103 protein-coding genes (1 of these 103 running past the window's edge) are annotated in these 113,986 nt (G+C 71.9%); 48 read left to right on the top strand and 55 right to left on the bottom strand.

What is annotated here, in order from left to right:
• Positions 1-10,418: the 5' portion of a hypothetical protein gene (locus ACIOD2_RS43780; protein WP_400551426.1), read on the bottom strand. 4,177 nt of this gene lie to the left of the window's left edge; 10,418 of the gene's 14,595 nt are visible here — the first part of the coding sequence; the start codon lies at positions 10,416-10,418; its stop codon lies beyond the left edge, outside the window.
• A gap of 871 nt (positions 10,419-11,289) precedes the next feature.
• On the opposite strand from ACIOD2_RS43780, the gene ACIOD2_RS43775 reads away from it, so the two are divergent.
• Together ACIOD2_RS43775 and ACIOD2_RS43770 are read left to right on the top strand one after the other, a co-directional pair.
• Positions 11,290-11,952 (top strand): hypothetical protein, encoded by a 663-nt coding sequence (locus ACIOD2_RS43775; RefSeq protein ID WP_400551424.1) that lies wholly within the window; start codon positions 11,290-11,292, stop codon positions 11,950-11,952.
• A gap of 1,229 nt (positions 11,953-13,181) precedes the next feature.
• On the top strand, positions 13,182-13,853 hold the full coding sequence (locus ACIOD2_RS43770) for a hypothetical protein (RefSeq protein ID WP_400551422.1): 672 nt from the start codon (positions 13,182-13,184) through the stop codon (positions 13,851-13,853).
• 174 nt (positions 13,854-14,027) lie between these two features.
• Here the strand turns inward: ACIOD2_RS43770 and ACIOD2_RS43765 are convergent, their stop codons facing one another.
• The 14 genes from ACIOD2_RS43765 to ACIOD2_RS43700 form a co-directional block, all read right to left on the bottom strand.
• On the bottom strand, positions 14,028-14,396 hold the full coding sequence (locus ACIOD2_RS43765) for a hypothetical protein (protein ID WP_392773749.1): 369 nt from the start codon (positions 14,394-14,396) through the stop codon (positions 14,028-14,030).
• Positions 14,389-14,790, bottom strand: a complete 402-nt coding sequence (locus ACIOD2_RS43760) for a YbaB/EbfC family nucleoid-associated protein (RefSeq protein WP_400551420.1) — start codon at positions 14,788-14,790, stop codon at positions 14,389-14,391. Before ACIOD2_RS43760 ends, ACIOD2_RS43765 begins: the two co-directional genes overlap by 8 nt.
• 10 nt (positions 14,791-14,800) lie before the next feature.
• Positions 14,801-17,830 carry a right-handed parallel beta-helix repeat-containing protein gene (locus ACIOD2_RS43755; RefSeq protein ID WP_400551418.1) on the bottom strand — a complete coding sequence of 1,010 codons (3,030 nt, stop codon included), beginning with the start codon at positions 17,828-17,830 and terminating at the stop codon, positions 14,801-14,803.
• A 16-nt stretch (positions 17,831-17,846) separates the two neighbouring features.
• Positions 17,847-21,206: a hypothetical protein gene (locus ACIOD2_RS43750; RefSeq protein ID WP_400551416.1), complete on the bottom strand. Its 3,360-nt coding sequence runs from the start codon at positions 21,204-21,206 to the stop codon at positions 17,847-17,849.
• Between the two features lie 14 nt (positions 21,207-21,220).
• Entirely contained in the window at positions 21,221-21,460 is a 240-nt protein-coding gene (locus ACIOD2_RS43745; RefSeq protein ID WP_323330618.1) for a type VII secretion protein EccB, read from the bottom strand.
• 4 nt (positions 21,461-21,464) lie between these two features.
• A complete protein-coding gene (gene eccD, locus ACIOD2_RS43740; RefSeq protein WP_400551623.1) occupies positions 21,465-22,844 on the bottom strand; it encodes a type VII secretion integral membrane protein EccD in 1,380 nt (459 codons plus the stop codon).
• A 5-nt stretch (positions 22,845-22,849) separates the two neighbouring features.
• Positions 22,850-26,860: a type VII secretion protein EccCa gene (eccCa, locus tag ACIOD2_RS43735; protein ID WP_400551414.1), complete on the bottom strand. Its 4,011-nt coding sequence runs from the start codon at positions 26,858-26,860 to the stop codon at positions 22,850-22,852.
• Entirely contained in the window at positions 26,857-30,690 is a 3,834-nt protein-coding gene (locus ACIOD2_RS43730) for a hypothetical protein (protein ID WP_400551412.1), read from the bottom strand. The genes eccCa and ACIOD2_RS43730 overlap by 4 nt, the downstream gene beginning before the upstream one ends.
• A gap of 42 nt (positions 30,691-30,732) precedes the next feature.
• Positions 30,733-31,299, bottom strand: coding sequence for a hypothetical protein (locus ACIOD2_RS43725; protein WP_400551410.1), 567 nt, complete (start codon positions 31,297-31,299; stop codon positions 30,733-30,735).
• 91 nt (positions 31,300-31,390) lie between these two features.
• Positions 31,391-31,690 carry a WXG100 family type VII secretion target gene (locus ACIOD2_RS43720; RefSeq protein WP_323330614.1) on the bottom strand — a complete coding sequence of 100 codons (300 nt, stop codon included), beginning with the start codon at positions 31,688-31,690 and terminating at the stop codon, positions 31,391-31,393.
• Between the two features lie 31 nt (positions 31,691-31,721).
• The gene (locus ACIOD2_RS43715) at positions 31,722-32,054 is read right to left on the bottom strand and encodes a WXG100 family type VII secretion target (protein ID WP_323330613.1); all 333 of its coding nucleotides are present in this window, start codon (positions 32,052-32,054) and stop codon (positions 31,722-31,724) included.
• Positions 32,055-32,608: 554 nt separating this feature from the next.
• Positions 32,609-34,090 carry an FAD-dependent oxidoreductase gene (locus ACIOD2_RS43710; protein WP_400551408.1) on the bottom strand — a complete coding sequence of 494 codons (1,482 nt, stop codon included), beginning with the start codon at positions 34,088-34,090 and terminating at the stop codon, positions 32,609-32,611.
• 4 nt (positions 34,091-34,094) lie between these two features.
• Positions 34,095-35,003 (bottom strand): diiron oxygenase, encoded by a 909-nt coding sequence (locus tag ACIOD2_RS43705; protein WP_400551406.1) that lies wholly within the window; start codon positions 35,001-35,003, stop codon positions 34,095-34,097.
• An 85-nt stretch (positions 35,004-35,088) separates the two neighbouring features.
• Positions 35,089-35,853 carry an AraC family transcriptional regulator gene (locus ACIOD2_RS43700; RefSeq protein ID WP_400551405.1) on the bottom strand — a complete coding sequence of 255 codons (765 nt, stop codon included), beginning with the start codon at positions 35,851-35,853 and terminating at the stop codon, positions 35,089-35,091.
• A gap of 87 nt (positions 35,854-35,940) precedes the next feature.
• Between ACIOD2_RS43700 and ACIOD2_RS43695 the strand changes: the two genes are divergently transcribed.
• Positions 35,941-36,681 carry a sulfite exporter TauE/SafE family protein gene (locus ACIOD2_RS43695; protein ID WP_400551403.1) on the top strand — a complete coding sequence of 247 codons (741 nt, stop codon included), beginning with the start codon at positions 35,941-35,943 and terminating at the stop codon, positions 36,679-36,681.
• Positions 36,682-36,882: 201 nt separating this feature from the next.
• Entirely contained in the window at positions 36,883-38,430 is a 1,548-nt protein-coding gene (locus ACIOD2_RS43690; protein WP_400551401.1) for an adenylate/guanylate cyclase domain-containing protein, read from the top strand.
• Positions 38,431-38,527: 97 nt separating this feature from the next.
• Here ACIOD2_RS43690 and ACIOD2_RS43685 read toward each other — a convergent pair whose 3' ends face one another.
• A complete protein-coding gene (locus tag ACIOD2_RS43685) occupies positions 38,528-40,060 on the bottom strand; it encodes an FAD-dependent monooxygenase (protein ID WP_400551399.1) in 1,533 nt (510 codons plus the stop codon).
• 88 nt (positions 40,061-40,148) lie between these two features.
• Between ACIOD2_RS43685 and ACIOD2_RS43680 the strand changes: the two genes are divergently transcribed.
• Positions 40,149-40,868: a TetR/AcrR family transcriptional regulator gene (locus ACIOD2_RS43680; RefSeq protein ID WP_400551397.1), complete on the top strand. Its 720-nt coding sequence runs from the start codon at positions 40,149-40,151 to the stop codon at positions 40,866-40,868.
• 3 nt (positions 40,869-40,871) lie between these two features.
• Here ACIOD2_RS43680 and ACIOD2_RS43675 read toward each other — a convergent pair whose 3' ends face one another.
• Positions 40,872-41,501 carry a TetR/AcrR family transcriptional regulator gene (locus tag ACIOD2_RS43675; protein WP_400551395.1) on the bottom strand — a complete coding sequence of 210 codons (630 nt, stop codon included), beginning with the start codon at positions 41,499-41,501 and terminating at the stop codon, positions 40,872-40,874.
• Between the two features lie 76 nt (positions 41,502-41,577).
• Between ACIOD2_RS43675 and ACIOD2_RS43670 the strand changes: the two genes are divergently transcribed.
• The 3 genes from ACIOD2_RS43670 to ACIOD2_RS43660 all read left to right on the top strand — a co-directional run bounded on the left by ACIOD2_RS43670 (position 41,578) and on the right by ACIOD2_RS43660 (position 43,548).
• Complete coding sequence (locus ACIOD2_RS43670) at positions 41,578-41,931, top strand: hypothetical protein (RefSeq protein WP_400551393.1); 354 nt, start codon at positions 41,578-41,580, stop codon at positions 41,929-41,931.
• A 115-nt stretch (positions 41,932-42,046) separates the two neighbouring features.
• A complete protein-coding gene (locus tag ACIOD2_RS43665; RefSeq protein WP_400551622.1) occupies positions 42,047-42,550 on the top strand; it encodes a SigE family RNA polymerase sigma factor in 504 nt (167 codons plus the stop codon).
• Complete coding sequence (locus ACIOD2_RS43660; RefSeq protein WP_400551392.1) at positions 42,547-43,548, top strand: hypothetical protein; 1,002 nt, start codon at positions 42,547-42,549, stop codon at positions 43,546-43,548. Before ACIOD2_RS43665 ends, ACIOD2_RS43660 begins: the two co-directional genes overlap by 4 nt.
• 3 nt (positions 43,549-43,551) lie before the next feature.
• On the opposite strand, the gene ACIOD2_RS43655 is transcribed toward ACIOD2_RS43660, so the two are convergent.
• Complete coding sequence (locus ACIOD2_RS43655) at positions 43,552-44,562, bottom strand: TerC/Alx family metal homeostasis membrane protein (RefSeq protein ID WP_400551390.1); 1,011 nt, start codon at positions 44,560-44,562, stop codon at positions 43,552-43,554.
• Between the two features lie 65 nt (positions 44,563-44,627).
• Positions 44,628-45,032 carry a winged helix-turn-helix transcriptional regulator gene (locus ACIOD2_RS43650; RefSeq protein ID WP_400551388.1) on the bottom strand — a complete coding sequence of 135 codons (405 nt, stop codon included), beginning with the start codon at positions 45,030-45,032 and terminating at the stop codon, positions 44,628-44,630.
• Between the two features lie 116 nt (positions 45,033-45,148).
• On the opposite strand from ACIOD2_RS43650, the gene ACIOD2_RS43645 reads away from it, so the two are divergent.
• Complete coding sequence (locus ACIOD2_RS43645) at positions 45,149-45,997, top strand: SDR family oxidoreductase (RefSeq protein ID WP_400551386.1); 849 nt, start codon at positions 45,149-45,151, stop codon at positions 45,995-45,997.
• A 48-nt stretch (positions 45,998-46,045) separates the two neighbouring features.
• On the opposite strand, the gene ACIOD2_RS43640 is transcribed toward ACIOD2_RS43645, so the two are convergent.
• Positions 46,046-46,942 carry an SDR family oxidoreductase gene (locus ACIOD2_RS43640; RefSeq protein WP_400551385.1) on the bottom strand — a complete coding sequence of 299 codons (897 nt, stop codon included), beginning with the start codon at positions 46,940-46,942 and terminating at the stop codon, positions 46,046-46,048.
• Between the two features lie 97 nt (positions 46,943-47,039).
• Here ACIOD2_RS43640 and ACIOD2_RS43635 point away from each other — a divergent pair, with 97 nt between their 5' ends.
• A complete protein-coding gene (locus ACIOD2_RS43635) occupies positions 47,040-47,618 on the top strand; it encodes a TetR family transcriptional regulator (RefSeq protein ID WP_400551383.1) in 579 nt (192 codons plus the stop codon).
• Between the two features lie 260 nt (positions 47,619-47,878).
• On the opposite strand, the gene ACIOD2_RS43630 is transcribed toward ACIOD2_RS43635, so the two are convergent.
• On the bottom strand, positions 47,879-48,547 hold the full coding sequence (locus ACIOD2_RS43630) for a TetR/AcrR family transcriptional regulator (RefSeq protein ID WP_400551382.1): 669 nt from the start codon (positions 48,545-48,547) through the stop codon (positions 47,879-47,881).
• Positions 48,548-48,682: 135 nt separating this feature from the next.
• Here ACIOD2_RS43630 and ACIOD2_RS43625 point away from each other — a divergent pair, with 135 nt between their 5' ends.
• From ACIOD2_RS43625 to ACIOD2_RS43615, 3 genes are all read left to right on the top strand, one after another.
• Positions 48,683-49,591, top strand: a complete 909-nt coding sequence (locus ACIOD2_RS43625) for an SDR family NAD(P)-dependent oxidoreductase (protein ID WP_400551380.1) — start codon at positions 48,683-48,685, stop codon at positions 49,589-49,591.
• Positions 49,592-49,698: 107 nt separating this feature from the next.
• Positions 49,699-49,983, top strand: coding sequence for a hypothetical protein (locus ACIOD2_RS43620; RefSeq protein ID WP_400551378.1), 285 nt, complete (start codon positions 49,699-49,701; stop codon positions 49,981-49,983).
• Positions 49,980-50,366 carry a nuclear transport factor 2 family protein gene (locus tag ACIOD2_RS43615; RefSeq protein ID WP_400551377.1) on the top strand — a complete coding sequence of 129 codons (387 nt, stop codon included), beginning with the start codon at positions 49,980-49,982 and terminating at the stop codon, positions 50,364-50,366. The genes ACIOD2_RS43620 and ACIOD2_RS43615 overlap by 4 nt, the downstream gene beginning before the upstream one ends.
• On the opposite strand, the gene ACIOD2_RS43610 is transcribed toward ACIOD2_RS43615, so the two are convergent.
• Positions 50,363-50,980, bottom strand: coding sequence for a class I SAM-dependent methyltransferase (locus ACIOD2_RS43610; RefSeq protein WP_400551375.1), 618 nt, complete (start codon positions 50,978-50,980; stop codon positions 50,363-50,365). The genes ACIOD2_RS43615 and ACIOD2_RS43610 overlap by 4 nt on opposite strands.
• Positions 50,981-51,013: 33 nt before the next feature.
• Entirely contained in the window at positions 51,014-51,163 is a 150-nt protein-coding gene (locus ACIOD2_RS43605; protein ID WP_400551373.1) for a hypothetical protein, read from the bottom strand.
• A gap of 158 nt (positions 51,164-51,321) precedes the next feature.
• On the opposite strand from ACIOD2_RS43605, the gene ACIOD2_RS43600 reads away from it, so the two are divergent.
• From ACIOD2_RS43600 to ACIOD2_RS43575, 6 genes are all read left to right on the top strand, one after another.
• Positions 51,322-51,714, top strand: coding sequence for a GntR family transcriptional regulator (locus tag ACIOD2_RS43600; protein ID WP_400551371.1), 393 nt, complete (start codon positions 51,322-51,324; stop codon positions 51,712-51,714).
• The gene (locus tag ACIOD2_RS43595) at positions 51,711-52,592 is read left to right on the top strand and encodes an ABC transporter ATP-binding protein (protein ID WP_400551369.1); all 882 of its coding nucleotides are present in this window, start codon (positions 51,711-51,713) and stop codon (positions 52,590-52,592) included. Before ACIOD2_RS43600 ends, ACIOD2_RS43595 begins: the two co-directional genes overlap by 4 nt.
• Positions 52,589-53,578 carry a transporter gene (locus ACIOD2_RS43590; RefSeq protein ID WP_400551367.1) on the top strand — a complete coding sequence of 330 codons (990 nt, stop codon included), beginning with the start codon at positions 52,589-52,591 and terminating at the stop codon, positions 53,576-53,578. The genes ACIOD2_RS43595 and ACIOD2_RS43590 overlap by 4 nt, the downstream gene beginning before the upstream one ends.
• A 22-nt stretch (positions 53,579-53,600) precedes the next feature.
• Positions 53,601-54,722 carry an alpha/beta hydrolase family protein gene (locus ACIOD2_RS43585; protein ID WP_400551366.1) on the top strand — a complete coding sequence of 374 codons (1,122 nt, stop codon included), beginning with the start codon at positions 53,601-53,603 and terminating at the stop codon, positions 54,720-54,722.
• A gap of 119 nt (positions 54,723-54,841) precedes the next feature.
• Entirely contained in the window at positions 54,842-54,973 is a 132-nt protein-coding gene (locus tag ACIOD2_RS43580) for a hypothetical protein (RefSeq protein WP_400551364.1), read from the top strand.
• Entirely contained in the window at positions 54,970-56,067 is a 1,098-nt protein-coding gene (locus ACIOD2_RS43575; protein ID WP_400551362.1) for a YeiH family protein, read from the top strand. Before ACIOD2_RS43580 ends, ACIOD2_RS43575 begins: the two co-directional genes overlap by 4 nt.
• 3 nt (positions 56,068-56,070) lie before the next feature.
• Here ACIOD2_RS43575 and ACIOD2_RS43570 read toward each other — a convergent pair whose 3' ends face one another.
• From ACIOD2_RS43570 to ACIOD2_RS43560, 3 genes are read right to left on the bottom strand one after another with little or no spacing between them, the layout of a single operon-like run.
• On the bottom strand, positions 56,071-56,451 hold the full coding sequence (locus ACIOD2_RS43570) for a VOC family protein (protein ID WP_400551360.1): 381 nt from the start codon (positions 56,449-56,451) through the stop codon (positions 56,071-56,073).
• Entirely contained in the window at positions 56,448-56,819 is a 372-nt protein-coding gene (locus ACIOD2_RS43565; protein ID WP_400551359.1) for an SgcJ/EcaC family oxidoreductase, read from the bottom strand. The genes ACIOD2_RS43570 and ACIOD2_RS43565 overlap by 4 nt, the downstream gene beginning before the upstream one ends.
• On the bottom strand, positions 56,816-57,403 hold the full coding sequence (locus tag ACIOD2_RS43560) for a hypothetical protein (RefSeq protein WP_400551357.1): 588 nt from the start codon (positions 57,401-57,403) through the stop codon (positions 56,816-56,818). Before ACIOD2_RS43560 ends, ACIOD2_RS43565 begins: the two co-directional genes overlap by 4 nt.
• A 108-nt stretch (positions 57,404-57,511) precedes the next feature.
• Here ACIOD2_RS43560 and ACIOD2_RS43555 point away from each other — a divergent pair, with 108 nt between their 5' ends.
• Positions 57,512-58,474 carry a LysR family transcriptional regulator gene (locus ACIOD2_RS43555; RefSeq protein ID WP_400551355.1) on the top strand — a complete coding sequence of 321 codons (963 nt, stop codon included), beginning with the start codon at positions 57,512-57,514 and terminating at the stop codon, positions 58,472-58,474.
• A 6-nt stretch (positions 58,475-58,480) separates the two neighbouring features.
• Here ACIOD2_RS43555 and ACIOD2_RS43550 read toward each other — a convergent pair whose 3' ends face one another.
• Positions 58,481-59,029, bottom strand: coding sequence for a winged helix-turn-helix transcriptional regulator (locus tag ACIOD2_RS43550; RefSeq protein ID WP_400551354.1), 549 nt, complete (start codon positions 59,027-59,029; stop codon positions 58,481-58,483).
• A 62-nt stretch (positions 59,030-59,091) separates the two neighbouring features.
• Between ACIOD2_RS43550 and ACIOD2_RS43545 the strand changes: the two genes are divergently transcribed.
• From ACIOD2_RS43545 to ACIOD2_RS43520, 6 genes are all read left to right on the top strand, one after another.
• The gene (locus ACIOD2_RS43545) at positions 59,092-59,427 is read left to right on the top strand and encodes a putative quinol monooxygenase (protein WP_400551352.1); all 336 of its coding nucleotides are present in this window, start codon (positions 59,092-59,094) and stop codon (positions 59,425-59,427) included.
• A 41-nt stretch (positions 59,428-59,468) separates the two neighbouring features.
• A complete protein-coding gene (locus tag ACIOD2_RS43540; protein WP_400551351.1) occupies positions 59,469-60,377 on the top strand; it encodes an NAD(P)H-binding protein in 909 nt (302 codons plus the stop codon).
• 11 nt (positions 60,378-60,388) lie between these two features.
• Positions 60,389-61,156, top strand: coding sequence for an SDR family oxidoreductase (locus ACIOD2_RS43535; RefSeq protein WP_400551350.1), 768 nt, complete (start codon positions 60,389-60,391; stop codon positions 61,154-61,156).
• A gap of 66 nt (positions 61,157-61,222) precedes the next feature.
• Positions 61,223-61,450: a hypothetical protein gene (locus tag ACIOD2_RS43530; RefSeq protein ID WP_400551348.1), complete on the top strand. Its 228-nt coding sequence runs from the start codon at positions 61,223-61,225 to the stop codon at positions 61,448-61,450.
• 36 nt (positions 61,451-61,486) lie between these two features.
• Positions 61,487-62,143: a hypothetical protein gene (locus tag ACIOD2_RS43525; RefSeq protein WP_400551346.1), complete on the top strand. Its 657-nt coding sequence runs from the start codon at positions 61,487-61,489 to the stop codon at positions 62,141-62,143.
• Positions 62,140-62,694 carry a hypothetical protein gene (locus tag ACIOD2_RS43520; RefSeq protein WP_400551344.1) on the top strand — a complete coding sequence of 185 codons (555 nt, stop codon included), beginning with the start codon at positions 62,140-62,142 and terminating at the stop codon, positions 62,692-62,694. The genes ACIOD2_RS43525 and ACIOD2_RS43520 overlap by 4 nt, the downstream gene beginning before the upstream one ends.
• Positions 62,695-62,696: 2 nt before the next feature.
• Here ACIOD2_RS43520 and ACIOD2_RS43515 read toward each other — a convergent pair whose 3' ends face one another.
• Complete coding sequence (locus tag ACIOD2_RS43515) at positions 62,697-63,062, bottom strand: MerR family transcriptional regulator (protein WP_400551342.1); 366 nt, start codon at positions 63,060-63,062, stop codon at positions 62,697-62,699.
• Positions 63,063-63,159: 97 nt separating this feature from the next.
• On the opposite strand from ACIOD2_RS43515, the gene ACIOD2_RS43510 reads away from it, so the two are divergent.
• Positions 63,160-64,278, top strand: a complete 1,119-nt coding sequence (locus tag ACIOD2_RS43510) for an NADH:flavin oxidoreductase (RefSeq protein ID WP_400551340.1) — start codon at positions 63,160-63,162, stop codon at positions 64,276-64,278.
• A gap of 117 nt (positions 64,279-64,395) precedes the next feature.
• On the opposite strand, the gene ACIOD2_RS43505 is transcribed toward ACIOD2_RS43510, so the two are convergent.
• On the bottom strand, positions 64,396-65,235 hold the full coding sequence (locus ACIOD2_RS43505; protein ID WP_400551339.1) for an LLM class F420-dependent oxidoreductase: 840 nt from the start codon (positions 65,233-65,235) through the stop codon (positions 64,396-64,398).
• 95 nt (positions 65,236-65,330) lie between these two features.
• On the opposite strand from ACIOD2_RS43505, the gene ACIOD2_RS43500 reads away from it, so the two are divergent.
• Positions 65,331-66,917, top strand: coding sequence for an SMI1/KNR4 family protein (locus ACIOD2_RS43500; RefSeq protein ID WP_400551338.1), 1,587 nt, complete (start codon positions 65,331-65,333; stop codon positions 66,915-66,917).
• Positions 66,918-66,939: 22 nt separating this feature from the next.
• On the opposite strand, the gene ACIOD2_RS43495 is transcribed toward ACIOD2_RS43500, so the two are convergent.
• From ACIOD2_RS43495 to ACIOD2_RS43485, 3 genes are all read right to left on the bottom strand, one after another.
• Positions 66,940-67,746, bottom strand: a complete 807-nt coding sequence (locus ACIOD2_RS43495) for a polysaccharide lyase family 7 protein (protein WP_400551336.1) — start codon at positions 67,744-67,746, stop codon at positions 66,940-66,942.
• Positions 67,747-67,925: 179 nt separating this feature from the next.
• Entirely contained in the window at positions 67,926-68,531 is a 606-nt protein-coding gene (locus ACIOD2_RS43490) for a GNAT family N-acetyltransferase (protein ID WP_400551335.1), read from the bottom strand.
• Positions 68,528-71,845 carry an error-prone DNA polymerase gene (locus ACIOD2_RS43485; RefSeq protein ID WP_400551621.1) on the bottom strand — a complete coding sequence of 1,106 codons (3,318 nt, stop codon included), beginning with the start codon at positions 71,843-71,845 and terminating at the stop codon, positions 68,528-68,530. The genes ACIOD2_RS43490 and ACIOD2_RS43485 overlap by 4 nt, the downstream gene beginning before the upstream one ends.
• Before the next feature lie 291 nt (positions 71,846-72,136).
• On the opposite strand from ACIOD2_RS43485, the gene ACIOD2_RS43480 reads away from it, so the two are divergent.
• Both ACIOD2_RS43480 and ACIOD2_RS43475 read left to right on the top strand, forming a co-directional pair.
• Positions 72,137-72,643, top strand: coding sequence for a hypothetical protein (locus ACIOD2_RS43480; protein ID WP_400551333.1), 507 nt, complete (start codon positions 72,137-72,139; stop codon positions 72,641-72,643).
• Positions 72,644-72,866: 223 nt separating this feature from the next.
• On the top strand, positions 72,867-73,664 hold the full coding sequence (locus ACIOD2_RS43475; RefSeq protein WP_400551332.1) for a maleylpyruvate isomerase family mycothiol-dependent enzyme: 798 nt from the start codon (positions 72,867-72,869) through the stop codon (positions 73,662-73,664).
• Between the two features lie 12 nt (positions 73,665-73,676).
• On the opposite strand, the gene ACIOD2_RS43470 is transcribed toward ACIOD2_RS43475, so the two are convergent.
• The gene (locus ACIOD2_RS43470; protein WP_400551330.1) at positions 73,677-74,912 is read right to left on the bottom strand and encodes an epoxide hydrolase family protein; all 1,236 of its coding nucleotides are present in this window, start codon (positions 74,910-74,912) and stop codon (positions 73,677-73,679) included.
• 58 nt (positions 74,913-74,970) lie between these two features.
• On the opposite strand from ACIOD2_RS43470, the gene ACIOD2_RS43465 reads away from it, so the two are divergent.
• Positions 74,971-75,396: a hypothetical protein gene (locus ACIOD2_RS43465; RefSeq protein WP_400551328.1), complete on the top strand. Its 426-nt coding sequence runs from the start codon at positions 74,971-74,973 to the stop codon at positions 75,394-75,396.
• On the opposite strand, the gene ACIOD2_RS43460 is transcribed toward ACIOD2_RS43465, so the two are convergent.
• Complete coding sequence (locus ACIOD2_RS43460) at positions 75,345-76,763, bottom strand: MFS transporter (RefSeq protein WP_400551327.1); 1,419 nt, start codon at positions 76,761-76,763, stop codon at positions 75,345-75,347. The genes ACIOD2_RS43465 and ACIOD2_RS43460 overlap by 52 nt on opposite strands.
• A gap of 51 nt (positions 76,764-76,814) precedes the next feature.
• Here ACIOD2_RS43460 and ACIOD2_RS43455 point away from each other — a divergent pair, with 51 nt between their 5' ends.
• From ACIOD2_RS43455 to ACIOD2_RS43440, 4 genes are all read left to right on the top strand, one after another.
• Complete coding sequence (locus ACIOD2_RS43455; protein WP_400551326.1) at positions 76,815-77,525, top strand: TetR/AcrR family transcriptional regulator; 711 nt, start codon at positions 76,815-76,817, stop codon at positions 77,523-77,525.
• 3 nt (positions 77,526-77,528) lie between these two features.
• The gene (locus ACIOD2_RS43450) at positions 77,529-77,912 is read left to right on the top strand and encodes a DUF664 domain-containing protein (protein WP_400551620.1); all 384 of its coding nucleotides are present in this window, start codon (positions 77,529-77,531) and stop codon (positions 77,910-77,912) included.
• Positions 77,913-78,070: 158 nt separating this feature from the next.
• Positions 78,071-78,538 (top strand): fluoride efflux transporter CrcB, encoded by a 468-nt coding sequence (gene crcB, locus ACIOD2_RS43445; RefSeq protein ID WP_400551324.1) that lies wholly within the window; start codon positions 78,071-78,073, stop codon positions 78,536-78,538.
• Positions 78,535-78,912, top strand: coding sequence for a fluoride efflux transporter FluC (locus ACIOD2_RS43440; protein ID WP_400551322.1), 378 nt, complete (start codon positions 78,535-78,537; stop codon positions 78,910-78,912). The genes crcB and ACIOD2_RS43440 overlap by 4 nt, the downstream gene beginning before the upstream one ends.
• Here the strand turns inward: ACIOD2_RS43440 and ACIOD2_RS43435 are convergent.
• From ACIOD2_RS43435 to ACIOD2_RS43415, 5 genes are all read right to left on the bottom strand, one after another.
• On the bottom strand, positions 78,903-80,537 hold the full coding sequence (locus ACIOD2_RS43435; RefSeq protein WP_400551320.1) for a DNA polymerase Y family protein: 1,635 nt from the start codon (positions 80,535-80,537) through the stop codon (positions 78,903-78,905). The genes ACIOD2_RS43440 and ACIOD2_RS43435 overlap by 10 nt on opposite strands.
• A gap of 190 nt (positions 80,538-80,727) precedes the next feature.
• Positions 80,728-81,417: a hypothetical protein gene (locus ACIOD2_RS43430; RefSeq protein ID WP_400551319.1), complete on the bottom strand. Its 690-nt coding sequence runs from the start codon at positions 81,415-81,417 to the stop codon at positions 80,728-80,730.
• Positions 81,418-81,544: 127 nt separating this feature from the next.
• A complete protein-coding gene (locus tag ACIOD2_RS43425) occupies positions 81,545-83,782 on the bottom strand; it encodes a glycoside hydrolase family 3 N-terminal domain-containing protein (RefSeq protein ID WP_400551318.1) in 2,238 nt (745 codons plus the stop codon).
• 136 nt (positions 83,783-83,918) lie between these two features.
• On the bottom strand, positions 83,919-84,317 hold the full coding sequence (locus ACIOD2_RS43420) for an STAS domain-containing protein (protein WP_400551317.1): 399 nt from the start codon (positions 84,315-84,317) through the stop codon (positions 83,919-83,921).
• Positions 84,318-84,490: 173 nt separating this feature from the next.
• Positions 84,491-84,667: a hypothetical protein gene (locus ACIOD2_RS43415; protein WP_400551316.1), complete on the bottom strand. Its 177-nt coding sequence runs from the start codon at positions 84,665-84,667 to the stop codon at positions 84,491-84,493.
• A gap of 18 nt (positions 84,668-84,685) precedes the next feature.
• Here ACIOD2_RS43415 and ACIOD2_RS43410 point away from each other — a divergent pair, with 18 nt between their 5' ends.
• Positions 84,686-85,321, top strand: a complete 636-nt coding sequence (locus tag ACIOD2_RS43410) for a hypothetical protein (RefSeq protein ID WP_400551314.1) — start codon at positions 84,686-84,688, stop codon at positions 85,319-85,321.
• A gap of 8 nt (positions 85,322-85,329) precedes the next feature.
• Here ACIOD2_RS43410 and ACIOD2_RS43405 read toward each other — a convergent pair whose 3' ends face one another.
• The 3 genes from ACIOD2_RS43405 to ACIOD2_RS43395 form a co-directional block, all read right to left on the bottom strand.
• Positions 85,330-85,986, bottom strand: a complete 657-nt coding sequence (locus ACIOD2_RS43405) for a phosphoribosyltransferase (protein ID WP_400551312.1) — start codon at positions 85,984-85,986, stop codon at positions 85,330-85,332.
• Positions 85,987-86,085: 99 nt separating this feature from the next.
• Positions 86,086-86,589 carry an STAS domain-containing protein gene (locus tag ACIOD2_RS43400; RefSeq protein ID WP_400551310.1) on the bottom strand — a complete coding sequence of 168 codons (504 nt, stop codon included), beginning with the start codon at positions 86,587-86,589 and terminating at the stop codon, positions 86,086-86,088.
• A gap of 158 nt (positions 86,590-86,747) precedes the next feature.
• Positions 86,748-87,896, bottom strand: coding sequence for a glutamate--cysteine ligase (locus ACIOD2_RS43395; RefSeq protein WP_400551309.1), 1,149 nt, complete (start codon positions 87,894-87,896; stop codon positions 86,748-86,750).
• Positions 87,897-87,943: 47 nt separating this feature from the next.
• On the opposite strand from ACIOD2_RS43395, the gene ACIOD2_RS43390 reads away from it, so the two are divergent.
• Complete coding sequence (locus tag ACIOD2_RS43390; protein WP_400551307.1) at positions 87,944-88,144, top strand: CDGSH iron-sulfur domain-containing protein; 201 nt, start codon at positions 87,944-87,946, stop codon at positions 88,142-88,144.
• A gap of 5 nt (positions 88,145-88,149) precedes the next feature.
• Here ACIOD2_RS43390 and ACIOD2_RS43385 read toward each other — a convergent pair whose 3' ends face one another.
• From ACIOD2_RS43385 to ACIOD2_RS43375, 3 genes are all read right to left on the bottom strand, one after another.
• Complete coding sequence (locus ACIOD2_RS43385) at positions 88,150-89,145, bottom strand: iron-containing redox enzyme family protein (RefSeq protein ID WP_400551306.1); 996 nt, start codon at positions 89,143-89,145, stop codon at positions 88,150-88,152.
• 81 nt (positions 89,146-89,226) lie between these two features.
• Complete coding sequence (locus ACIOD2_RS43380; protein ID WP_400551304.1) at positions 89,227-90,078, bottom strand: alpha/beta fold hydrolase; 852 nt, start codon at positions 90,076-90,078, stop codon at positions 89,227-89,229.
• 86 nt (positions 90,079-90,164) lie between these two features.
• Complete coding sequence (locus tag ACIOD2_RS43375; RefSeq protein WP_400551302.1) at positions 90,165-90,350, bottom strand: hypothetical protein; 186 nt, start codon at positions 90,348-90,350, stop codon at positions 90,165-90,167.
• A gap of 141 nt (positions 90,351-90,491) precedes the next feature.
• Here ACIOD2_RS43375 and ACIOD2_RS43370 point away from each other — a divergent pair, with 141 nt between their 5' ends.
• Positions 90,492-91,451, top strand: coding sequence for an LLM class flavin-dependent oxidoreductase (locus tag ACIOD2_RS43370; protein WP_400551300.1), 960 nt, complete (start codon positions 90,492-90,494; stop codon positions 91,449-91,451).
• Positions 91,448-92,719 (top strand): LLM class flavin-dependent oxidoreductase, encoded by a 1,272-nt coding sequence (locus ACIOD2_RS43365; RefSeq protein WP_400551299.1) that lies wholly within the window; start codon positions 91,448-91,450, stop codon positions 92,717-92,719. The genes ACIOD2_RS43370 and ACIOD2_RS43365 overlap by 4 nt, the downstream gene beginning before the upstream one ends.
• On the opposite strand, the gene ACIOD2_RS43360 is transcribed toward ACIOD2_RS43365, so the two are convergent.
• Genes ACIOD2_RS43360 through ACIOD2_RS43345 form a run of 4 tightly spaced genes read right to left on the bottom strand, consistent with a single transcriptional unit; the run spans position 92,711 to position 98,046 of the window.
• Positions 92,711-94,420, bottom strand: a complete 1,710-nt coding sequence (locus ACIOD2_RS43360) for an ABC transporter ATP-binding protein (protein WP_400551297.1) — start codon at positions 94,418-94,420, stop codon at positions 92,711-92,713. The two genes, ACIOD2_RS43365 and ACIOD2_RS43360, sit on opposite strands and share 9 nt — an antisense overlap.
• Positions 94,417-96,099: an ABC transporter substrate-binding protein gene (locus ACIOD2_RS43355; protein ID WP_400551295.1), complete on the bottom strand. Its 1,683-nt coding sequence runs from the start codon at positions 96,097-96,099 to the stop codon at positions 94,417-94,419. The genes ACIOD2_RS43360 and ACIOD2_RS43355 overlap by 4 nt, the downstream gene beginning before the upstream one ends.
• A gap of 10 nt (positions 96,100-96,109) precedes the next feature.
• Positions 96,110-97,105 (bottom strand): ABC transporter permease, encoded by a 996-nt coding sequence (locus ACIOD2_RS43350; protein WP_400551293.1) that lies wholly within the window; start codon positions 97,103-97,105, stop codon positions 96,110-96,112.
• Positions 97,105-98,046 (bottom strand): ABC transporter permease, encoded by a 942-nt coding sequence (locus ACIOD2_RS43345; RefSeq protein WP_400551291.1) that lies wholly within the window; start codon positions 98,044-98,046, stop codon positions 97,105-97,107. The genes ACIOD2_RS43350 and ACIOD2_RS43345 overlap by 1 nt, the downstream gene beginning before the upstream one ends.
• Positions 98,047-98,274: 228 nt before the next feature.
• On the opposite strand from ACIOD2_RS43345, the gene ACIOD2_RS43340 reads away from it, so the two are divergent.
• Positions 98,275-98,676: an ATP-binding protein gene (locus ACIOD2_RS43340; protein WP_400551290.1), complete on the top strand. Its 402-nt coding sequence runs from the start codon at positions 98,275-98,277 to the stop codon at positions 98,674-98,676.
• A 9-nt stretch (positions 98,677-98,685) separates the two neighbouring features.
• Here the strand turns inward: ACIOD2_RS43340 and ACIOD2_RS43335 are convergent, their stop codons facing one another.
• The gene (locus ACIOD2_RS43335; RefSeq protein WP_400551288.1) at positions 98,686-99,162 is read right to left on the bottom strand and encodes a winged helix-turn-helix domain-containing protein; all 477 of its coding nucleotides are present in this window, start codon (positions 99,160-99,162) and stop codon (positions 98,686-98,688) included.
• 422 nt (positions 99,163-99,584) lie between these two features.
• Here ACIOD2_RS43335 and ACIOD2_RS43330 point away from each other — a divergent pair, with 422 nt between their 5' ends.
• Positions 99,585-99,881, top strand: a complete 297-nt coding sequence (locus ACIOD2_RS43330; protein ID WP_400551286.1) for a transposase — start codon at positions 99,585-99,587, stop codon at positions 99,879-99,881.
• Between the two features lie 695 nt (positions 99,882-100,576).
• On the opposite strand, the gene ACIOD2_RS43325 is transcribed toward ACIOD2_RS43330, so the two are convergent.
• Positions 100,577-101,806 carry a DUF222 domain-containing protein gene (locus ACIOD2_RS43325; RefSeq protein WP_400551285.1) on the bottom strand — a complete coding sequence of 410 codons (1,230 nt, stop codon included), beginning with the start codon at positions 101,804-101,806 and terminating at the stop codon, positions 100,577-100,579.
• 216 nt (positions 101,807-102,022) lie between these two features.
• Positions 102,023-102,850 (bottom strand): TIGR03620 family F420-dependent LLM class oxidoreductase, encoded by an 828-nt coding sequence (locus ACIOD2_RS43320; protein ID WP_400551283.1) that lies wholly within the window; start codon positions 102,848-102,850, stop codon positions 102,023-102,025.
• Positions 102,851-102,943: 93 nt separating this feature from the next.
• Between ACIOD2_RS43320 and ACIOD2_RS43315 the strand changes: the two genes are divergently transcribed.
• Positions 102,944-103,816 carry a LysR family transcriptional regulator gene (locus ACIOD2_RS43315; protein ID WP_400551281.1) on the top strand — a complete coding sequence of 291 codons (873 nt, stop codon included), beginning with the start codon at positions 102,944-102,946 and terminating at the stop codon, positions 103,814-103,816.
• Between the two features lie 31 nt (positions 103,817-103,847).
• Here the strand turns inward: ACIOD2_RS43315 and ACIOD2_RS43310 are convergent, their stop codons facing one another.
• Positions 103,848-104,432: a TetR/AcrR family transcriptional regulator gene (locus ACIOD2_RS43310; RefSeq protein ID WP_400551279.1), complete on the bottom strand. Its 585-nt coding sequence runs from the start codon at positions 104,430-104,432 to the stop codon at positions 103,848-103,850.
• Positions 104,433-104,509: 77 nt separating this feature from the next.
• On the opposite strand from ACIOD2_RS43310, the gene ACIOD2_RS43305 reads away from it, so the two are divergent.
• From ACIOD2_RS43305 to ACIOD2_RS43295, 3 genes are all read left to right on the top strand, one after another.
• Complete coding sequence (locus ACIOD2_RS43305) at positions 104,510-105,415, top strand: aldo/keto reductase (RefSeq protein WP_400551277.1); 906 nt, start codon at positions 104,510-104,512, stop codon at positions 105,413-105,415.
• An 80-nt stretch (positions 105,416-105,495) separates the two neighbouring features.
• Entirely contained in the window at positions 105,496-105,888 is a 393-nt protein-coding gene (locus ACIOD2_RS43300) for a hypothetical protein (protein WP_400551276.1), read from the top strand.
• An 84-nt stretch (positions 105,889-105,972) separates the two neighbouring features.
• The gene (locus ACIOD2_RS43295) at positions 105,973-107,019 is read left to right on the top strand and encodes a ferritin-like protein (RefSeq protein ID WP_400551274.1); all 1,047 of its coding nucleotides are present in this window, start codon (positions 105,973-105,975) and stop codon (positions 107,017-107,019) included.
• Position 107,020: 1 nt separating this feature from the next.
• Here the strand turns inward: ACIOD2_RS43295 and ACIOD2_RS43290 are convergent, their stop codons facing one another.
• On the bottom strand, positions 107,021-107,641 hold the full coding sequence (locus ACIOD2_RS43290) for a TetR family transcriptional regulator (RefSeq protein ID WP_400551272.1): 621 nt from the start codon (positions 107,639-107,641) through the stop codon (positions 107,021-107,023).
• Positions 107,642-107,788: 147 nt separating this feature from the next.
• Between ACIOD2_RS43290 and ACIOD2_RS43285 the strand changes: the two genes are divergently transcribed.
• Entirely contained in the window at positions 107,789-109,123 is a 1,335-nt protein-coding gene (locus ACIOD2_RS43285) for an MFS transporter (protein WP_400551271.1), read from the top strand.
• Complete coding sequence (locus ACIOD2_RS43280) at positions 109,120-109,944, top strand: SGNH/GDSL hydrolase family protein (protein WP_400551270.1); 825 nt, start codon at positions 109,120-109,122, stop codon at positions 109,942-109,944. Before ACIOD2_RS43285 ends, ACIOD2_RS43280 begins: the two co-directional genes overlap by 4 nt.
• 78 nt (positions 109,945-110,022) lie before the next feature.
• Here the strand turns inward: ACIOD2_RS43280 and ACIOD2_RS43275 are convergent, their stop codons facing one another.
• Positions 110,023-111,384, bottom strand: coding sequence for a beta-1,3-glucanase family protein (locus tag ACIOD2_RS43275; protein WP_400551268.1), 1,362 nt, complete (start codon positions 111,382-111,384; stop codon positions 110,023-110,025).
• Positions 111,385-112,041: 657 nt separating this feature from the next.
• On the opposite strand from ACIOD2_RS43275, the gene ACIOD2_RS43270 reads away from it, so the two are divergent.
• Positions 112,042-113,856: an arabinofuranosidase catalytic domain-containing protein gene (locus ACIOD2_RS43270; RefSeq protein ID WP_400551267.1), complete on the top strand. Its 1,815-nt coding sequence runs from the start codon at positions 112,042-112,044 to the stop codon at positions 113,854-113,856.
• The last annotated feature ends 130 nt before the right edge of the window (positions 113,857-113,986 follow it).

Here is a 113,986-nt window from a genome sequence, read left to right as displayed (position 1 = left end):
TTCGTCGCCGCCGCGTTGTGGTCCTTCAGCGTGGACCCGGTGGTGATCTTCTGGTCATCGGCGGCCGCTCGGACGACCAGGTCGGCCTCCTGCGAGGTGACCGGGAACGTCTTCTCGCCGCGAGTGACGACCAGCTCGAACTCCACCTTCGCGCGGTACCGCACCGAGGGGCCGCTCGAGGACGCCGTCTTCGAGGTGGTCTTGGTGCCGGCGGCCGTGGTCTGATCGGTCTTCGTGCGGGTCCCGGACACTCCCTTGTAGACACCGTCGTAACCGCTGACCTTCGCGTGGCTGTCGGCGAAGAGACCGCGTCCGGCGCCGCGGAACTGGCCGCCGTAGGACGAACCGTGTCCCGCGGTCTCCTTGGCCGTCGCGGTCGAGCTGGTGGCGTGGTCGATTTCACTGCCGTCGTGGGCGACGTCCAGGAACTCGGTTTCCGTGATCTTCGCCTTGAGCAGCACCTGATATGTGTCGGTGGTGACGACGCCCGGGTCGTGCAGGACCAGCGGCACGCCGCCGTCGAGCGCGCCGTCCACAAGGGACGTGACGCTCTCCGGTGACGCCGTGTCCAGCATCCGCTGCAGGTTGTTCATCGAATCGTCCAAAACGGACTTCGGCAGCAGCCGGTCGCCGGTCTTGCCCAGCGTCGCGCGCGCGTTCCGGATGAGGCCGCTCAGGTCCGGCGCGTCCTCGACGACGGCCGCACCCAGCGCGCTGGACGTGCCGCCGACCAGCGCGGGCGCGGTGAGCGTGCCCGGCGCCGGGGTGCGCGGCTCGAGCGGCGGGAGCAGCCCCTGTTCGCGGGCCTGGTCCTCGGTCATCCGGACGAACACCGCCCCCGGCAGCTTCACGTCGGCCCCGGCGCGCGACTTGCCGCCGTTGACCACGCTCTCCTGGCGCGTCTCGGCGACGAGCCGCACGTCGGCGTCGTACTGCACCAGCACCGTCCGGCTGTCCGACGGCGCGCGGCGGACGTGGTCGACACTCGCGCTCAGCTCGGACGACGTGCCCTTCGTGCGGCTCCACGGGCTCCACTTGGCCGAGGTGTACAGCTGACCCTGGCCGTGCGGGTCGCCGCCGTCGGGGCGGACGGTCATGCCGAACTGGACGTTGCCCTCGACCGCCTGCTTGCGCGACTTCTCGTACCCCGCCTTGGTACCGCCGGCGAACGTCGTGTCGCTGCCGCCCGCCTCGGACGTCATGACGAGCTTCGGATTGCTGAGCCCGACGTTCATCCCGAGGCCACCGACGCGGTCGGCAACGCGGCGTTCGTAGCGGAACCCGCCCGAGCGCGCGCCTTGCTGCAGGAAGCGCGGCAAGCCGGAACGGAACGTCTGGGGTGAGAACATCCGGTCGATCCGCTTGCGAGCCTCGCCACCGGGCAGGCCGAGCACGCCGTCGCCACCCGCTGCGCGTTCGAGCTGCCTCAGCGCCTCGTCCCGCAGGGCTTCGGTGTTCGCGACGGCTTCGACGTGCAGGAACTTCGGCGCGGGCGGCCGGTCGGCCCCGAGCAGGGTGTCCAGTTCGGGCGCGGCGTCCAAGTCGGTGGACGACGGTTTGCCGGGCGCGAACCGCGCCGGGTCGGTCTTCGGCGCCGAGCCGTCGCTGACCCAGAGGTCGACCTGGCCGGAGATCTTCGGCAGGCCGTCGCCGGTTTTGGCCACTGTGGACACCCGCGGCGTCTGGCGGAACGGCGAGCCCGGCGTCAACTTCTTCACCCACGGGCGGTGACGGGTGTGGCTGGTGATCTCGACCTCGAACTCGACGTCGTGCTCGAACACCTGCGCGTCGGGGCTGCCGCCGATCCCGGTGGTCGTGGTGGTGGTCGGGCCGCCGGAGTTCTTCCAGGTCGTGGTGTCGGAGTACTGCACCGGCGTGACGGTCGGGCTGATGCCGAGCGACGTCAGCGGTGTCGTCTTCGGGATCATCATCCGGCCTTCGAGGCCGACGCTCCAGCCCTTCTCGGTCGTCGTGCTGCTGGTCAGCGTGGGTGACGTCACGGTGCTGCCCTTGACCGAGCGGCCGGTGGCCTGGCCGAGGTGGCGGCCCGGCGACAGCTTCGCCTTGACCGTGACGCTCAGGTATTCGTCGGTGAACAGGCCGCGCCGCTTGAGCTGCGCCGAAACGCCCGGCCCGAGTAGATCGTCCATCTTGGACCGCAGCGCGGCCGGCGAGAACGTCGCGGTGATCTTGCGGAGGTTGCTCAGGCGTTCGGCGGTGTCGGCGCCGGAGCCCTTCGAGACGTCGCGCTGGAACTTGTCGAAACGGGGCAGGAACTTCGCGAAGCCCGGGCGTTCGCGCAGGGTGTTCTCGATCTGGGCCTGGACCTTCGCCGCGGGGGTGAAGGTGCCCGCGCGGACGTGCCCGGCCGCCGCGGCCGCGGCGAGGTACGGCGGCTCGAACCGCTTCTCCCCCGGCGTGACCTTGTCGCGGGTGCCCTCCGGCACCGGGAGACCCTGCGCCTTCGCTTCCGGCAGTCCCATTCGGACATACGCGGTGGCCGGCACGGTGACGGTCTCACCGCTCGACGTCGTCACCGCGAGATCGACGGTCACCTTGTACAGCCCGATGTCACCCTTGGCGTTCAGGTTCGTCTTGGTGGTGACGCTCGTGCCGCTCTGCGACGTCTGCGTGACCTTGGCCGACGCACTCCCGCTGACCCCGGCGACCCCGCCGACCGCCCCGGGAACGTAGGCGCCGCCGCCGAAGATCCCGTTGATCTCACCGCCGGACTTCGACGCGGCCGACGTGTTCCCACCGGCGACGGAGGAGTCCGTGAGCTTCACCTCGGAGTCGCCGGGAACGGTGCCGAGGAACTCGACGTCGGTCGGCTTCGCCCGCAGCTCGACGGCCTCGCGGTAGCTGCCGTGCGGGCTGAACAGGTCGTTCGACACCACGGGCGAGCCGGACAGGGCGGTACCGATGACCTGCCGCAGGCCCCCGCCGCTGACGAATTCGCGCAGCGCCGAGCGGCCCGGCGCGCCGAACTTGGTCACCGACGGGTGCAGCTTGCCGCTGACCTGGTCGAAGAACGCCTGCTCGTCGAGGAGCACGGCCTCCGGGGCGAGGAACTCGACACGCTCGGCCCAGTCGTCGCGCGGGGTCGCGTCCGGGGTTTCGTGCGACTCCAGACCGGCGAGGTCGGTCGGCACCAGGAGCCGGACGCTGCCGTCCACTTCGGACCCGGTCTGCCCGCCGGTCTGGGTGGTGACGGTGATCCGGTACTTCACCGGGACATCGGCGTTCTGGAGGTCACCGGCCGAGCGGATCGCCCGCTGCTCGGTGCCGGTGTTCGTCGAGGTGTGCTCGATCGCGGGCGACGCGAGCTGTGCCGACACCCCGACCGAGGCGTAGGGCCCGGCCGGGAACAGCCAGAACGCGGACGTCGCGATGCTGCCGGTCGTGGTGTCGGCGTTCGGGTCGCCGTGGGTGGTCTCGTTCTTGTTCGTGACGTCGCCGGTGGCGGGTGCGGCGTCGGTGATCCGGTCCGCGGCGACCGAGGCCAGGTTCGGTTCGGCCTGGACGCGGACCTCGAACCACTTCTCCCCCACCCGCACCATCGACGCCTTGCCCGAGCCGAGGAACGACTCGAAGCCGCCGCCCTTCAGGGACGCGGTGATGGCGTCGACACCCTCGGGACGGCCGTCGGCCAGCGGGCTCAGCAGCTGCTCGATCCGCGTGCCGACCTCCTCGGCGCCCCGGACGTCGACCGGGGCGAGGGCACCGAGCGCGCGACCGTCACGGGCGTACTCCGGCAGCCGGGCCTTGAGCGGCCGGGTGTCCGGGGTGTCGTCGACCAGGACGTCGTCGCGGTGTCCCGGGTCCCAGCCGGCGATCAGCTGGTCGAAGAACTCGGCGCGTTGCGGCGCGTGCTGTCGCAGGTGGTCCGGGTCCATGAAGTAGTACTTGGCGGTTTCGGCCATGTCCTCGTGGACGTTGGTCGCGCCGTACTTGCTGATCGGGCGTTCACCGTCGAACGCCGGGTAGCCGTGGGCGTCCCAGTGTCCGGTGTGGACGTTGAACGCAGCCTGGTTGTCCTTCAGCGCCTTGAAGATCCGCTCGGCGGCCTTGCCGGACAGCTCGTTCTCGAGCCGCGTGAAGACGTCCGGGTTCTGCTGGGCCAGCTGCGTCACGAACTCCGAACGGCGCGGCGAGCGCGTCGCGAAGCCGTCCGGGTCCAGCAGGTGGGACTTGAGGGCGGCCTTGAAGTCGGCGACGTCGTCGCGGATCTTCGGGTCCGCCGGCGGCTCACCACCGGGCTTGCGGTGCGGCGAGCCGTCGGGGTTCCAGCTGCCGACGTGCTTGCCGTAGTCGTCGAGGGCGTAGGAAAGCAGGCCGTGGGCGAGCTCGTGCGTGACCGTGCCCTCGATACCGCGGTGGCCGCCGCCGAACTCCTTGTTGATCACGCCCATCGCGTAGAGGTTCACAGTCCCGTGCGAGGCGAGGTACTCCGCGCGGGCCGTCGGCGCGATCTGGCCGCGTTCGACACCGAACGACACCGCGGCGAAGTGCTTGACCTCCTGCTCGGCGTGCGCGCGGCTGGAGTTCGCGCGGCGCTCGCCGAGGATCGGGGCGTAGTGCTTCAGGGCGTCGTCGATCGCGCGGGTCTCGTCGGCGGTGAAGTCGCGGGGCTTGACCCGGGCCAGGACGGTGGGCTTGGCCTGCGGGTTCGTCTCGTGGACGGCGCGGACACCGCGGGCCGAGTCCTGGTCGACGCCCGAGCCGTCCGGGTCCGGGTCGTTGTCCCCGACCAGCACCGTCCCGTCGTGCACGGCGTCGTCGAAGAGCTTGGCCAGTTCCTGGTACTTCTGCTCGTACGGCGCCTTCCCGCCTTCGCGGGGCTCGTTCGAGTAGGCGAAGCGATGCTCACCCGGCACCGGCACGTGATCGCCGTCCTTGACGGCCAGGCCGGTCAGCTTGTCGTAGCCGTCCTGGACCTCGCCGGTGGTGTCGTTGACGAACTTCGCCTGCGGGCTGTAGGACGAGAAATCCGCCTGGTAGTACTGGTGGAACTCACGAAACAGGTCGCGCACGTCGGAGGCGTTGGGCGTACGGCCGTCCGGCGTCTTAGCCTTGTGGGCGAGCGTCTTGACGAAGTCGTGAACGTCCTTTGCGGACACTCCCATGTCGCGGAAGTAGAAGCCGAACGGGTCCGAGTCGACGAACTGCCGGGCGATCTCGAAGTCCCGCTGGTTCGCCCAGAGCCCTTCGTGACGGTTCATCTGGCGGACCGCGCCGCGGTGCTCCGGCTCGCGGTCGTGACTGACCTGCGCGTCGCCGTACTGGACCTTGGAGTTGACCTTGTCGGCGTCGTGGAACAGGATCGCCTTCGCGATCGCGTCCCGCGAGACGAACCGGCCGGCGTCCTGGTGGCCCTGGGTGAGCTTGAGGTACTGGTTGAGCACCATCTGGGCGTGCTCGCCGAAGGTGTTCGGCTTGTTCTGACCCGGCGCTCGGTCCGGGCGGCCATCAGCCTGCGGCTTGACGGTCTCGGCGAACTTGCGCGCCGTCTCCTGGTCCACACCGGACACAAGACGGTCGAGGATCTTCTTGGCGGACTCCGGGTTCGGGCGAGCCAGCTCGTCGTGGATGGCCGAGGTGAGGTCGCGGCCCGCGGCCTGGTGCCGGGCGAACACCGCCGGGTCGTTCTTCTGGGTGTAGCCGCGCGTGTGCTCGGCCTGCCAGCGGCCGAACTCGTTGGCGAACGGCGTGCCCTCGACGGCGTCGTCGGTCAGGTCCGTTTCGCGGGTGTCGAAGTCGGCCTTGATCCGGCGTTCGTCGGTGGCGATGGCCGAGCCGATCTCCGCCTGGGTCGCGAAGTCGGGCAGCCGGTCCATGAACGTGTCGGCGTCTTCGTGGGTGACCGGGTCGAACCGGGCGTTCCGCAGCAGGTCCGGGTTGCGGACCTCCGGGCCGACCGCGTTCACGAGGGTCTTGCGGAAGCCGGCGTCGGCGAGCTTGCCCGCGTTCTTGCGGCCCAGCTCCTTGGTCAGGGCGTCGGCGACCTCTTTCTGCTTGACCTGGAAGTGGGCGCGCAGGGCGTCGGCGTCGAGACCGACCAGCGACGTCTTCGTGACCGGGTGCATCGCTTTCGGGACGACCTGGGCCTTGAGCTGCGCGGCGAAGACGTCCGGGGCGATGGTGACGGCCGGCTTGGCGAGCAGTTTCTTGAGGTCGGGGTTCTTGGCGAGGTCGTCGGCGATCCCCTTGGTGAAGGCTTCGGCGCGCCGGCCGCTCAGGTAGCCGCGTTTGCCCTGCGGGACCTGGTCGAGCTGCGTGCCTCGGTCGGTCTTGAGCGCGTCGAAGTGCTCGCGGACGGTCTGGTGGACGATCTTCGCGACGTCCGGCCCGAACGTCCCGGTGTCGCCGAGTTCGCCGGTCAGGCGGTCGGTGACGGCCTTGGCTACGACGTCCGCGGCCTTCGCCGAGACCTGCGGGTCGGCGGTCATCGCGGCACGGATGTTGTCCAGGGTGTCGCGCCGGGCGTTCGGCGTGGCCTCGGCCAGGACCTGGTTCGGGAGCTTGAGGCTGTCCTTGACCTCGCCGAGGATCGTGTCCTTCAGTTCCTGCGGGCCCACCGGGACACCGTCCGGGGCGTGCTGCCGGACGGCGGTGTCGATCGCGGCGCCGATCCCGCCGGAGAGCTGCCCGACGGTGGCGCGGCCGGGGCCGTGGGTGTTGAGGAAGACGTTCATGCCTTCGGTGCGGCGCGCCTTGCTGTCCGCGCCTTCCTTGGTGATGACGTCGGGAATGCTGTCCCCCGCCGGGCTGAAGAACAGGTCCGGCGAGTTCTTCCAGGTGTGGTAATGGTTTCCGAGCGTCTTGGCCAGCCCGCGTAACGCCGAGGGGTCGTTGCGGAAGTACTTGCGGCCGTCCGGCGTCCAGCTGAACCACGGGTCGTTCTCGCGGCCGAGCGCGGCGGAGTCGAAGTCCGGGCTGATGCCCAGCCGGTGGTAGAGGTCGGCGAGATCCTCCTGGCGGCCCGCGACGTCCGGCATCTGGTGGTCGTGACCGCCCGGCGTGTAGGTGACCAACGAACCCTTGAGCGCCTGCTGCTGGAGCGCGTCGAAGTCCTTGCCCCGCAAGCCGAACTGGTTCGTGTCGCCGTTCTGGTCGACGTTCATCGAGAGGCTGTTGCCCTGTGACTCCGCCTCGACGGTGGCCTGCTCGCTGACCTTGGTGAAGGTGTCGAGCGGGACGAGGAACGACCGCAGGACCGGTTGCATGCCGGGTTTGCGATTGATGTCGTGCTCGTACTTCGCGGTCCACTGCAGGGCCCGCAACGGGCGGCCACCGCCGACCCAGAAGATCTTCGAGCCCTCCTTGCCGTCACCGCTGAACGGGTGGACGGTGCCGTCGGTGTCCTGGTGGACGTCCTTGAACTCCGAGCCGCGCGCGGCCGGCGTCAGGATCGCGGTGTAGAGGCGGACGTGGTGCTGCCCCTTGACCGTTTCGATCTCGAACTCGCCGCGGTGGACGACCTTGCGTCCCTCCTCGGTGCGCAGGACCGTCGAGCCGGGGTAGCTCACTTGTGGACGTCCGATGTGGACGTTCTCTTTGGCGCCGAGGTAAGTCGGCTTGCCGTCGACCTCGGTCCGGACGATGTGGACCGGACGTCCGGTCTCCGGGCCATGGCTGGTCCAGTTTCCCTGGGTGTCCAACACATGTACGTGGACGTTGGCAGCCTGGGCGAGCGCGTCGAGGTTCGTCTCGTGCTTGTTCGCGTCGAGCGCGCCGGTGATGCGAGCGTGCTCCTTGGGCGCGTTGTCGTCGAGGCTGACGGCGACGGCCTCGCGGAAGTTGTCGTGCGGGGTGTCTCCGCCGACGAGCACCGGGTCCAGGCCGTGCACACCGAGAAGGGTGTGCTGCGGCGGGGGCAGGACGCTGCGGTCGAGGACCTGGCCGGGGTGCGGGTCGTCGATCCGGACGCTGTTCACGGTGACGGGCGCCTTGGCCGGGCTTTGGTGGCTCGACGGCTGCTTCGTGTTCCCTGACGGGGGTTCGGGACGCGGGGCAGGCGTGACGCCGGGGTCGCCGAGGCGGTGGTCGCGGATCGGCGCGGTGTCCGAGATCTCCTGGATCTTGGCGAGGTTCTGGTCGGTGAGCGTCGAGTCGGTCCAGGCGTCCGGGCCCATCACGCCGGGCTGGTCGACGCGGTGGAACAGCAGGTGGTCGTCGTGGTAGCCCTCGCCGAGGCCGAGGTAGTGCATGACCTCGTGGGTGAGGCCGGTCTTGGCGTCGTGGACGTCCCAGTGGGTCTGGTCGGTCGGCCTGCTCCCGTCCACTGTGGAGTCGTGGACGTCGACCGGGACGCCGCGGCTGTGGTCGGTCCGCCAGTCGTCGTCGACCGTCCCTTGTGGAGTCTTCACGTCGACCGTGACGTGCAGCTTGTCGCCGCCGGGCAGGTGGTTGTCCTGGTTGACCGTGGCGTCGAGGTGCTTCTGCAGGTCTTGCGCGAGCTGGGCGCGAGCTTCGGGCGTCACCGAGCCGGAGTTGGACGTCAGGTCGAGCGGGACGGTGAAGTCTCGCACCCAGTCGCCGTTCGCGGTCTGGTATCGGCGGACGTCGTAGCGGATCTGGGTGATGGCGCCGTCGAGTTCGCCGTCCTTGAGGCCGTCACCCTCGAACTGCTGCGCGATGGACTTCGCGGGATCGAAGCGTTCGGAGACCAGCCGCGCGGGCGGCGCGGTGTCGCGACGGCTGGTGTCGAGTGTCTTTTGGACGTCCGGAGTGGACTGTCCGGTATGGACCTTGGGTGGCGCCTGGGCCGAGTTCTGGTGCCGGTGGTCGATCAGCGCGTCACGGGTCTTGACGGCCAGGTTGGCGAGTGCACGAGCGTCCGGGTCGGCCTTGGCCGCGGCGGTGAAGGCGGCGCGTTCGTCCTTCGAGAGCGTCTTGAGCAGATCGGGGCCGGACAGTTTGGGCGGGTTGGGGCCGTTCGGGGTGATGCCGTGGAAGGCCATCTTCGCCGCGGTGCGCGCGAGGTTCGGGTCGACGGCGGTGTGCGTCGCGAGGTGGTGAGTGACCTGGTCGGTCCAGGTGGTCGGGTTGGCGTGACTCTGGGTGAGCGTCGCGGGATCCGGCCCGGCCTTCGCGGCGATGCGGCCGCCGTCGGTGCGGACGGCGAGTCCGGTGTCGAACTTCGCGATGGCGGTGGGGTGCTCGCCGTACTTCCAGTCGGCGTTACGCTGCGCGATGACGGAGTCGAGGAGGCCCTGGCCTTCCTTGGCGCCGTAGTCGAAGCGGCCGGTGTTGGGGTTCTTGGTGCCGAAGGTGGCGTCGTTCTCGAGCTTGGGGCCGGTGAGCCGGACGAAGGTGTTGGGCTCGGGGAAGTAGACGCTGCGCGGGTCGACGCCGGCCATGGCGTGGCGGACGTCGAGGTCGAGTTGGGCGGCGGCGTTCGCGTTCGGTCCGTCCTGGTCCCGCACCCGGTACCCGCCGCTGAGCACCTCGGGCGGCCCGCCGGGGTTGTTCTTGACCGAGGCATCAACAGCGTCGAAGAGCGGGCCACGGTCGGTGGTGAAGCTGTCGACGTCGGCGTCACCGATGTGGAGGTAGACGTCCCCGGTGATCTGGCTGGTGAGCTCGGTGGTGACGGGGTGCCGGACGATGCTTTCGCGGATGGCGCCGTAGGGAATGGTCTTCTGGTCGTTGACGTCGGAGGTGGGGTGCCGCCAGGTGAACCCGACAACGGCGACGGGATACCGGCCGTCCCAGCTGTTCTGGAAATTCCGGACGGCTTGGTCGACCTGCGCGGCGTCCCGGCCGTTGACCCCGATGACCAGCCCGAAGCGGCCACGGTGGTTGTCGCCGTCGAACCCCTGCCCGTACTTCGCGGCGAGTGCGGTGAGGTCAACGTCCGGAGTGGCCGCGACGGTGGCAACGACGCCGATCGAGTCCTGGTTGTTCTTGTTTCGGTGGCCGATGTCGCCGAGGATGCCGGTCTCGCGGACGGAGGTGAAGGAGAAGTCCTTGCGGGCTTGGTGGAAGTCGGCCTTCCCGCCGTCGGCTTTCGGAGCGGTGGTGCTGGTCTTGGCCTGGGTCTTGGCTTGGGTCTTGGCTTGCGGCGCGGCGGCCGGGGTGTGACGGGAGGGCTTCTTCGGCCCCGCGGTTTCGGTCCGGACCGGCTTGGGTTTCGCCTCGCCGGTGCTCGTATTCCCCTTTGGGGTCTTCGCATTGGCCGGCCCCTTCGAGGGGGCGGGGTTCGCCGAACCCGAATCGTCCTTCTTCCCGGGGTGGGGCTTCGCGTCGGTGCCGCTGCTGACCACCGGAGGTGCCGAGTCGGTCTTGATCGGCCTGGGTGGGGCGAAGGACCCGGACTTCTGACCGGACGTCCCTGTCCCGGCATCGGCCTTGCCGCCCCCGTTCCCGGTCGGCTGCGGACCTGCGCTGGTCGCCTCGGTCCCCGTGTTCGACACGGGGACCGCCTTGGCGGCGCCAAGCACCGTGGCCGGCCCGACGCCGGTCGGCTGCGGACCTACGTTGGCCGACCCGATCCCCGCGTTCGACACAGGGCCTGCCTTGGCAGTGCCGACCACCGTAGCCGGCCCGGTCCCGGTCGGCTGCGCGCCCGCATTGGTCGACCCGGTCCCCGTGTTCGACTCGGGCCCTGCCTTGGCGGCGCCGAGCACGGTGGCCGGCCCGACACCGGTCGACTGCGGACCTCCGTTGGCCGACCCAGTCCCCGCGTTCGACACGGGACCAGTCTTGGCAGTGCCAAGCACCCTTGCCGGCCCGACACCGGTCGGCTGCGGACCTGCGTCGGTCGACCCGGTCCCTGCGTTCGACACAGGACCCGTCTTGGCAGTGCCAAGCACCCTGGCCGGCCCGACACCGGTCGGCTGCGGCCCTGCGTCGGTCGACCCGATCCCTGCGTTCGACACGGGACCTGCCTTGGCGGTACCGAGCACCGTGACCGGCCCGACGCCGGTCGGCTGCGGGCCTCCGTTGGCCGACCCGGTCCCCGTGTTCGACTCGGGGCCCGTCTTGGCGGTGCCAAGCACCGTGGTCGGCCCGACGCCGGTCGGTCCGGGGCTTGCCTTGGCATTTCCCGTCGTCGTGGCCGGACTGGCGTCGGCCTTTGCCGTCCCGGTCTCTGGGGTCAGGTGGGGCCTCACCGCACTGGTCGACTCGGGCTCACCCCTGACCGGTCCGGTGCCGGTCGGTGGCGCGGAGCCGTCCTTGGCCGGCCCGGTTCCTGTGGTCGGCGGAGGATCGCTCTTGGCCGGCCCAGTCCCGGTGCTCGATTCCGGGGCTGCCTTGGCGGATCCGGTCTGAGGGTCCGCCGAGTTGCTGCTGGTCGCCGGTTCCGTGGTCGGCTGCTGCGGAGCAGGGGTCGCTACGGAAGCCCCATCGACGCTGCCTGCCACCGGCGCGTTCGTATCCGGCCGTGTGTGGTTCGCCGAACCCTGCTGGGAGAAGCCCGGCAGGCCCTCGGTGGAGGTCTTGCCGGGACTGGCGCCCGACGTGTTGCTCGTCCCGCTCCCGGGTGGGTTCGTACTGGGCGCGTTCACGCTCGAGTTGCCGCCGGTGGTCGGGTTCGTGCCTGCGCCGTTCGCGCCAGGGCCGGTACTTGGCGTGCTGGTCCCCGAGCTTCCGGCGGTCGGGTTCGTGCCTGTCGCGTTCGCGCCAAGGCCGGCACTCGGCGTGCTGGTCCCCGAGCTTCCGGCGGTCGTGCCGCCGGTGCCGGGATTCGTGATGGTCCCTGGGTGGGCGGCAGTTTGTGGTGCCGGGCTCGACGTTCCGTTCTGGTCCAGAGAGCCGGTACCCGGGGCTTCGACGGGCGTCACAGCGCTTGAGCCGTTCGGCCCCAGACCGGCCGAAGTGCCCGGGTTCACGCTCGGGCCGGTACCCGTGTTCTGGCCCGCCGATGTGGAACCGGTGCCGGTCCCCACCGTGCCGGGACCTTGGCTCGCTGGACCGGACCCGGAGGAACCGGTGCCTGACCCTTGAGTCCCGGCGGCGGGTCCTGAACCGCCGGCGGCACCGGGGGAAGGTGCGGTCGCACCCTGCTCGACCGCACCTCCTCCCGGGCCTTGTGCCGACGGGCCACCCACCCCACCGGTCGAACTCGTTCCGGTTCCGACGCCGGAACCACTCGAATCAACGCCCGCGCTGGAGCCACCCGCGCCCTGCCCCGCGCCGGGCAGACCCGGTCCTGCGCCGGTCCCCGGACCCGTACCGGTCCCCCCGGAGCCGGACTGACCGAGACCGGTGCCGGCACCACCCGTGCCGACTCCTCCCACGCCCGGCGCACCGTTCGACGGACCTGCTCCGGTCGCACCCGGCGTGCCGGAACCGGCGTTCACTCCCCCCGGAGCGGGTGCACTGGCTCCCGTACCTGCGCCGGTCCCAACCCCGGGACCGGGGTTGTTCGAACCGGAACCTGCCCCGGTCGAGCCAGGCCCGCCGGAACCAGCCGTGCCGGCATTCGCTCCGGTCCCGGCCGAACCGGTTCCACCCGTACCCGCCCCGCCGGGAGTCGGGTTGCCGGAGCTGGCCGAACCGGAATCCGTGCCGCCCGAGCCCGACCCTCCGGTGCCCGTACCTACCCCGCCTGAAGCCGGTCCGACGGAACCTGTTCCGGCACCGGAGCCCGCCCCGGAACCACCGTCGGTCCCGGCGCCTGTACCGGCGCCGTTCGAGCCCGGACCACCGGTGCCAGTGCCGGCCTCGTTTGACCCGGAACTACCGCCGGTCCCCGTGCCCGTGACAGCCCCGTTCGAGCCTGAACCACCGGCTCCGGTGCCAGCGCCAGAACCCGCGCCATTCGCCCCAGAACCACCGGTCCCTGCACCCGAACTAGCCCCGCTCGAACCTGCACCACCCGTTCCGGTGCCAGCGCCAGAACCCGTACCGTTCGAACCGGAACCACCGCCGGTCCCGGCGCCTGTGCCGGGCCCGTTCGCACCTGCACCACCCGCTCCAGAACCCGCCCCATCCGAACCGGAACCACCGGTACCGGCACCGCTCGAACCAGATCCACCGGTCCCTGCCCCATTCGAACCGGAGCCGGACCCGGAACCAGACCCGCCGGAACCCGGCGCCGGAGGTGCGTCGATCGGGCCGATGTTCGCCTTGTCGAACCCCACGTCACCGACGTCCTTCGGCCCCGCATCCCCGGGACCCGGCCCTCCCCCGGTCAGCTTGTCGTGCAGCGACTCCCCCGCGTGGTGGGCTCCGTGCGTCGCCGCGCCGCTGAGGCCTCCGTTCAGGGCTCCCCAGCCCAGGCTGTCCAGGTCGCCGCCGAAGGCTGCGGCTCCGGTCAGGCCTACCACGACCTCCGTCGCGGCTTCGTTTCCCGCCTCGCCCCAGACGTTCTTCGAGAACTTCGTGCCGAACTTGCCGTCGATCTTCCCGAGACCGTTGCCCGCCACGTGCGCGAACGCGCCACCGACCGCGCCCAGGGCCGCCGACTGGCCGATGGACTTCCAGTCGAAGCCGTTGCGGTTGCCCTGGGCGATCTGGATGAACTGCGCCAGCATGTCTTCCGCCACCTCTTCGGCCGCTTCCTGCGCCGCCTCGCGAGCGATACGGGCCAGCAGGCTCGTCAGACGCTGGACGAGCGTCCGCTGCACGGTCACCACCGCCGTGCGACCGGCCGCCATGATCTCCGGGACCAGCGGCGCCGTGAACGGGTTTGTCAGTGCCCACAACACTTCCGCGGCCGTCACGGCAATCGAGATCAGCATGCCGTACTTGGCGTTCTCGACGTTCAGCGCCTGCTCCCGCAGCGACGCCGCCTGCGCCCGCGCGCGCTGTACGTAGTCCGCGCCCAACGTGCTCAAGTTGCGCGAAAACCCAGCGAAGTTCTGCTGGACGTCGCCGCCGACGTTCGCCGTCACGTGCTGTGACAGCTGGTTGAAACCCTGGCCCGCCGCCGCGATGTCGCGCGCCACCTGGTCCCACTCCGCGGCCAGCTCGCGCAGCTTGTCCTCGTCGCCCTGCGGCCAGGCGTCACCCGCGATGATGTAGAAGATCCAGTTCAGGCTGGGATCCACCATCAGGCTCATCGCGGGCTCCGGAACCTAGGCCGTCGGCGGCTTCGAGACGTCTTCCTGCAGCTGCAGGAAGTTCTTCTGCAGGTCGCGCGCCATGTCGAACGCGCCCTGGTCGGCGTCGCGGAACGAGCCGGCCATGTCGCCGATCGCGTCCGACGTGCCGTCCACGGCCTTCGCCCACAGGCGGACGCCGTCGCGGATCTCGCCCACCGCCTTGATGTGCGTCTGGGCGAACGCGTTGCCGTTCTTGTCATTGCCCGCCGCCTCGGAGACCCGCCCGGAGCTGCCGAGCGCCTGGATGCGCTGCACCAGGGCCTCCAGCTCCGTCGCCTTCTCGCGGTAGCCGTTGCGGCCGGTGTCGAGCCCGTCGGCGTCGACGAAGAACTGGTCAGTCATCCTCGGTCCCTCCTTCGAAACCCGGCACGCGGGCGGCGAACAACGCTTCGACGTCGACCTTCCCGGCCATCAGATCGTGCGCGGAGAACCCCGGCGGCAGCATCGGCGCCAGCTCTTCGGCCGACGCGTCGATCGCCTGCTGCCGCGCCTGCGCGATGGTCCGGACGATCACCCCGGCCAGCTCGGCCGGCGCCATCCGCTTGTACGCGCTGGTCGGGAAGGTCAGCTCGGTGACCTCGCCGGTGCGGCCGACGGTCGCGGTCACCTCACGGCGCGCCGAGGTCGCCGTGCCGGTGGCCTCGTCGATCCGTTCCTTGGCCGCGGTCAGGTTTTCGCGTTGCCGCTGGTACGCGCCGAGCGCGTCCTCCAGCATCTTCTCGTAGGGCGATGCCATGACTCCTCCTTCAGCCGACCGAAGCCAGTCCCTGCCCGAGGGCGAGGGGTTCGACGTCCGGCGGGCGGACGCCGCGCAGGTCCGCCGCGGCCAGCGTGCGGGACGCCGCCGTCGCCGACAGCGTGCGGGCGAGTTCGTGCGCGGCGTGCACCGTCCGTTCCGATGCCGCCGCCAGCTCGTGCGCCAGCGCGTCACGGACGTCGTCCGGGACCTCGTGACCACCGCGGACCAGCAGGCGTACGGCGATCTCGCCGAGTTCGTCCACTGTGTACTCCCCCAGCTCCCAGACCGCCGGGAACCGGTCACGCAGCGACGGCACCAGTCCGGCCAGCGTGCGCACGCGCCGCGGCTCGCCGGTCAGCACGACGACCGGGTCGGCGGGACGCCGTCCGACCGCTTCCGCCAGCGCCTCAAGGACTTCGTGGCCGGATGTGTGCACTGTGGACTCCCACTCACCGTCCAAATCGAGCACGAGCACACCACCGCTCGCGTCGTCCAGCGCGGTGCGCACCAGGTGCTCGGCCTGTCCCGGCCAGCGCGGCATCAGGTCCTGCGCGACCGATCGCCGGACGAGCTGGCCGACGCCGACCAAGCCCAGTTCGGCGAGCCCCCGGGCGTACAGTCGCGCGAACTCCGCCCGGCCCGAGCCGCGCTCGCCGCTGAGCACGACGTTCGCCTCCTGGCCGAGCGGCTGACGTGCGTGCTTGAGCCCGCCGAGCCGGACCAGCAGGCGTTCGGCGTGCTCCCGCACCGCCTTCTGGCCGACGAGCTTGCGCAGCCGGTGCACGCTGTTCGCCGCGCCGACGGCCGCGGCCGGATCGGTGCCCACCGACACCGCGGCCTGCGCCGCCGCGGGCAGGTTCGCCAGCTCGGCGCGCAGGTCCTCGGCCGTCAGGCGGTTCAGCTCGGAGTCCTTCGACGGCGGCTGCAGCGCGAGGCGCGACGCCTGGTTGTTCACCATGGCCTCGAACAGCTTCCGCGCGACGCGGCCGTTGCCGAAGGTCGAGTTCTTCGGCACCCGCTCGAAGTACTCGCGCAGCGCCGTCAGCGCGTCGTCGGTCAGCTCGTAGTAGTGCTTGCGGGTCAGGCCGAGGGTGATGGTGACCAGCTCGTCGACGCTGTAGTTCGGGAACTCGATGGTCCGCGTGAACCGCGACGCCAGACCGGGGTTGGACTCGAGGAAGACGTCCATCTGCTCGGAGTAGCCCGCGACGATCACGACGAGCGAATCGCGCTGGTCCTCCATGATCTTCATCAGCGCGTCGATGGCCTCCTGGCCGAAGTCCGGACCTGAGCCACCGGAACCGGCCGAGAGTGTGTACGCCTCGTCGATGAACAGCACGCCGCCGATGGCCTTCTCGACGACCTCGGTCGTCTTGATCGCCGTCGAGCCGATGTACTGGCCGACGAGGTCCTGCCGCGCGACCTCGACCATGTGCCCCTTGGACAGGATGCCCAGCTCGGCCAGGACGGTGCCGTAGAGGCGCGCGACCGTCGTCTTGCCGGTGCCGGGAGGGCCCGCGAAGACGAGGTGACGGCTCATCGGCGGCATCGGCAGCCCCATCCGCTCCCGCATCTGGGACATCCGGATGAGGTTGATCAGGCCGGTGACCTCTTTTTTCACCCCGGCCAGGCCGACCAGCGACTCCAGTTCGCCGAGCGGGCCGTCGAGCACCTCACCCGAGGCCTCGCTGACACTGGGCTCGGCCGCCGACAGCACCTCCGGTTCGGCGCTCGTCGCACCGTCGCCTTCGCACTCGGTGAGCGTCACGTTCGCGCCGTCGTCGGCCGAGATGCCGTCACGCACGCGGCAGCGCGACGCCGTGAGCGTGGCGCCGGGCGCGACCACGACCTCGTCGGCGATCTCGCAGTCCTGCAGCTCGGCCGTGCCGGTGATCCGGAAGCCGTTGCCCCGGACGTGGAGGTCGGTGCCGGTCAGCCACGAGGACTCGGTGACCTCGACGGCGGCGTCACGACCGGTCTCGACCGACGCGTCCATGACGTCCAAACGCGACTGTCCGGAAAGGACGATGCCTTTACCGGCGAGCCGCAGCCCGGCGATCCGGACCTTCGAGTCGCCGGTGACGAGCACTCCGGTCTGCGTCGCGCGCCGCACGGTCGCGCGCTCGAAGTTCGGCGTGGCTTCGCCGTCGGCGAGGATCGCGACCGGCGAGTCCTCGAAGGTGCAGTCGACGAAGTGTGGTGACGCGTTGCCGGTGACCTGCACGGCGTTGCGTTCCGCACCGGAGAAAGCGCATTCGCGCAGTACCGGCGCGGCCGACGCGGCGACGTGCACCGCCTGCATCGGCGCGGAGAGGAACCGGGAGTCCACAACGGACACCCGGCCTTCGCTGGTCAGGTAGAGATCGACGTTCGCACTGTCGCGCACGGTCAGGCCGGTGATGGTGGCGCGGCCCTGCTGCTCGACGACCATCGCGGGCTTCTCGGCGCCGGTGATCTCGCACTGCTCGACCACCGCGACGGCCTCGCCGTTCACGCACACGCCGTTGCCCTTCGGCTGCCGCACCGCGCACCGGCGCAGCACGACCGAACCGACCTCGGCGACGACGACGCCCGAGGACGCGGTGCCGCTGATCTCGGTGTCCTCGATGGTGCTCTGCGACGACGACGCGACGACGATCCCGGCGCCGGCGGTGCTGGTCACGGCGCAGCCGCGCAGGGCGAGGGACCCGTGGAGGCGCGCGAGGAGTGTCGCCCAGGAGGCGCCGGTGACGCGGCAGCCGTCGAGGGCGGCCTCACCGCGGACGACGTCGACCGCGACGAGCTTGTCGTCCTGCCCGGTGAGGGTGAAGCCGCGCAGCTGGACGGCTTCGGCGTTGGCCACGAGGACGCTGCCTTCGCGGGCGACGATCTCGACGTCCCCTTCCGCGACCAGCGAGACCATGCGGTCCACGACGAGGTTCTCCTCGTAGCGTCCGGAGTGGACACTGATCGTGGCGCCCGGCTGGGCCTGCGCGAGCGCGGCGCCGATCGTGGGGTAGGCGCCTTCGCCGCCGACCGTGAGCACCTGTCGGTTCATCAGTTCCGCCTCTCCCTCACGCCAGCCCCGGCACGACGCCGAACCGTCCGGCGGCTGCCGGGCCGATCGGTGCGCGGCCGTCCGTCTCGGCCCACATCTCGAGCTCGCGCCGCAGCGACTCGAGGGCCAGTTCGTCGAGCGAGATCCGATCGGCGGCGACCTTGCCGGTCTCGTCGACCTCGCTCACGGTCAGTTCCCGCAGCAGCACGAGCCCGCGCTTGGTGTCGGCCGGCTCGGTGATCTCGAGGACCTTGAAGCTGGTGCCGGGGACGAAGAGCGCGCGGTTGGCGACGCCTTCGGCCGGTTCCAGCAGCTTCGTCCGGCGCGCGGTGACCGACCAGACGAGGATGTCCGTGTCACCGTCCGATGTGGACATCGGAGTGGTCTGCGTGTGGAGGAAACCCCACTCGGTGAGGACTTTGCGGGTCCGGTAGAGCGCCCACTGCTCGGCGGTCGGGCTGGTCGCGAACGACGCGGGCCCCCGGTGCGACGGCAGCCGCCCGAGCCCGGCGACGACACAGCGGGCGATCGGCACGTGCGGCCCGTTGCGCCCGGCGCGCAGGCCGGCGTCGATGGCCGTGCCCTTGGCCGAAAGGTAGAGCTGCACGGCGACGGCGTCGGTGAGCACATCGGCCGCCGACGCGGCGAGCGCGCCCTGGAAGCCAGGGTGCTCGGAGAGGATCCGCGCGGCGGCGTTGGACATGAGGCCGTACTCGGCACCGAGCGACTTGCGCAGCCACTCACGTTCCTTATCGACTCCACGTTTGGGGAGGAGGGCGCTGGCCTCGGCGGCGGGGGTGGGCTGGAGCCGGGCGGCGGTGGTACCGCCGCCCGCGACCTCGAAGGGCGAAGCCGCGGACGGCGGGGTCTGGGGAGTGCTCGGTTCCGGGGTGGGAGCTTCGGCGGCCGGGCCGCTGAGGACGCCAGCGGGCGGGACTGCGGGAGGCGGGGCCGCGGGGGTGATCGGTCCGCTGGCGACCCCGGCAGGCGGGGTAGCGGGGGCGGCCGGTCCGCTGATGGCTCCGGCGGGCGGCACCGCAGGAGGTGGGGTCGCAGGGCCGGCCGAACCTGCGATGACGCCGGCAGGCGGAATCGCAGGAGGCGGGGTCGCGGGAGCGGCCGGCTCGCTGACGATCCCGGCAGGCGGAGCCGCAGGGGGCGGAGTCGCGGCGGTGGCGGGCCCACCGACGACGCCGGCAGACGGAACCGCGGGAGGCGGAGTCGCGGCAGTGACGGGCCCACCGACGATCCCGGCAGGCGGAGCGGATGGCCCGCTGATGGTCCCGGCGGGCGGAACTTCGGGAGGCCCGGCAGTGGGCACCGCCGGTGGAACCGCAGGGAGCGGACTGGCGGGCAGGTCCGTGGCCCCACTGGCCGGGGGTGCGGCGGACCCGGCTGAGAGCACCGAACCGGCTACCGCCTCGCGGACACCGGCGAGGGGAACCGCCGGTGGAGGCAGGGGTGCGGGCGCAGCGACCGCTTCGGCGATCTTCGCCGGGACTTCGGGCTGTGGGGTGGCGGCCGGGCCGTCGACGCCTGCGGGGGACGGGGTGGCCTGGCCGAGGGAAGCAGACCGCGAATCGGGCTCGACTACGCCAACGACACCGGCGCCGGCCACATCGATGTCGGTGGCCAGGCCATCGATGCCGCCGCGAGCCGTTTGGCCGTCCACGCCGGTCGGCGACAGCGTGCTCTCAGACGATTCCGGCCCGACCACCGCAGCCGGAGTGGCAGTCGCCACGGCGACCGTGCGGGTTTCCGGTGCGTTCGTGATCACCGGGCCGCCGACGCCCGCGGGCGGGGTCGCCAGTGGCGGCAGCGTGATCGGGCCGCCGGAGATCGGCGAGCCTGCGGGGGGTGCGCTGATCGCCGGGCCCGAAACCGCCGACTCCGTGGGGCGCTCCTCGCCCAAGGCCGGCAGCCGGGGCGGGGCGGCTGTGGTGATCGTTGCCGCGATCACCGCTCCCGGGTCCAGGCGCTCCGAGATGCTCATCAGCGGGGCCTCCGCCGGGGCCGTGCCGCCCACCCGGGTCGGGGCCGCGGCCGGGGGCACCGCAGGAGCAGGCGGAGCCGAAGGCGACGCGGCCTCGATCTCCGCCAGCGCACGGCGCGGGATCGTCACCCTGGCCCGCTCCGCCAGCAGCGCCGCCGCGGGGAGGATTCTGCTGATGCGGCGGGTGTGCTCGTCCAGCCTCGCCAGGACGTCCTCCGCCAGCAAGCGCATCCGCTCCACCGCGTCCGCGCCCTCTTCCGGGACGTCGTACGTCAGGTTGTGCACCGACGTGTCCAGCGTGACCTCGCGCAACGCCTCGACCGTCGGGCCGGCCGTCGGCGGGCGCAGCAGCAGGCCCGACTGGACGACCTCCAGCACCGCGTCCGGCGAGTACCAGTACACTGCGGGCTCGATCTCCTTCAGGCCCTCGATCGGCGAGCGGTGGTCCAGCATCCGGGGCAGCGGCTGCCGCGGGACGTACGCCAGCTCGCGGGCGAACGTCGCCCAGCCGAGGCCGCCGTCGTAGAGCACCGTCCAGACGTCGAGGTCGTGCGGGGCGCCGATCGGGAGTCCACTGTAGAACCCGACTTCGCGGCTCAGCAGGTCGGCCAGGGCCTGACCCAGCGTCCTCCCGGACGGCACCGACATCGGGCCGTACTGGACGAACCGGGCCTTGTGGCGCACCGGCTCCGGCAGGCGCATCCACAGCCTGGCCGCGTCGTCCATCGTCAGGGGCGGGCAGCCCGGGCAGCCCAGGACGATCGTCATCGTGTCCGGCAGCGCTGGCAGGCCGCGGATCAGCGCCGAACGGTGGTAGCCGAGCTGGCGGTCGAAGCCCACCGGGCGGATCCAGAGGCCGCCCGGCAGCGGCTCGGCCACGCCGCGGGAGCTCGTCGACGTCAGTTCGGCCGTGACGCCGGAATCCCAAGAGGGACGCGGAAAGCGCTTCGCCTCCCACTTCGGCGGACGGCCGGGCTGGAACCGGACCCAGCCGCTGCCACGTCCACTGTGGACGAACAGGGCGCCGCCCGCGCTCGGGATCACCGAACCGTCCGGGGCCAGCACCGGGCGGCCGATCCGCTCGGCCAGCCACTGCCCGGCCAGCGCCGACGTCTCGCGCGAACGCCCGCCGATGACGAGACGCACTCCGCGACGTCGCCGCGGCAGCGCCTTGGCCACCGATTCCCACAGCGAGATCGGCGAGTCCACGGGCAGGTCGACGACGACGAGGTCGTGCTCGTCGTCGGCGGCGACGCCCAGCGCGAGCGCCTGCGCCTCCTCCGTCATCCCGGCGGCCGGGTGGACGACCAGGGCGTTGCCGACCGTCTGCTTGCCCAGATCGGTGTCCGGGCCGCCGCGGCGGCGTGTCAGCGAGAGATCCATGGTGACCCTCCCTTTCAGGCTCGGCGGACCGGGGGTGGCGCCTGGACGGCGTGCCCGGTGTGGTGGGCGATCAGGCCGAACACGAAGAACCCCAGCACGATCAGCACGGCCAGCGCCGCGCCGACCAGCAGGCCGGTCCAGGTGCGCTTGGCGGGCACGTCGAGGTGGCTCGCGTCGCCGAGCACGAGGGCCGAGGTCATCCGTCCAATGAGGAACGAATACGCCTCGACGTGGTCCTTCTGCGTCTGCACCATGGTTTCAGCCCGTCAGTCCGATGGCCCACGCGTACGTCCCGAACAGCTGCAGCAGGATCGGGAGGATCGCGACGGCGCTCAACGTCTCCAGCCAGTTGGCCAGGTGACCCCAGATCGGCAGCAGCCGCCGCGGCGGGGGCCGCAGCATCGCCAGCACCAGCAGGAAGAACACCAGCACCACGCCGGCCGCCGACGCGCCGCGCCAGTCCGGGGTGAGCGGTTCGATCAGCGAGAACGCCAGCAGCACCAGGCCCAGCGCGCCGGCGACCGACAGCGGCACCCGCTGCCACGCGCCGAGCAGGCTGCGCGAGCGCATCAGCACGGCCGCCGCGAGCAGTCCGGCCAGGATGCCGGGGAACAGCCCCTGGCCGACCAGGAACGGGAACGAGCAGGCGAACACCACGGCCGAGGCGACACAGGCGATCGTGAGGTAGCCGTCGGCGTACGCGGTCTGCGCGACCATCTTCTCCGCCGGCGCCGGCTCGATGTCGTACTGCAGCTCGTCGGCCGTGCGCGGCAGCTGCGGGCCGCGGATGCGGGCGAACCGGATGCCGATCCGCGGCGCGAACACCAGCAGTCCGATGAGGACGGCCGACACGAGCGCGGCCGACTGCACCGGCGAGAACTCCGGGCCGTAGTGCAGCCACAGCGTGATCGCGCCGGCGGCCCCGACGGCCACGACCGTGCCGAACGGGACGAACGGCGTGACCGGCGCCCACGCGGCCCGGCCGCCGAGCATGAGCCCGCCCGCCAGGCCGAAGGAGAGGCAGCCGGACAGCATCGGCGCGGTCTGGAGGTCGAACGCCGGCCCGAAGCCCGCGACGGCGACCGAGCCCGCCACGAACGCGAACCCGCAGCCGCCCAGGCCGAGCAGCGTGATCAGGCCTTCGTCGTCGGAACGGACACCCGAGCCGACGGCCGCGACCAGCAGTCCTAACGCGACGACGGCGCAGCCGATCGCGGAAAGTCCTTGGGTGCCCGGGTAAAGCAGCACCCGGGCCAGTACCAGCAGGGCCGCGATGGAGAAGCCGAGGAACAGGAACCGGTTGAACTCGGGCTTCCAGCGCCCGGCCTGGCGGCTGACGGCGGTGGCCATGCCGTCGGCGATGTCGTCGAAGTCCAGCTCCGGCAACGGGTCCAGCCGGGGACGGAGGTGGAACTCCTCCCCCTCCTGCCAGTCGAGCGACTCCGGCGTGCCCGCCGGGTCGAGCGGCGCCTCGCCGAGACGCTGCAGCACCCACGAGTCGCCGAGCTCCTCACGGCCGCCGGTGTGCCGCAGCAGCACCGGCAGCAGGCTCGTCACCGGGATGCCCATCGGCACGGCCAGGTCGGCGCGGCCCTGCGGCCCGTGCACGGTGATCCGGCACAGCTCGCCCTGCTGCATGGCGGTCAACGTCCGCTCCCTTCGAGAGTGCCGAATGTGCTGCCGACGAGCTGCTGGTCGGGACCGGGGACGAACCCGGTCTGGACGAGCTTCACGCCGCGGCGGGTGACGACCTGGGCGCGCCCGGCCGGCAGCTTGCGCGGCGCCGCTTCGCCCAGGAACTTGCCTTCCTCCTTCGGGTAGGAGAAGACGACGCCGGGACTGCCCAGCTCCCACAGCCGGCGGATCACCGGGTCGCTCAGCGCCCGCATCGCGCCCGACGTGCTGCGCGCGACGACCAGGTGCATGCCGATGTAGGCGCCCTGTGCGAGCAGCGACAGCAGCGGCTCGAGCGGCGAGCCCATGCCGCCGGTCAGCAGCTGGTAGTCGTCGACGACGAGGAACAGCCTGGGGCCGGTCCACCAGTCACGGCGCTTGAGCCGGTCTGCGGTGACGCTCTGGTCCGGCACGCGCGGCGACAGCGAGACGCCCGTCTGGGTCGCCAGTTCCTGCAGTGCCTCGGTCGTCGTCGCGTAGCCGACGCGGTAGGCCTCGGGAACCTCGGCGTCGAGCTGACGGCTCGGGTCGGCGAGCACGATCTTCGCCTCGCCCGGCCCGTACCGCGCCAGCACCGAGCGCAGCACCAGCCGCAGCATGTTGGTCTTGCCGGTCTCGTTGTCGCCGAACACCAGCAGGTGCGGGGTGGCGCGGAAGTCGTGCCACACGGGCAGCAGCCGCTGCTCGTCCTGGCCCAGCGCCAGCCGCAGGTCGCCGTCGGGGCGGGGCAGCTCGGACAGCGGGAGCGTCGAGGGCAGCAGCCGCACGGCCGGGGCGCGGCGGCCCGGCCAGAACGTGTGCACCTCTTCGGCGACGGCCTTGGTCGCCGCGGCGAGGTCGTCGGTCGCGGCGCTGCCGTCCATCCGGGGCAGGCCGGCGAGGAAGTGCAGGCCGTCCGGGGTGAGGCCGCGGCCCGGCTGGCTCGGCACGGTCTTGGCCTTGCGCGAGCCGATCTCGGACTCCATCGGGTCGCCCAGGCGCAGCTCGAACCGGGTCTGCAGCAGGTCGCGCAGGTACGGCCGGATCTCCGACCAGCGGGTCGACGCGATCACGACGTGGATGCCGAACGACAGGCCGCGCGAGGCGAGCTCGCCGATCTTCTGCTCCAGCTCGGAGTAGTCGTTCTTGAGCGAGAACCAGCCGTCGACGACCAGGAAGACGTCACCGAACGGGTCCTCGACCTGGCCGCGGCGGCGCAGCTGCCGGTAGACGTCCATCGACTCGACGCCGCGTTCGGAGAAGACGTTCTCGCGGTACTCCATGACCTGCGAGATCTCTTCGATGGTCCGCACGACGCGGTCGCGTTCGAGGCGGGTGGCGACCGAGCCGACGTGCGGCAGGCCGCTGATCGACATGATCCCGCCGCCGCCGAAGTCCAGCCCGTAGAACTGGACCTCCTCCGGCGTGTGGGTCATGGCCAGGGCCAGCACGAGGGTGCGCAGCAGTGTCGACTTGCCGGTCTGGGGGCCGCCGACGACGGCGACGTGCCCGGCCGCGCCGGACAGATCGGCCGTCAGCAGCTCACGGACCTGCTCGAACGGCCGGTCGATCATGCCCAGCGGCACCCGCAGGCGGCCAAGCTGGGCCGGGTCCTGCACGGTCATGCCGCGCACGGCGTCCGGCAGCACGCCCGGCAGGAGCGCGTCGAGACTCGGCGACTCGGCCAGCGGCGGCAGCCACACCTGCCGCGCCGCCGGGCCCGCGCCGGTCAGCCGCTCGACGAACGCGTCGGCCAGGGTCGGGCCGCTCGGCGCGGTTTCGAGGACCTCCTGGGCGGTCTTCTCGGTCGTCGTGTCCGGCTCGTCGTCGCGGACGATGAACCGGGTCGGCCGGACCTGGGTGAAGAACGGGACGACCTCGGCGCCCGCCCGGGCGACGTCGCTGACGCCGTCACCGCCGCCCGCTGGGACCGGCCCGGAGACGTAAGCGGCCTTGAAGCGCACCAGGTTCGTGGTGTCGATCTTGAGGTAGCCGTTGCCGGGTTCGGACGGCAGCTCGTACGCGCTGCCGACGCCGATGACGCTGCGGGACTCCATCGAGGAGAACGTCCGCAGCGCGATCCGGTACGACAGGTGGCCTTCGACGCGGTGGATGCGGCCCTCGTCCAGCCGCTGCGAGGCGAGCAGCAGGTGGACGCCGAGGCTGCGGCCCAGCCGGCCGACCGAGACGAACAGCTCCATGAACTCCGGCTTGGCGCTCAGCAGCTCGGAGAACTCGTCGACGACCAGGAAGAGCGTCGGCATCGGCGGCAGCTGCTCACCGGCCGCGCGGGCCTTCTCGTACTCGAACAGCGACGGGTGGCCGCTCGCGCGCAGCTGCTCCTGGCGGCGCACCATCTCGCCGTTGAGGGAGTCCTGCATCCGGTCGACCAGCGGCAGCTCGTCGGCGAGGTTGGTGATCATCGCCGAGGTGTGCGGCAGCCGGTCCATGCCGAGGAACGTCGCGCCGCCCTTGAAGTCGACGAGGACGAAGTTGAGGATCTCCGACGAGTGCGTCGCCGCGAGGCCGAGGACCAGCGTGCGCAGCAGCTCGGACTTGCCGGAGCCGGTGGCGCCGATGAGCATGCCGTGCGGGCCCATGCCGCCCTGCGCGGACTCCTTGAGGTCCAGCTCGACGATCTCGCCGTCTTCGGTGACGCCGATCGGCACCGACATCCGCGCGCGCTGCACGGCGCGCGGGCGCCACTGGCCGGTGATGTCGAAGGTGTGGACGTCCCGGATGCCCAGCAGCGCGGTCAGCCCGAAGTCGCTTTCCAGCGGCTGCTCGGTGATCTCCAGGGTGCCGCTCGTGCGCTTCGGCGAGAGCAGCCGCGCGAGGCCCTCGATCTGCGTCACGGACAGCTCGTCGCGGACCGCCGAGCCGACGCCGGTGCCGGCCGGGAACTCGACCCGGTCGTCCTTTGTGGTCAGACGCAACACCTTGGGGCCGCCGGGAAGCGCGCCGGTGACGTCCAGCAGGACGACGTTGCGCAGGCCCGCGCCGAGCAGCCGCGACGACTCGGGGATCGTGGCCAGGTGCGCGACGATCACCACGAACGGCTCGGTCGTGGTCGGGCCGACGGCCTTGTCGTGGTCGTCGCGGTCGGCGACGTCCGGGCCGAGGACGTCCATCAGCTCGTCGTGGTCGGCGGCGAGCAGCCGCAGCGGGCCGGCCGGGTCGCGCAGGGTGGTGTGCTGGTTGTGCGGCAGCCACTTCACCCAGTCCCACTGGGACTGAGCGGCTTCGGTGGTGAGCACGGCGACGCGGAGTTCGTCCGGGGAGTGGAACACGACCAGCTGCGCGAGCATCGCCCGGACCAGGCTGACGGCGGCCTCGGGGTCGCCGTCGAACTCGACGCTGGTGAAGCTGCGCAGGCCGACCGCCGTCGGGATGCCCGACAGCGACCGGTAGGTCTCGGTGAACCGGCGCAGGGAGATCGCCGACAGCGGCTCGAGGTCCTCGATCGGCTTGGTGACCGGCGGGACCAGCTCGAGGGCCGACTGCTGCGAGCCCAGGCCGATGCGGACGCGGCCGAAGTCGTCGTGGCTGACCCGCCGTTCCCACAGGCGACGGCCCAGCGACAGCGACCACAGCGAGTCCGGCGACGGGTTGTTCCACGCCACGGCGCGGCGCTGCTGCTCGGCCGTCGCGCGGGCCCGGGTGCGGACCTGCGCGATGTAGCGCAGGTAGTCCCGGCGCTCGGCACGCATCTTGCGCTTGCGCTCCCCCACCGCGCGGGTCAGCTGGCCGACGCTCATGGCCATCATGGACAGTCCCATGCCGCCGCCGAGCACGTACGTCATCGGCGAGCTGCCGCCGACGCCGGAGAACGACAGCACCATGACCATCGACCCGATGCCCATCGGCAGCATCATGAGCAGGGAATTGAAGTCCCGCGCCGCCGGTTCGGCGAGTACGGGCGGCTCCTGCAGCTCTTCCTGGCCTTCGGGCAGCTCGGGGCCGGACGCACGCGGCCCGCGCTTGACGGTTTCCGTGCTCACTCCAGCACCCCCGACGGACGGCTCGCGGACCGGCCCCAGGCGGAGTCGTCCTGGCTCAGGAGGTCCGCCATGGTGCGTTCGGCCTCTTCCTCTTCGGGCTCTTCGGGTTCCGGCTCGGGCGCCTCGGTTTCGGTCTCCATCGCCGGGCCGTCACCGCAGGTCGGCAGCTCGTCCGGGATGAACTCGCCGTCGCCGACCTTGATCCGCTGGTAGGTCCCGCGCGGCTCGTCTTCGGCCGGTCGCCACGGCTCGTCACTGCGTTCGACGAGGTCGGTGCTGACGTCCTGCTCGTCCTCGGCGGGCGGCGCGAACGGCAGGAGGCCCGGCAGGAACTCGGCGGTGCCGACGTCCCAGGCGGAGGTGTCCTCGTGCGTGTCGACGGGCCGTACGACCTCGACGCGCACGTCATCGTCCTTTGTGGACTTCTCGACGGGAGCGGAGCCCCAGCCGCTGACCGGGACGGCGGTCGCCCAGCCGCGCGGGGTGCCGGTGCCCGGGTCGGGTTCACCCGGGGTGCCGTCGGTGGCCCAGGCCTCGGTGGTGCCGCCCAGCAGCCCGGCGGAGTCCGGGCGGTCCGCGGCGGTGCCGTTGTCGGGCGGGGTCATCGGCGGCGGCATCATCGGCATGGCACCGGCAGTGACCGGGTCACCGGACGCGGTGGCTTCCGGGGTCCACGGGGTGTCGACGCCGCCGAGGAGACCGGCGGAGTCGGGACGGTCGCTGCTCGTCGGGACGCCGCCGCCCACACCACCGGGCGGGGTCGGGGGCATTCCGGCGGCCGGGGTCCCGCCGATGCCGTTGGCCGGGGTGACCGGCGTTCCGGCAGATGGGGTTCCGCCGACGCCGTTGGCCGGGGTGACCGGCGTTCCGGCAGCCGGGGGCTCGCCGAGCGGGGTCACCGGTGAGCCAGGCACCGGCGACGACCACGAGGCCGGAGTTTCGCCGGTGGGCGAAGTCCACGAGGCCGGGGTCCCGCCGTCGCCATTGCCCGAGGTCACCGGTGAGCCGAGCACCGGTGCCGACCACGAGGCCGGAGTCTCGCCGGCCGGGGAGGACCACGAGGCCGCCCCGAGGTCCGGGGTCTCGCCGATGCCACTGCCCGAGGTCGGCGGTGATGACCACGAGGCCGCGTCGAGCGCCGGGGTCTCGCCGACCGAGGTGGGGTCGCCGACGCCGGTGGGCACGTCCGGCGTCCAGGGTGCGTCGATGCCTCCGAGCAGACCGGCGGAATCCGGGCGTTCCGCACTCGGCGAGTTCATGCCGCTGCCCATGCCACCCGGCGGCATCATCGGCATGCCCGCACCCGGGATCGCCTGCTGCTGACCACCGTTCGACGAAAGACCACCGGGCGCCTGCAGCTGGTTCGCGTCCAAGCCCTTGATGCTGCCCGGGTCGGCCGCATCCGAACCGGTGCCGACGTCACCGGGAGGGGCCGACCAGGAGGCCGACTCCAGCGCGGGAGTCTCGCCGAACGAACTCGGGTCGCCGAGACCGTCCGGGACGTCCGCCGTCCACGGCGCGTCCACACCACCCAGCAGACCGGCCGAATCCGGCCGCTCCGCACTGGTGGGGTTCATCCCGCCACCCATGCCACCCGGCGGCATCATCGGCATGCCCGCACCCGGGACTGCCTGCTGCTGACCACCGTTCGACGACGAGAGACCGCCGGGCGCCTGCAGCTGACTCGGGTCCAGGCCCTTGATGCCACCCGGGTCGACGGAGCCGCCACCGAGGTCGCCCGCGCCGCCGATGTCGCCTGCACCACCCGCGCCACCGACGTCACCGGGAGGCGCCGACCAGGAGGCCGACTCCAGCGCGGGCGTCTCGCCGAACGAACTCGGGTCGCCCAGGCCGTCCGGCAGAGCCGAATCCCACGGCGCGTCCACCCCACCCAGCAGACCGGCCGAATCCGGCCGCTCCGCGCTGGTGGGGTTCATGCCACCGCCCATGCCACCCGGCGGCATCATCGGCATGCCCGCACCCGGCATGCCCTGCTGCTGACCACCGTTCGACGACGACAGGTCGCCCGGCCCCTGCAGCTGACTCGGGTCCAGGCCCTTGATCCCACCCGGATCGACAGAGCCGACGCCACCCACATCGCCGACACCACCGGCGCCGCCGACATCGCCGACGCCGCCCGCACCACCGACGTCACCCGGAGGCGCCGACCACGAGGCCGACTTCAACGCCGGGGCGTCGGTCAAGGCGCTGGGGTCGCCGAGGCCGTCCGGGAGGCTGCTGGTCCACGGCTTGTCGACGCCGCCGAGCAGGCCGGCCGAGTCCGGGCGCTCCGAGCCGGCGGGGTTCATCCCGCCGCCCATGCCACCCGGCGGCATCATCGGCATGCCGCCGCCCATCGGCGAGGTGAAACCACCACCCGCCTTCGGGTCCTGCAGCGACGACGGCACGTCGGCCGGGTTGAGGGCGTTCGCGCCCAGCCCGTTCAGGCCACCGGCACCCGGCGGGTTGCCCAGCGCGGGCGACTTGAGGTCGCCGAGGCCGTTGACACCGCCGGCGCCGCCACCGGCGCCGACGTCACCCGGTGCCGAGTCGAACGACGGCGACTTGATGTCGCCGAGACCGCCGGCGCCGGTGTCCCCGGGCGGGCCGTCCAGCGCGGGCGGCTTGATGTCCCCGAGGCCACCGGCCTTCGGGTCGTCCTTACCGCCGGTGCCGGACGGCGGCGGGGTCAGGCTCGGCGAGGTCAGCGGCGGCAGGGCGCCACCACCCGCGCCACCGCCCGCGCCGACGTCGCCGGGCGGGCCGTCCAAGGACGGCGGGGGGACGTCGCCGAGACCGCCGGGGCCGTCCGAGCCGCCGGGCGGCTGCGAGAGCGCGGCGAGGCTCTGGAACGGCGGGGGTGTGCCCCCGCCGCCCCCGCCCACGCCGGGGTCCCCACCGGGTGGCGGCGGGATTTCGGCGCTGGACAACGGCGGAGGCGTGCCTCCGCCACCGCCACCACCCGTGTCGCCGGGCGGGGGCGGGAGTTCGGGAGGCGGCACGTCGCCACCACCACCGCCACCGGTGTCACCGCCGGGCGGCGGCGGGATGGCGGGCGGGGGCGGCGCGTCCGCGGGAGGCGGGATGTCCGGGGGCGGCGGGGCCTCGGGCGGCGGCGGGGGCGGCGGCACGTCCGCGCCGGGCGGCGGGGTGGCCGGCGGCGGCGCGGTGTAGCTGGCGACGGAGAACGAGTGGTACTTGCCGGACAGCTGGTTGCCGACCTGGCGCATGTCGTTCGTCATCATCTCGACGGCGTCGGGGAACTGCGAGATGTACGCGCGCCCGTCGTTGAGCACCTTGCCGCGCGCGATGACCTGCTGGGCGTAGTAGGAATCGATGTAGCGCAACGTGTTCTGCGCCCACTGCAGGTACGCGGCCGAATTCGCCAGCTGGTTCGGGATGTTGCGCCCGCCGCTGCTGCCGTCGGTGATCTGGTGCACCAGGCCGCTGAACTTCGCGGCCATGTCGTTCATCATGCCCTTGAAGTTCGTCGCCGCGGTGCCCTTCCACGGGCCGTCGTCCCCGGCGAGGGCCTGGACCTGTTTCTGGATCGCTTCGGCGACGACCGACAGGCTCATCTGCGTCGTCTGGAACACGCCGGCGGCGGCTTGCAGGGACTGCCAGTTCACGTTGGAGTAGGCCTGGTCGGCCTGGTCCTGGCCCGGCGCCATCGACCCGCCACCGAGGATCGCGGCCTCGATCTGCTTCCAGGTCAGGCCGTCGAAGTCCTTGCCGGGGTCACCGGTGGAGTTCGTCGGCGTGTTGCCGGAATCCGGCCAGACGCCGTTGTCGTCCTGGGTGAACCCGTGGGTGTTGTTGTCGTCGCCCATCGTCCCTCGCTCGCCTCAGCCCGCCGAAAACCCCGTCCGCGATCAGTGCTGTTTGGACCCGGCGCCGGTGATCTCCGAGCTCAGCTGCCCGAAGTACTGGTTGTAGGCGTCGGTGGTCATCTTGTTGGCCTCGTCGGCGGAGTCGTAGGCGTTGGCCGCCTTGTCGACCGCGTCCGCGGCGTCGTGCATCGCCGTGATGAGGTCCTGCACGGTGGTGCGGGTCGAGTCGCGCAGCCCGCCCTCGCCGACGATCGGCTGGAGGAGCTTGTCGTGCGCCGTGGCGAACACGCCCGGCTTGATGTTGACGGTGTCGAGCTGGCCGGGCAGCTTCGCCAGCGGGCCGTCGGCGAGCGTGCGCAGGTTCTGCGCGAACGTGTGCATCGCCTGGGTGTTCACCGCGGTGACGCCCTTGCCGGGGTGGTCCGCGCCGCCCGGGACCGGCGGCGCGGTGGAGACGTCACCGACCGGGATGTAGACGTTGCCCTGGTCACCCGGGTCCTGGTGGCCCGGGCTGGTGAAAGCGCCCTCCGTCGACGGCGGGGTGTCGCTGTGCTGGTTGTTCGGGTTCGCGATCGAGGCGGTTTCGAAGACCACGGGGTCGAAGGCCATGGCGGGAGGAGTCCTTTCCGGTCTGTCGCGTTCGGACGAACCGGCCGGGGCGCGGCGGCTGACTGCCGTGCCCCGGCCGGAGCGCGGGGAGTCAGCGCTGCGCGAACCGCGTCGCGTTGGCGCTCTCGGTGCTCGACGTGCCCTCGTTGACCGTCGCCAGCGTGCGGCCGGCGGCGTCGAGCGACTGCGGCAGCGTCTGCGCCTGCTGGCGGCACCACTCGTAGGTCGACTGGAACTCGTCGGCCGCGCTGCCGAGCCAGTGCTCGCGCTGCGCGGTGATGGTGCGGTTCATCTGGTCGAGCAGCTCGGTGATCTGCTGCGACTGCTGCTGCGCGCGCCCGACCGTGGCTTCCATCTGCGCGAAGCTGATGGTGAACTGACCCAGAGCCATGGGGTTTTCCTTTCCTGGAGAGGGAGACCGGTCAGAAGCCGGGGAGGCCGCCGATGGTCGCGGCCTGCTGGCGCACGTTCGAGGTGTTGTCCTCGTCCTGGCGGTCGTAGTCGTTCGCGCCGGTCGTGACGTGCTGGGAAAGCGTGTTCAGCCGCTCGACGATCGTCTGCACGGTGCGGTCGAACGTGCCCATCGCCTCCTGGAACACCACGGCCGCGTCCGAGCGCCAGGTGCCCAGCAGCTCCTGCATCGTGGAGTCCACCTGGCGGTTCACGCCCGTGATGCCCTGACCGGTGTCGGTGATGGTGCTAGCGCCTTGGCGCATGATCCCGGTGTCTACCTTGGCGCCGTTCTGAGCCGCCATTTCGCCTCCTCGAATCCGTGTGTTCTGCCCTGCCGGAACGGGGTGGGGCACCGTCCATCCACAAAGGATTTCCGAGAGCCCCGGCATCGCCCCGCCCGGCACTCTCGACGCCGGAAGACGTGAAAGCCTGACGGAGACAGCACGGTCATCGTATGAAGGGATCCGGGGGTTCGCGCGGCTCGGTTCCCTTATGGACACAGCGGTGCGAACGCTCGGGCAGAACCGGACATTGCCGGTCATCACCCTGCGCCAGAGCCCCGGCGGATACGGGTCGCGCACGCCGGCTGCCCCTCCAGCCACGAATGTCTGCCCCGGAACGCCCGGCGCCGCGGGCGGGCAACCCTACGAAAGTCGCGGATTCCGGCCGGGGCCCGGAAAAGTCGACACGGGGGCTACGCTCAATTGAGCGGCTTTCCGGAGTTGTCCGATATGGACATCCTTATTTCTTCGGTACCGCACCGGATTCGGTGCGGTACCGCATCACTCATCCGGGGGATGCCGCACACACGAAACCGCCCCGGTCTCCGAGGGGAGACCGGGGCGGCTGCACGAGGTCAGCGGCGGGCGAACAGCTTCCGGCGGCGCGCGGGCAGGCGCCCGGCGACGGCGTCCTCGATCAGGGCGCCGACCGTCTCGCGGGCGCACGTCCGGTTCGCCCCGATCCCGCCGGACGGGCCGCGCTTGATCCAGCCCGTGACGTACGTGCCCGGAAGTCCGTCGACGCGGCCGGCGGTGTTCGGGACGCGCCCGGACGGCTCGTCGAACGGCAGGCCCGGCACCGGGGCACCGCGGAACCCGGCGGCCCGCACGACCCGGCCCGCGAGGATCTCGACGTCGCCGCCGGGGCCGGTGACGCGCACGCCCCGGACCTCGGTGTCGCCGGTGAACGCGACCGGCGCCGAGTGGAAGCGCAGGACGATCCGGCGGCGGTCGTCCGGCGGCGGCACGGACCAGTCCACGGCCTCCCGCCCCAGGCCGCGCAGCCACGCCGCCTTGCCCTCCCCCTGGTCGACGGCCGCCGCGACGCGCGGGTCGTGCGTGTCGACCACGAGGTCGACGCCGGCGCGTCCGGCGAGGGCCAGCAGCTCCGAGCGGGTGTACGCGGCGGTCTCCGGACCGCGTCGGGCCAGCAGCACGACCTCGCGCACCTTGCTCGACCGCAGCCGGGCCAGCGCGGCCGGCGCGATCTCGGTGCCGACCAGGGTCTCGGGGTCGGCCGTGAGGATGCGGGCGACGTCGAGGGCGACGTTGCCGGTGCCGACGACGGCCACCCGCTCCGCCGAGAGGTCGACGGCACCGGGCTTGATGTCCGGGTGGCCGTTGTACCAGCCCACGACGGTCGTCGCGGCGAGGCTGCCGGGCAGGTCCTCCCCCGGAACGCCGAGGGGGCGGGCCGCCGTGGCGCCGACCGCGTAGACCACCGCGTCGTGCCGCCGCGCCAGCTCGGCCGCGGTGACGTCGCGGCCGACCTCGGTCCCGAGCCGCAGCCGCAGCCGCGGGTGGTCGTGGAAGCGCGCGAACGTCTCGCCGATCTTCTTCGTCGACGGGTGGTCGGGCGCGACGCCGTAGCGGATCAGGCCGCCGGCCACCGGCAGGCGGTCGACCAGGGTGACCCGGGCGTTGGTGTGCAGCAGCAGGTCCTCGACGGCGTACATGCCCGCCGGGCCGGTGCCGACGACCGCGACGTCCAGCGGCGCGAAGTCGCTCGGGAGCACCCGGGTGAACGCCGGGGGCGCCCACCGGTGGAAGTTCGGTGCCGTGGTCGCCTCGGCCAGCACGTCCCGCCCGGCGTAGTACTCGGCGTTGATCTCCTGGTAGACCCGCAGCGGCCCGGTCAGGTCGCCGGCCGGGAAGATCGCGTCGACCGGGCACGCGTCGGCGCAGGCACCGCAGTCGATGCAGGTGTCCGGGTCGACGTAGAGCATCTCGGTGCGGCCGAAGTCCGGTTCGTCCGGTGTCGGGTGGATGCAGTTGACCGGGCAGACCGACACGCAGGAGGCGTCGGCGCAGCAGGTCTGCGTGATCGCGAAGGCCATGACGTCAGATCAGGTTGGCGCGCTTGTAGAACCACAGCGCCGGCTTGGTCAGCAGCCCGGCGGAGTGCAGGAACTCCATCAGCCCGGAGCAGCTCGAGCGCAGCATCGACTTGTGGTGCTGGTTGGCCTTCGCCTCGCGCCGCGCGCGCTCGCCGTCGAGCCCGGCGTTCTCGTAGACCTTGGCGTTCACCATGCTCGTGACGATGAAGTAGGACGCGATCGAGACGACCAGTGCGTTAATCTGCCGCCGCACCCAGCCGGCGCCTTCGAGCCGCTGGCGGGTCTCCTCGCGGGCGAACTTCATGTGGCGCGACTCCTCGACCACGTGGATGTTGTTGATCGTCCGGACGAACGGGACGACCCGCTCGTCACGCATCCAGTCGCGCTGCATGACGTCGAGAACCTCTTCGGCGACGAGGATCGCCGCGTAGGCGGCTTCCCCGGTCGCGGTCGCCTTGAAGGTGCGGCCCATCTCGACGACGAACCGGGTCGGCCGGTAGGCGGGCGCGCCCAGCTTGGCCGCACCGCGGGCGAACATGATCGAGTGACGGCACTCGTCGGCGATCTCGGTCAGCGCCCACTGGAACGCCGGGTCGGTCGGGTCCTTGGCGTAGAAGTCCCGCAGGATCATCTGCTGCAGGATCATCTCGAACCAGATCCCGGTGCTGGCCACCGACGCCGCCTCGTGACGGGTCAGCTCGCGCTGCTGCTCGGGAGTCATCTCGTCCCAGTAGGACGTCCCGTAGAGCGTGCTCCACTCGGGGCTGGCGCCGTGGAAGCCCTTGTCGAGCGGGGTCTCCCAGTCGACCTCCGTGACGGGGTCGTACGAGAGCTGCTCCGACGAGTCCAGCAGCCGGCGCGCCATCGTCTCGCGGTCCGAAACCTCCGGCTCGCGCTCGCCGATGCTCGTCATGGCCGACCTCCTCGTCAGGTGTTACCACGGTTTACTGTTACCAACCGTAACACATACTGGTTCCAGTGCACACCCGTCCTCGGAATCAGCGGTCGCGGAACTCGCTCGGCGGCGCGCCGAGGAGGCGGGAGAACATCGTGGTGAACGCGCCCGGGCCGGAATAGCCCAGGCCGGCGGCCACTTCGGCCACCGGCGCGCCCGCCGCCAGCAGCGGCAATGCGTGCAGCACGCAGGCCCGGCGCCGCCACGGGGCGAGGCCGAGCCCGGTCTCGGCGCGGAACCGGCGGTGCAGCGTCCGTTCCGCGACGTGCAGCCGGGCCGCCCAGGCCGCCGGGCGGACGTCGATGCGTGGGTCCACCAGGAAGTCCTGGCACAGCCGGCGCAGCGCCGGGTCGGCGGGCAGCGGCAGGTCGAGCGGCAGCGGAGCGGCCCGGCGCAGCTCGTGGAGCACCAGCTGCAGCAGCGCCGCGTCGCGCCCGCGCAGGGCGTAGCGCGGTTCGACGTCGACGGCTTCGCGCAGCAGTTCCCGCAGCAGCGGCGTCACCTCGACGACCCGGCAGCGGCCCGGGAACCACGGCACCGCACGGGGTTTCACGTAGAGGCTGCGGGTGCTGACCCCGTCCATCCGCACGGCGTGCGGGGTGCCGGCGGGGATCAGCACGGCCCGGTGCGGCGGCACGATCCACGCCCCGTCGGCCGTCTCGACCCGCATCGAGCCGGTCACGCCGTAGAGCACCTGGGCCCGCCGGTGCCGGTGTTCGGCGAGCACGTGGCCGGGCGGGTAGTCGGTGCCGATGGCCACGACGTCCCGCTCGAGGCCGTCGACGGTGTCGATGTGGATGTTGCGCACGGGTCCGAGCCTAGGTGGCCGGAACTCGGAAGGAGGTGGCCGATCATCGAATGCCCGCCAGGCGCGCCCGCCGTAGCGTTCCGGGACGTGCTCCTTTTCGGACTGGGTGTCCTCAGCGGCGTCACCACGGCGCTCTTCGGTTTCGGCGGCGGCTTCGTGACGGTCCCGGTGGTCTACGCCGTGGCCGCGACGGGCCCGGGCGCGATGCACGTCGCGATCGGGACGTCCGCCGCGGTGATGCTCGTCAACTCACTCGGCGCGACGGTCACCGTGGCGCGGGCGGGACGGCTGCACCGGGAGTACGTCTGGCCGCTGGCCGCGTTCGTCGCCGCCGGCGCGGGCCTCGGCGCGCTGGCCGCGACGAGCGTCCCGGACGGCGTGCTGCACGCGCTGTTCGCGGCGTACCTGGCGGCGACGATCCTCGACAGCCTCCTGCGACGCGGCTTCGTCGGCGGCGGCGAGCGGCGGCCGCTGAGCCGGGCCACGGTCACCGCCGGCGGCCTCGGAATCGGTGCGGTGGCGGCGTTCCTGGGGGTCGGCGGCAGTGTCCTGACCGTGCCGCTGCTGCGGCGGCGCGGCCTGCCGATGAGCGACGCGACCGCGCTGGCCAACCCCCTCAGCCTCCCGGTGGCCGCGGTGGCGACGGCCGTCTACCTGGCCTCGCCCGGCCCCCCGGCGATCGACCCGGCCGCGGCAGGCCTGCTGCTCGCCGGTTCGCTGCCGACGATCGCCCTGCTGCGGCGGTGGTCGCCCGCCATCCCGGACCGCGCGCACGCCGTGGCTTACCTCGGGTTGCTGGGCGCGGCGCTGGTCACCATCCTGCTGTGAACCCGCGCGCGCCACACCCGATCCCGGCGGCACTCCGGACCGCACGCACGCGATCGCCTACCTCGGGTTGCTGGACGCGGCGCCGGCCACCATCCTGATCTGAACCACCCGTCGGCGTGAACCCGGGCGCGCCGCGCCAGATCCCGGCAGCACTTCGGTGTACAGTCGTTCACTCAATCGTGTGTCGATCGGCGGGAACCGGTGCACCTCTCCAGCGAATCACCAGCCGGGCCCTTCGGCTCCGGGCTGCTCGGGCCGCTCGACCAGGACGTCTCCGTGCTGCGCCGGCGCGTCCAGCGGCTGCTCACCCTCACCCTGGTCGCCACCAACGTCATCGGGGCGCTGGTCGTGGTCGGGCTCGCGGCCCTGCTCATGCCGGCTCCGGGCCTGTCCGGCGACCTCGTGCACGCCACGGCGGTCGCGGTGCCCGCTTACGTCGTGTCCGCGGTCGTCGTCGGCGCTCTCTGGGGCACCCGGGGCGCCCTGCGGACGCTCCGCTGGGCGGCCGAGGGACGCCGTCCGAGCGACGCCGAGCGCGCCGCCAGCCTGCGTGTCCCCCTGCGCCTGACGCTCATGCAGGCGGTCCTGTGGGGGGTGGCGACCGTGGTGTTCGCCGGGCTGGCCGCGCTCCTGCAGCCCGGCGTCGCGCTGACCGTGTTCCTCGTCGTCGCGTTCGCGAGTGTCGTCGTCTGCGCGATCGCCTACCTCTTCGGCGAGTTCGCCCTGCGGCCGTACGCGGCGCGGGCCCTGGCGGGCACCACCCCGGCGCGGCCGCTCAGCGGCGGCGTCAACCTGCGGATGCTGCTGTTCTGGTGCCTGGGCACCGGTGTCCCGGTCGCCGGGCTGGTCGTCACCGCGGTGCTGGCCTGGGTGCGCGGCGACGTGTCGACCACGAAGCTCGCCGTGTCGGTGATCGCGCTCGGGCTGGTGGTGCTGTGCTTCGGCCTGCTGGTCACGGTGTTCACCGCCCGCGCCGTCGTGAACCCGATCCGGTCGGTCCAGGACGCGCTGGCCCGGGTGCGGGCCGGCGACTTCGGCGGCGAGATCCCGGTCTACGACGGCACCGAGCTCGGCCTGCTGCAGGCCGGGTTCAACGGGATGGCCGCCGGGCTGCGGGAACGCGAGCGGATGCGGGACCTGTTCGGCAGGCACGTCGGCCGGGAGGTCGCGGTCGAAGCGATGCGGACGTCTGCCGAGCTCGGCGGCACCGTCCGCACGGTCTCGGTGCTGTTCGTCGACGTCGTCGGCTCGACGGCGCTGGCCGCGAGCCGCCCGCCCGAGGAGGTGGTCGGGCTGCTCAACCGGTTCTTCGCGGTGGTCGTCGACGAGGTCGACCGCCACCACGGGCTGGTCAACAAGTTCGTCGGCGACGCCGTTCTGGCGATCTTCGGGGCGCCGACGCCCCTGGACGACCACGCGACGTGCGCGCTGGCCGCCGGCCGCGCGATCGCCGCCCGGCTGGCCGCCGAGGTCCCGGACTGCCCGGCGGGCATCGGCGTCGCGACGGGCGACGCGGTGGCGGGCAACGTCGGCGACCCGCACCGTTTCGAGTACACGGTGATCGGCGACCCGGTCAACGAGGCGGCTCGCTTGACGGAGCTGGCGAAGAACGCCGACGGCCGCCTGCTGGCGTCGTGGGCGGCGGTCGAGTCGGCGGCGACCGACGAGGCGGCGTGCTGGCAGGCGTCCGAGGACGTCACCCTGCGCGGCCGCACCCGCCCGACAACGCTGGCCACCCTGCGCACCTGACCCCCACCCGGCCGATGTCCGTGAAGGCCACATCGAGGGACTCTGAGTCCCTCGATGTGGCCTTCACGGACTTGCTGGCACCGGCGGGAAACCCGGGTCAAGCGGGTGGGCCGAGCCAGGTCGTCAGCGCTTCGCGGAGTCCGGGCACCTCGCCGCCGACGGCGGCCCAGGCCATGTAGCCGTCCGGGCGCATCAGCGCGGCCAGCTTCTGGTCCGGGAAGGCCAGCGGGCTCGCCGTCACCAGCTCGATCCGGTCGCCCCACTCCGCCGCCACCTCGGCGGCGCCCATGCCCGTGTCGAGCAGCACCGCGCGGCCGTCGCGGAAGCGGGGCGCCAGCGTCGTCCCGTCGTCCAGCGGCAGGTCCGGCACCCGACGGCCGATCAGCGGGAAGTCGCCCGGCAGGTCGTAGTGCTGCCAGGCGCCGCCGACCTTCGACACGACGTACGTGGCGCCGTCGGGGGTGTCGAGCAGGTCGGCCACGACCTCGCGCAGCGCGTCCGCGCGCGGGCCCCGCCCCGCGCTCAGCGCCGTCTGCGCCAGGCTCCAGCGCTGCACCCACGCCCCGATCGGGTGCCGCTCGGCGGTGTAGGTGTCCAGCAGCTCCTCCGGCGCGGCGCCCCGCGTGACGAGCGCGAGCTTCCACCCCAGGTTGACCGCGTCGCCGAGGCCCAGGTTGAGCCCCTGCCCGCCGGCCGGCGAGTGCACGTGGGCCGCGTCGCCGCACAGCAGCACCCGGCCCCGCCGGTACGTCGTGGCCTGCCGGGTCGTGTCGGCGTAACGGGTGGCGACGTGCACCCGCGTGACGGTCACGTCCGTGCCGCTGACCCGCCGCAGGCTGTCCTGGATCTCCGCCGCCGTCACCGGCGCGTCCCGGTCGGGCGGCGGGGTGTACTCGACGGTGTGCACCCGGGGCGGGCCGTCGCCGTCGGCCCAGCCACCGACCACATAGGACCCGTGCTCGCTCTGCTGCCAGCCGTCCGCGACGAGCTTGCCCGGGTCGTCGAGGTCGACGACAGCCTGGCGGCCGGTGAAAACCGGGTCCACACCGGGGAAGTCGATCCCGGCCAGCCGACGCACCGTGCTGCGCCCGCCGTCGGCGCCCACCAGCCACCCGGCTCGGATCACATCCTGTTCGAAGTGGACGGTAACACTATCCACATCGGACTCGAATGCGGTCACGGAAACCCCGCGCCGCACCTCGACCTCCAGCTCGGCCGCCCGGCGCTCGAAGATCGCCTCCAGGTCGGCCTGGGCGATCACCCCGGCCCCGAGGAACTCTTCCCCCGGGCCTGGCGGGCGCAGCCGGTCGGCGCGGATGCCGATCCCGGCGAAGTGCCCGACGAAGACGTCCGGCCGCTCCCCCGCCTCGCCCGGCTCCGACGACGGCGGCTCGAAGTCCGTGCCGAGCCACATCGCGGCCGCGCTCTCGACGGCGGGCAGCAGGCCGCGCAGGTGCAGCGCGTGCACCGACGGCGAGTTGAGGGCGCGAGCGCCCATCGAGCCGAACCGTGAGCGCGGCGTCTCCGCCTCGCGCTCGACGACCAGCACCCGCACCCCGCCCAGCCTCAGCTCGCAGGCCAGCATCAGGCCGACCGGCCCGGCACCCGCGATCACGACGTCGTAGTCCATGAACTCCCCCAGAAACCCGGAAACACTGTTCTCGGTATCGCCACCGTAGCGAACTGGGTACAGTGTTCGCAATATCCGAGGAGGTCCTGTGCCGGCGAACGACCGCCCGCCGCTCTGGCTGCGTCCCGAATACGGGACACGCGGGCCGAAACCGGCCCACACCCGCCACGACGTCGCCGCCGCCGGCATCAAGATCGCCGACACCGAGGGGCTCGACGCCGTCTCGATGCGGCGGATCGCCGCCGACCTGGGCACCGGCACGACGTCGCTCTACCGGTACGTGTCCAAAAAGGACGAGATCCTGCAGCTGATGGGCGACGAGGTCACCGGCGAGCTGCGCGGCACCGTGCTGCCCGCGGACTGGCGGGACGCGCTGCGCACGATCGCCCGCCTGATGCGGGAGACCGCGCTGCGGCACCCGTGGTTCCCCGCGCTGGCCTCGGGCCGGCCCAACCACGGCCCGAACAGCCTGTGGTGGACGGAACTGACGCTCTCCGCCTTCGACGGCCTCGACCTCGGCACCGACGAGCTGCTCGCCAACCTCGGCACGCTCTCGTCGTTCGTCCTCGGTCACGTGCAGAGCGAGCTCGGCGACCAGGAAGCGGCGCGGCTCTCGGGGCTCGACCACGAGCAGTGGATGGAACGCGAGGGCGAGTACGGGCCGATGATCATGGGCAGCGGCCGGTACCCACGGCTCACCCGGGTGATGGTCGAAGCCGAGACGCCGCACGCGGCCGACCGCCGCGACCGGTGGTTCGAAGCCGGGCTGGAACGGGTGCTGGCGGGCATCGCCGCCCACCTGCCGTGACGCTCAGATCTTGACCACGCTCAGCGGTGCGGGCGGCGGCAGCGGCGTGCCGGCGTGCTCGGCCCGGAACGAGTTCAGCAGGTAGGCGACCAGCCGCCGCGACGCCACCCGCGTGGCCTCCCCCGCATCGGCCGCGACGCCGTCGTTGGCCATCAGCACCAGCTCCAGGTCGCTGAGCGCGAAGTCGGCCCGGAGCTTCCCCGCCGCCTTGGCGCGGTCGACCAGCTCGGCGAAGCGGCGGACCGCCCGGTCGCGTTCCGCGGAGACGTCCGTCGCGGCCGGGAACGCGGCGGCGACGGCGGCGCTGAAACCGCGGTCGCACGCCTGCATCTCCCCCACCTTCTCCACGACGGTGACGAACCCGCGCCACGGGTCCGGATCGGCCAGGGCGTCGTCCACGACGGCGACGCAGGTGTCGAACTGGTGCGAGAACACCTCGCCGACCAGCGCCTCCTTGGTCGGGAAGCGGCGGTACAGCGTGGCCATCCCGACCCCCGCGTGCCGGGCGACGGCCGCCATCGGCACGTCGAGGCCCCGGCGGGCGAACAGGTCGTGGGCCACCTCGACGATGCGCTCGCGGTTGAGCCGGGCGTCCCGCCGCAGCGGCGCCGGGTGAGAAGGGTCCGCGCTCATCCTTCTCACTTTACGCCAAGTGGACAGACCTGTCCGATTGTCCGGCTACGTTGGCGGACAACGAAAAGGAGGTCCGATGAGGACGAACGGCCAGCTGGTCGACCGCGCGGTCGAGGGGTTCAACCGACGGGTGGTGGCGCTGCGCTCGTCACGCCGCTGGGGCGCGGCCGTGCGGCGGCACCTGACGATCGTGACCTACACCGGACGGCGCTCGGGCCGCACGTTCAGCATCCCGGTGGGCTACCGGCACACGGGCGACACGGTCGTGATCGGCGTCCGCATCCCGGGCAAGAAGAACTGGTGGCGCAACTTCACCGGCGAAGGCGGCCCGATCACCGTCGAGCTGGACGGCGGCGACCGCTCCGGGCACGCGATCGCCCGCGAGGACCCGAAGGCGGGTGTGACGGTCACGGTGCAGCTGACCCCGTGACCGGCGCCACTTCGACGCTCTCGTGCAACCTTCCCGGCACCGCGCGGCATCAGAGGGGTGTCAGAGCGCAGCGAGGCCGAGAAGAAGTGAGGTGGCGCCGATGGGCGCGGTGCCCGTGGACACGGGGTTCACCGACTACGTGGCGGAACGGGCCCCCTGGCTGCGCAAGGTCGCCTTCCTGCTCTGCGGGGACTGGCACCGGGCCGACGACCTGGTCCAGACGGCCGTCACCAGGCTCTACACGAACTGGCACCGCGCCGCCCGGGCCGACAACCTGGACGGCTACGCGCGCCGGACGCTGGTGAACACCTTCCTGGCCGAGCAGCGGACGTCGTGGTGGCGGCTGGTCGACCTGCGCTCGGCCGACCACGATCCGCCGCCTGTGGCGCGTTCCGACGTCGAGACGGCGCTCGACCTGCGGGCCGCGATCGACCTGCTGCCGCCGCGGCAGCGGGCGACCGTCGTGCTCCGGTACTTCTGCGACCTGCCGGTCGAGGAGGTCGCGAAGACCCTCGGCTGCTCCGCCGGCACCGTCAAGAGCCAGACCTCCCGGGCCGTGGAAACGCTGCGTGGCCTGCTGCCCACCGAGTCCCTCAGCACCCCGGAGGCAACCGCGTGACCGTCGACGACCTGGCCGTGCGCCTCAAGGAACTCACCGAAGAACCCGCCCCGCCGATGGTGCTCGACCTCGACCGGGCCCGCCGGGTCGGTGGCCGCCGTCGTCGGCTGCGCACGGCCGCGACGGTCGCGGGGTGCGCCGCGGTCGTGATCGCCGGTGGCCTGACCGCCGTGACGCTCACCCGTTCCCCCGCCCCCGACGCGCCCGTCGCCCGGCCGCCGCAGCCGCCGGTGGTCTCGATCGCGCCCGCGCCCACCGACGACCCCCTGGTCGCGAAGGCGAGCTTCGGCTGGCTGCCCAGCGTGTTCACCGGCGTCGAATACGGCGTCGGCGCGCACGGTGACTACTCGCTGGCCATCGGCCGGGGCGACCTGGCGCCGATGATCTGGCTGACCGTCTACGACAAGGAACCGCCGCTCGACCACCGGAACCAGCTGGGCGGACGCGCGGTGAGCGTTCCGGCGCGGATCGGCGACCGGACCGGTTACTGGGTCACCGCCAATCCCGAGGACCCGATCAACGGCGGTGACGCCTACCTGCGCTGGCTGACCGCGGACGGCCGCTGGGCCGAGCTGCACGGGTACTACCTCGACTTCCCGGAGGTGCAGCAGTCGCTGGTGCGCGTCGCGGGCGAAGTCACCTTCGGGAACAAGGCCGTGCCGCTGCCCCTGCACGTCAGCAGCCTGCCGCCGGGGTTCCACCTCGCCGACGGGCAGCTGTGGCGGCGGCCCGACCAGGACGGCACCCCGTGGAAGCTGCAGCTCTACTACTCGGTGAACGGTGCGAACGTGGTGATCGAGGTCGCGCCGCCCGGCGGGTTCCCGCCGAAGATGGGCAAGCCGAAGTGCACCACGAAGAACGGGCTGAAGGCGTGCGTCACCGTCGACCGCCCGGCGGCCGCGGGACTGGAGTCGGTCGGCGGCCTCCAGGGCCTGCTCGACCGGATCACCCTGCTCGGGCCCGACGAGAAGAACTGGACCACGCACGTGATCGGCTGAGGGTCAGGGTTCGGGATCCGAGCCCCGCAGGGATCCCGGGTGCGCCTTCGCACCCGGGTCCCGGCGGGTCTTGAGCAGGCTGGCCACCGTGACCACGGCGAGGATGCCGAGGATCACGCCGAGGCTGAGCGGGGTGGGGATCTCCGGGAAGCCGTCGTCGATGTCGACGTGCGCCCAGTGCAGGATCAGCTTCACGCCGATGAACGCGAGGATCACCGCGAGCCCGGTCGAGAGGTAGACGAGCCGGTCGAGCAGCCCCTTGACGAGGAAGTACAGCGCGCGCAGGCCCAGCAGCGCGAACGCGTTGGCGGCGAAGACGATGTACGGCTCGTCGGTGACGCCGAAGACCGCCGGGATCGAGTCCAGGGCGAACAGCAGGTCGACCCCTCCGATCGCGACGAGCACCACCACGAGCGGCGTCACCAGCCGACGGCCCGCCACCTTCGTCGTCAGCCGGCCGCCGTCGTAGTCCTCCGACAGGGGCAGCACCCGGCGGGCCGTGCGGACGACGATGTTGTTCTCGACGTCGGGGTCCTCGTCGCGGTGGCGGAACAGCTGCACACCGGTGTAGATCAGCAGCAGGCCGAACAGCAGGAACATGAACGAGAACAGGGAAAGCAGCGTCGCGCCGACCGCGATGAAGATCCCGCGCATCACCAGGGCGAGCACGATCCCGAAGGTGAGCACCTTGTGCTGGTGCTCCTCCGGGACGGCGAACGTGGTCATGATGATGACGAACACGAACAGGTTGTCGACCGACAGGCTCTTCTCGACGATGTAGCCGGCGAAGTACTCGGTGCCGAACTCACCGCCGTGCGCCAGCGTCAGCCACACCCCGAACACCACCGCGACGAGGATGTAGCCAACCGACCACGCGATCGCTTCGCGGAACCCGACCTTGTGCGGCCGGACGGCGGCGAGCACCAGGTCGAGGGCGAGCAGGCCGAGGATCACGGCCAGGGTGACCAGCCAGGTGCCGGCGCCGATGTCCATTCCGCTCCCCCGCTCGGGCATCCTTGCCGCGATCGTAGGGGGAAGCGCGCCACCGCGCACCCGGACTCCACAGTGGACGGTGCCGGTCAGGCTTCCGAACGCCGGGTGTCGTACTCCTCGTTCGCGGTCAGCACGTCCGGCATCTGGCCCTCGACGTCGCGGATCAGCGCGACGAGCAGCTCCGCGGTGCGGCGGCCGCGCGGGGTGAGGCTGTACTCGACCTTCGGCGGGATGGTCGGCTGCGCCTCGCGCAGCACGAAACCGTCGCGTTCCAGGGCCTGCAGGGTCTGCGCCAGCATCTTCTCGCTGACGCCCGAGACACGGCGGCGCAGCGCGTTGAACCGGAACGTGCCGTCGTAGAGGGCGGCCATCGCGAGGATCCCCCACCGCCCGGTGATGTGCTCGAGCGTGGAGCGGGACGTGCACGCCTGCGCGAAGACGTCGAACAGCACCCGCCCGTGCTCGTCCACCCACTCCGGCGCTTCCGTCATGCCTCCCACGGTACCGGGCACACCGCACAATCCCCAGTGACGGTACTCACCATCGGTTTGCACTTTCTCAAAGTTAGTACACTCTCAAGGTAAGCAACCGACTTGAGGAGCTACGCATGATCGTGGTCACCGGCGCCACCGGACACCTCGGCCGACTGGTCGTGGACGGCCTGCTCGACCGGAACAGCCAGGTCGTCGCCGCCGTGCGCGACCCCCGCAAGGCCGACGACCTCGCGGCGCGGGGCGCGCAGGTCCGCGAGGCCGACTACGACCGGCCCGAGACCCTCGCGACCGCCTTCGCGGGCGCGGAGAAGGTGCTGCTGATCTCGAGCAGCACCCCCGGTCAGCGGCTCGCCCAGCACGAAGCGGTCGTCAAGGCCGCTCAGGAGGCGGGTGTGCGCCACCTCGTCTACACCAGCGTGCTGGCCGCCGACACGACGAAGCTGTTCGTCGCGCCCGACCACAAGGCGACCGAGCAGCTGATCCGCGACGCGGGCATCCCGTTCACCTTTCTGCGCAACGGCTGGTACACCGAGAACTACGCCCAGACGGTGCAGCAGGCGCTGGCCACCGGATCGTTCACCGGCAGCGCCGGTGACGCCCGCCTGGGCGCGGTCCCGCGGGCCGACTTCGCGGACGCGGCCGTCGCCGTCCTGACCGGCGACGGGCACGCCGGGAAGACCTACGAGCTCGCCGGGGACACCCCGTTCGGCTACGCCGAGTTCGCCGCGGCGATCAGCGAGGCCGCCGGGAAGCCGGTGACCTACCAGGACGTTTCCCCGGCACAGCACCGGGAACTGCTCGTCGCGGCGGGCCTGCCCGAGCCGGTGGCCGACATGCTGGTCGACGCCGACCGCGGCATCCGCGACGGCGAACTGGCCACCACCACGGGCGACCTGAGCGCCCTGATCGGGCGTCCGACGACCCCGCCGGCCGACGCCGTCGCCGCGCTGGTCAAGAACTGAAGGCCCCTGACGGCGTGGCCCCCTGGGTCACGCCGTCAGGAAGCCGTTTCACCGCCCCGAATACGCGCCCGCGTCGAGATCCTCGATGAGGGTCGGTCCGGCAGGCGCCCAGCCGAGCAGCTCGCGCGTCCGGACGCTGGACGCGAGGAGGTCCATGGCGAAGAAGCCGCCGATCCAGCCGTAGTGGTCCTGGACGTCGTCGGCCGCGATGGAGGCGACCGGCAGGTCGAACGCGCGGCCGATGGCCTCCGCGATCTCGCGGGTCGGCACACCCTGCTCGGCGACGGCGTGCAGGCGGCTGCCCGCGGGCGCCTTCTCGAGGCCGAGGGTGACGAGGCGGGCCGCGTCGGCCACGTGCACGGCGGCCCAGCGGTTGGTCCCGTCGCCGGGGTACCCGGAGACGCCCTTCTCGCGGGCGATCGCCGAGAGGATCGCGATGAACCCGTGGTCGCCGGTGCCGTGAACGGTCGGTGAGAACCGCAGGCTCACCGGGTGCACCCCGCGTTCGGCGAACTCGAGCGCGAGGTTTTCGGCGCCGCCGCGCGGGGAGTCCGGGCCGTGGAACGGGGACGCGTCGTCCTCGGTGGCCGGCCGGCCCTGGGTGAGCGCGGCGATCCCGGAGGCCAGCAGGAACGGGCGTCCGGTCCCTTCCAGGGCTTCGCCGATGGTCTGGACGGCGGCCCGTTCGGCCGCGTTCGACACGGCCTGGTTCGCGAAGTCGTGCTTGTTGGCCAGGTGGATGACGGCGTCGGCGTCCACCGCGCCGGCGCGGATGCCGTCCAGGTCGTCGAGATCGCCGCGGCGGACGCGGGCGCCCTTCGCCTCGATGGCCGCGGCCGACGCGTCGGACCTGGCCAGGCCGGTGACCTCGTGGCCGGTCGCGAGCAGGTCGTCGACGACGGCGGAGCCGATCCAGCCCGAGGCTCCGGTGACGAAAACGCGCATGAGGTGAGCTCCTTCGATGATGTCAGTGACCGATGTCGGTCACTGACATCGACCATACGCCCTGAAGTCAGCCGCTGTCATCACTAGACTCGAGGACATGGTGCGTTGGGAACCGGGAACCCCGGAACGGCTGCAGCGGGCCGCGCTCGAGCTGTACGCCGAGCGCGGCTTCGAAGAGACGACCGCCGCGGAGATCGCGCAGTCCGTCGGCCTGACCGAGCGCACCTTCTTCCGCCATTTCAGCGACAAGCGCGAGGTCCTCTTCCACGGGCAGCAGCTGTTCGCCCAGGCGTTCCTCGACGGCGTCGACGCCGCGCCGCCGGAGGCGTCCCCGCTGGAGGTCATCGTCGCCGCACTGCACGCCGCGACGGTCTTCTTCCCGGACGAGCGCCGCCCGTACTCCCGCACCCGTCAGTCCGTGATCGACCGGAACCCGGCGCTGCAGGAACGGGAGCTGCACAAGCTGGCCAGCCTCGCCACCACCCTCGCCGACGCGCTCCGGGCCCGCGGAGTCACCGAACCCGCGGCCACCCTCGCGGCACAGTCGGGGGTGACGGTGTTCGGGATCGCGTTCGGACAGTGGATCCACGAGGGCGAGGAGCGCTCGCTGGCCGACATCGCGGACAGCGTGCTCGGCGAGCTGCGCACCGTCACCGCCGGGCCGCCTGCGTCCTGACCCGCCGGGCCGGCTGCTACCGCGATCAGCGTCGCGAGGCTGTGTTCCGGGGCGGGCGCCGGGTCCACTTCGGACTCGGCGGCCGCCCGCTATGGCCAGCGGGCCACCGGCTTTCCTGACCCGCCGGGTCAGCTGTTCCGCGCGACGGCGCCCGCGATCAACGTCGCGAGGCCGTATTCCGGGGCGGGCGCCGGGTCCACTTAGGACTCGGCGAGCCGCCCGCTACGACCTGCGGACCGCCGGCGTGCCAGTCGGGCGGGTCAGCTGTTCCGCGCGACGGCTCCCGCGATCAGCGTGGCGAGACCGTGCTCCAGCGCGGGCGCCAGCTCCACGCGGAACGCGGCCAAAGCCGGGTCCAGCTCGTAAGCGGCGAGCATGCTGGCCGAGGGCCGGCACTGCGTCCACAGCCCACCGGTCATGACCATCGCCAGGAAGCACACCGACTTCGCCTCGTCCCCCGTCTCCGGCACGTACCGGTGCACGAGCGCGGCCATCTCGTCGAGACCGGCGAGCGCGGAACGCTTGAAGCGCACGACGACGTCGACGGACACGTTGTGTTCCAGGACACCGGCCTGCGCGCCGATGAGGTCGCACAGCACCGCGTGCCCGGCCAGCGAACGGGCCGCGACCGCCGAGAACCGGTCGCCCCGCTCCCGCACGGACAGGCTCGGGTCGACGCCGTCGGCCAGCTCCACGGCCACTTCGGCGAGCCAGCTCCCGAGGGCGCGGTCCAGCAGTTCGAGCAGCACGGCCTCGCGGGATTCGAAGTAGCGCAGCACGTTCGACTTGGCCAGCCCGACCCGGCGGCTGAGCTCGTTGAGGGTCACCTCGGCCACCGGCATCTCGTCGAGCATCCCGAGCGCCGTGTCGAGGATCGTGCGGCGCCGCTCCTCCCGCTGCTCCGCGCTGCGCGCTCGCTGGAACGTCATGCCACACAGGGTAACCGCCGGACGCCCAAAGTTAAAGACTGGCGGTCTCTTGACAATAGACCGTCGGTTCCTTAACGTCGATGACATAACAGACCGCCGGTCCGCAAGGGCCGAACCCGACCAAGGGGAACCGACATGGGCAAGAACTGGACCGACCGCGACGTCCCGGACCAGACCGGCCGGGTGGCCGTCGTCACCGGCGCCAACACCGGCCTGGGGTTCGAGACCGCCCGGGTGCTCGCCGAGCGCGGGGCGTCGGTGGTGCTGGCCGTGCGCGACGTCGAAAAGGGCAAGCAGGCCGCGGCCCGCTTCGGCTCGGGCGCCGACGTCACCGTGCAGGAGCTGGACCTGGCGTCGCTCGACTCGGTCCGCGCCGCCGCGGCCGACCTGCACACCGCGCTGCCGAAGATCGACCTGCTGGTCAACAACGCCGGTGTCATGTACCCGCCGCGCCAGACCACCCGCGAGGGGTTCGAGCTGCAGTTCGGCACCAACCACCTCGGGCACTTCGCGCTCACCGGCCTGCTGCTGGATCTCCTGCTGCCGGTCGCCGGCTCGCGGGTGGTGGCCGTCGCCAGCCAGGCCCACCGCATCCGCGCCGGGATCCACTTCGACGACCTGCAGTGGGAGAACTCCTACGACCGGGTCGCGGCCTACGGGCAGTCCAAGCTCGCCAACCTGATGTTCGGCTACGAGCTGCAGCGCCGGCTCGCGCCGCTCGGCACCACGGTCGCCCTCGCCGCCCACCCCGGGGTGGCCCGCACCGAGCTGATGCGCAACACCCCCGCGGTCCTGCGCGGGCTCTTCTCCGTGGCCGCTCCCCTGTTCACCCACGACTCGGCGCACGGCGCGCTGCCCCTCCTGCGGGCCGCCACCGACCCCGGCGCCCTCGGCGGCCAGTACTACGGGCCGGACGGCCTCGGCGAGTCCCGCGGGTACCCGAAGGTGGCCGCGTCCAGCCCGCAGTCCTACGACGTCGCGATCCAGCGGCGGCTGTGGACCGTCTCGGAGGAGCTCACCGGGGTGAAGTTCCCGGTCGGCTGATACACCACGAATCCGATGCGGATGAGGGCATTTAGACCGTCATCGGTGTAACGGCACCCGGCCTTCCCGCGACTTTCCAGTATCGCGCGGAGAAGGCTGGGGTGCCGATGACCGAACGTCGAGCTCGGCGGGTCGAAGTGGCCGCCCAGCCCCGTCACGTCAGCCTAGGGGACGGCCAGGGTGACGACACCGCCGAACAGGCCCCCGCGGAGGAATTCGAGTACCTCGGGATCCTCCTCGAGCGCAAGCACGACGGGGCGCCGGTCGAGGAGACCTGGCTGCCGATGGGCGACGACCCCTCCGAGGAGGACGACGAGCGGCTCATCGAGGCCCTGCACAAGGCCTGGTTGTGGACGACCGAAGCCGACCGGCTGAGCGGGACCGCCTGGTGAGCGACGCCGAAACACGGGCTCGGATCGCGGAGCACTGGACGTCGTCCGAGCGCGGGGACATCAACACCGAGCACGCGATCTACGCCGAGGACGCGATCCTGGACTACCCCCAGTCCGGGGAGCGCTTCCGGGGCCGGGCGAAGATCCGGGCGCAACGCGGCGGGCACCCGGCCGAGCGGCACTTCACGATCTCCCGGATCTCGGGCGGCGGCGACTTCTGGGTGAGCGAGTGCGTCATCACCTACGACGGCGCGGCCACCCACTCGGTGAGCGTCATGGAGTTCACCGGCGGCTTCGTGACGCACGAGACGCAGTACTTCGCCGATCCCTTCCCGGCCTCACCCGCGAGAGCCGCGCTGGCCGAGCCGATCCCGCCGCGTTAGCCGGGCTTGCGCGCGACCAGCCGTTCCACCAGGCCCAGCTTGAACCGCTCCCGCTGTTCGATCGGCAGCCCGCGGGCCTCGACCTCCTTCGACGGCCGGCGCCGGAAGTGCTCGCCGGCCAGCGGCACGCTCGCCAGCTCCACCAGCCACTGCATCACCCGCACCACCCACGGCGAAGCCGCGACGTGGTCCACCAGGATCAGCCGCCCACCGGGCCGCAGGACCCGGACCATCTCCCCCACCGCCGTCACGTGGTCCGGTATCGCGCAGAGCCCGAACGTGCACACCACCGTGTCGAAGGACGCGTCGGCGAACGGCATCCCGTCGGCACTGCCCTCGCGCAGCGTCACTTCCCGGCCGAGCCCGCGCGCCCGTTCCCGGGCGATGCCGAGCATCCCGGCGCTCAGGTCGAGCCCGGTCAGCACGACGTCCGCGGGATAACAGGGCAGGTTCAGCCCGGTCCCGACGGCGACCTCGAGCACCTCGCCCGCCGCCTGCCCGCAGGCCCACTCCCGCGAGTCACCGAAGAGGCGGCGGTCCCAGATCCCCATCTCCGCGTCGTACGTCGCGGACTTGCGGTCCCAGTACCGAGTCCACCGCTCCGCCTTCGTCATGCCCTCAGAGAACCACGAAACGGCCGCGGGAAGTCAGCTGTCGGTGTCGGTGTCGAGCTGCCAGCCCGCGAGGGCCGGGGTCAGGCGGGCGCGTTCGAGGCACGCCAGGTGCGTGTCGTCGGCGGGTTCGGGACGGCGCTCGTCGTCCACGGCCTGGCGGATCTCCTGCATGGTGTCCGGCATCCGGCACCCCCGTTCCCTTGTGCGGCAAGGCTTCCACGACTCCTGAGATCACAGCACAGGTCGGCGCGGTGCCCGGGTCTCAATCTGAGACAAGACCCTCTGGCCCGGCGCGCCCTGTTTAGCTATAGTACTAGGCACCTAGTTAAATGGAGTTGCCGATGATCGAATTCCACCTGGACGCCCGGTCGGGCCTGTCGCCGTACCAGCAGCTGGTCCAGCAGGTGCGGCACGCGCTGCGGCTGGGCCTGCTGGACGAGGGTGACCAGCTCCCGAAGGTCAAGGACGTGGTCGCGGACCTCGCGATCAACCCGAACACCGTGCTCAAGGCCTACCGGGAGCTGGAGCACGACGGCCTCGTCTCGGCCCGGCCCGGTGTCGGCACGTTCGTGACCGGGACGCTCGGCAACGTGTCGTTCGCGGCGCTCGGGCCGTTGCGCCGCGACCTGAACCGCTGGCTTTCCCAGGCCCGCAAGGCCGGTCTCGACGAGGAGAGCATCGAGGCCCTGTTGATGTCCACGTTTCGCGACTCCGCAAGAGAGGACATAGCGTGACCGTCCTGCGTGCCCAGGGACTGGGCAAGAAGTACAAGCGCACCTGGGCGTTGTCCGGCTGCACGCTCGAGATCGAGGCCGGTCACGTCACCGGGCTCGTCGGGCCCAACGGCGCCGGCAAGTCGACCCTGCTGAACATCGCCTCCGGCATGCTCGAGCCGACCACCGGCACGATCGAGGTGTGCGGCGGGGTGCCCGGCTCCGGGCCGGACCAGCTGGCCAAGGTCGGGTACGTCGCCCAGAACACGCCCGTCTACCCGGGCCTGACGATCGAAGAGCACCTGCGGTTCGGCGCCCACCTCAACCCGCGCTGGGACACCGCGCTCGCCAAGAAGCGGATCGAACGGCTCGGCCTGGACCCGAAACAGCCCGCCGGCAAGCTGTCCGGCGGGCAGCGCGCCCAGCTGGCGCTGACCCTCGGCATCGCGAAGCGGCCCGAGCTGCTGCTGCTCGACGAACCGGTCGCCGCCCTCGACCCGCTGGCACGCCGGGAGTTCCTGCAGGATCTCATGGAGGCCGTCGCGGAGGACGGGCTGTCCGTCGTGATGTCCTCGCACCTGGTCAACGACCTCGAACGGGTCTGCGACCACCTCGTCGTGCTGGTGGCCTCCCAGGTCCGGGTGATGGGCGAGGTCGACGAGCTGCTCGCCACGCACCACCGCCTGTCCGGGCCGCTGCGCGACGTCGGCACGCTGCCGTCGGACCAGCACGTCGTCTCCGCGAAGCACACCGACCGGCAGACCACGGTGCTCGTCCGCACCGAGGCGCCGATCCTCGATCCCGTGTGGACGGTCGGGCAGATCGGCCTGGAGGACCTGGTCCTCGAGTACATGAGCAACCCGTCCGCCGCCCGCCCCGCCCTGGAGGTGCTCCGATGACCTGGTTGGCCTGGCGCCAGCTCCGCGTCCCCGCCCTGGCCGTGTTCGCCGCCCTGCTCGTGATCGGCGTGGTCCTCGCGATCACCGGGCCGGACCTGGTGGGCCGCACGAACTTCTCGGACCAGGACACGCTCTACGGCGGCACGATCCTCGCGTTGTACCTGCTGCCCGCGGCGATCGGCCTGTTCTGGGGCGCGCCGATGATCACGCGGGAGCTGGAACACGGCACGCACAGCCTGGTCTGGAACCAGACCATCACCCGCAAGCGGTGGCTCACGACCAAGCTCGCGGTCGGCGTGCCGGCCGCGGCGCTGGCGGCCGGGCTGCTGAGCCTGGGCGTGACGTGGTGGGCGTCCCCGATCGACACGCTCTCGGCCTCGGCGACCGACGGTGAAACGCTGTCCCGCATCTCGCCGGTGGTGTTCGCCGCGCGCGGCATCGTCCCGATCGGCTACGCGGTCTTCGGGCTCGTGCTCGGCGTCGCCGTCGGGATGGTGCTGCGGCGGACCGTGGCCGCCATGGCCGTCACCCTCGTGGTGCTCGCCGCCGTGCTGATCGCGGTCCCGTTGTTCGTGCGCCCGTACCTCCTTCCCGCGGTGCAGCAGGACGTCGCGATCGCCGACTCGGACATCAGGAACATCTACGGGAACGGGTCCGGGCAGGTCGAGGGGATCGGGGTGGGAGCACCGGCCGGGGTGTGGCTGCTGGCGAACGAAACCGTCGACCCGGCCGGCAACGTCGTCACCCCGCTGCCCGACTTCGTGCAGAACTGCGTGCCGAAACCGGGCGACAAGGGCGGCCCGCCGGACCCGCGGGGCGTCAACGCCTGCATGGCGCAGCTGGACACCCACGGCTACCACCAGCGCCTGAGCTACCAGCCCGGCTCCCGGTTCTGGCCGTTGCAGTGGCTCGAACTCGCGTTGCTGCTGGCCGTGTCGGCCCTGCTCACCTGGTTCACCTTCCGCCGCATCCGCCACCTGTCCTGATCCCGTCGCACTGGGGGAAACCATGCGCACTCTCGTCGTCGCCACCACTTTGGGCCTGGCGTTGTCAGCGGCACCCGCCGCGGCCGCAAGCACGACGCCGTACCTGCCCAGGCCGACCGGCTCGCAACCGGTCGGCGTCACCTCACTGTCTCTTAAGGACACATCACGTCCGGATCCCTGGGTGCCTTCGGTGCCCTACCGGGAGCTGATGGTCTCCGTCTTCTACCCGGCGGCCTCGGCGCACGGGCCGACCAAGCCGTACATGACGCCGCTGGAGTCCGAGCGCAACCTCGAGCGGGAGGCCATTCCCGGCCTGCCGCTGGACGTCCTGAGCACCGTGCGGACCAACGCCGTCGTCGACGCACCGGCCGCCGGAGGGCGCCACAGCCTGCCGATGGTCGTGCTGTCCCCGGGGTGGACCCAGCCCCGGGCCGTGCTCAGCGGCCTGGCCGAGGACCTGGCGAGCCACGGCTACGTCGTGACGGTCGTCGACCACACCTACGAGAACCGGGCCACCACCTTCCCCGACGGCCACGTCACGGACTGCGCCGCCTGTGAGGTCGACGACCAGCCAGGGTTCTGGGAAAAGCTGGCGGGAACGCGGGCGGCCGACACGTCGTTCGTGCTCGACGAGCTGACCGGGCCGCACGCGAAGTGGCGCGGCAGCACGCTGATCGACCCCGCGCGGATCGGCATGGCCGGGCACAGCGCGGGCGGCGCCAACACCCTGCAGGCGATGCTCGCCGACCCCCGGATCCGCGCCGGGATCGACATCGACGGCTCGACCCACGTGCCGCTGCCCGCGTCCGGGCTGTCCCGGCCCTTCCTGTTCCTGGGCAGCCTGGACAACTACACCCCGGGCACGCCGAACCCGTACGACGACTGGGAAACCGACTGGACGCACCTGACCGGCTGGAAGCGCTGGCTCATGGTGTCCGGCACGGTGCACAGCTCGTTCACCGACCTCGGCCCGCTCGCCGGCCAGCTGGGGGTCGACGTCGGCGCGTCGCTCGGCGGTGATCGCGCGCTGGCCGTCACGCGGGCCTACGTCCGGGCGGTCTTCGACCTGCACCTGCGGTGCCGGCCGCAGCCGCTGCTGGCCGCGCCGTCGCCGGCCTATCCCGAAGTGAGCTTCATCCGGTAAGGGGGATCCGGCGGCGGGGGAAGCGGGCCGCTCCCCCGTCGCCGCCTCTTGTCCCACTTTCTGGACGTACCGGGCGCGTCCTGTCCAAGAAGCCTTCCGGCGCCTACAGTCCTGCAGTCATGAGTCCCGATTCAGACCGCGAACCGGCGCCCCGGATCAGCGCCGACTGGGCCGCCGTGGCGGTCGCGGCCGTGCTGGTGCTGCTGGCCGCGTTCGGCTTGCTGCCGACGATCACCTTCCTCGTCAAATGACCACGCCGACGGACACGACCACCACCGGCCGCGGTGGGCTGACGGCGATCCCGGTCCTGCGCTACCTGCCCGGCTTGCTGCTGCTCGTCGCGGTCGGCGTCGTCGGAACGCTGGCGCAGAACGGGATCCGCAGCATCGGCAAGGCCACCGGGACCGCGCTGCCCGACCTCGAGTACGTGCTGTGGGCGATCATCCTCGGGCTGCTCATCCGCAACACGATCGGCGTGCCGGCCCCGTTCCGGCCGGGGGTGGCGACGTACGAGTTCTGGCTGAAGACCGGTATCGTGCTGCTCGGCGCCCGGTTCGTGCTGGGCGACCTGGCCAAGCTCGGCGGCCTCAGCCTCGGCCTGATCCTCGTCGACATGGCCGTCGCCACCACGGTGATCCTCCTGGTGGGCAAGGCTTTCAAGCTCGGCGGGAAGCTGTCGTCCCTGCTGGCGATCGGGACGTCGATCTGCGGTGTCTCGGCGATCATCGCGGGCAAGGGCTCCATCGACGCCGACGACGAGGACTCCGGTTACGCCATCGCCGCGATCCTCGCGCTGGGCGCCGTGGCGCTGTTCACCTTCCCGCTGATCGGGCACGCGCTGAACCTGTCCGACACCCAGTTCGGGCTGTGGGCCGGGCTGGCCGTGGACAACACCGCGGAGACGACGGCGACCGGCGCGGCCTACTCCCCGCACGCCCAGGACGTCGCCGTCGCGGTGAAGAGCACCCGCAACGCGCTGATCGGCCTCGTCGTCCTGGGGTACGCGGCCTACTGGTCCACCCGCGGCGGCAAGGCTGTCGCAAGTGGACCGAAGGAGCGTGTCGCCTTCGTGTGGCGCACGTTCCCCAAGTTCGTGCTCGGCTTCATCGCCGTGTCCGCGCTGGCCACCGCGCACGTGTTCGGCAAGGCCGACGTCACGAGCCTGGGCAACCTGTCGAAGTGGGCGTTCCTGCTGTGCTTCGCCGGTGTCGGCCTGAACTTCGACCTCCGGGAGATGGCCCGCAGCGGTTTCCGCCCGCTGGTCGTCGCGGCACTGGGCCTGGTCGTCGTGGCGGCCTGCTCGCTCGGGCTGGTGCTGCTGACGTCCCAGTGGCTCACGTTCTGACGGCTACTCCGCACCGACGCCCGGCGGCAGGAAACCGTGCTCCGACAGGTCGAACCAATTACCCTCCGGGTCGATCGCGCGGTATTCGGCGAACGGGCGGTCGCCGCCGCGCAGGGCCGGGCGGGGCAGCCCGGCCTCGGCGAGGCGGTCGGCGATCGGCGGGATGTCCGTGACGTGGAAGCCGAAGTGGTTGAAGCCGGTCGCGACGTCGCCATCCAGCCGCTGCTGGATGAGGGCCAGGTTGAGGTACCCGTCGGTCACGAAGCGGCTGCCGTCGGGATCGGTGTGGAACAGCTCCATGCCGAACTGCCCGCAGTAGAACGCGGCCATCCGCTCGGCGTCCCGCACGACGAACGCGAGGTGCCGCAGCCGGGGACGGGTCATGGGGTGGGTCCTTTCGGGATCATGTTGTGGAACGCGGTGATCTCGGGCGAGCCGTCGTGGCGCACGAGCGCCTGGGCGTGCGTCACGACACCGGCGGGCGCGATTTCCGACGTCGCGTGCACCAGCGAGAGGTCCGGGGCGAGCCGGCGGATCAACACCACCGAAGCCGACAGGGTCGTGCCGCGGTAGGCCGTGGCGAACAGGCGCGCGTGGCCCGCTTCGACGGCGGCCCGGCCGGAAACGCACTCACCGCGGACGTTCACGAAGTCGACGTCGGCGGCGAAGACCGAGGCGAACCGGGCGGCGTCGCCGTCGGCCCAGCCCGCCGCCATCGTGTCCCACAGGGCGCGGATCCGGTCGCCGGTCACACGCTCACCGCCGCAGCCGAGGCGTGCACCCGAAGCGACAGCGGTGCGCAGTCGCCGTCCCACGCGGCCAGCGAATAGTAGAACCCGCCGTGCTGCCGTTCGAGGTAGCAGACGACGTTGAGCGGCCAGCCCGCGCTGCGGAAGACGTACTCGTCCATCGGGGTCGGGCGGTCGCTCAGGGGACGGTCGCGCTCGCACGCCGGCCCGAGGCGGTGCCAGTCCGGGTGCAGGTGGATGGACCCGAGGATGTCGAGGCCCCGTTCGTCGGCGGCCCGCGAGACGCGGAGCAGGTCCTCGGGTGCGAACCACCACGCGCGGACGGCGTTCTCGTACGCGGAGCCGAAGCGCGGGACGATCGTCGTCGCGAACTCGGCCCGGGCGCTGGGATCCGTCGTGCGGGCGTTGCGGCCGAAGGCGATGTCCGAGACCAGCAGCGCGTCGTCGGCGACCGTGCCGAGCAGCACGCCGAAGCAGGGTCTCGGCGCGTCGGGGGTGATGAAGACGTACTCCGCGGCGGCCGCGTCCAGGAACCGGCGCAGCACGTCGTCGGAGAACAGGGCCGGCAGGGCCCGCCTCCCGGTCATCGGCACACATCCCAGAGCTGTCACGCGGAGGAACGTAACCGGGCCGCGGCCCGGCAACCATGATCGTCACGGGAACGGCCCTATTGCATCGGGCGATAATGTTTCGGGATGCGACTGGAGATCCGGCACCTGGAGCTCGTCGTCGAGGTCGCGGCCGCCGGCAGCCTGCGGCGCGCGGCGGCGCGGCTGCACCTGAGCCAGCCGGCCGTGACCACGCAGCTCAAGCGCATCGAGCAGTTCGTCGGCGGCGCGCTGTTCGTCCGCTCGGCCGACGGCGTCGTGCCGACCCACACCGGCGCCGAGCTGGTGCGGGACGCGCGCAACCTGCTGCGCCAGTTCGGCGCGCTGCAGCGCACGGCCCGCGTCAACGCCCAGGCCGAGGCGGGCGCGCCGGTGAAGGTGGGCGGGATCCCGGCGCAGCAGTTCAGCCTGCTGGTCAACGCGCTGACCGCGATGCTGCCCGGGCGCGAGGTGACCAGCCGCACGATCCGCGAGACCGGCACGCTCACCGCGCTGCTGCGCTCCGGGGAACTGGACGTCGCGGTGCTGCGCGAGTTCCCGGGATTCCCGTTGCGCCCGCCCGAAGGCGTGGCCCACCGGCTGCTGCTGCGGGAGCCGTTCTTCATCGGCGTCTCGCAGCGGCACCGGCTGGCGGAGCGCGGGGAGATCGAGCTGGCCGACCTGGCCGAGGAGAAGTGGGTCATGCCCGACCCCGACGACAGCGGGATGAACGAGTACTTCGCCCGGGTCTGCGCGGCGGCGGGGTTCGACCAGCACATCGCGCACCTCACCACGGAGGCGCACGTCGCGTTCGCGCTCACCGCCGAGAACCGGGGAATCTGCCTGCTCTACCCCGTCGGCACCGCGCGCGACGGCCTCGCGACGCTGTCCCTGACCGGCACCCCGCTCCACCGCAATGTGGTTCTCGCGTGGCGCACGGACTCACCGCTGGCCGCGCTCGTCGACGAGGTGTGTGCCAAGGTCGAGGACGACTACCTCGCACTGGTCGAGAGTTCCCGGTTCTACCTGAAGTGGTGGCACGACGGCGGATCCGCGTTCGCCCTCCCCTGACGCACGTCAGTCCACTTCGGACACCTGATCAGCGCGGCGCGTGACCGGTTCCAGCAGACGTCGTGGGGTGTTGATCGCGAACGACACCCGGTCGGGCTCGGAATCGGCCGCCACGAAGCCGGGGCCGGGCTCGATCCGGATGTCCGGGACCGGGACGAGCACGCCGCAGTCCTGGCAGCGGCCGTCCTGGTCGAGCAGGCCACCGTCCTGGTCGTGCCGGGTGGCGCGCTTCACCCCGGCCGGGGAGTAGTGCGCGTCACCCCAGCCCATCAGGGCGCGCACGACCGGCCACAGCTCGACACCCTTGTCCGTGAGCCGGTACTCGACGGTGCCGGAGCCGTCGTCGTCGCGGACCAGCACGCCCTCCTGCACGAGGGACTTCAGCCGGCTGGTCAGGACCGCGCGCGGGATCCCGAGCTGCGCGGCGAAGTCCCCGAACCGCCGCACGCCGAAGAACGCGTCGCGGACGATCATGAGCGTCCACCGCTCGCCGACGACCTCCAGCGCCCGCGCCAGCGAGCAGTTGCGGTCCGCGTAGGTGCTGGGAAGTGCCATACCCGCAGCTTACACCAGCAGTTCGTTCATTGAACTGCCTCGTGCTACGGTGAGGTAGTTCAATGAACGAACTACCCGTCGGAGGCCGTCCCGTGTACCAGTTCGTCGTTTCCTTCACCGTCCCGCCGTCCCACCACGAGGACTTCGTCCGGCTGGCCGCGAAGACCGCACAGGACTCCCTCGCGCACGAGCCCGGCTCGCACCGGTTCGAGGTCGTCGCGGACGAGGAGAACCCGGATCTCTTCTACCTCAACGAGGTCTACGCGGACGTGGACGCGTTCAACACCCACGCCGGCGGGCCCTACTTCACCGCGTTCTTCGCCGAGGCGAGCCGGTACGCCGAAGGCCCGACCTGGCTCATGCGGGGCACCCTCGTCGGCGCCCCCACGGCCCGGTGAGCACCGGACTGCCTCTCCACTCTCGCCAGAAAGGGGTCCGGATGTCCCACGACGACCGGCTGTTCCTCGTCACCGCCGCGGCGGGCCAGACCGGGAGCGCCACGATCGACCTGCTGCTGGAGCGCGGTCACCGCGTCCGGGCCATGGTGCACCGGGACGACGACCGGTCGCGCGCGCTCGCCGCGGCCGGCGCCGAGGTGGTCCGGGCGGATCTGCTCGACCTCGACGGCGTGACCGCGGCGCTGCGGGGCGTCAGTGGCGCCTACTTCTGTTACCCGATCCGGGAAGGCCTGCTCGAGGCGACCGTCAACTTCGCCCAGGCGGCCACGGAAACGGGAGTGCGCTCGGTGGTCGCGATGTCGCAGATCTCTGCCCGCCGAGAGGCGCGCAGCAACGCCGCGCGGCAGCACTGGCTCGCCGAGCGCCTGCTGGACCGGACCGGCCTGCTCACCACCCACCTGCGCCCGACGTTCTTCGCCGAGTGGCTCACCGCGTGGTGGGAGCTGCGCGACGGCGAGGGCCGGCTGCGGCTCCCGTTCGGCGAGGGACGGCACGCGCCGATCGCGTCGGCCGACCAGGCCCGGGTGATCGCCGCCGTGCTGGCCGACCCCGAGCCGCACGACGGCGCCGCCTACACCCTGCACGGCCCGGTGGAGCTGGACCACCACGAGATCGCCGCAGTCATGGCCGCGACGCTCGGTTTCCCCGTGCGCTACGAGCCGATCAGCGTCGAGGAGTTCGCGTCGGCCATGACCGCTCGCGGGCTGCCCGCGCACCTGGTCCAGCACCTGGGCAACGTCGCCGTCGACTACCGCGACGGCGTGTTCGCCGGCACCAACGGCCACGTCGAAGAGATCGGCGGGCGCGCCCCGATGTCCGTCGAACAGTTCGTCCGCGCGAACAAGCCGGCGTTCGACGCCAGCGGCCCCCGTTTCGTCCCAGCCCCCTGAGGAGATCCACCATGTCGTCCGTACTCGTCACCGGTGCGTCGAAGGGCATCGGCCGCGCCATCAGCCTCGAACTGGCCCGCCGGGGCCACCGGGTGATCGCCACCGCCCGCCGCCCGGAGGCCCTGGCCGACCTGCCGGTCGCCGAGCGGCTGAGCCTCGACGTCACCGACCAGGACAGCGTCGACCAGGCCATCCAAGCCGCCGGCGAGATCGACGTGCTGGTCAGCAACGCCGGTGAAACCGTCCGCTCGCCGCTGGAGACCGTGCCGCTCGACGAGGTCGAGCGACTCTTCCGGCTCAACACCGTGGGCGCGCTGCGGGTGGCGCAGGGTGTGCTGCCCGCCATGCGCGAACGCGGGTCGGGGCACCTCGTGTTCGTCTCGAGCATCCAGGGACGGCTGGTCCTGCCGCTGATCGGCCCGTACGCGGCCAGCAAGTGGGCGCTGGAGGCGCTGGCCGAGACGCTCGCCATCGAGGCCGGTCACTTCGGCGTCGACGTCAGCATCGTGCAGCCGGGCGCGGTGTCCTCGGGCGGCGCGGCGAACGCGGGCGTGTTCGGGGCGGACGACGGCCCGTACGCCGCGCTGTACCGCCAGATCCCGGCCCTGCGCGGCGAAACCGTCACCCCCGAAGCCGTCGCGGCCACGGTGGCCGACACGATCGAATCGCCGGAACCCCCGCTGCGCGTGCCCGCCGGTGAACCCGCCGAGCGCGTGCTCCGGGCCCGCAAGGCGGCGCCGGAGAACGAGCCGTTCCTGGCCGCGGAGATCGACTGGTAGCCGGTGGTGTAACCGACCGCTTGCCTCGAGCGACTCAGTACCCACCCCGGCTTGAGGAGGCTCCTGGTGCACCATCAGGCCACACGGCGAGCCCTCGCCGCCACGTACGCCATCATCGCGGCCATCCAGCTGTACCTCGCCGTCACGACGGGAGCCGGCTGGGCGTGGACGCTCACGGTGATCTGCGCGACCGTGGCGGCGGGGTTCGGCGCCGCGTTCCTGCACGGCCACCGAGCGGCGGCGCGGGCCGCGGCGGCCGACCCGGACCTGGTCCGGGAATTCGACCATGCGTAACGGATCGGGCGGGCACGCGACCCAGTCGGTGTGCCTGTGACCGAGCTCAGCGAGCTTTCCCCGCCGGAGTGGGCGGTGCCGTCCCTTCCCCGCCGGGCGGCGGTGGAGGAACACAGCATCCCCATCCGGCAGCAGTGGTGGCACGAGGCGATCACCCGCCGGGGACTGCCCGGCACGCCACCGGCGACGTCGTCGCTGACCCGCGCCGACGTGTGGGCCCCGGCCGAGGACGTGTTCACCCTGCTGTGGCGGACGCTGGCGTGGGGATCAGGCCGGTTCCTGCGCCAGAACAGCAAGCGGCTCGACAGCATCGAAGCCGACACTGCCGGCGCGAAGGACCTGCTCACCGAAGCCGCCGAGGAGTCCCGGCGTGATCCGGAACGGGCCTACGCCCTGCTCCGGCCGGGCGGGCGCAACGCGATCCGCGCGCTCGGGCCGTCGTTCTTCACGAAGTTCCTGTACTTCGCGGGCGGCGGCGCGCCCGGGCACCCGTGCCTGATCCTCGACCGCGTGGTCGCCACCGCTCTGCGTGAGCGCTGCGACTGGGAGTCGTTGCACCGCAGCGGTCCCTGGCCGCCGGAGACCTACCGGCGCTACTGCGATCTGCTCGCCCGCTGGGCGAAAGAACACCACTGCGCGGCCGACCAGCTGGAGCGCACCCTGTTCGCCGGCGAACGGAAGGCAGCCCCGTGATCCTCACCTGCCCGAAGTGCTTCACCGCCGACGACGTCCGGCCGCCGCGGCGGCTGCCCGACCAGGTGCTGCACTACCGCTGCACCAACGAAAAACACGGCGACCACGAGTGGTTCACCACCGCCGAACCCACCGCACCACCGGCTGCGGCGCACCACCTCGTGACCGACGACCTGCTCGAGCCCCTCAAGAAGTGCGTGCGCGACGGCGAGCCGTTCGTCGAGTTCGGGATCGTCGAGCACCGGCTGCGCGGGATGTTCCCCGACCTGTTCGCCGCGCACGTCGCCGCGCAGGGGCACTCCATGTTCGGCTCCCGGCCCTACACCGCCTCCAGCGTCCGCTTCGGCGTCGCTCTCGGGCGGCTCGAGCAGGCCGGTGAGCTCGTCAGCGAATACGGGCCGGCGACCGGCGCCTGGCACTACAACGGGCAGGTCACCTACTGGGCGAAGACCGCCGCACCGGGCCGCCGGTCGTGGGCCGAGTACTGCGCGGAAAACGGGCGCTCCCCGGAGTGGACCGACAAGGACCGGCTCGGGCTGGCCCACCCCTGACGTCAGTCCGGGCGGCAGTGGTCCGAGCACGACGAGTCGGCGCTCGCGATGACGGTGTCGAGCCGATCCCTGGCCGCCGCCAGCTCGGACATCTGGCGGTCGATGCGGTCCCGTTCGGCGACGAGCAGGTCGTGCACCTCCGGGGTCGTCTCGCCGGTCTCGACGCACGGCAGGATCTCGAGGATCGACCGGCTGGACAGCCCCGCCGCGTAGAACTGCTGGATCAGCCAGACCAGGTCCACGCTGCGGTCGCCGTAGTGCCGGTGCCCGCCGGTGCTGCGTTCGGGCACCAGCATGCCCTTCTCCTCGTAGTATCGCAGCGCCCGCACGCTGACGCCCGCCTTCAGGGCCAGTTCCCCGATCCGCATCGCCGCTCCCGACGTGATCTGCCGCACTCCGAGTGGAATCTGACGTCCACGTGAGGTTTTAGCGTAGCAGGGAATCCCACGAAGGAGAGCGATTCCCGTGACCACCCGCGAAGACCACGTCCTGTCCCGCCCGCTCACGATCGGCGGCCTCACCGTCCCGAACCGGATCGCCATGGCGCCGATGACCCGCGGGCAGTCGCCCGACGGCGTGCCGAGCGAGCAGGTCGCCGCCTACTACGCCCGGCGCGCGGCCGGCGGCACCGGGCTGATCATCACCGAAGGCACCTACGTCGGGCACCCGTCCTCCGGCGAGCACGACCAGGTGTCACGCCTGTACGGCGACGCCGCCCTGGCCGGCTGGTCCCGGGTCGTCGAAGCCGTCCACGAGGCGGGCAGCGTGCTCTTCCCCCAGCTCCAGCACGTCGGCATGACCCGCAAGGGTGACGTGGTACCGCACCCCGGCGCGCCCGCCATCGGCCCGTCCGGCGTGCCCGTGTCCGCCGACGGCAGCCCCGGCGAGCCGGGCCGGACGATGACGCAGGACGACATCGACGACGTCGTCCGGGCCTTCGCCGACGCCGCCGCCACGGCCGAACGGCTCGGCTTCGACGGCGTCGAGCTGCACGGCGCCCACGGCTACCTCATCGACCAGTTCCTCTGGGCGGGCACCAACCACCGCACCGACGGCTACGGCGGCGACCTGCGCGCCCGGACCCGGTTCGCCGCCGAGGTCGTCGCCGGGATCCGCCGGGTGGTCGCCCCCGGCTTCCCGATCGTCGTGCGGCTGTCCCAGTGGAAGATGAACGACTACACCGCGCGGATCGCGGACACGCCGGAGGAGTTCGGCGTCATCCTCGGCGAGCTGGCCGACGCGGGCGCGGACGCCTTCCACATCTCCACCCGCCGCTACTGGCAGCCGGCGTTCGACGGTTCCGACCTCACGCTCGCGGGCTGGGCCAAGAAGCTGTCCGGCAAACCGGTCATCGCCGTCGGCTCGATCGGCCTCGACACCGAGTTCACGTCCAGCCTGGGCGGCGGGACGGCGGCTGCGACCGGCATCGGCGACGTCCTGGACCGCCTGGAGTCCGACGAGTTCGACATGATCGCGCTGGGCCGTCCCCTGCTGGGCGACCCCGCCTGGGCCGCGAAGATCCGGACCGGCCGCGAAGGCGAGATCACGCCCTTCACGCCGGAGGCGCTGGGGGTCCTGCACTAGCGGTGAAACGCGGGTCGGCGCGCCGAGGGGGAGGGAGCGCGCCGACCCGCGGGGCTGACGGTACCGAGTGCGGCGGCGGTTCGCGCGCTGTTCGCGCTCATCCGCCGGACGCGAGCGTCAGCGCAACGGCTCGAGGGCCTTCGCCAGCGGCTCCAGCACGGCCGGGGTGTGCGGCGGCGGCAGGTACACGATCGCCAGGTCGAGGCCCACTTCGCCGAGTGCCTCGGCCTCCGCGGCGACCTTGGCGTAGTCGGTGTCCGGGCCGAGGCGGACGTGCGAGGAGAGGGTGATCTCACCCGGGTCGCGGCCGATGTCCGCGCAGTGGCGGTGCAGCACGTCGCGCTTGTGGGTGAACTCCTCGGGCGTGCCGCCGACGAAGTTCCAGTGCTGGGCGTACTTCGCGGCGGTGCGCAGGGTGCGCTTCTCGCCGCTGCCGCCGATGCAGATGGGCGGGTGCGGCTTCTGCACGCCCTTCGGCTCGTTACGCGCGTCGGTCAGCTGGTAGTACTGCCCCTGGAAGTTCGTGGTCTCCTGGGTCAGCAGCCCGATGAGCGCTTCGCAGCCTTCCTCGAAGCGGTCGCTGCGCTCCTTGACCGTGCCGAGCTCCATGCCGTACGCGCCGGACTCCTCTTCGTTCCAGCCGGCGCCGATGCCGATCTCCAGCCGTCCGCCCGAGACGATGTCGAGCGTCGCGGCCATGTTCGCGAGCAGCGCCGGGTGCCGGTAGTGGATCCCGCTGACCAGCGTGCCCAGCCGGAGCCGTTTCGTGGCCTGCGCGAGCGCGGTGAGCGTGACCCACCCTTCCAGGCACGGACCGGTCGAATCGGAAAAGATGGGATAGAAGTGGTCGAAGGTCCAGCCGGACTCGAACAGCTCGATCTCGTCGGCGGCCTGCCACACGGCGAGCATGTCCGCCCACTCGGTGTTCTGGGGCGAGGTCTTGATGGCGAATCGCATGATCACGAGCGTAACCCTGGAGTTCCTCCAGGGCCTTCGGGAAACCACGGCCGACCGCACGGTTCTTGTCGGACCCCGTCGCTAGGCTCGCTCGCGTGAACACCGGGGACGCCGGATACGGCGACATCGCCAGGGCCATGGCCGAAGCACTGCGCGCGGGCGCGGGCGAGCTGTGGACGTCCGCCACCCTGCAACTGCGCCACACCGGGGGTTCCGTTTCGTGCACCGCCTGGAGTGACGTGCGGGAGCACCTGCGCGTCGACTACGTGCAGATCGCCCGGACTCTGTTCGACCGGCCGCCGGTGGCGCTCGAAGTCCGGCTCGGCGCCGAGGGCGAATACACGTTCACCGCCCGGGAGGACGTCGCGGCCGTGTCACCCGGGCGGCTGGTGTTCGACGAGGAGTTCCGCTACGCCCGGCACCCGCGGCCCGGCCTGCCCCGGCCCGCGGCCGCCGAGCCGACGGGAGCGCCCACCGATCCGGCCGTGCTCGCCGAGGTCACCCGGCTCGCCGGGGAGTTCACCGCGCTCTACGCCGGGATCAAGGGCGGTCTCCCGCCGCTGCCGCCCGGCCGCACCGAGGCCGACCTGGCGGCCGCCGAGGCCCGGATCGGCGTGCGGCTGCCCGAAGACCTGCGCGCGCTGTACCTGCTGGCGGACGGCGACCCGGAGGACGCCGGCCTGCTCGGCCCCTACTCCCCCGAGCCCCTCGCCAGGCTGGTCGGCAACTACGAGGAGGGCGAACCGGGTTCGTACGGCTGGGAAGACGCGCCGGACGACGACGGCGTCGTGTTCGAGACCGTGCCGTTCGGGCACGTGAAACGCTTGTCCCGCAACGACTGGTGGGTCACCTTCGGCAGCGACCGCGGGGGCAACTACGTGGCGGTGGACCTCGATCCGGCGGAGCGGGGCCGGTCCGGCCAGGTCCTCGAGTACGGCCGGGACATCTACGGCCCGCTGCGGTACGTGGCGGGCTCGGTCACCGCCATGCTCACCGAGGTCGTCGAGGCCCTGCGGGCGGGGAAGTACGAGGACGCCGACGAGCAGTACCTGATCGCCGAGACCGGCCTGCGCGACGCCGACGAGCGTTCCTACAGCGAGGTCGTCTCGCACGCGGCCGACCTCGACCTGCCCACCGTGGTGGCGGAACTCCCCGGCCGGGAGCTGGTCCAGGAGGTCTACCTCAACGACCCCGCCGACGTCGACCTGGCGCTGTTCGAGCCGCTGACCGCACTGCGGTTGCTCAAGGTCAACCGCGCGGCGGTGGTGACCCCGGCGCTCGGCGGGCTCGAGGTGCTGGAGTCGCTGCAGATCAGCACCGCCCGGCGCGTCGAGCTCGGCGCCCTCGCCGGGCACCCCGCGCTGTGGGACCTGCAGCTGAAGGACGTCGGCGAGCCGCTCGACCTCGCCGTGCTGGGCACCCTGCCCCGCCTGACCCGGCTCAACCTCGCCGGCTCGGCGGTCCCGGACCTGGGCCAGGTCTGCGACCTGCCCGGCCTGCGCGTGCTCGAGCTGGACGGCGGCCAGGTGCGCCGCCTGCTCGGCACCGGCCGCCTGCTGCCGCCGCTCGCCGCGCTCTTCGTCACCGGGCGGACGACCCTGCGGGAGATGGCCGGCCTGCGGGACGCCTTCACCGGCGGCGACCCGCAGGACACGGCCATCGAGATTTCCGCTGTCCTGTAACGAAACTGTTCTGAGTTCAGCCTCAGCTGTGCGACACGGTCAGGCCGTAGAACGCGACGCGCGCGCCCTTCGTCGTGCTGTCCGAAGAGGACTGGTTGTACGAGCCGGCCTTGAAGTACTGCTTGTACTGGTTGAACGACGAAGGAATGCTGTAGTGCGTGGTGGTGCCGTTCACCGTGAGGTTGATGGTGTTGCCGCCGGAGATCCCGATCGTGTAGGTCCAGGTCTTCCCGATCGCGACGTGGCCGACCGTGTGCGGGGTCTGGCCGCCGTCGGGCGAGTTTTCGGTGCCCAGCACGATGTCGCCGTTGCTGTGGTAGTACAGCTCCAGCAGTGGCTTCGTCGACGAGCCGCCGGTGCCGAGGTGGACCTGGCCGACGCAGACGTTGGACGTCACCGACACCACGCGCAGGGTCGCGCTCAGCTTGTGCGTGCCGCTCAACGACCAATTCGCCGCGGAGCCGCTCTTGTTCATCTCGCGCAGTTCGGAGCGCGCGTAATTGGAGTTGGGCGTGGTGACGCCTTTCTCCGGCGCCCAGAATGTCATCGCGCCGTCACGCGTGTCGGTGTAGAAGTACGAGTCCTGGAATCCGCTGGCGCCCTGCAGCCGCGATGACGAGATCGTCGTCGGCGAGCCCGGTGATCCCACCGGTTCCTGCAGCTGCCAGACCGAGAGATCGAAGTTGCCACCGGGGGCGACTCCGGGGTTGGCCATGGGGGCCATGGCGATTCCGCTGACCTCGGCACTGGGGAATGCCTCGGCGGAAATCGCGGTCCCGGTCAGCAATGCCGGGATCGCGAGAAAGGTGAGCATTGCGCGCACACGCATGGTGGCGTCCTTTCACGGCAAGAAGCGAAGCGGGGAGAGGACTTCGCTCTCTCATCGGTTTCACATATGTGTTTGTTCACGTATGTGAATAAATGAGTTTCCGAAAAGCGAGTAACGATGAAGGAGATTAAGTTCGGTGTTGCTCGCTGTCAAGGAGGGGTTCACATTGAGTGGGACACTCACTTCCCGCGGTGGACGCAGTGCGGGCCGGTGCGCGGCAGGGCGACGCGGGCGCGGAAGGCCCGCGCCACCGGGCCGTCCGGCGCCGGCGCGCTCCAGGCGTAGCCGGGGGCGCGCACGAGGGACGCGCGGACGAGGGTGCGGCCGTACCCGAGACGGCGGTGCCCGGCCTCGACGTGGACGTAGTCCAGTGTGGCCGTTCGGCACGCCGCGCAGGACGTGAGCGACGCGGTGCCGGTGGTCAGGCCGTCCAGCCGCAGCTCGATCTTCCCCGTCGCCGACCCCGCGGCCGGCGGGACCGCGACGAGGACAAGACCGTCCGGCGGCACCGCGCCCGGCGGGTGCTGGACCTGGACGTCGAGGTGCGCCCACTCGGCCAGCCGCCGTTCCGCCGCGTCGCCGGCCTCCTGCTTGCGGCAGGTCTCGCAGAGCGTGGTGTGCAGCCGGTAGCGAGGACTGTGGCTCTTGATCATCCCGAAGAGCGCGAGGAAGTGGCCGCGCAGGCACACCACCGGCGGGGCCTCGGCCGCCGGGCGGATCGGAAGGAGGTCGCCGTACTCCCCTCGTGCTCCCGACGCCGGGCCGCCGACCGTCGCCCGGCTCACCGGAAGTCACGCGACGGCCCGGTCGCCATCGACAGGTCGAGCCGCTCCAGCCGGTCCGCGACGAGCGTGACGACTCCCTCGGCCGCCTGCACCTGGCCGCGGACCAGCAGCGCGGCGCTCGTGCGGGCGACGAGCCGCTGCCGGTTCCAGAGTCCGGGTGAGACGAGGACGTTGGCCATGCCGGTCTCGTCTTCGATGTTGAAGAACGTGATCCCGCCCGCCGTCGCCGGGCGCTGCCGGTGGGTCACCGCTCCCCCGATCCACACGCGCGTCCCGTCCGCCGCCCGCGCCAGGTCGGCGACCGTCAGCGCACCGCGCTTCTCGAGGTATGCACGCAGGTACTGCACGGGGTGGCTGTCCGGCGAGACCCCGGCGGCCCACAGGTCGGCCGCGGTGACCTCGAACCGCGTCATCCCGGGCAGGGCGGGCGCGTCCAGTCCGGGCGCGAGGCCGGGCAGGTGCCCGGGCCGGGTCGCGGCGGCGGCCCCCGCGGCCCACAGGGCCCGGCGCCGGTCGGTGCCGAACGCCCCGGCCGTGGCCAGGGCTTCGACGGCGGCCTTCTTCAGCGGGACACGGCGGGTGAGGTCACCGACGTCCGCGTACGGGCCGTGCGCGTCGCGCTCGGCGACGATCGCCGCGGCCGGATCGTCGCCGAGGTGCCGGACCGCGGCGAGGCCGAGGCGCAGCGCGACCCCGCCGGTGCTGCCGGGTTCGGGTTCGAGGGTGGCGTGGGCGAGACTGGCGTTGATGTCGGGTTCCCGCACCAGAACGCCGTGACGGCGGGCGTCGGCGACCAGGGACTGCGGGCTGTAGAACCCCATCGGCTGCGCGCGCAGCAGCCCGGCGCAGAACGCGGCCGGGTAGTAGAGCTTGAACCACGCGCTCGCGTACACGAGGTGCGCGAAGGACATCGAGTGCGCTTCGGGGAAGCCGTAGCCGGAGAACGCGTGGATCTGCTCGAAGATCCGCGTCGCCAGCTCCCGGTCCAGGCCGTTGGCGGCGCAGCCGTCGAAGAACCGCGCCATCAGCGCGCGCATCCTGGCGCTGGATCGCTTGGCACCCATGGCCCGGCGCAGCTGGTCGGCCTCGGCCGGGGTGAAGCTCGCGACGTCCACGGCCATCTGCATCACCTGCTCCTGGAACAGCGGCACCCCGAGCGTCCGGTCCAGACTGGACGCCAGCAGCGGGTGCGCGTGCCGCCACTCCTCTTCACCACGGCGGCGCCGGATGTAGGGGTGCACCGAGCCGCCCTGGATCGGGCCGGGCCGGATCAGCGCGACCTCGACGACCAGGTCGTAGAACTTCCGCGGCCGCAACCGGGGCAGGGTCGCCAGCTGCGCGCGGGACTCCACTTGGAACACCCCGACGGCGTCGGCGTCACAGAGCATGTCGTAGACCTTCGGGTCGGCCAGGTCCAGGTTCCCGATGTCCACAGTGGACTCGTGGTGCTCGGCGACGAGGTCGATCATGTAGTGCAGTGCCGAGAGCATGCCGAGGCCGAGCAGGTCGAACTTGACCAGGCCGACGGTGTTGCAGTCGTCCTTGTCCCACTGCAGGATGCTGCGGTTCGCCATGGTGGCCCACTCGACCGGGACCACCTCGGACACCGGCTGCTTCGAGATCACCATGCCGCCGGAGTGGATGCCGAGGTGGCGCGGGAAGTCCTCGATCCGCGCCGCGAGGTCGAGGACGTCGCCCGGGATCTCCCCCGCGGTCTGCTGTTGCGTGGCCGTAACGCCGCCCCAGCGATCGACGAGCTTGCCGTAGGCGTCCTGCTGCCCTTGGCTGTGCCCCAGGGCTTTCGCGGCGTCGCGGATCGCGGACGGCGCGCGGTAGGTGATGACGTTCGCGACCTGCGCCGCGTGCAGCCGTCCGTGTTTGCCGTAGACGTACTGGATCGCTTCCTCGCGCCGGTCGGACTCGATGTCGATGTCGATGTCCGGCGGCCCGTCCCGCTCCGGCGCCAGGAACCGCTCGAACAGCAGGTTCCACTTCACCGGGTCCGCGTGGCAGATCCCCAGCGCGTAACAGACCGCGCTGTTGGCGGCGGATCCCCGTCCCTGGCACAGGATGTTCGCCTCCTTGCAGAACCGGACGATGTCCCACACGACGAGGAAGTAGCCGGGGAACTTCAGCTTCTCGATCAAGGCGAGTTCGTGGTCGAGCTGGGCGTAGGCCTTCGGGTTCTGGTCCCTGGTCCCGTAGCGGGTGAGCGCGCCGGCCCAGGTCAGCTCCCGCAGGAACGACATCTCGGTGTGCCCGGCCGGGACGTCGAACGGCGGCAGGTCCGGCGCGACCACCTGGAGGTCGAACGCGACCTCGACGCCGAGGACCGCGGCCCGGCCGACCGCGCCGGGGTAGCGGCGCTCGAACCGCCGCCGCTGCTCGGCACCGGACCGCAGGAACGCCTGCCCCGACGGCGGCCGCCACCCGTCCAGCTCCTCGGCCGAGCGCCGCGCCCGCACCGCGGCGACCAGCTCCGCCACGACGACGTCGTCTGGGCGCGCGTAGTGCACGTTGTTCGAGACGATCGTCGGCAGCCGCAGCTCGGCGGCCATGCCGCTCAGCAGGTCGTTGTGCACCGAATCGAACGGCAGCCGGTGGTCGATCAGCTCGACCGCGACGTTGCTCCGCCCGAACCAGCCGGCCAGCCGCGCCAGCTCGGCACGCGCGGCCGCGGGCCCGTCACCGGCGAGGGCACGGCGGACGGCGCCCTTGCGGCAGCCGCTCAGCACGACGACGTGCCCGGCCAGCTCGTCGACCAGCTCCTCGACGTCGTAGACCGGGCGGCCCTTCGCACCTCCGGCGAGCTGGGCGTGGGAGATCACCCGGCAGAGCCGGTGGTACCCGTCCTGCCGCCGGGCGATGACCAGCAGGTGCGATCCCGCCGGATCCGGCACACCCCCCTGCGGCGCCGGGAGGTCGAGGGACAGCTCGGCCCCGAACCCGACGCGCACCCCGAGCTCCCGGGCGGCGTCGTTGAACCGGACGGCGCCGTACATCCCGTCGTGGTCGGTCAGCACCAGCGCGTCGAGCTCCAGCCGCGCGGCCTGCTCGACGAGGTTCTCGGGATGGGAGGCACCGTCGAGAAAGCTGAAGTTCGAGTGGACGTGCAGCTCCGCGTACGGCGCCCGCCACCGTTCCCCGCCGTCGTCCCGGCCCCGGCGGTCCCGCAGGTCCTCGGGCGCTCCGGCGTACCCGTCCCGCTTGCGCGACCACGCGGGCGAGTCGCTGCCGTCCCCCGGGAAGGGAGCCCGCCCGGAGGCGACCCGCTCGACCTCGGACCACGGCACATTCGGGTTGTTGAACGCCAACACAGCTCCCACCGCCACGAGTTCGCTGTGGGGAAGCCAGCGACTACTGTTCGAACACACGTACGATTTCCGTAGCTGATCCTGAGACCGCCGGAGCGCGCTGTCAACTCGTCGTGACGCCGATAACTGCAGGTGAGGCACTGGACACAAGGGATGGCCGCCTCTGCTACTGCGCCGGAACCGGAGGCGGAGCGATAGGCCGGAGCTACCGTCCACAAAGCCGGCACCGCCGCACGCTTGCTCCGCGGGCACGGGGTGAATCGTCGCTCCGCAGGCGATACCGTCGGGGGTATGCAGGTCTACGTGGGGATCCTGGGCGGTGCGCTGGGGGGCATCCTCGGCGGGATCGTCACCTTCCTGGCGACTCGAACGAAGGCGCGGCTCGAGCTGTTGCAGGCACACGACCTCGTCTTGCAGACGGAGCGTCTTGCCCGTTACCAACGGCTTTTTCACCTGTCGGGACGGCTGCCCCGCTATTGGCGTCCGGGCGAGGCGCCGGGCCGACAGGACCTCGCCGCTCTCCGCCAAGATCTGCATGACTGGTATTTCGGAGAGGAAGCCGGTGGGCTGTTCCTCACGCAGCATGCCAAGACCAGTTACCTGAAGCTGCAAAATGCCCTGGTCGAGGCCATGGACGTGGGCGAGACGCCACTGTCCGACCACGAGACAAGGGCACTGCGCGACCTCGCAGGCGAACTCCGGCACCAGCTCAGCGCGGACATCGGGGCGGCCAACCCGCCGCGGGTCAAGACCAGGTACCCCGGCTCGACGCTGCCGCCACCGGAACCATACAGCTGACTGCCGAACTCCCCTCTGCGGTAAGGATTCCTGACCGGGCAGCCTCCGACTCGGAGCAGCTCAACGCACTGCGGCCGGCCGGCCGTGAAGACACTCGACCGAAAAGATCGAAGTTTTTCCAGAAGGGCTGTCGATCCCGGCTATCGTCGTTCGACGCGTGGTCGAAGGCGCCCGCAGGGGGCGGGCACGACCACCGGCTACGAGATACCGAGGACACTCCACCATGACTGAGCTCAACGCGGAAACCACCCGGCGCGCGATCGTCGAGCACACCCGGCGCCTGGCGGAATCGGCTGTCGCGGCCGGGCCGGACGCCGCCGTGCCGACGGCGCCGAAGTGGACCGTCGCCGACCTGGTCGCGCACCTGGGCCAGACCCAGCACTGGGTCGCGGAGATCATCGAACGGCGCATCACCGACCCCACGCAGCTGCCCACCGAGATGGCCGCGCCGCCGGCCGATCCCGGCGAGTGGCAGGCTTGGCTGTCGCAGTCCGCGCAGCGGGTCGCGGACGCGTGCTCCGACGACGCGCTCGTGGCGCCGGTCTTCAACGCCGCGGGTGACGCGCGGTCCGGGGCGCAGTTCTGGATGTCCAGCATGCTGAACGAGGCCGTCGTCCACGGCTTCGACGCGGCCATCGCGGCGGACCGGCCGCTCGACGTCGAAGCCGATGTCGCCGCCGCGCTCGTCAGCAACCACTTCACGATGCTGACGTCGCCCACGTGGGAGATGCAGCGGGCCGAGTCCGCACACGCCATCCGGGGCACCGGGCAGACCCTGCAGTGGCGGGCCACCGACACCGCGGACGGCGAGGGTGCCTGGTTCGTCGAACGCCGGCCGGACGGGGCGGCGTGGCAGCCGGAAACCCGGCAGGCCGACGTGACGGTGACCGGCACGGCGGGATCACTGCTTCAGATCCTGACCCGGCGTCTCCCCCTCTCCGGCAACGAAGCCGTCAGCGTCGAGGGCGACACCGGCCTCGCCCAGCACTGGATCGACAGCACCGCCCACTCCGCCGACTGACCGGGCCGGCGTTCAGGGGCGGCGGCCGCGGAAGGTGCGGCGCAGGTCGCTCACCCAGGCCTCCGGGTTCTCCCAGGGGATGAAGTGGCCGCCGCGGTCGTGGGCGGTGACGTTCACGTGGTTGAACCACCCGGCCTGCGGGCCGGCCTCGAACGCCCGGACGCGCTCCTCGGCGGTGTGGATGCCGGGCGGGTTCTCGTAGGTCACGAAGGTGAGGCCGACCGGCGCCTCCACCACCGGGGTCCGGTCGTGGGCGGGGGTCCACGGGTAGCGGTTGGCGTTGGCGTAGTACCGCAGCGACGTGGCGATGGAGTTGTTCACCCAGTAGATCGTGGCGTGGGTGAGCAGGTCGTCCTTGCTGAAGACCGACTCGACGTCACCGCCGTTGTCGCTCCAGGCGTTCCAGCGCTCCAGCAGCCAGGCGAGCAGCCCGGCGGGCGAGTCGCTCAGGCCGTGGGCCAGGGTGGCGCCGTCGAGCATGTGCACGGTGAGGTGGGACGCCGACCGGTGGTCCAGCTCGACGATCCGGGCGCGGACGTCGGCGGGCTGCTCGTCGGTGAGGGGCCGGTTCCGGGCGAAGTCCCAGGCGCGCGGGCCGGTGAAGAAGTCGAGCGGCAGCCCGGAACCGATGTGGATGCCGAACAGCTCGCCGGCGTACTTGTGGCCGAGCTGGCTGGTGACGATCCCGCCGATGTCGCAGCCCCCGGCGGCGTACCTCTCGTACCCCAGGGTCTCGGTCATCAGCGTGTGCCAGAGGTCGGCGACCTTCCAGAAGTTGACGTCCGGGAAGCCGGTGAGCGGGCCGGGGAAACCGAAACCGGGCAGGGACGGCACGAGGACGTCGAACGCGTCGGCGGGGTCACCACCGGTCGCGCCCGGGTCGGCGAGCGCATCGATCACCTTCGACCAGTGCCAGAAGGTCCACGGCCAGCCGTGGGTGAGCAGCAGCGGGATCGGGCGGGGGCCGCGGCCGGGCTTGCGCATGAAGTGCACCGGGACCCCGGCGACGCTCACCCGGTAGTGCTCGTGGGCGTTGATGGCGGCTTCGGCTTTGCGCCAGTCGTAACCGTCCCGCCAGTGGGCGACCAGCTCACCGAGGTAGCCGGCCGGGACGCCGTAGGACCAGTCCTCGTTCCCCTCGTCCAGCGGCGGCCGGGTCAGGGCGAGCCGGGCGCGCAGGTCGTCGAGCACCTCGTCGGGCACGTGGATCGGGGTGGGTTCCAGGGGGAAGGCGCGTGAGGTCGTCATCGCCGATCATTGTCGCAAACCCGCGGAAACCCGTGTTGCGCTTCAGTAAACTCGCCGGATGGGGTTCGGCGAGCGGGCACGCAGAGTGCGCAACGGCCGGCTGGCCCACGGTCAGCGGGTGGCGGCGCTGTGTTCGTGCGTGCGCCTGTATCACCCGATCGGCTACCGGGCGACGCTGAGCTTTCTCGCCGAACTGGCCGGACCGTACCAGCGGCACGAGCATGCCCTTCTGCGTGCGCTGGCGGCTTTGGAGGCGAGCCGCGCGGAGTGGCGTATCGCCGAGGCCGCCTACGCCGAATCGCGACGGAAGCAGAAGCGGCTCGGCCGCCGGGTACCGGCGTCCGACGATCCGCCGCCGAGCCGGACCGGCCACTGGTACGCGGCGGCCCCGGACCTGTCCCGCCGCGCGGCCGCGCACGCCTCGAAGCTGGTTCAACCCGCTCTCTTGGGCAGCAGTCCGACCAGCAGCAGCACCAGCACGTAGACGCCGGCGCAGATGCCGAACACCAGCTCGGCGGCGGCGAAGTACGACTGCGTCGAGGGCGTTCCGACGCGGGCGAAGAACACCGAGCCGAGGGCGGCGACGCCGAGGGCGCCGGCGAACTGCTGGGCGGCGTTGAGCACGCCCGCACCGGTACCGACCTCCTCGGGGGTGGCGTCGCCGAGGATGAAGTCGAACAGCGGGACGAACAGCAGTCCGGAGCCGACGCCCGTCACGAGCAGGGCCGGCGTCAGCTTCGCCACGGTGACGGCGTCACCCCAGTGCGCGCACGTCCACCAGAGGCCGAGCAGGCCGACGACCGCGATGGCCAGCCCGAGGTGCAGGTTGGCGCGTCCGAGCTTCTCGGCGAGCACCGCGCCGGACAGCAGGGTGGCGGCCGCGGTGCCTGCCGCCCAGGGGATCAGCGCGAAGCCGGTCTGCAGCGGCGTCCAGCCCAGGCCGGACTGGAGCAGCAGGTTGACGACCAGGACGAACGCGCTGAGCGCGGCGTAGAACCCGCCGACGATCAGCAGGCCGACGACGAAACTGCGCTTGCCGAACAGCGACCGGGTCACGACGGGGTGGTCGCTGCGGCGTTCGGACACGACGAACAGGCCGAACACCACCAGCGCGGCGGCGATCATCACGTAGGTCCACGCGGGCCAGCCCAGGTCGCGGCCCTGGATGAGCGGCACGATCAGCAGCGCCGAACCGGCGGTGAGCAGGCCCACGCCGCGGACGTCGAGGCGGGCGTTGCGGTCCTCACCGCTGTGGCGCGGCAGGACCCACCAGCCGAGGGCGGCGGCGAAGACGCCGAACGGGACGTTGATCAGGAAGATCGAGCGCCACCCGCTGCCGAACAGGTCCAGGTGCAGCAGCCACCCGGCGAGGATCGGGCCGGCCACCATGGCCAGCCCCATGATCGGGCCGAACGGCATCAGGGCCCGGCGCAGGTGCTCGGGCGGGAAGACGATCTTCACCAGGGCCAGGCCCTGCGGGATCATCACCGACCCGAACAGGCCCTGGAGCAGGCGGGCGGCGATCAGGAACCCGGCGCTGGGGGCGAGGCCGCAGGCCAGCGACGCGAGGGTGAAGCCGGCCATGCCGAGCTGGAACAGCCGCCGGCGGCCGATCAGGTCGCCGAGCCGGCCGGACGTGATCAGGCCGAGGGCGAAGGCGGCGGTGTAGGCGGACAGGACCCACTGCAGGGTCATCGGGCCGCCGCCGAGGTCGGCGCGGATCGAGGGGCCGGCGAGGTTGGCGACGCTGGTGTCGATCAGGTCCATGAGCTCGGCGACGATCACGACCACCAGGACGAGCCAGGCCTGGCCGAGAGTCAGCGGCTTAGGCGAACTAAGTTCGATAGTCACGAACTTAGTTCTAGATGACGAACTAAGTTCGTGTCAAGGTAGGGTGACGGCATGCCCACCGACCCCCGGCAGCGCCGCGAAGCCCGCCACGCGCCGCCCCGCGCCGGCGCCGCGCCGTCCGCGACGCGGAAGCCACCCATCACGGCCGACCGGATCACCGACGCCGCGCTGCAGGTCATCGCCACCGAGGGCTACGACGCGCTGACCATCCGCCGGGTCGCCGCGGTGCTCGAAGCCGGGCCGTCGTCGCTGTACGCGCACATCGTCAACAAGGACGATCTGGACGACCTGATCATCGGCCGGCTCCACGCCGAGATCGTCCTGCCCGAACCCGATCCGGCGGCGTGGCAGCGGCAGCTCCTCGACGTCTACGGCCAGATCCGCGACCAGTACCTGAAGTACCCCGGCGTCTCCCGCGCCGCGCTGGCCATGGTCCCCACCCACCTCGAAACCCTGCGGGTCAGCGAAGGAATCCTGGCGATCCTGCTCGCCGGCGGCGTCGCACCGCAGACCGCCGCGTGGGTGCGCGACGCGCTCACCCTCTACGTCAGCGGCTACGCCCTGGAACGCTCGATCGTCCGGCAACGGCACCCGGACCAGGACTGGGTCCTCAGCCGGGAAGAGCTGGTCGACCGGTTCGGCGCCCTGCCCGCCGACCGCTTCCCCCACACCCGGCGCCACGCCGCCGAGCTGACGTCGGGCACCGGGCACGAGCGGTTCGACTTCACCCTCACCCTGATGATCGGCAACCTGGGCTCGTGACCACTGCGCTGGATCCGCGAGGCGATGCTCTCGAAGCTGGACGGGCTCGGCGAATACGACGTCCGCCGCCCGCTGACGCCCACCGGGACCAACCTGCTCGGCCTGATCAAGCACCTGGCGACCTGGGAGTCCCGGTATTTCGGCGAGGTCTTCGGGCGGCCGCTCCCGGAGCCCCTGCCCGAGCGCGGCGCTCCCGGCCACGTGCCCTGGTGGCCGAGCCCGGAGGTGACGCTGTTCAAGGTGCTGGTGACGTTCCTGACCGAGATCAACCGGCACGCCGGGCACGCGGACATCCTGCGAGAGCAATTGGACGGCCGTCGACGGCAGCCGATCCGGCCGAAACCCGACCAATCAGCCAGGCCCGGTACCTGCGATCAAGCGTCCTGACCGCGCTGTTAACCTGGCCCTGCAGCCACCTTCGCCGGTGGCCGCGCGGCGGTGGGGCCCGCCGTACCCGAACCGCGGCTGTGCGCCGCCAACGGTCCCTACCTGAACCAGCCGCACGAGGCCGTCCTCGTGCCCGATCAGGTAGGAGTCCGCCTGCCGTGCCCCCTGAAAATCCCGAACCCGTCGACCCGGACATCGCCGATCCGCCGCCGCACGAGTCGCGGCGCCGTCTCCTCGAGACCGTCGGAGCGGTCGCCGCTGGTGGAGTGCTCGGGGCCTGTGCCCGCTACGGTGCCACCCTGCTGTGGCCTGCCGTCGCCGGCGGGTTCCCGTGGACCACGTTCTGGATCAACGTCACCGGCTGCGCGGCCATGGGCGTCCTGATGGCGGTCATCGCCGCCGTGCCTGCCGCCCATCCGCTGGTGCGGCCGTTCCTCGGCACCGGCATCCTCGGCGGCTACACCACCTTCTCCACCTACGCCGTCGACGCCCAGCACCTGCTCGACGGCGGCCACGCCGGGACCGCCCTGCTCTACCTCGCCGCGACCGTGGCCGCCGCCCTCGCCGCGGTCTGGGTCACCGCCGCGCTCACCCGCCGCGCGCTGCGTCTCGGGAGCCGCTCGTGAACTGGCTCATGGTCATCGCCGGTGCCCTGGTCGGCGCGCCGCTGCGCTACCTGACCGACCGCGCCGTCCAGAGCCGCCACGACACCGGCTTCCCCTGGGGCACCTTCACGGTGAACCTCGTCGCCTGCACCGTGCTCGGCTTCCTGACCGGCGCCGCCACCGCGACCACCGTCCCCCAGCCGCTGCAGCACCTGATCGGCCCGGGGCTGTGCGCGACCCTCAGCACGTACTCGACGTTCTCCTACGAAACGCTCCGCCTGGCCGAAACCGGCGCGAAGTTCTTCGCCGCCGCGAACGTCGTCGTCAGCATGGTCGCCGGGCTGGGTGCGGCCTACCTGGGCACGGCCGTGGCCCACGCGGTGTTTCAGTCGTAACTGCCCTCGACCGTCCACTGTGGAGCATCGCCGACGGTGACGGCCAGCAGCAGGGCGATCTGCTCGTCCTCGTCCGCGAGCACCACCTGCAGCCGCGCCACGCGCCGCCCCTTCGACGGCAACGCCGCATGGTGCAGCCACGGCCCGGCCCAGGCCAGCACCGGCCGCGACGGCCGTCCTTCGACGTCGACGGTCGCCGGCCGCGCGGTGAGCTCGCCGCGCTCGGTGCAGCCGACGACGTCACCACGCTCGTCCAGCACCCGGGCCGGGTGGTCGGCGAGGACGGCCGGGGACGGCGCGGGCAGCCGTCCCGGCCAGGGCGCGTCCGGGGAGACGGGCGTCCGCGGGTCGCCCCACGGGATGAGCCGCACCCGCTCGGCGGGGCCGCGGCCACCGTCGAGCAGCGGGGTGACGACGGCCTCCGGGCCGAGCAGGCCCTGGATCCGGACCAGCGCGCGGGCCGCGCGTTCGGCGGCGTCGGCGTCCCGGCCCATCGACCCGATCTGCAGCTGCAGCGCCTGCCCGCCGACGACCTCCTCCGGGTCGAGCCGCAGCCGGACGATCCCGGCGCTCGGGCGGTCGGCGTCGCGGGCGGTCAGCCAGCCTTCGCACTGCCACCGCACCCGGTCGGCCGTCGCGCGCGCGGTCAGCGGCTCGGCGCAGCGCCAGACGCGCACCCGCTCCTCCCCCGCCTCCGTCACCGCGACGATCGCCAGGCGGGTGCACGCCAGCCCGTGCCGCGCGAGCCCCGCGAAGAACCGCTCCCCCAACGTCTTCGCGACGAACGCGGCTTCGTCGACGCGCTCCAGCGGGTGCTCGAACTCCTCGGTGATCGACAGCTCCGGCGGCAGCGCCCGCCGCAGCGGCGGCCGTTCCGAGAGACCGCGCGCCAGCCGGTGCGCGGTGATCGCGTCGCGCGGGAAGCGGCCCGCGACGTCGCGCTCGGCCAGCGCGGCGAACGCGCCGAGGGTCCGCAGCCCGAGCCGCTTGAGCAGGCCGACGAGCTCGCCGCGGTCGTCGCCGGGCTGGTCCAGCTCGGCGATCGAGAGCAGGGCGAGGAACTCCGCCGTCCCGCCGGCCGGGACCAGGGCGGCGCGGCGGGCGGCGAGCGTCGCGGCGAAGAGGCCGTCGGCGATGCCGACCTGGCACTCCACGCCCGCCCCCGCCGACACCTCGTCGAGCAGCAGCTCGGAAAGCGCCTCCTCACCGCCGAAGTACCCGGCCGCACCGGTGACCGGCACCGCGACGATCCCGGGCCGCACGACCTCGACGCCGACGGCCTGCCGTTCCACCGCGGCGGCGACCGGTTCGAAGAGCCGCGCGTCGCGCTCCGGATCGTGCTGGTGGACAACAAGATCCGGACACCGCGACTGCGCGTCGCGGCGCCGCATCCCCCGCCCGACCCCGTCCCGCCGCGCGGCCGCGGAACAGGCCACGACCCGGTTGGCCGAGAACACCGCGGCGGGGACGAGGGGCGGCGTCCCCGCCGCAGCGCCCGCGGCAACGACCGGCCAGTCCGGGCACCACAGCACCAGAAGCCGGGGAGCATCAGAACTCACCCGGCGACGACCGCCCCATCGAAGCCGAGCGGCCACGCAACCACCCGCGCCCCGGCGGCCGGACATGGTGACACCCGACGCCGCTTGGCCACCTCGACAACCCGACACCCCGGCTTGAAGCCGTGAGGGGCACCTTCAGGGACATCCAGTCCCTGAAGGTGCCCCTCACGGCTTTCCACCCTCAGCAGCTGCCAGCCGACCACGACCACCCGCGACCGAGCCGCCGCGGCACCAGCGACCGGGCACCACACCCAGCTCACCCGGCCACCTCGACCAGCCGGCGCCCGGACCGCGGCTCCCCCGCCACAACCGCACCGCCAGGACCCGGCAGCTGCAACGCAACCACCGCCTGGCGGACCGCCGCGCCGCGGCCCTGGCTGGTCGCCACGATCTCCCGGGCCTGCAGGTGCCCGTACCCGTCCGAAGTGGCTCCGCGCCAGCGGCGGCCGGAGACCCGGACCTCCAGCTCCGCGCCCGGCCAGGACCCGACGGTCAGCAGGACCGCGCCGCGGTTGCGGACCCTCCCCGCCAGGCGGCGGGCTACCTGCGGCCGGACGCCGCGGGCGATCACCGGGCCCAGTACCACCAGGTCGAAGCCGTCGACCAGGGCCGAGAGGACCGCGACCACCTCGGCGCCGGGCCGCGGGACCAGCGCGATGCGGTCCAGGTCGACGCCGAGTTCGGCGGCCGCCTCCAGGCCCAGGTCCGGCAGGCCGGTGACCGCCGCCCACGAGCCCGCCTTCGTCGCCTCCGCGAGCAGCGCCAGCACCAGGGACGTCGACCCCGTGACCGACACCGTGGTGCCGCGCCGGAGCCCGTCGGCCGGGAACAGGCCGGCGAGCGCCGGGGCTACCGGGAGTGACTCACCCGGATGAGTGACGTCCTCGCGCAGCTGCGAAGCCGTCTGCACCCCCGGGATGGACGTGAGCGCCTCCGGTATCGCCACCGCCGCTCACCTCCAGCACCACGAACTCGTACCGGAGACACCCGCAGGAGCCGGCGGGCGAACCCAGGACAATCATCGAACACTTGTTCGCATCCTGCGAGACGACCGCGGCCCTGTCAAGGGAGGCTCACGTCACGGTGAAGCTCGAGGTCAGGGTCGCGGCCGAGCTGTTGCCGACGTAGACCTCGATCTTGCCCGGCTCGACCCGGAACTTCGCGGCGTTGTCGTAGAAGCCGACGTCGTCGGGGGTCAGGGTGAACGTGACCGTGGTCGACGCGCCCGCCGCCAGCGTCACCCGCTGGAAACCACGCAGCCGCCGGACGGGCTGCACGATCGTGGCGACCGGGTCGCGCAGGTACAGCTGGACGACCTCGTCGCCCGCGCGGCCGCCGGTGTTGGTCACCTTGGCACTCACCTGGATCCGGCCGCCGCGCGACGGCATCCGCGTGTCCGAAAGCCGCAGGCCGTCGATGCGGAAGGTCGTGTACGACAGGCCGAAGCCGAACTCGAAGAGCGGGCCGGACTCCAGGTCGAGGTACTTGGACGTGTACTTGTTGGCCGGGTCGGCCGGGCGCCCGGTGTTCTCGTGGTTGTAGTAGATCGGGATCTGGCCGACCGCGCGCGGGAAGCTGACCGGCAGCTTGCCGCCCGGGTTGACCGTGCCGAACAGGACGTCCGCGATCGCGTTCCCGCCCTGCACACCCGGCGCCCACGCCTCGAGGATCGCGGGGGCGTTGTCGTGCAGGTACGGGATCGTCAGCGGCCGGCCGTTGACCAGGACCACCACGAACGGCTTCCCGGTCTCCTTGATCGCGGCCACCAGCTGCTGCTGGACGCCGGGGAGGTCGATGTTGCTGCGCGCCGCCGCTTCCCCGCTCATCGCGGCGGTTTCGCCGACCACGACGACCGTCACGTCCGCCGCGCGGGCTGCCTGCTGCGCCGCGGCGAACCCGCTCGTGTCGGCGCCGTCGACGGTGCAGCCCGCGCTGTAGGTCACCGTGGCCCCCGGTGCCGCGGCCTTGATCCCGTCGACCACGGTGACCGGCGGGGTCGTGGCCGCGCCGGTGCCGAGGCCCGACCAGGTGCCGTTGAGGTCGTAGGTCGCCGTGCCGAGCGGGCCGACGACGGCGACCGAGCGGACGGTCTTCGCCAGCGGCAGCACCGGCCCGTCGTTCTTCAGCAGCACCATGGACCGCCCGGCGGCCTGCCGCGCCTGCGCGAGCGCGGCCGGGGACGGTGCCTTCACCTCGCCGGCCTCGTCGACGTACGGGTGGTCGAATAGGCCGAGCTTGAACTTGACGAGCAGGATCCGGCGGACGGCGTCGTCGATCTGGTCGTTCGTGATCCGCCGTTGCGCCAGCAGCTGCTGGCCGTACTGCACGTAGTTGGTGCTGACCATCTCCATGTCGACCCCGGCCGGGAGCGCGGCCGCCGCGGCGTCGGCGCCGTCGCCGGCGAGGCCGTGCAGGATCAGCTCCTGGACGCCGGTGTAGTCGCTGACGACGAACCCGCGGAAGCCGTAGGCGCCCTTGAGGACGTCGTGCAGGACGTAGCCGTTGCCGTGGGCGGGCACGCCGCTGATGGTGTTGAAGCTGGCCATCACCGTCGCCACGCCGGCCTCGACGGACGCCTTGAACGGGGGCAGGTAGAAGTTGTGCAGCCGCTGCAGCGAGACGTCGACGGTGTTGTAGTCGCGCCCGCCCTCGGCGCCGCCGTAGGCGACGAAGTGCTTGGCGCAGGCGGCGAGGCGGTCCGGCGACGAGTAGTCGTCACCCTGGTAACCGCGGACCTTCGAGACGGCGAGTTTCGTGGCCAGGTAAGGATCTTCGCCGTACCCCTCGGCGATGCGCCCCCAGCGCGGCTCGTGGGTGACGTCCATCATCGGCGCGTACGTCCAGTGGATGCCGCTGCGCCGGGCCTCCTTCGCCGACACCGACGCGTCCGCGCCGGCCACGGCGGGGTCGAAGCTCGAGCCCTGCGCCAGCGGGATCGGGAAGTTGGTGGTGTAGCCGTGGATGACGTCCAGGCCGAAGATCAGCGGGATGCGCAGCCGGGTCCGCTCGACGGCGATGTGCTGCAGCGCGTTCAGCTTGGCCGCGCCGACCACCGAGAAGACGCCGCCGAGCTGCCCGGTCGCCAGCGCCGTGCGCGCGTCGGCCTCGTTGCCGAGCAGCTGGAGCTGCCCGAGCTTCTCCGCCGGCGTCATCTTCTTGAGCAGCGCCTCGACGCGGCCGTCACGCTCGGGCCGGGCGGTGACGTCGGCGGGCTCCGCGGCGGCGGCGGGTGCCGCGAGCAGGCCGCTCGAGGCGACCCCGCCGGCGGCGAGGAGGCCGCCGACCCCGGCGAGCAGGCTTCGCCGGTTCACCCCGTCTGACGTCGCTTGATCGGCTGCGTGACTCTCGGGCTGCTGCATGGCGGGGACCCTTTCGAGTGACAATCGATCAGCCAGGATAGGCCTGGAAAGGGGCCTGTCGCCGATCGATCACCACCCCGCCGCGCGGCTACCCGGTGGCGCTGACGGTGCCGAGGACCGCCAGCCACTCCCGCGCGGCCGCGAGGTTCTCCTGCACCTGCAGGAGGTGGTCGAGCCCCAGTACGGCGATCGGGCGCCGGACCGCGCGCTGGTCGCTGACGATCACGCACGGGATGCCCGCGGCGTGGGCGTCGGCCGAGGTCGTGAGCAGCACGCGCAGGGTCCGGGCCGAGCAGAACCCCACCCGGGTCAGGTCGACGACCAGCGCCTGCGGCCGCAGTGCGAGCTCGTCGGACAGCCGGGCGAGCAGGCGGTCGGCGACGACGACGTCGAGGTCGCCGGTCGCGGCCACGACCGTCGAGTCGTGGGTGGTGGTCACCGTGAGTGTCGTAGTGCCCTGGTGGTAGCGGGCCAAGGGATCGCGCATGATCTTGCTGTCACCTCCGTGGCGGCAGGCGACACCGCGAGCCGGGCCGCCACCGCAGAACCGGTGCGGCAACACCGGCGAATGGGACAACGGCTACTCGGCTGAACCGCGGACACCCGGGACATACCCGGATCGGGTGAACTTCATGCATAACGGAACGGCGACTCCGCCGGTCAGCCTGCTTGGTCCTCTCCGGACTCCGGCGGAGTGGCGTCGAGGCGCGCGTGCAGTTTCTCGCGGATCTCGTCCGGGGTGTAGGCGCGCCGCCGGCGCTCCTGCCGCACGACGACCACCCCGGTCGCGGCGACCCCGACGAGCCCGGCCAGCCCTACTGTCTTCCACCAGCGCATCGGCCTAGGCTACTGCCCGTGCCGGCCAGCGAGCTCGATCTCGACGAAGCGGTGGCCGTGACGCGCACCGGCGACCTGTGGCTGTTCCGGGGCCGGTCCGCGGCCGACCGCACCATCCGGGTCGTGACCAACAGCCCGGTCAACCACGTCGGCATGGCCGTGGTGATCGAAGACCTCCCGCCGCTGATGTGGCACGCCGAGCTGGGCCGCTCGCTGCCGGACGTCTGGTCGGGCACGCACCAGCGGGGCGCCCAGCTGCACGACCTGAGCCGCGCGGTGCAGGTGTGGGCCGAGAAGTACCACCAGCGCGTCTGGCTGCGCCAGCTCGACCACCCGGTCACCGCGGAGATGGAGGACGCGGTCCTGCGCACCGTCGCGCGGCTGGACGGCACGCCGTTCCCGTCGACCGCGCGCCTCGCCTCCCGCTGGCTGGGCGGGCGGCTGCCGTCCCGGAAGCGGGACACCCAGGACGCCGACCTCGAGTCGGGTTACTGCGCGGAGATCGTCGCGCTCACCTACGAGGCCATGGGCCTGCTGCCGAAGGGCCGCCGCCCCAACTGGTACGACCCCGGCCGGTTCTGGAGCGGCGACCACCTCGAGCTCACCGGCGGTGCCGCGCTGGGCGACGAGATCGCCGTGCGCCTGCCGGGCTGACCCGACGGTCAGCGCGGGACCTCGGTCGGCAGGCGGGGGTCGCGGTGCAGCAGCTCGAGCGCGTCGGTCTCGGCCACCGCGGAGAACTTCCGGTAGCTGTTGCCGACCGCGTGCATCCAGGACAGCGGCCGGAGGCAGACGACCTGGTCGACCTCGCGGGAGAGCCGGTCGAGCACCCCTCTCGGGGCGACCGGCACCGCGAGCACGATCCGGCCGGCCTGGCGGGCGCGCAGGACGCGGATCGCCGTGTGCGCGGTCGTGCCGGTGGCGGCGCCGTCGTCGGCGAGCACGACCGTGCGGCCGGCGATCGGGGCCGCCGCCACGGTGTGCCGGTAGACGGCGACCTGCCGGGCCAGCTCGGCCCGCGCGTGGCCGGCGAGCCGGGTCAGCTCGTCCGGTGTGACGTCGAACCGTTTGATGGCCGCGTGGTCCGAGACGAGCAGGCCGCCTTCCCCGACCGCACCCAGGCTCGTCTCCGGCGGTCCGGCGAACTCGATCCGGCGGGTCAGCAGGATGTCCAGCGGCGCGCCGAGGACGTCGGCGATCTCACCGCCGACCACCAGGCCACCCTCGGACAGGCCGAGGACCACGGCCTCGTGCCCGCGCAGCGGGCGCAGCAGCAGCGCCAGGCGCTCGCCGGCTTCCCGGCGATCACGGAACCGCATGGCCACTCCCGTCGAAGACTTCTCCCCAGCATCACCCGGCGCGCACCGGCGCACGAGGGCCGTTGGTCACCGGGGCGGACCCCGTTCGGCATCGCCCGATCACCGGGCGCCGGGGCCCGGCCGTCTCAGCGCCGCGATCGCCGTCGCCAGCGACGCGTGGATGACCAGCCGTTCGTGCGTCCTGGTGAGCTGCAGCGGACGCCACGTCGCGCGGGTCGTGGCCACCAGCCGCAGGTCGGTGTCCTGGCCGGCGCGGCGGTGCGCGTCGAGCAGCACCTCCAGCCCGGCGGTGTTCAGGAAGCGGACGAGGGACAGGTCCACGACGATCCGCCGCGGTGCCCGGCCCAGTGCCTCGCCGAGAGCGTGCCGGAGCATGGGCGCGGTGCTGAGGTCGACGTCGCCGTCCACGGCGACGACCAGCGTCCACCCGGACCGTTCCACCGTGATCGCCAGGTCGTGGTAGCGCAGGACCGGAGGCTCACGGCCATCGGCGGCACCGAAGACCGCGTGGACGACGCGCTGCCCGGCGATCGGGAGCGACGACGGTGCGGACTCCGGGAGCGGACGGCGGGGGTGGGGGAAGTCGAAGACGTTGGGTTTCACGATGGGAGCTCCTGACCTGCCGGCCGCCTTCGAGGGCTTGATCTTCGCGAGGCGGGGACCGGACGTTCTGGCGCTGTTTCATCGTGCTCGCCGGGACCCGGCGCCGCCCAGGGTCGCAGGTCCCCGGATCGAGGGGCGAAGGAACTTTCTCCCGGCTTTCACGACGGAACCGGTGCCCGCTCCGTGCGCCACTCCCCGTTCAGCGGGCCCGTCACCGGTTCCGTCAGCAGCCCGGCCAGCTCGTCGACGACGTCGGTGAGGCCGCCGGCGGCGGTCACGCGCTGCCGGGTGGCGCCGCCGGCCAGCACCGAGGGCAGCAGCGCGTCGACCACCAGGACGTCCCCGGTGTCCTCCAGCGCCGGGCGGACCCGGTGCAGCAGGGCCGCGAGCAGGGTCCGGGCGGGCACCCGGCGGCCGCCGATCAGGTCGATCCCGTGGCCGTGGACGCCGTAGCGGGCGGCCGACCACAGGGCGCCGGCGGCGAGCTGGCCGTCGACCTCCGGCGCCTCCCGGCCGCGGGAGAGGTCGGCCAGCGCGGCGCGGACCAGGCCGCGGACGAGAGCGGCCTGCAGCAGCGCCCCGTCCGGGGACGCCGCGACGTCGGCGACCCGCACCTCGACCGTCGCGTACCGCGGTGACGGCCGGGCCGCCCAGAATGTCATCCGCTCGTCGATCAGGACCCCGCAGTCGACGAGCCGGCCCAGGCACCGCTCGTAGCCGGCGAAATCGCCGAAGCGCGGCGGTATCCCGCCGCCGGGGAAGCGGGCCTGGTCGATCGTCCGCCAGCTCGCGTACCCGGTGTCGCGGCCGTGGTGGATCGGGGAGTTCGCCGACAGCGCCAGCAACGTCGGCAGCCACGGGCGGAGGTGGTCGACCACCGCGACGGCCAGGTCACCGCCGGGCACGCCGACGTGGACGTGACAGCCGCAGGCCTCGTAGTCGGCGAACGTGCCCTGGTAGGTCCGGGCGACGAGCCGGTACCGGTCGCCGCCGGACAGCTCGGGCAGCGGCCCGGCCAGGACCGGGGTGCCGACGCCGACCGCGGCGACCCCTTCCGCCGCCGCGGCCCGCGCGAGCGAAGCGCGGTTCCCGACCAGCGACCGGGCCACGTCGGCCAGGCTCGTCAGCACCGGCGTGACCGCTTCGACCTGGGACTCGTACAGCTCCGGCTTGATCCCGGCGGCGCCGCTGGTGTCCAGCCGGGCGAGCACCGCGGCCGCCTTCGGCACGGGACGCCGTGACCCGGCGTCGATGAGCAGGAACTCCTCCTCGACGCCGACCGTGGTGCCCGGGCCGCCGGCGGTCACCGGGCGCCCGCCGGTTGGCCCCCGGCGCGCCGGGGTACCCGCCGCCGATGGAACACGAGCCCGCCCCGGCGACCATCACGCCCTACGAAGACGGCCCGCTGCTGGTCCGCGGCGACGTCGAAGTCCGGTCCCAGGACGGCGAAGTCCTGCGGCCCCGCGGCACCGTCGTCGCCTTGTGCCGGTGCGGCCGGTCGGCCGTGAAGCCGTTCTGTGACGGCACGCACAAGGTGCCCGGCCGCGAGCGGTGAGGGTGTCACGCCGCACCGGAGAGCGCGCGGGTGCGCAGGCTCGGCAGGCCGGCTTCCCAGCTGCCGAGCAGATGGGCCGCGAACTCGGCGTCCACCGCCAGCCCGCAGGCGGCGCCGAACAGGATGTCCCCGGCGGCCTCCGGGTGCTCGGCGGCGTAGCTGCCGCAGAGGTCGTGGGCCGCGATCTGCTCGTGCACGGCGTCGGCCTCGACGTGCACGTCGAAGAACCGGGTCGCCGCGGGGTCGCCGCCGAGGCGCCGCAACCCGTTGCCGTAGCGGCGGTTCGGCAGCGAGGACGTCATTTCGAACGCCGCGAGGTGCCCGAGCGCGGCACCGAGCCAGCGCCGGTTCATCCCGAACAGGGACATCAGGTTGCTCACCGCCAACGTGACGGCCGGCACGTCGTCGACGAAGTGGCCGTAGCCGTCGTCCAATCCTAGTGACCGCATGGTCGTCCGGAACAGCTCCGAATGCATCTCTTCGACGCGCCCGCCGCCGTATTCGTCGGCCTGGATCTCGACCAGCGCGGCCTTCGCCCGCCCGCTCAGGCGCGGGATGGCCCAGCTGTGCGGGTCGGCCTCCTTGAGGTGGTACACCGACCGGTGCGCGACGAACTCCCCGAACTGCGCGGCGGATGCCTTGCGCTGCAGGAACTTCGCCAGCGACGGGCCGTCGTCGGCGGCGGCCAGCCGGGCCAGTGCCCGCGGCACGTCGGCCGGGTCGGCCTCGACCGGCGCGACGAGGTCGGTGAGCCCGGTCAGCCACCGTTTTTCGAGGTCTTTCCGGAGGGCGTAGAACGCGAGCCCGCCGTCCTGGTCCGGGTCGACGTCGTCGAAACCGCGGTAGCCGAGCTCGTAGCAGATCCACAGGGACAGCTGCAGGTCCTCGTCGTGCACGGCCGGCTGTGCGGGCCCGAGGTCCAGGCCCTCGGCCGGGGACGCGCCGCGCAGGAGGCGGACGACCTCCTCGCTGACGGGACCCCGCGTGGCGGGCAGGCGCATCGGACCTCCAGATAGGTTCAAGGAATCCCCGGATACCCCGTGAACCCGCGTCGAACCGCGCCGTCGTCGCGAGCGGCCGGCTCAGGCCGGGTCCGCGAAGAAGTCGCGCAGCGCCGCGCCGACCGACTTCGGGTCTCCTTCGTCCTCCGGACCCTCGTGGCCCAGACCCGGGAAGGTGACGCGGCGGGATCGGAGCAGCACCGCGGAAAGCGCGTCCACGGCCTGGTGGAGGTACGCCGGGCTCTTCGCGCCGTCGAGGAGCAGGACTTCGGCCTTGAGCGCCGCGTAGTCCGGTGCCGTGTCGGCCATCTCCCGGATGACGCGCATGTCGTAGCCGAGCGTCGGGACCAGCTCCGGGATCGGCACGTCGTCCTCCGCCGCGGCGCGCTGGAGGCGGGCGCCGACGGTCAGGAAGGGCACGAGCAGGAACCGCGGCACCCGGCCGAACACCGGTTCCGTGCCGAGCCCCTTCAACGACGTGACCAGCGCGGCCGAGAGCTTGCCCGCGGCGATTTCCCTTTCGTAGCGCGGAACCCAGCCAATCGGTGCCGAGCCGTCGACCGACAGCGGCGGCTCGTACAGGGCGATCCGGTCGAGCGACGGCGTTACGAGCGCGGTGCGCAGGGTGACGAGCGCGCCGGAGCTCAGGCCGAAGATCCGCGTCGCCCCGGTCGCCGCGGCCAGGGCCTGCAGGTCTTCGACCTCGCGCCGGACGCCGAAGTCCGCGCCGTGCGCGCCGCTGAGGCCGCGTCCGCGCCGGTCCGGGACGTGCACGGTGAAGCCGTCGGACAGCACCCGCGCGAGGTCCATCAGGTGCTGGGCCGCCTTCATGCCGCCGTGCACCAGCAGCACCGCCGGCCCGCTGCCGAGGCTCCGGTAGCCGATGACCGTGCCGTCGGCGGAGACGGCCGTGCCCGTGCGGTACTCGCCCATGGATCCCCCAGTGATCTGCGTACGACGTTCGCAGTTTTGACGGTAGCCCACTGCGTACACCGTTCGCAATAAAAGGGCGGAGACGCTCAGCCGCCCACGATCCGCCAGAAGGTCTCCCGTTCCCGCGCGCTCAACGGGACGCTCGGCACGTCGGCGCTCGCCGCCGGGCGTGGGAGCGGGACGGCGGAGCCCAGGTCGTAGGGCCCGGCCGGGGGTGTCAGCACCCAGCCGAACCCGGTGAAGGCCCTCGCGAAGGCCCGGAGGATGCGCATGGCCGCCCCTTCCCGCCAGAAAGCCGGATGCCGGTCATTGTCGGCGTGGTGCCGGGCGCCGGACAGGCCGTCCACATCCTGAACGCGCGTGCGGCCGGGTTCGGGAGCCGATACCTGTGGAAAAGAACGGAAAGGGGGCTCATGACCAGACTGCACCTCGCGGTGGAACTCGACGGCCACGACGCGCTGGCCGATGCCGTCACCACCGCTGAATCCAGCGGTTTCTCGTTCGTCACCTTCGACGACTCACCGCTGCCGCCCGGCGGCGGTTTCCGGCTCGACGCCACCGGCCGCGCCGCCTACGTCTCGACCCTGACCGAGCGGATCGGGCTCGCGGCGACGTCGAACGTCACGACGGCCGAGCCGTTCCACCTGGCCGCCCAGCTCGCCAGTCTCGACCACGCTTCCCACGGCCGCGCCGCCTGGATCGTCGCCGCGGACGGCTCCGCCGAAGCCCTCGCCACGATCGGCGGGAGCAAGCTCGACCCGGCCGCGCTGCACCGCGAAGTCGCCGACGTCGTCGAAGTCGTGCGGCGGCTGTGGGATTCCTGGGACGACGACGCCGTCATCAAGGACGTCGCGACCGGGCGCTACCTCGACCCGGGCAGGGTGCACCACGTCGACTTCACCGGGGCCACGTTTGCGGTCAAGGGCCCGCTGATCACGCCGCGGCCGCCGCAGGGGCGGCCGGTCGTGCTCGCGCCCGACGGCCTCGCGGAGGCGGCGCGCCCCGACGTCGTGCTGGTCGGCGGCACGGGTCTCGAGGACGTCCGGCGCCGCGCCCAGCGGGCCCGCGAATCCGGCGCGCCGCTCGTCTTCGCCGAGGTCGAGGTCCTGCTCGACACCGGCGTGCGCCTGCCGCACCGCGATCGGCTGCGCTACACCGGATCCGCGCCCGGGCTGGTCGAGCTGCTCGGCTGGCTGGCCACGAGCGTCGACGGCGTGCGGCTCCACACGACGGACCTTCCCCGGCTGATCGAAGAGGTGCTTCCCGCCCTGCGCAAGGAAAACCTGCTCGTCCCGCCGGAGCCGGGGGCGACCCTGCGCACGTCACTCGGCCTGCCGCGCCCGGCGAGCCTGTTCGCGGAGGGAGCCGCGTGAGCGCCCGGCTGCACCTCGGGGTGTTCTACACCGGCGTCGGCCCGCAGTTCCTGTGGGACGACCCGTCGAACGCGGACCACACCGCGATCGAGACGTACGTGTCGGTCGCGCGCACCCTGGAGCGGGGGCTGTTCGACGCCTTCTTCCTCGGTGAGGGCCTGCGGGTGCGGGAGAACCGCGGCCGGGTGCACGCGCTGGACGTCGCCGGCCGCCCGGACGCGATCACCCAGCTGAGCGCGCTCGCCGCCGCGACGAGCCGGATCGGCCTGGTGGCGACGCAGAACACGACGTACAACTTCCCGGCCGACCTGGCCCGCCGGTTGTCCACTTTGGACTTCCTGTCCGGCGGCCGGGCGGGCTGGAACATCGTCACCACCGACAACGCCTGGACCGGTGCCAACTTCCGCCGCGGCGGCTGGCTCGACCACGAACGCCGCTACGAGCGGGCGGAGCAGTTCGTCGAAGCGGCCCTTGCGCTGTGGTCGGAGACCGGCCCGGTCTCCCGGCACACCGACCTCGTCGGCCTGCGGGCGACACCGACCGTGCCGCCGAGCCCGCAGGGCCGTCCGGTGCTGTTCCAGGCCGGGGACTCCGCCGGCGGCCGGGAGCTGGCCGCGCGGTACGCGGACGTCGTCTTCTCGGCCAACACCGCCTACGACAAGGCCGTCGCGTACGCCGACGACCTGCGTGCGCGGCTGGTCCGCCACGGCCGCCCGGCCGACGCCGTCCGGATCCTGCCCGGCGCGACGGTCGTCCTGGGCGACACCCCGGCCGACGCGGCCGAACGCGCGGAGGACATCCGGCGCCGCCAGATCTCCCCGCAGCGCGCGGTCGCGTTCCTGGAGCAGTACTGGGGCCAGGACCTGTCGGCCTACGACCCGCACGGCCCGCTCCCCGACGTCGAGCCGAGCGAAGGCGAGCTGGACCCGTCCCGCGGCACGATCTCGATCGCGGACCGCACCGGCAAGCTCGACCGGATCCGGCAGTGGCGCGAACTCGCGGAGGCGAAGAAGCTGTCCATCCACCAGCTCGTCCTGGAGGTGCAGCCGCGCCAGCACGGGTTCGTCGGCACCCCGGGCCAGATCGCCGACGAGTGGGCGCGCTACGTCCACACCCGCGCGGTCGACGGTTTCAACATCAGCCCGCACCTGGTCCCGGCCGCCCTGGACGACATCGTCGACCGCCTGGTCCCGGAGCTGCAGGACCGCGGCGTCTACCGCACGGAGTACGAAGGGACGACGCTGCGGGAGCACCTGGACCTAGCGTAGCTGCCGCCAAGCTTCCCGCCGGAGCCGCTGCGCGTCCGGGTCGGCCACCGGGGCCGCCGACAGCAACCGGCGCGTGTACGCGTGCGCCGGCGCCGTCAGCACCTCCTTGGTCGGCCCCTGCTCGACGACGTGGCCGCGGTGCATCACCGCGACCCGGTCGGCCAGCTGCTCGATCACCGCGAGGTCGTGGCTGATGAACAGGCACGCGAAGCCGAACTCGTGCCGCAGATCGCGCAGCAGGTCCAGGATCCGGGCCTGGATGGTGACGTCGAGGGCGCTCGTCGGCTCGTCGGCGACCAGCAGGTCCGGGCGCAAAGCCAGGGCCCGCGCGATGCAGGCGCGCTGCCGCTGCCCGCCGGACAGCTCGTGCGGGTAGCGCGTCCGCAGTGACGGCGAGAGCTGGACCGCCGAGAGCAGCTCGGCGACCCGTCCGTCCACTTGGGACGACGGGACGGCCTTGTGCAGCCGCAACGGCGTCGCGACGCTCTCCCCCACCGTCGTGCGCGGGTTGAGCGAGGACAGCGGGTCCTGGAACACCACGCCGATCCGCCGCCGCAACGCCTTCGCGGCGCGGCCACGAGCCTTCGTGATGTCCACGTCGCCGATGTGGACCGACCCGGCCGTCGGCGCGAGCAGGCCGGTGACGGCGCGGGCGACCGTGCTCTTCCCCGAACCGGACTCCCCGACCAGGCCGAGGACCTCCCCCGGCTCGACGTGCAGGCTCACGCCTTCGGCGGCGTGGACGGCCATCGCCCGGAACCGGCCGCGGTAGGTGACGGCGAGATCTTCCACGCGCAGCAACGGCTTCTCGGCCGGGACGTCCGGCACCGACGCCACGGCCGGGTGCTCGGCGGCCGCGACGTGGCCCGGCGAGACCTCGACGTCGGCGGCCAGCGCGCGCTGGAGCCCGGTCGTGGCCGCGGTGCTGAGCGAGACGACCGAGCCGAGCAGCTGCCGCGTGTAAGCCTCCGTAGGCGCACCGAAGACCGTCCGGACGTCACCCTGTTCGACGACGACGCCGTCGTGCATAACCACGACCCGGTCGGCGAGGTCGGCGACCACGCCCATGTCGTGCGTGATCAGCAGGATCGCCGTGCCGAGCCGGGACCGCAGGTCCCGCAGCAGCTCGAGAATCTCGGCCTGCACGGTGACGTCCAGGGCCGTGGTCGGCTCGTCGGCGATCAGCAGCTTCGGGTCGTTGGCCACCGCCATGGCGATCACGACACGCTGCAGCTGCCCGCCGGACAGCTCGTGCGGGTAGGACCGGAACCGCTCACGCGGTGCGGGCAGCCCGACCAGGCCGAACAGCTCGATCGCGCGTTCCCGGGCCGCCGCGGGCGTCAGCTCCTGGTGCGTGCGGATCGCCTCGACGAGCTGGTCGCCGATGGTGAACACCGGGTTGAGCGCGCTCATCGGCTCCTGGAACACCATGCCGACGTCGTTGCCGCGCACGGCCCGCAGCTCGGCCGGGGTCAGGGTGAACAGGTCCCGCCCGGCCAGCTCCGCGCGCCCGGACACCTTCGCCGTGGACGGGAGCAGGCCGAGCAGGGACATCGCGGTCACCGTCTTGCCCGAGCCGGACTCCCCGACCACCGCGACGACCTCACCCGGGCGGACCTCGTAGCCGACCCCGCGGACGGCTTCGACGTCCCCGAAGGAGACCACCACGTCGTGGAGGCCGAGAAGTCCGGCTCCGGTCACTGGACGATCCCGAACTTGCGGTAGTCGACGTAGGCCGGGAACTTGCCGATCTGGACGTCACCGACGTTCGAGCCGTGCAGGAACGAGTTGCGCGTGTAGATCAGCGGGACCACCGGCGAGTCGGCGAGGATCTTCTTGTCCAGCGCCGCCCACTTCTTGCCGGCCTCGGCCGGGTCGACCGTGGCCTGCGCCTCGGCGATGAGCTTGTCGACGTCCGGGTTGCTGTAGCGGGACTCGTTGTACCCGCCGTTGCCGATCTCGGTCGACTGGAACAGCGGCTGGATGTTCGCGTTGGCCGACGGGATGTCCGGCTGCCACGAGGTGAGCGTCAGGTCGTAGTCCGACAGGCCCTTGGTGTCCACTTCGGACGTGTAGGTGTCCTCGTCGAGCGGCTTGATCGTCACCTTGATGTTCGCCCGCGCCAGCGAAGCCTGGATCGCCGCGGCCTTCTCCGGGTAGCCGTTTTCGTTGTGGGTGGCCAGGACCAGGCCGTCGATCCCGTTCGGGAAACCCGCCTCGGCGAGCAGCTGCTTGGCCTTCGCCGGGTCACCGGACGGCGGCGCCGGGTAGAGGTCGTACTGCTCGCGGCCCTGCAGGCCCGGCGTGATCAGCGTCGTGGCGACGTCGCCGGCGAGCTGCGCGCTGCCCGCGCTGGCCACCTGGTAGGCGGCCTTGTCGACGGCGTACTGGAACGCCTGGCGCACCTTCGGGTTCGTCAGGTTGCCGCGCTGCGTGTTGAGCGAAAGGTAGGCCAGCGCGCCGGATTCCGACGTCACGAGCCGCGACTTCGCCGACGCGCTGCCCTGGATCTGCGCCAGCTGGGCCGGCGAGGCGAAGGACATGCCGAAGGCGTTGCGGTCCTTGCCCGTGTCGTCGATCAGGCGCTTGGAGATGACGCTGGTGTCCTGGCCGAGCTCGAACTCGACGGTGTCGGCGTAGGCCTGGCGCGTCGGGTCGCTCGCGCGGTCCCAGTTCGGGTTCCGGACCAGCTTCGCGGACTTGCCGCGCTCGTAGGTCTGGATCTGGTACGGGCCGGACGCGATCGAGTGGTCACCGTAGTTCGCCTCGGCGCCCTTGCCCTTCGGCACCGGCGAGAACGCCGGGGTGCTGGCGACCCAGTTCCAGTCGCCGTACGGGCGCGCCAGGTGGAAGACGATCGTCTTCGCGTCCGGCGTCTGGATGGAGTCGAGCTCCTTGCCGCCGTCGAACGGGCCCTTGTACGCCAGGCCCGGCGAGAGCAGGTCCTTGTGGTAGGACAGGCCGCCGGAGAACGCGGGGGCGAACGAGCGCTCCAGGCCCCACTTGACGTCCTCGGACTTGATCGGCGTGCCGTCGCTGTACTTCAGGCCGTCCTTGAGGGTGAACGTCCACGTCTTGCCGCCGTCGCTCGGGCGCCCGGTGTCGGTGGCCAGGTCCGGCACGACGGTGGTGTCCTTGCCCGGCGCGACGTCCCACGACGTCAGCCGCCGGTGGATCAGCCCGAGCGTGGTCACGACGAGGTTGGAGCTCTTCGCCGGGTCCCAGGTGATCGACGGCGCGTCGTTGAGCAGGACCAGGTCCCCGCCCGGCTTGACCGAACCGCCTTGGGCGGCGGGCGTGTCGTTGGCGCCGCACGCGGTCAGCAAGGTGACGGCGGCCGTCACCCCCGCAGCCAACTTCAGCCAGTGTCCCCGTTTCATCGTTTCCCCTTCAGACGAGGCGGGCTCGCGGATCGAGCGCGCCGTAGCAGAGATCGACCAGGAAGTTCAGGAAGGTGACCAGCAGCGCGGAAAACAGCGTCACGCCCAGCAGCACCGGGAGGTTGAGCGACGCGATCGCGTCGACCAGCAGCCGCCCGACCCCGGCCATGCCGAAGATCCGCTCGGTGATCACGGTGCCGGCCAGCAGCGCGCCGAGGTCGACGCCGAACACCGTCACCACCGGCAGCAGGACGTTGCGCAGCGCGTGCCGCCCCACCACCTTGCGCTCGGTGAGGCCCTTCGCCCGCGCGGTGCGGATGTAGTCCTCGCCGAGCGTCTCGAGCATCTGCCCGCGGGTCAGCCGGGCGTAGATCGCGGCGTGCAGGAACGCCAGCACCAGCCACGGCAGCACCAGGTGCCACGCCCACTGCGCGGGGTCCTCGGTCAGCGGCACGTACCCGTTCTTCGGCACGACGTCGAGGGCGAACGCGAAGATCGTGATGCCGATCATCCCGGCCAGGTAGGCGGGCATGGACACCCCGGCCATCGCGGCGGCCATGGTGATCCGGTCGACGGCGGAGCCGCGGCGCAGCGCCGAGAGCACGCCGAGCCCGACACCGAGGACGATCCAGATCACGGCCGCGCCCAGCGCCACCGAGAAGCTGACCCCGACCCGGCTGCCGATCTCGCTGAGGACGTCGACGTTGTTCTGGAAGTCGTACCCGAAACACGGCGCGGTGCAGTGGATCGCGGAGACGCCGGTGCCGAACGTGCGGCCGCCGAAGATGCCGCCGAGGAAGTCGAAGAACTGCTGGTACCAGGGGCTGTTGTAGCCCATGAACTCCCGCGCCATCGTGAGGCTCTCCGGCGAGCACGGTCGGCCGCAGGCCATCCGCGCCGGGTCGGCGGGCAGGACGTAGAACACCACGAACGTCACGAAGGCGACGACGAGCAGGACCAGCAGCATCCCGGCGAACCGGGTCGCGACGAAGCGGGCGGTGCGCATCAGGCCGCGCCCCCGGACCGCGGGTCGAGCGCGTCGCGGATGGCGTCGCCGACGACGTTGAACGCCAGCGTGATGAGGAACAGCAGCAGGCCGGGGAAGACGAGGTACATCGGGTCCGTCTCGAAGAAGTCGATGGCCGTGCTGATCGTGCGGCCCCAGCTCGGGGTCGGCGGCAGCACGCCGACGCCGAGGAACGAGAGCGCGGCCTCACTGCCGATCATCGACGGGATGGACAGGCTGGCCACGACGATGATCGGCGCCCAGAGGTTGGGCAGCAGCTCCTTGGTGAACACGTGCCACGGGCCGCCGCCCATCACCCGCGCCGCGGCGACGAAGTCGCGTTTGCCCAGCGTGAGGGCCTGCGACCGGACGATCCGCGCGACGCGCGGCCAGCCGAACAGCCCGAGCACGACGACCAGCGTGAACTGCCGCGGGAAGTCGACCGGCAGCACCGCGCCGAGCGCGATCATGAAGATCAGGTACGGGAAGCCGAGGATGACGTCGGCGGTCCAGGTGACCAGCCGGTCCCACCAGCCGCCGAGGTAACCGGCGCTGACGCCGATCACGACACCGAGCGCGGTGGCCAGCACGGTGGCGCCGAGCCCGACGAGCAGGGACGTCCGGGCGCCGTGGGCGGCAAGCGCGAAGAGGTCGACGCCGGTCAGCGGCTCGACGCCGAACCAGTGCGCGCCGCTGACACCGCCGAGCGACCCCGCGGGCAGCCCGGTCGGGCCCAGCGTGGTGATGTCCGGGTTCAGGCTCTGCCCTTCGGCCAGCACGAACAGGCCGGCCGCCGCGGCGAGCGCCACGATGAGCACGATCAGGACCGCGCAGGTGGACGTCCACCACCCGGAGCGGACGGCGCGCCACACGGCGGACGGCAGCGAGCGCGCCGCGACGGGCGTGACACCGGTGGTGGGTGTCGGCGGAGGGTTGGCCACAGCACCTTCACATTCAGCCGTTCGAGTGACGATCACGGACCTTAGGGTCGTTCACCCGTGATCGATCCACCGTCTCACGATGTGGACGGAAAGTACCGTGCCCTTGCGGCCGTTTCCACCCTCTTTCCGGGTGTATTTCTGATTCGGTGTCCACCAGGCGGACACATGCTTGAACGCAGCGTGGGTTGGGTACCTCCCGGCGTTGCCGAAACACGAGGGGGACCCCGGGTGACTTCCGACGACAGGCACGAGAGCCCGCTCACCGCCCAGGCGGCCGTGCGCTGCGACATGGGACTGGTCGATCGGGACGACCTGGCCCAGGTGCACCAGTGGACGCGGGCCGTGCTGGAGGGCCAGCAGCCCGAACCCGATCCGGAACGCGTCGGCGACGTCCTGATCGTGCTGGACGAGCTCGCCTCCAACGCGCTGCTCCACGGCACCGGCCGCCGCCGGGTCGGGCTCACCGTCCTCGAGGGGTACGCCGTGCTCGAGGTCTCCGACGAGAGCACCCGGCCCGCGGTGCCCGACGGCGGGCTGGGCCTGCAGATGGTCAAGTCGGTCAGCGCCCGGTGGGGCCAGCGGGTCCGCGAGCAGGGCAAGACCGTGTGGGCGCGGATCGCGCTCAGCTGAGCCCGTGCTTCACACCACGACTACTTCGGCGGAGCTGTCGAACCGGTAGCCGACACCGCGCACCGTCGTGATCGGGGCCGGCTCCGGTGCGAACTTGCCGCGCAGCTTGCGGACGTGGACGTCCACCGTCCGCACGCCGCAGTGGACCGAGCCCCAGACCTCGGTCAGCAGCGTGCGCCGGTCGAACACGACGTCCGGATGCCGGCCCAGGAACAGCAGCAGCTCGAACTCCAGCCGGGTCAGCTCCAGCGCGGTCCCCCGGACCAGCACCCGCCGCGACCCCGCCTCGATCCGCACGGCCGGGCGGCGCGTCGCCAGGTCCACGACCTGCGCCTCCGGGCGCTCGCCGAACCGCACGCCGAGAGTGTCCTCAAAGGACTCCAGCAGCCGCGCGGTGAGGTCGGCCGCGTGCCCCGGGTCGATGCGGATCCGGACGGCCACGGTCAGCTCGACCGCCGGCCGGGCTTCGTCGGTCCAGGCTGTCATGCGGGCATTCTGGACACCCGCGCCGCTCCCGGCCAGCGCGTCCATGGAGCGGAACCGCTGGCCTTCGACGGCGGGATGGCCTAAGGCAACGGCAGTTAGTGGTGTTGTGGTGGATCATCCTCGTGGTGGTCGATGTGGTGATGGATCAGCTGGATCGGGTGCATGAGCGGATCGGTGGCCGGTTCGCGCGGTCGGAGCCGCGGGCCCAGGCGTATGTGTCCGGGGTGGTCGCGGGGTTGGGCGGAAGAACGGCTGGACGCTGGCCGGTGAGGTGTCGCCGGACGGGATGCAGCGGTTGCTGCGCTGGCCGGACTGGGACATCGACGACGTGCGGGACTGTGTCATCAAGCATCTCGGCGAGCCTGGTGGCGTGCTGATCGTGGACGACACCGGCTTTTGAAGAAGGGCACGCGTTCGGCCGGGTGCAGCGGCAGTATTCGGGAACGGCCGGCCGGATCGAGAATTGCCAGATCGGGACGTTCCTGGCCTATGCCTCGCCCCGCGGGCATGCGCTGATCGACCGGGGAGTTGTCTCTGCCCGAGCCGTGGATCGCCGACCCGGATCGGTGCCGGGGGGCGGGAATTCCGGAGGGCACCGAGTTCGAGACCAACCTCGCCAGACCATGGCGATGCCGGCACGGGCGTTCGCAGTGAGGGTGCCGTTCGCGTGGGTTACTGCCGATGAGACATATGGGCAGGTCAAGTACCTGCGGTTGTGACACCTTGGTCACCACCGGTGGCCGCGAAGCCCGAGCTGATGAGCTGATCGCGGACCTGCCATTCAGTCGTGGCGGCGGTTGCCGGTCGGGGCCGGGGCGCACGGGCCGCGCGAGTACGACTGGGCGCGGGTTCCGATCCGGGTCGGCTGGCAGGCCGGGCGGGGTCACCGGGTGCTTGCCCGCCGATCGATCACTGATCCGACGGCGATCGCCTACTACGTTTGCTACGGGCCCCACCGCTCCACTGGCCTGGATCGCCGGCAGTCGTCGGCGGATCGAGGAGTGCTTTCAGCAGGCCAAGAACGAGGCTGGGTTGGATCAGTATCAGGTCCGATCGTGGCGAGCGTGGTATGCCCACATCACCCTGTCGATGCTCGCCCACACCTGGCTCGCCGTCCCTTGTCACAAAAGGGAAACCGCTGCCGGCGAGCCAGGCATGATCGGATTCACGCTACCGGAGATCCGGCGCCTGCTCGCCAAGCTGGCAAGCCCGGCTCAACCACAACAAACGACGAGGCTACCCACTCACTTAACTGCCGTTGCAGTACTAGGACAACGTGCTCCGCGCCCGCCTCCAGGTCCGCCCGACGGGTCAAGCGGCAGTTGATCGACGCGATTCGGGACAGGGCGAGCGGCTCGCGACGTGGGTGCGGGCCCGCAGCCTTTGGCTGCGGGCCTCTCCCCTGCTCGATTGTTCAGGCCGCGAACGGCAACGGTTGATGAAGGTTGTTGCGCCTGGGTTTTCGGCGCTTGTCCAGGAACACCGGCGGCCGGAACTCCGGTAAGCCGTCAGCGGCGATGTGGACTTCCCAGCCGGAACGGTGCAGCAGCCGGTGATGGTGAGCACACAACAGCACCAGGTTGCCCAGCTCGGTGGCACCGCCCTCGGCCCAATGGCGGATGTGGTGACCCTGACAATGCCGCGGCGGACGATGACAACCCGGGAACGCGCAGCCGCGGTCGCGGAGATACAACGCTCGGCGCAGACCCGCGGAGATCAGGCGACGCAAGCGTCCCAGGTTCAGGGGTTCGCTCTTCTCGCCCAGCACCGCCGGGATGAGCATGCTGTCGCAGGCGTGGACCCGGGCTTCGGCTGCGGTCATGGTGCCGGTGTCGCCGAGGGTGGCTTGGCCGACGCCGGACCTCAGGTCCGATAACGAGACCGCGACCATGACGTGGGCGCGTTCACCGGCCTGCATCGGCAGGTCCGGGGAGTTCAACGCGAGGTCGACGGCGTCGGAGAAAGCATCGCCGTAACGTTCCTGCGGAGAGCGGAAGTCGGCGCCGTCGTCTGCGGCGCGACGCTCCGCCAGCGAGTCGAGCAAGGCGCTCGCACGAGTGCCGGTCTCCTCGTCGAACCGACCGGTCAGCTCCCACACCCCGGTTCTCTTACGGCGCAACGACAGCTCCCGGCTCGGCGCAGAAGGTTCGGTGGAGTCGGGTTCGACGCCGTCGGGATCGAGGTGGGCCACGATCCGCGCTCCCAACGCCGCAACCTGCTTGTGCCCAGCCTCGGAGGCGAAGGAAAGCAGGCTCCGCTCGGCGTCATCACGATGCTCGGGCGCAAGCTGCGCCAGCACCTCGACGATGGTGTCGACCATCGGAGTGCTCAACGAACCATCAGCAGCCACCACCCCGGTAGCCGGAGCAACAGCGGGCACCGGGCTGCCATCAAGAGCACGCCCGGCGTTAAGAGCCCGCGCTCGTTTCACCACACGCTCAGCAGCCGCCTTGGGAACATCGGCCAGATGCTCGAACAACCGCGCGACAGAACGATAGCCGAAGAGCTCCATCACACCACGCGACTCGATTTCCACCAGCAGCGAGCCGATCTCGGCTTCGGCGGACCGCACTACACCGAGCAGCACGGAGATGCGGTCGGCCAAGGCCACCGCATCCGCTCTCCACACCGCTTCACTGTCCACACACCAAGATTACCGGCTCTCGAACGCATGTTCATCACACGAAGGGGTGATCACGACGAGCCAGTTGCGTGGAGAAAGCCGTATCTCCGAGGAGTGCACCCGGTGTCAGAGCGACGTCGTCGAGCGCGTCCGACTAGGACAACACAACCCGCAGAGTGCCGAGCGGGTAGAACCCGACATGACCGCGAAACCGCCGACCTCCAACACCGGAACGCCTCACGACAACACAGCCTCGGCAACCCCGCGCAAAGTGCCGACCGGGTCGTCGCCGAGGGGGTAGATCCCGACGTGGTCCGCGCCCGCGTCCAGGTGCTCGCGGACACCCGCGGCGATGGCAGCCGGGCCGCCGTGCAGGACTAGCGCGTCGATCAGGCGGTCGCTGCCGTGATCGGCGAAGTCGTCGTCGGTGAAGCCTAGCCGCCGCAGGTTGGTGGCGTAGTTGGTGACCTGCAGCGCCGTCCCCGGTGGTGCGGAGCGGGCGATCGCGCGGGCGCGTCCGGGGTCGGTTTCCAGCAGCGCGAAGTGCCCGGGCAGCACCAGTTTCCCCGCGCCGAGGGCCGCCCGGGCCCGCCGGGTGTGCTCGGGGGTGATCATGCACGGGACGGTCCCGGCGGTGCGGTCGCCGGCCAGCCGCAGCATCTTCGGGCCGAGCGCGGCCAGCACCACCCGGTCGGCCGGCACCCCCGCCGCGGTCAGCGTGTCCACATAGGACGCCAGCTTTTCGTACGGCGACGCGTATTCGGTGTGCACCTCGCGGTGCCCGATCCCCACCCCGAGCAGGAACCGGCCGGGGTGGCGGGCCTCGATCCGGTGGTAGGAGGCGGCGACGGTCTCCGCGTCGGCGGTCCAGGCGTTCACCACGCTCGTCCCGACGGCCATCCGGGTGGTCGCGTCGAGCAGCTGCTCCACCAGTTTCAGGTCGGCCGGCGGCGAGGCGTCCAGCCACAGCGTGCCGTAACCGGCGTCCTCGAGTTCGGCGGCCCGCTCCGGGGACACCTCGTGCTCGCGCAGGTGGGCGCCGAGCAAGCCCAGATCGATACTCATGGGACGACCTCACCACCGCTCCCCCGCGGCGAACCAGATCCAGGGCGCACGCGCAGCGATAAGGTGGCCTTATCGTCGCAGGCAGGAGGACGGGTGGAACTGAGGGCGCTGCGGTACTTCGTCACGGTCGCCGACGAGCTGCACTTCGGCCGGGCCGCCGAGCGGCTGCACATCGCGCAGCCGGCGGTCAGCCAGCAGATCGCCCGGCTGGAACGCGAATTGGGCGTCCGGCTGTTCGACCGCTCGCCGCGTCACGTGCGGCTCACCGCGGCCGGGCGCCGGGTGCTCGACGCGGCGCGCGGCGCGCTCGCGGCCGCCGACCAGGTCCGGCTCGCCGCCAAGACGTCCGGGGGCACCATGCGCATCGGCACGGCCGCCGGGTTCACCACCCGGCTGGAGCGCGGCATCGACTCGCTGCGCGAAGCGGGCTCGCCCTTCGACGTCGTCCTCGCCGACCTGCCCCTCGACGCCCGCCTCAACGCCCTGCGGCAGGGGGAACTCGACGTGGTCCTGGCCAGGGGCGTGCTCTCGGCCCCGGGGCTGCGGGTGCTGCCGACCTGGACGGAGCCGCTGCTCGCAGTCGTGTCCCGGCACCACCCCGTCGCGCACCAGACGGTCGTCGGCATCACGGAACTGGCCGGCAGCGTCCTGCGCCTGCCCGCGCGGCAGCACGACCCGCCGCTGCACGACGCCCTCACCGCCGCGCTGCGCGAAGCCGGGGTGCGCCCCCGGCTCGGCCGGCCGGTGGGCACGACCCAGGACACGATCGTCGAGGTCGGCTCCGATCCGGGCAGCTGGGCGGTGCTGCCCGCCGACCAGGTCGCCGAGATCAGCTCCACCCGCGTCAGCGCGATCCCGCTCAAGCCGGCCATGACGATCACCGGGAGCGTCGTCATCCCCGCCGACCTCCCGACCGAGTGCGCGCTCGCCCACGTCGAGGCCTTCCGCGACGCCGTGATGAGCTGACAGCCGCAGCGCATCGACCGGCTAAGAGCCGCTACGCCTTGGGGCGCACCGAGTCGACCACCAGGTCCAGTAGCCGCCCGATCCGCTCCGGCTCGGTGTCGTTCGCGGTGGACAGGAGCACGCCGAGCACCAGCATCGTGACGTCCCCGGGGTCGACGTCGGCGCGGAAGACGCCGGCCCGCGCCCCGGCGGCGAGGATCGTGCCGATCGCGCCGGTGATGCGCTTGCGCGTCACCGGCGTCGCGATCCGTCCGGACGCCACGCCGGCGCGAAAGACGTCACCCATGCCGCGCTTGGTCTCGAAGAAGGCGACGTACCGGTCCATCCAGGCGCGCAGGGCGAGCTCGGGCGGGAGCCGGTCGAGCAGGGCCGGGGCGCTGGTGGCGACGTCGTCGAGCTCGGCGGCGTAGACGGCTTCGACGAGCGCCTCGCGGGTCGGGAAGTGCCGGTAGAGCGTGCCGATCCCGACGCCGGCCTCGCGGGCGACGGCTTCGAGCGCGACGGTGCCGTCGGCGGCGCCGAAGGCCGCCCGCGCGACCTCGACGAGCTTCTCGCGGTTGCGGCGCGCGTCCGAGCGGACGGGACGGTCGGCGGGCACCGGATCGGGCGAGGACAAAGCGGAGGCACCTCCGGTTGTGCTACGGTCGACTTAACGGAGGTTCCTCCGCTTCTCCATCATCGCACGAAGACGGGATGACCATGCCCCCCATCTCCACCACCGCCCCGTTCGCCGGCCGCACCGTCCACCGCGTCGGGTACGGCGCCATGCAGCTCGAGCGCCTCCACGACGACCGCGACGCCGCCCTCGCGTTCCTGCGCCACGCGATCGACCTCGGCGTCGACCACATCGACACCGCCGAGTTCTACGGCAACACCTTCGTCAACGGGCTCATCCGCGACACGCTCCGGCCCGGCGACGACGTGCTGGTCGTCAGCAAGGTCGGCGCCGACCCCAACCCCGAGGGCCCGCTCCCGCTCCGCCCCGCGCAGCGCCCCCACGAGCTGCGCGCGAGCGTCGAGGACAACCTCAAGACCCTCGGCGTCGAGCAGATCGGCGTCGTCAACCTGCGCCGCATGGACACCCGGCCCGGCGTGCTGGCCGAGGGCGCCCAGCTGGTCGACCTCGACGACCAGCTCGAGGTCATGACGGCGCTGCGCGACGAAGGCAAGATCGGCGCGATCGGGCTCAGCAGCGTGACCCTGGAGATCCTGCGCCGGGCGCTCCCGGCGGGCATCGCCTGCGTGCAGAACGCGTACAGCCTCGTGAGCCGCGACGACGAGGACATGCTCGAGCTGTGCGTCGCCGAGGACATCGCCTGGGTACCGTTCTTCCCGCTCGGCGGCGCGTTCCCGGGCCTGCCGAAGGTGACCGACGAGCCGGCCGTGCACACCGTCGCGGAGTCCCTCGGCCGCACGCCGTCGCAGATCGGGCTGGCCTGGCTGCTGCACCACGCCCCGAACGTCCACCTCATCCCCGGCACCGCGACCGCCGGGCACCTGGAGGAGAACATGGCCGCCGGCGCGATCGTGTTCGACGACGCGACCCTCGCCACGCTCGACGCCGTCCCGTCGCGCTCCCAGGACGTGGCGCTCGGCTGAGCGGGACGTCGGTATGTCCGGAGTGCCGGGCGCGTGAGATGCTCCTCTCGCTGGAGGGTCCTAGGCGAGAGGCGGAGCGGGTGACCACCTGGACCGATGTGATCAACTTTGTCCGGACGCGGTACGAAGTCCTGGAGGAACAGGACGACTGGCTGCGGTTCCGCCTCGCCGGGCCGCAGGACCGGACGCAGCAGGCGACGGTGCACCACCTGCCCGAGCTGGACGGCGGCGCGTGGATCGAGATCTCCTCGCCGGTCGGCTGGGCCGCCAAGATCGACCTGCGCCAGCTGCTCGAGCTGGCCGGGGCGTCGGCCGCCGGCGGCGCGGCGATCGTGGACGGGGTCGCGCTGCTCAAGCACACGCTGCCCCTGGAGGACCTCAGCATCGAGCACGAGTTCGAGCGTCCCCTCAAGACGCTCGTCGCCCGGGCGGACGCCTTCGAGCACGAGCTGACCCAAGCGGACGAGTTCTGAGCCCACGGGTGTCACAACCCGGTCCGACGCCTTGTCTTGGCTGCCGAAACGAACGGCAGCACCGAGACGAGAGGCACCGCACCGATGGACACCCGTGGCACTCCCGCCATCACCACCCTGGACGAGCTCCGTCGCCACCTGCAGTGGGCGATCGAGCTCGAGCACGCGACCATTCCGCCGTACCTGTGCGCCCTGTACTCGTTGGACGCCGGGCGCAACGCCGAGGTGGCGCAGGTCGTCGGCAGCGTCCTCGCCGAGGAGATGCTGCACCTCGCACTGGCCGCGAACCTGCTGAACGCCGTCGGCGGCCGGCCCCGGCTAGACACGCCGGAGCTGCTGCCGGCGTACCCGCACCCGCTGCCGCACGGCGACCGGTCGCTGCACGTCAACCTGGTGCCGTTCGGGCCGGAGGCGCTCGAGATGTTCCTGCGCATCGAGCAGCCCGAGACCGCGGACGCGCCACCGCAGCCGGACGGGTACCGGACGATCGGCCAGTTCTACGCCGCCGTCGAGGCCGGATTCCGGTTGCTGTGCGCGACCTTGGGTGAGGAAGAAGTCTTCTCCGGGGACCCGAAGCGGCAGATCGGCGAGATGCACCTCCACGGCGGAGGTGGCGGCGTCCTGCCCGTCCACGACCTGAAGACGGCACTGGCCGCCCTGGCCGAGATCGTCGAGCAGGGCGAGGGCGCGGCGCGCACCGAGGTCTGGGACGGCGACCGCGACGTCTTCCACCCGGACCGCGACGAGGTCGCGCACTTCTACCGCTTCCAGGAGCTGAAGCACGGCCGCCGCTACCAGGCCGGCGACACCCCGCAGACCGGCCCGACCGGCGACGAGATCAAGATCGACCTCGACGGCGTCCTCCCGATGCGGCCCAACCCGCGTACGGCGGACTACCCGGCGGGCAGCGCGATCCGGGTGGCGCAGGAGGAGTTCAACAACACCTACTGCCTGCTGCTTTACCTGCTGGAGGAGACGTTTAACGGCGCCCCGGCGCAGATGGGCGCGGCGGTGGGGACGATGTTCACGCTGCGCGCGCAGGCCCAGGCGTTGATGAAGCTGCCGTCGGGTGACGGGCGGACGACGGCGGGCCCGACGTTCGAGTACGTGCCCCCGGAGCTGCGGCCCTGACTCAGCCGGTCAGGCCGCCGATCACGAGGTCCACGATCCGGCGCGCCAGGTCGTGGACCTCCGCGGCCGGCTGGCCGTCGACCCGGCGGAACCACGTGTCGACCGCGTTGAGGTTGCTGAGCAGGGTCCGCGTGGCGAGGGAGGCGTCGACCGCGCGCAGGGAGCCGTCGGCGATGCCGACCTCCACGACCGTCCGGAACAGCTGCTCGTAGTCGGTGCGCAGCCGGTTCAGCGCCTGCAGCGCCTCGACCTGGCGGGCCTTCAGCGCGGTCGCCACCTGGCCGCGCACCGCCTGGTGGACAACGTGGTGGTAGGCCAGGTCCTCCATCAGGTTGGCCACGTGCGCCACCGACATCGCGACCAGCCTGTCGCGGCCCGTGCCCTCGCCGTGGGCGTGCAGCTCGACCCGCCCGCGGACGCGCCCCATCGCCTCCTCGTACACCGCGAGGAAGATGTCGAACTTCGACCGGAAGTGGTAGTACACCAGGCCTTTGGTCGCGCCGACCTCACGCGCGATGTCGTCGATCGTGGCGTTGGCGAACCCGGTCGCCATGAAGGCCTCCGCCGCGGCGTCGAGGATCCTGCTCCGCGCACCGGGTTCGACGTCGGGGCTCGCGCTCACCTGGTCGTCCTCCTCGCTCCGAGTGTCCCATCGTCCCACGCCGTACTCCGGCGGTTGACACCGACACGCGCCGAACTCTACCGTGATACTCCGTAGTATTGCAGGTCAGACGGGTATCAGAGTGAGAAGTCACCTGAAGGGCGTCCAATGACGAACGCACGAGACCTCCTGCACGAACTCGCCACCAGGAAGGCCGTCACGCGGCTGCTGCCGGTGCTCGGCATCGCCTACTTCATGTCGTACGTCGACCGCACCAACGTCGCGCTCGCCAAGACCTCGCTCGCGGCCGACATCGGCCTCAGCGCGGCGGCGTACGGGCTCGGCGCCGGCCTGTTCTTCATCAGCTACGCCCTGCTCGAAGTGCCCAGCAACCTGATCCTCTACCGGGTCGGCGCCCGGCTGTGGATCACACGCATCGCGATCACCTGGGGGCTCGTCTCCGCCGCGATGATGTTCGTGGGCGACGACGTGTCGTTCTACGTCCTGCGGCTGCTGCTCGGCGCCGCGGAGGCGGGCCTGTTCCCGGCGATGATGTACATGGTCACGCAGTGGTTCTCGCAGAAGCACCGCGTCACGATCGTCGGCCTGATCTACGTCGCGCCCTGCGTCGCGGTCATCATCGGCTCCCCCGTCGGCGGCGCGCTGATGGAGCTGCACGGCCTCGGCGGGCTGCGCGGCTGGCAGTGGATGTTCCTCGTCGAAGGCCTGGTCACCGTCGTCATCGGCGTCTTCGTCTGGTTCTTCCTGCCCAGCCGTCCGACGGACGCGAAGTGGCTCACGGCGGAGGAAGCGGCCGTGCTTTCGGAACGGGCCGCCGGTGACACCACGGCGTCCCCGGCGCACGTCCGCGGGAACCTGCGCCGGGCGTTCGGCCACCCGACCGTGCTGCTGCTCGGCGCGATCTACCTGATCAACCAGTCGATCGGCGGCGGGATCGGCTTCAACTTCCCCGCCTACATCCAGTCGCTCGGGCTGCAGAGCCCGTTCCTGATCGGCCTCGTCGCGGGCAGCGGCGGTATTTCGGGGCTGGCCGGCGTGCTGTTCTTCCCCTGGTTCAAACGCCGGTACGGCCACGAGGTCACGCTCATCGGCATCTGCGCGGCCGCTGTCCTGCTGGTGCTGGTCGGCTTCCTCGTCTCCCGGAACCCGGTGTGGAGCATCAGCCTGCTCTTCATCTCGAACTTCTTCGCCTTCGGCACGCTGCCGCTGTTCTGGTCGGTCGCGATGTCGCGCCTGTCCGGCCTGATGGCCGCGGCCGGGCTCGCGTTCATCAACATGCTCGGGATCACCGGCGGCTTTGTCGGCCCGTACGTCTACGGCCTCGTCGAAGGCTCCACGGACAGCCTCGTCGCGCCGTACTACGTGTTCGCCGCGGCCGCGGTGGTCGCCGTCGCGCTCGTGCCGGTGCTGGGCTGGTCGATCCGGCGGGCCGCCGTGCAGGACCGGGCCGTCACGCCGAGCGCAGAGCAGCCGGTCTCGTGAGGTACGCACTGGTGGTGGCGCTGCTGGCCTGCTTGGTCGCTGCGCCGGCGGAGGCGAGCGCGCGGATCCGGTACGTGGCGCTCGGCGACTCGTCGGCCGCGGGACCGCTGATCCCGGACCAGATCGACACGACGTGCCTGCGGTCGGACCGGAACTGGCCGCACGTGCTGGCCGGCCGGCTCGGCGCGTCGCTCACCGACGTGACCTGCTCCGGCGCGACGACGGCCGACCTCACCGGCAGGCAGGCCGGGGTCGTCGCCCCGCAGTTCGACGCGCTGCGCCGGGACACCGACCTGGTCACGCTCGCGATCGCCGCGAACGACATCGCGCTCAGCTCGGCCTTCGTGACGTGCGCGAGCCCGGACCGGCCGGTCGTCCCGTCGTGCCGGGACCAGTACACGACCGGCGGTGCCGACGTGTTCACGGCGCGGATCGCCGCCACCGCACCGAAAGTGGCGGCCGCGCTGGCCGAGATCCACCGCCGCTCCCCCGCCGCCCGGGTGGTGGTCACCGGCTACCTGACCTACTGGCAACCGGGCGGCTGTTACCCGGCCGACCCGTACACCGCCGCCGACGCGGACTACATCCAGGCGACGTTCGACCGCCTGACGGTGATGCTGGCCGACCAGGCCGCGCGGGGCCGGGCGTCCTATGTGGACATCCGGGGCCCGAGCGCCCGCCACGGCCTGTGCGCCGCACCGGCGACGCGCTGGCTGGAGGGCGCCGCCCCGGCGTCACCGGCCTACCCGTACCACCCGAACGCGGCGGGCATGGCCGCGGCGGCCGCGATCATCGACGGCGTCGCCCGCACCCGGACCTGAGCGCGGTGACGCGCTCAGGCAGACGGCCGGTACCCCGGGGCCGACCGCGACGGCCGGCTCCGGGGCAGGGTCGGCCGGTCACCAGCCGACAGCCACCTCCAGCCACTGCGGGTCGCCGTGCGAGACGAACGACGACTGGCCGGCCACGTCGTCGTACGGGAAGCCGTACGCGAGGTGGTTGATGCCGTGGTCGTGCCAGTACTTCGCGTAGTAGTTCGCCGGGGCGGCCTTGTAGTAGTTCGCCGGGTCCTGCTGCTGCGAGGCCGGCAGCTGCGCGGTGTGCCGGTTCAGCGCCGCGCACATGTTCGGGTTGCCGGCCAGCGAACCGGCACAACCGGTGATGTTCGACGTCGGCTCGTTGACACCCACGGACTGCGCGTAGGCGGTGAAGTAGTTCGCGTACCGGCCGCCGGCGCGGAAGTCCGGGGCGCTGCCCGGCGCCGGGATCCGGTACGGCGCGTTCACCGTCGCCAGGCCCTTGAACTCGGTCGGCACCTCGGCCTGGAACTTCGCGAACGTGGCCGCGCGGTCCTCCTGGAAGGTCCCGTAGTCGTCACCCACCTGCACGTCGTACCCGTCGTGGGCGTGCAGCCGCATGGCCAGTTTCAGCGCGAACGCGTCCACCCGGGTGGTGTTGCCGTTGAAGACGTCCGGGCCGACGGTGAACTCGATGAAGTCGGCGTACTGGCCGTTCGGCGTGCCGAGGTAGAAGTACATCCGCCCGGCCGAGTTGGCCGGCATGTCGATGTAGGGCTGCTCGGCGATCGAGTGGGTCTGGCCGCCGAAGTTCCAGAACACCTGGCTGTCCGGGTACTTGCCGTTGGTCCGGTTGAGCACCTTGACCGTGAGCACGTTCTGCGCGGCCGGGATGCTGCCGGTGTCGCCCCAGAAGGAGTCGGGCGGGGTGCCCGGCCCCGTCGGGGTGGTCCCGCCGCCGGTGCCGAAGACCTGGAACTCCCACAGCGAGACGCCGTAGGGGGTGGCTCGCGCGGTCGTGTTCAGCCGCACGTACCGGCCGGAGCCGGTCACGTTCAGCGTCTGCGCGCCGCCGGTGCCGGTGGTCGTCTGGTACACAGTGGACCAGCTGGATCCGTTGTCGGACAGCTGGATCTGGAACGCGGTGGCGTAGGCGGCCTCCCAGTTGAGCTTGACCTGGCCGACGGTCGCCGCGCCGCCGAGGTCGACCTGGATCCACTGTGGATCGCTGAACTGTGACGACCAGCGGGTGGCGGTGTTGCCGTCCACCGCGGCGGAAGCGGGGGTGCCGGCGTTCTCCGTCGACGACGCCGTGACGGGTTTCCCTTGGGAGATCAGGGTGTCCGCGGCGTGGGCCGACGGCGCGGCGAAGCCGAGCGCGGCGACCGTGAAGGCCGCCGCGAGCGTCGCCAGCCGGGCAGCGGGTCCGCGGCGTCTGCGCCGCGGCGAAGCGATCGTGGGCATGGTTCCTCCCTGGCCGGGAAAGGGGGCGGACCCGCCGCCGGTCAGGGGACGGCGTCGTCCGGCGTCCCCGGACCGCCGGGCACCGGGCATCCGGGACGGCCGGGAACGTTCGGTGAAAAGGTTCATACCACCGCCCCCGACCTGTCAAGGCTTGACAAATCCGGGGCCGGAGGGCGATATTCGGAACCGATTCACCTCACCCTCTGCGTGGCGCCGCCACCCGCTCAGGGGCCGACTCACCTGGAGTCAGCCATGCCCAGCGGCGCCGTGCACCCGGTCCCCTGCCGTCCTCTGTGGACGGACGTACTCAGGCACCGCCCTGGGCGCAGGCCGTGGTCACCGGGCGGTTCCCGAACGCGTCACTCGTAGCGCCGTCACGCAGCGCGTGGACACCCGCGTCTCGCCGTCCGGGCCGATCCGCGCCGCATCCCGCGCCACGAAACGGATCCCGTCCCGTTGGACCGTCCGGGTGGCCACCCCTGCCTTCGCCGTGGACCGGGCCACCGGGCACCTCGTGAACTGTTGACACGATCGAGAACGCGGACCTACTCTCGCCCCATCCCCACCGCACTCCCGCGTCCCCCTTCTCTCTCGGAAATACAACGTTGTAAAAATCCGCCCGGGTCCCTGACCTGCGGCTTGAGAGTGAGGTCCCCCGTGCCCCGCCGAAGACTCCCCGCCATCGTCACCACCACCCTGCTCGTCCTCGGGACGATGCTCGGCCTGACCACCCCGTCGCAGGCCGCCGGTTCCCTGCCCTGCGACCTCTACGGCGCCGCCGGCACGCAGTGCGTCGCCGCGCACAGCACCACCCGCGCCCTCTACTCCGCCTACACCGGCAACCTCTACCGCGTGCAGCGCGCCTCCGACCGCGCCGAGACCGACATCGGCCTGCTCGCCGCGGGCGGGTACGCCAACGCCGCCGCGCAGGACTCCTTCTGCGCCGGGACGACGTGCACCATCACGGTGATCTACGACCAGTCCCCGCGCCACAACGACCTCACCGTCGAAGGACCGGGCACCGCGGGCGGGCAGGACGTCGCCGCCATCGCCTCGGCGCTGCCGGTCACCGCGGGCGGGCACAAGGTCTACGGCGTCTACGTCTCCCCCGGCACCGGGTACCGGCACTACGTCGGCGCCGGCGTCGCGGTCAACGGCCAGCCCGAGGGCATGTACATGGTCGCCAGCGGCACGCACGTCAACGGCGGCTGCTGCTTCGACTACGGCAACGTCGAGGCGCAGATCGCCGACACCGGCAACGGCCACATGGATGCGGTCAACCTCGGCACCACGTGCTACTTCCCGCCGTGCACCGGGATCGGCCCGTGGGTCGCGGGCGACCTGGAGAACGGGCTGTTCCAGGGCAACCGCTCCAACACCGCCAACCGCGGCAACGCCACCCCGTTCGTCACGGCGCTGCTGAAGAACAACGGCCAGACGACGTTCGCGCTCAAGGGCGGCAACTCCCAGAGCGGCGGCCTGACCACCTGGTACAACGGCACGCTGCCCTCGGGCGGGTACACGCCGATGCACCAGGAGGGCTCGATCGTGCTCGGCACCGGCGGTGACAACAGCAACGCCTCCATCGGCTCGTTCTTCGAGGGCGTGATGACCGCGGGCTACCCGACCGACGCCGCGGACGACGCCGTGCAGGCCAACGTGGTCTCCGTCGGCTACTCCGGCTCGACCGGGACACCTCCCTACGCGGCCACGGTTTCCGGACCCGGTGGCAAGTGCCTCGACGTCGCCGGCGACGACACCGGCGGCAACGGCACCGCCGTGCAGCTGTGGGACTGCCAGGCGAACGCGTCCGACCAGCACTGGGCGCACAACGCCGACTCGTCACTGTCCACTTTGGGCAGGTGCCTCGACGTCACCGGCAACGGGACGGCGGGCGGCGCACTGCTGGAGCTGTGGGACTGCAACGGCGTCGGCGGCCAGAAGTGGGTGCAGCAGGCCGACGGCTCGCTGCGCAACCCGCAGTCCGGCCGGTGCGTCGACGCACCGAACGGCGCCACGGCCAACGGCACCCGGCTGCAGATCTGGGACTGCAACGGCGCCGCGGCGCAGAAGTTCTCCGTCACCGGCGGCGGCCCGGTCACCGGCCCCGGCGGCAAGTGCGTCGACGTGGCCGGCGACGACCACGGCGTGAACGGCACCGCCGTGCAGCTGTGGGACTGCCAGTCCTTCGCCGTGGACCAGCACTGGTTCCACCTGTCCGGCGGCGCGCTGCGCACCTTGGGCCGCTGCCTGGACATCGTCGGCAACGGCACGGCGAACGGCACCCAGGTCGAGCTGTGGGACTGCAACGGTGTCGGCGGCCAGGGGTGGACGCAGCAGGCGGACGGTTCACTGCGCAACCCGCAGTCCGGCCGCTGCCTCGACTCCCCGAGCGGCGCGACGGGCAACGGGACCCGGCTGCAGATCTACGACTGCAACGGATCCGCGGCACAGAAGTTCGCGCTGATCTGAGCCCGTCGGGGGGGGGGGGGGGGCCCCCCCCCCCCCCCCGGGGGGGCCGGGGGGGGGGGGGGGGAAATAAAACCACGCCCCCACACGCCGCCCGACCCCCCCACCCCCCAAGGGGGAGGGCCCACCGCCC

It is taken from the genome of Amycolatopsis sp. NPDC088138 (assembly GCF_044741685.1).
GTDB lineage: Bacteria > Actinomycetota > Actinomycetes > Mycobacteriales > Pseudonocardiaceae > Amycolatopsis.
The sequence above is the reverse complement of the archived record's forward strand: the minus strand, read 5'-3'. Positions and strand labels throughout refer to the sequence as shown.

Coding starts and splice junctions, on each gene's coding strand:
- ACIOD2_RS43675 (WP_400551395.1), bottom strand. CDS start 41,501: ATGAGCGCGGACCCTTCTCACCCGGCGCCGCTGCGGCGGGACGCCCGG.
- ACIOD2_RS43320 (WP_400551283.1), bottom strand. CDS start 102,850: ATGAGTATCGATCTGGGCTTGCTCGGCGCCCACCTGCGCGAGCACGAG.
- ACIOD2_RS43505 (WP_400551339.1), bottom strand. CDS start 65,235: ATGCGATTCGCCATCAAGACCTCGCCCCAGAACACCGAGTGGGCGGAC.
- ACIOD2_RS43750 (WP_400551416.1), bottom strand. CDS start 21,206: ATGGATCTCTCGCTGACACGCCGCCGCGGCGGCCCGGACACCGATCTG.
- ACIOD2_RS43560 (WP_400551357.1), bottom strand. CDS start 57,403: ATGACCGGGAGGCGGGCCCTGCCGGCCCTGTTCTCCGACGACGTGCTG.
- ACIOD2_RS43350 (WP_400551293.1), bottom strand. CDS start 97,105: ATGCGCACCGCCCGCTTCGTCGCGACCCGGTTCGCCGGGATGCTGCTG.
- ACIOD2_RS43765 (WP_392773749.1), bottom strand. CDS start 14,396: ATGACTGACCAGTTCTTCGTCGACGCCGACGGGCTCGACACCGGCCGC.
- ACIOD2_RS43630 (WP_400551382.1), bottom strand. CDS start 48,547: ATGACGTTCCAGCGAGCGCGCAGCGCGGAGCAGCGGGAGGAGCGGCGC.
- ACIOD2_RS43375 (WP_400551302.1), bottom strand. CDS start 90,350: ATGCGCATCCTCCGGGCCTTCGCGAGGGCCTTCACCGGGTTCGGCTGG.
- ACIOD2_RS43720 (WP_323330614.1), bottom strand. CDS start 31,690: ATGGCTCTGGGTCAGTTCACCATCAGCTTCGCGCAGATGGAAGCCACG.
- ACIOD2_RS43620 (WP_400551378.1), top strand. CDS start 49,699: ATGACCGAACGTCGAGCTCGGCGGGTCGAAGTGGCCGCCCAGCCCCGT.
- ACIOD2_RS43335 (WP_400551288.1), bottom strand. CDS start 99,162: ATGACAGCCTGGACCGACGAAGCCCGGCCGGCGGTCGAGCTGACCGTG.
- ACIOD2_RS43495 (WP_400551336.1), bottom strand. CDS start 67,746: ATGCGTGTGCGCGCAATGCTCACCTTTCTCGCGATCCCGGCATTGCTG.
- ACIOD2_RS43685 (WP_400551399.1), bottom strand. CDS start 40,060: ATGGACTACGACGTCGTGATCGCGGGTGCCGGGCCGGTCGGCCTGATG.
- ACIOD2_RS43545 (WP_400551352.1), top strand. CDS start 59,092: ATGAACGAACTACCCGTCGGAGGCCGTCCCGTGTACCAGTTCGTCGTT.
- ACIOD2_RS43515 (WP_400551342.1), bottom strand. CDS start 63,062: ATGCGGATCGGGGAACTGGCCCTGAAGGCGGGCGTCAGCGTGCGGGCG.
- ACIOD2_RS43710 (WP_400551408.1), bottom strand. CDS start 34,090: ATGGCCTTCGCGATCACGCAGACCTGCTGCGCCGACGCCTCCTGCGTG.
- ACIOD2_RS43295 (WP_400551274.1), top strand. CDS start 105,973: ATGGACACCCGTGGCACTCCCGCCATCACCACCCTGGACGAGCTCCGT.
- ACIOD2_RS43730 (WP_400551412.1), bottom strand. CDS start 30,690: ATGGGCGACGACAACAACACCCACGGGTTCACCCAGGACGACAACGGC.
- ACIOD2_RS43550 (WP_400551354.1), bottom strand. CDS start 59,029: ATGGCACTTCCCAGCACCTACGCGGACCGCAACTGCTCGCTGGCGCGG.
- ACIOD2_RS43305 (WP_400551277.1), top strand. CDS start 104,510: ATGACCATGCCCCCCATCTCCACCACCGCCCCGTTCGCCGGCCGCACC.
- ACIOD2_RS43415 (WP_400551316.1), bottom strand. CDS start 84,667: ATGCGCTGGTGGAAGACAGTAGGGCTGGCCGGGCTCGTCGGGGTCGCC.
- ACIOD2_RS43670 (WP_400551393.1), top strand. CDS start 41,578: ATGAGGACGAACGGCCAGCTGGTCGACCGCGCGGTCGAGGGGTTCAAC.
- ACIOD2_RS43650 (WP_400551388.1), bottom strand. CDS start 45,032: ATGACGGAAGCGCCGGAGTGGGTGGACGAGCACGGGCGGGTGCTGTTC.
- ACIOD2_RS43420 (WP_400551317.1), bottom strand. CDS start 84,317: ATGCGCGATCCCTTGGCCCGCTACCACCAGGGCACTACGACACTCACG.
- ACIOD2_RS43275 (WP_400551268.1), bottom strand. CDS start 111,384: ATGCCCACGATCGCTTCGCCGCGGCGCAGACGCCGCGGACCCGCTGCC.
- ACIOD2_RS43605 (WP_400551373.1), bottom strand. CDS start 51,163: ATGCCGGACACCATGCAGGAGATCCGCCAGGCCGTGGACGACGAGCGC.
- ACIOD2_RS43745 (WP_323330618.1), bottom strand. CDS start 21,460: ATGGTGCAGACGCAGAAGGACCACGTCGAGGCGTATTCGTTCCTCATT.
- ACIOD2_RS43540 (WP_400551351.1), top strand. CDS start 59,469: ATGTCCCACGACGACCGGCTGTTCCTCGTCACCGCCGCGGCGGGCCAG.
- ACIOD2_RS43600 (WP_400551371.1), top strand. CDS start 51,322: ATGATCGAATTCCACCTGGACGCCCGGTCGGGCCTGTCGCCGTACCAG.
- ACIOD2_RS43590 (WP_400551367.1), top strand. CDS start 52,589: ATGACCTGGTTGGCCTGGCGCCAGCTCCGCGTCCCCGCCCTGGCCGTG.
- ACIOD2_RS43465 (WP_400551328.1), top strand. CDS start 74,971: ATGGGGTTCGGCGAGCGGGCACGCAGAGTGCGCAACGGCCGGCTGGCC.
- ACIOD2_RS43585 (WP_400551366.1), top strand. CDS start 53,601: ATGCGCACTCTCGTCGTCGCCACCACTTTGGGCCTGGCGTTGTCAGCG.
- ACIOD2_RS43575 (WP_400551362.1), top strand. CDS start 54,970: ATGACCACGCCGACGGACACGACCACCACCGGCCGCGGTGGGCTGACG.
- ACIOD2_RS43370 (WP_400551300.1), top strand. CDS start 90,492: ATGACCAGACTGCACCTCGCGGTGGAACTCGACGGCCACGACGCGCTG.
- ACIOD2_RS43555 (WP_400551355.1), top strand. CDS start 57,512: ATGCGACTGGAGATCCGGCACCTGGAGCTCGTCGTCGAGGTCGCGGCC.
- ACIOD2_RS43535 (WP_400551350.1), top strand. CDS start 60,389: ATGTCGTCCGTACTCGTCACCGGTGCGTCGAAGGGCATCGGCCGCGCC.
- ACIOD2_RS43405 (WP_400551312.1), bottom strand. CDS start 85,986: ATGCGGTTCCGTGATCGCCGGGAAGCCGGCGAGCGCCTGGCGCTGCTG.
- ACIOD2_RS43645 (WP_400551386.1), top strand. CDS start 45,149: ATGATCGTGGTCACCGGCGCCACCGGACACCTCGGCCGACTGGTCGTG.
- ACIOD2_RS43475 (WP_400551332.1), top strand. CDS start 72,867: ATGACTGAGCTCAACGCGGAAACCACCCGGCGCGCGATCGTCGAGCAC.
- ACIOD2_RS43705 (WP_400551406.1), bottom strand. CDS start 35,003: ATGACGAGCATCGGCGAGCGCGAGCCGGAGGTTTCGGACCGCGAGACG.
- ACIOD2_RS43390 (WP_400551307.1), top strand. CDS start 87,944: ATGGAACACGAGCCCGCCCCGGCGACCATCACGCCCTACGAAGACGGC.
- ACIOD2_RS43455 (WP_400551326.1), top strand. CDS start 76,815: ATGCCCACCGACCCCCGGCAGCGCCGCGAAGCCCGCCACGCGCCGCCC.
- ACIOD2_RS43715 (WP_323330613.1), bottom strand. CDS start 32,054: ATGGCGGCTCAGAACGGCGCCAAGGTAGACACCGGGATCATGCGCCAA.
- ACIOD2_RS43755 (WP_400551418.1), bottom strand. CDS start 17,830: ATGAACCGACAGGTGCTCACGGTCGGCGGCGAAGGCGCCTACCCCACG.
- ACIOD2_RS43760 (WP_400551420.1), bottom strand. CDS start 14,790: ATGGCATCGCCCTACGAGAAGATGCTGGAGGACGCGCTCGGCGCGTAC.
- ACIOD2_RS43635 (WP_400551383.1), top strand. CDS start 47,040: ATGGTGCGTTGGGAACCGGGAACCCCGGAACGGCTGCAGCGGGCCGCG.
- ACIOD2_RS43385 (WP_400551306.1), bottom strand. CDS start 89,145: ATGCGCCTGCCCGCCACGCGGGGTCCCGTCAGCGAGGAGGTCGTCCGC.
- ACIOD2_RS43355 (WP_400551295.1), bottom strand. CDS start 96,099: ATGAAACGGGGACACTGGCTGAAGTTGGCTGCGGGGGTGACGGCCGCC.
- ACIOD2_RS43655 (WP_400551390.1), bottom strand. CDS start 44,562: ATGCCCGAGCGGGGGAGCGGAATGGACATCGGCGCCGGCACCTGGCTG.
- ACIOD2_RS43580 (WP_400551364.1), top strand. CDS start 54,842: ATGAGTCCCGATTCAGACCGCGAACCGGCGCCCCGGATCAGCGCCGAC.
- ACIOD2_RS43570 (WP_400551360.1), bottom strand. CDS start 56,451: ATGACCCGTCCCCGGCTGCGGCACCTCGCGTTCGTCGTGCGGGACGCC.
- ACIOD2_RS43610 (WP_400551375.1), bottom strand. CDS start 50,980: ATGACGAAGGCGGAGCGGTGGACTCGGTACTGGGACCGCAAGTCCGCG.
- ACIOD2_RS43625 (WP_400551380.1), top strand. CDS start 48,683: ATGGGCAAGAACTGGACCGACCGCGACGTCCCGGACCAGACCGGCCGG.
- ACIOD2_RS43285 (WP_400551271.1), top strand. CDS start 107,789: ATGACGAACGCACGAGACCTCCTGCACGAACTCGCCACCAGGAAGGCC.
- ACIOD2_RS43470 (WP_400551330.1), bottom strand. CDS start 74,912: ATGACGACCTCACGCGCCTTCCCCCTGGAACCCACCCCGATCCACGTG.
- ACIOD2_RS43480 (WP_400551333.1), top strand. CDS start 72,137: ATGCAGGTCTACGTGGGGATCCTGGGCGGTGCGCTGGGGGGCATCCTC.
- ACIOD2_RS43725 (WP_400551410.1), bottom strand. CDS start 31,299: ATGGCCTTCGACCCCGTGGTCTTCGAAACCGCCTCGATCGCGAACCCG.
- ACIOD2_RS43380 (WP_400551304.1), bottom strand. CDS start 90,078: ATGGGCGAGTACCGCACGGGCACGGCCGTCTCCGCCGACGGCACGGTC.
- ACIOD2_RS43640 (WP_400551385.1), bottom strand. CDS start 46,942: ATGCGCGTTTTCGTCACCGGAGCCTCGGGCTGGATCGGCTCCGCCGTC.
- eccD (WP_400551623.1), bottom strand. CDS start 22,844: ATGCAGCAGGGCGAGCTGTGCCGGATCACCGTGCACGGGCCGCAGGGC.
- ACIOD2_RS43435 (WP_400551320.1), bottom strand. CDS start 80,537: ATGTCCGGCCGCCGGGGCGCGGGTGGTTGCGTGGCCGCTCGGCTTCGA.